Annotated in this window: 113 protein-coding genes, 1 other RNA gene and 1 pseudogene (2 of these 115 cut by a window edge); 80 read left to right on the forward strand and 35 right to left on the reverse strand. The window is 34.6% G+C overall.

All coding sequences use genetic code 11. The annotated features are described in order from the left end of the window. The 6 genes and pseudogenes from ftsW to ftsZ form a co-directional block, all read left to right on the forward strand. On the forward strand, positions 1 to 57 hold the final stretch of the coding sequence (ftsW, locus tag DAY19_RS05080; protein ID WP_114706084.1) for a putative lipid II flippase FtsW. 1,074 nt of this gene lie to the left of the window's left edge; only the last 57 of its 1,131 coding nucleotides appear in the window; the start codon falls outside the window, past its left edge; it ends in the stop codon at positions 55 to 57. A gap of 49 nt (positions 58 to 106) precedes the next feature. Further along, positions 107 to 1,483: a UDP-N-acetylmuramate--L-alanine ligase gene (gene murC, locus DAY19_RS05085; protein WP_114706085.1), complete on the forward strand. Its 1,377-nt coding sequence runs from the start codon at positions 107 to 109 to the stop codon at positions 1,481 to 1,483. Next, positions 1,476 to 2,384 (forward strand): UDP-N-acetylmuramate dehydrogenase, encoded by a 909-nt coding sequence (murB, locus tag DAY19_RS05090; protein WP_158536792.1) that lies wholly within the window; start codon positions 1,476 to 1,478, stop codon positions 2,382 to 2,384. Before murC ends, murB begins: the two co-directional genes overlap by 8 nt. Continuing rightward, positions 2,384 to 3,121, forward strand: coding sequence for a hypothetical protein (locus DAY19_RS05095; RefSeq protein WP_114706087.1), 738 nt, complete (start codon positions 2,384 to 2,386; stop codon positions 3,119 to 3,121). The genes murB and DAY19_RS05095 overlap by 1 nt, the downstream gene beginning before the upstream one ends. A gap of 96 nt (positions 3,122 to 3,217) precedes the next feature. Beyond that, positions 3,218 to 4,480 (forward strand): cell division protein FtsA, encoded by a 1,263-nt coding sequence (gene ftsA, locus DAY19_RS05100; protein ID WP_114706088.1) that lies wholly within the window; start codon positions 3,218 to 3,220, stop codon positions 4,478 to 4,480. Positions 4,481 to 4,494: 14 nt separating this feature from the next. Continuing rightward, positions 4,495 to 5,625, forward strand: a pseudogene (ftsZ, locus tag DAY19_RS05105) (cell division protein FtsZ); the annotation flags it as partial. Positions 5,626 to 6,137: 512 nt separating this feature from the next. On the opposite strand, the gene DAY19_RS05110 reads toward ftsZ, so the two are convergent. From DAY19_RS05110 to udk, 4 genes are read right to left on the reverse strand one after another with little or no spacing between them, the layout of a single operon-like run. Continuing rightward, positions 6,138 to 6,521: a hypothetical protein gene (locus DAY19_RS05110; RefSeq protein WP_114706090.1), complete on the reverse strand. Its 384-nt coding sequence runs from the start codon at positions 6,519 to 6,521 to the stop codon at positions 6,138 to 6,140. Positions 6,522 to 6,530: 9 nt separating this feature from the next. After that, complete coding sequence (locus tag DAY19_RS05115) at positions 6,531 to 7,046, reverse strand: hypothetical protein (protein ID WP_114706091.1); 516 nt, start codon at positions 7,044 to 7,046, stop codon at positions 6,531 to 6,533. 18 nt (positions 7,047 to 7,064) lie between these two features. Continuing rightward, on the reverse strand, positions 7,065 to 8,672 hold the full coding sequence (locus DAY19_RS05120; RefSeq protein ID WP_114706092.1) for a ribonuclease J: 1,608 nt from the start codon (positions 8,670 to 8,672) through the stop codon (positions 7,065 to 7,067). Next, positions 8,672 to 9,322: a uridine kinase gene (gene udk / locus DAY19_RS05125; protein WP_114706093.1), complete on the reverse strand. Its 651-nt coding sequence runs from the start codon at positions 9,320 to 9,322 to the stop codon at positions 8,672 to 8,674. The genes DAY19_RS05120 and udk overlap by 1 nt, the downstream gene beginning before the upstream one ends. A 114-nt stretch (positions 9,323 to 9,436) precedes the next feature. Here udk and DAY19_RS05130 point away from each other — a divergent pair, with 114 nt between their 5' ends. From DAY19_RS05130 to DAY19_RS05175, 9 genes are all read left to right on the forward strand, one after another. Beyond that, entirely contained in the window at positions 9,437 to 10,957 is a 1,521-nt protein-coding gene (locus DAY19_RS05130) for an ABC transporter substrate-binding protein (RefSeq protein WP_114706094.1), read from the forward strand. Then, the gene (locus DAY19_RS05135; RefSeq protein ID WP_114706095.1) at positions 10,941 to 11,909 is read left to right on the forward strand and encodes a 50S ribosomal protein L11 methyltransferase; all 969 of its coding nucleotides are present in this window, start codon (positions 10,941 to 10,943) and stop codon (positions 11,907 to 11,909) included. Before DAY19_RS05130 ends, DAY19_RS05135 begins: the two co-directional genes overlap by 17 nt. Positions 11,910 to 11,931: 22 nt before the next feature. Continuing rightward, positions 11,932 to 12,651, forward strand: a complete 720-nt coding sequence (locus DAY19_RS05140; RefSeq protein WP_114706096.1) for an RsmE family RNA methyltransferase — start codon at positions 11,932 to 11,934, stop codon at positions 12,649 to 12,651. A 34-nt stretch (positions 12,652 to 12,685) separates the two neighbouring features. After that, positions 12,686 to 13,411: an RDD family protein gene (locus tag DAY19_RS05145; protein ID WP_114706097.1), complete on the forward strand. Its 726-nt coding sequence runs from the start codon at positions 12,686 to 12,688 to the stop codon at positions 13,409 to 13,411. A 1-nt stretch (position 13,412) separates the two neighbouring features. After that, positions 13,413 to 13,871: a D-glycero-beta-D-manno-heptose 1-phosphate adenylyltransferase gene (rfaE2, locus tag DAY19_RS05150; protein ID WP_114706098.1), complete on the forward strand. Its 459-nt coding sequence runs from the start codon at positions 13,413 to 13,415 to the stop codon at positions 13,869 to 13,871. 463 nt (positions 13,872 to 14,334) lie between these two features. Further along, entirely contained in the window at positions 14,335 to 15,168 is an 834-nt protein-coding gene (locus tag DAY19_RS05160) for a flagellin N-terminal helical domain-containing protein (protein WP_114706100.1), read from the forward strand. A 475-nt stretch (positions 15,169 to 15,643) separates the two neighbouring features. Then, positions 15,644 to 16,474 (forward strand): flagellin N-terminal helical domain-containing protein, encoded by an 831-nt coding sequence (locus DAY19_RS05165; protein ID WP_114706101.1) that lies wholly within the window; start codon positions 15,644 to 15,646, stop codon positions 16,472 to 16,474. A 93-nt stretch (positions 16,475 to 16,567) separates the two neighbouring features. Then, a complete protein-coding gene (locus DAY19_RS05170) occupies positions 16,568 to 17,239 on the forward strand; it encodes a PilZ domain-containing protein (RefSeq protein ID WP_158536793.1) in 672 nt (223 codons plus the stop codon). 32 nt (positions 17,240 to 17,271) lie between these two features. Beyond that, a complete protein-coding gene (locus tag DAY19_RS05175; RefSeq protein ID WP_114706103.1) occupies positions 17,272 to 17,991 on the forward strand; it encodes a UDP-2,3-diacylglucosamine diphosphatase in 720 nt (239 codons plus the stop codon). Between the two features lie 5 nt (positions 17,992 to 17,996). Here DAY19_RS05175 and DAY19_RS05180 read toward each other — a convergent pair whose 3' ends face one another. From DAY19_RS05180 to fliD, 11 genes are all read right to left on the reverse strand, one after another. Further along, positions 17,997 to 18,893, reverse strand: a complete 897-nt coding sequence (locus tag DAY19_RS05180; protein ID WP_114706104.1) for an NAD(+)/NADH kinase — start codon at positions 18,891 to 18,893, stop codon at positions 17,997 to 17,999. 7 nt (positions 18,894 to 18,900) lie between these two features. After that, entirely contained in the window at positions 18,901 to 19,257 is a 357-nt protein-coding gene (locus DAY19_RS05185) for a response regulator (RefSeq protein WP_158536794.1), read from the reverse strand. Continuing rightward, on the reverse strand, positions 19,254 to 20,741 hold the full coding sequence (locus DAY19_RS05190; protein ID WP_114706106.1) for a sensor histidine kinase: 1,488 nt from the start codon (positions 20,739 to 20,741) through the stop codon (positions 19,254 to 19,256). The genes DAY19_RS05185 and DAY19_RS05190 overlap by 4 nt, the downstream gene beginning before the upstream one ends. Then, complete coding sequence (locus tag DAY19_RS05195) at positions 20,690 to 21,313, reverse strand: hypothetical protein (protein WP_114706107.1); 624 nt, start codon at positions 21,311 to 21,313, stop codon at positions 20,690 to 20,692. Before DAY19_RS05195 ends, DAY19_RS05190 begins: the two co-directional genes overlap by 52 nt. Continuing rightward, entirely contained in the window at positions 21,310 to 22,950 is a 1,641-nt protein-coding gene (locus DAY19_RS05200; RefSeq protein WP_158536795.1) for a glycosyltransferase family 9 protein, read from the reverse strand. The genes DAY19_RS05195 and DAY19_RS05200 overlap by 4 nt, the downstream gene beginning before the upstream one ends. An 8-nt stretch (positions 22,951 to 22,958) precedes the next feature. Further along, complete coding sequence (locus tag DAY19_RS15215) at positions 22,959 to 23,102, reverse strand: hypothetical protein (RefSeq protein WP_158536796.1); 144 nt, start codon at positions 23,100 to 23,102, stop codon at positions 22,959 to 22,961. Then, on the reverse strand, positions 23,083 to 24,729 hold the full coding sequence (locus tag DAY19_RS05205; protein WP_114706109.1) for a glycosyltransferase family 9 protein: 1,647 nt from the start codon (positions 24,727 to 24,729) through the stop codon (positions 23,083 to 23,085). Before DAY19_RS05205 ends, DAY19_RS15215 begins: the two co-directional genes overlap by 20 nt. Positions 24,730 to 24,743: 14 nt before the next feature. Then, positions 24,744 to 25,442 carry a hypothetical protein gene (locus DAY19_RS05210; protein ID WP_114706110.1) on the reverse strand — a complete coding sequence of 233 codons (699 nt, stop codon included), beginning with the start codon at positions 25,440 to 25,442 and terminating at the stop codon, positions 24,744 to 24,746. A gap of 106 nt (positions 25,443 to 25,548) precedes the next feature. Next, positions 25,549 to 25,929, reverse strand: a complete 381-nt coding sequence (locus tag DAY19_RS05215; protein WP_133296888.1) for a hypothetical protein — start codon at positions 25,927 to 25,929, stop codon at positions 25,549 to 25,551. 32 nt (positions 25,930 to 25,961) lie between these two features. Beyond that, the gene (fliS, locus tag DAY19_RS05220) at positions 25,962 to 26,351 is read right to left on the reverse strand and encodes a flagellar export chaperone FliS (RefSeq protein ID WP_114706112.1); all 390 of its coding nucleotides are present in this window, start codon (positions 26,349 to 26,351) and stop codon (positions 25,962 to 25,964) included. A gap of 13 nt (positions 26,352 to 26,364) precedes the next feature. Continuing rightward, entirely contained in the window at positions 26,365 to 27,732 is a 1,368-nt protein-coding gene (gene fliD, locus DAY19_RS05225) for a flagellar filament capping protein FliD (RefSeq protein WP_158536797.1), read from the reverse strand. A gap of 254 nt (positions 27,733 to 27,986) precedes the next feature. On the opposite strand from fliD, the gene DAY19_RS05230 reads away from it, so the two are divergent. The 5 genes from DAY19_RS05230 to lepB all read left to right on the forward strand — a co-directional run bounded on the left by DAY19_RS05230 (position 27,987) and on the right by lepB (position 32,817). Next, complete coding sequence (locus DAY19_RS05230; protein WP_133296889.1) at positions 27,987 to 29,498, forward strand: hypothetical protein; 1,512 nt, start codon at positions 27,987 to 27,989, stop codon at positions 29,496 to 29,498. 138 nt (positions 29,499 to 29,636) lie between these two features. Next, a complete protein-coding gene (locus tag DAY19_RS15220; RefSeq protein ID WP_158536798.1) occupies positions 29,637 to 29,801 on the forward strand; it encodes a hypothetical protein in 165 nt (54 codons plus the stop codon). Positions 29,802 to 30,269: 468 nt separating this feature from the next. Next, positions 30,270 to 30,875, forward strand: a complete 606-nt coding sequence (locus tag DAY19_RS05235) for an SAM-dependent methyltransferase (RefSeq protein WP_114706115.1) — start codon at positions 30,270 to 30,272, stop codon at positions 30,873 to 30,875. Then, a complete protein-coding gene (locus DAY19_RS05240) occupies positions 30,859 to 32,091 on the forward strand; it encodes a penicillin-binding transpeptidase domain-containing protein (protein ID WP_114706116.1) in 1,233 nt (410 codons plus the stop codon). The genes DAY19_RS05235 and DAY19_RS05240 overlap by 17 nt, the downstream gene beginning before the upstream one ends. Beyond that, entirely contained in the window at positions 32,092 to 32,817 is a 726-nt protein-coding gene (gene lepB / locus DAY19_RS05245) for a signal peptidase I (protein ID WP_114706117.1), read from the forward strand. Here the strand turns inward: lepB and DAY19_RS05250 are convergent. After that, positions 32,814 to 35,153 (reverse strand): endonuclease MutS2, encoded by a 2,340-nt coding sequence (locus DAY19_RS05250; protein ID WP_114706118.1) that lies wholly within the window; start codon positions 35,151 to 35,153, stop codon positions 32,814 to 32,816. The two genes, lepB and DAY19_RS05250, sit on opposite strands and share 4 nt — an antisense overlap. Between DAY19_RS05250 and DAY19_RS05255 the strand changes: the two genes are divergently transcribed. The 15 genes from DAY19_RS05255 to DAY19_RS15485 all read left to right on the forward strand — a co-directional run bounded on the left by DAY19_RS05255 (position 35,152) and on the right by DAY19_RS15485 (position 51,949). Further along, positions 35,152 to 36,453, forward strand: coding sequence for an NFACT RNA binding domain-containing protein (locus DAY19_RS05255; RefSeq protein ID WP_158536799.1), 1,302 nt, complete (start codon positions 35,152 to 35,154; stop codon positions 36,451 to 36,453). The two genes, DAY19_RS05250 and DAY19_RS05255, sit on opposite strands and share 2 nt — an antisense overlap. A 40-nt stretch (positions 36,454 to 36,493) precedes the next feature. Continuing rightward, entirely contained in the window at positions 36,494 to 37,276 is a 783-nt protein-coding gene (locus DAY19_RS05260) for a hypothetical protein (protein WP_114706120.1), read from the forward strand. Further along, entirely contained in the window at positions 37,276 to 38,454 is a 1,179-nt protein-coding gene (locus DAY19_RS05265; protein ID WP_114706121.1) for a class I SAM-dependent rRNA methyltransferase, read from the forward strand. Before DAY19_RS05260 ends, DAY19_RS05265 begins: the two co-directional genes overlap by 1 nt. Next, positions 38,444 to 39,391, forward strand: a complete 948-nt coding sequence (locus tag DAY19_RS05270; protein WP_114706122.1) for an AAA family ATPase — start codon at positions 38,444 to 38,446, stop codon at positions 39,389 to 39,391. Before DAY19_RS05265 ends, DAY19_RS05270 begins: the two co-directional genes overlap by 11 nt. Position 39,392: 1 nt before the next feature. Then, on the forward strand, positions 39,393 to 40,238 hold the full coding sequence (locus DAY19_RS05275) for a DUF58 domain-containing protein (RefSeq protein ID WP_114706123.1): 846 nt from the start codon (positions 39,393 to 39,395) through the stop codon (positions 40,236 to 40,238). Then, positions 40,235 to 40,999, forward strand: a complete 765-nt coding sequence (locus DAY19_RS05280; protein ID WP_114706124.1) for a hypothetical protein — start codon at positions 40,235 to 40,237, stop codon at positions 40,997 to 40,999. The genes DAY19_RS05275 and DAY19_RS05280 overlap by 4 nt, the downstream gene beginning before the upstream one ends. Then, on the forward strand, positions 40,989 to 41,978 hold the full coding sequence (locus DAY19_RS05285) for a VWA domain-containing protein (RefSeq protein WP_114706125.1): 990 nt from the start codon (positions 40,989 to 40,991) through the stop codon (positions 41,976 to 41,978). The genes DAY19_RS05280 and DAY19_RS05285 overlap by 11 nt, the downstream gene beginning before the upstream one ends. After that, positions 41,978 to 43,753 carry a VWA domain-containing protein gene (locus DAY19_RS05290; protein WP_114706126.1) on the forward strand — a complete coding sequence of 592 codons (1,776 nt, stop codon included), beginning with the start codon at positions 41,978 to 41,980 and terminating at the stop codon, positions 43,751 to 43,753. Before DAY19_RS05285 ends, DAY19_RS05290 begins: the two co-directional genes overlap by 1 nt. Continuing rightward, entirely contained in the window at positions 43,753 to 45,411 is a 1,659-nt protein-coding gene (locus DAY19_RS05295) for a BatD family protein (protein ID WP_114706127.1), read from the forward strand. Before DAY19_RS05290 ends, DAY19_RS05295 begins: the two co-directional genes overlap by 1 nt. After that, on the forward strand, positions 45,398 to 46,318 hold the full coding sequence (locus DAY19_RS05300; protein ID WP_114706128.1) for a bifunctional riboflavin kinase/FAD synthetase: 921 nt from the start codon (positions 45,398 to 45,400) through the stop codon (positions 46,316 to 46,318). The genes DAY19_RS05295 and DAY19_RS05300 overlap by 14 nt, the downstream gene beginning before the upstream one ends. Then, positions 46,311 to 46,991, forward strand: coding sequence for a hypothetical protein (locus DAY19_RS05305; RefSeq protein ID WP_158536800.1), 681 nt, complete (start codon positions 46,311 to 46,313; stop codon positions 46,989 to 46,991). The genes DAY19_RS05300 and DAY19_RS05305 overlap by 8 nt, the downstream gene beginning before the upstream one ends. 74 nt (positions 46,992 to 47,065) lie before the next feature. Next, positions 47,066 to 48,742: a GspE/PulE family protein gene (locus DAY19_RS05310; protein WP_199506614.1), complete on the forward strand. Its 1,677-nt coding sequence runs from the start codon at positions 47,066 to 47,068 to the stop codon at positions 48,740 to 48,742. 22 nt (positions 48,743 to 48,764) lie between these two features. Beyond that, positions 48,765 to 49,904: a type IV pilus twitching motility protein PilT gene (locus tag DAY19_RS05315; RefSeq protein ID WP_114706130.1), complete on the forward strand. Its 1,140-nt coding sequence runs from the start codon at positions 48,765 to 48,767 to the stop codon at positions 49,902 to 49,904. An 8-nt stretch (positions 49,905 to 49,912) separates the two neighbouring features. After that, on the forward strand, positions 49,913 to 51,127 hold the full coding sequence (locus tag DAY19_RS05320; RefSeq protein WP_114706131.1) for a type II secretion system F family protein: 1,215 nt from the start codon (positions 49,913 to 49,915) through the stop codon (positions 51,125 to 51,127). Positions 51,128 to 51,325: 198 nt separating this feature from the next. Continuing rightward, entirely contained in the window at positions 51,326 to 51,949 is a 624-nt protein-coding gene (locus DAY19_RS15485) for a type IV pilin protein (RefSeq protein ID WP_114706132.1), read from the forward strand. Positions 51,950 to 51,980: 31 nt separating this feature from the next. Here DAY19_RS15485 and DAY19_RS05330 read toward each other — a convergent pair whose 3' ends face one another. Continuing rightward, positions 51,981 to 52,640, reverse strand: a complete 660-nt coding sequence (locus DAY19_RS05330) for a tetratricopeptide repeat protein (protein ID WP_114706133.1) — start codon at positions 52,638 to 52,640, stop codon at positions 51,981 to 51,983. Between the two features lie 47 nt (positions 52,641 to 52,687). Between DAY19_RS05330 and DAY19_RS05335 the strand changes: the two genes are divergently transcribed. From DAY19_RS05335 to lon (DAY19_RS05430), 20 genes are all read left to right on the forward strand, one after another. Further along, positions 52,688 to 53,545, forward strand: a complete 858-nt coding sequence (locus DAY19_RS05335) for an ABC transporter ATP-binding protein (protein ID WP_114706134.1) — start codon at positions 52,688 to 52,690, stop codon at positions 53,543 to 53,545. Beyond that, the gene (locus DAY19_RS05340; RefSeq protein WP_114706135.1) at positions 53,542 to 54,309 is read left to right on the forward strand and encodes an ABC transporter permease; all 768 of its coding nucleotides are present in this window, start codon (positions 53,542 to 53,544) and stop codon (positions 54,307 to 54,309) included. Before DAY19_RS05335 ends, DAY19_RS05340 begins: the two co-directional genes overlap by 4 nt. Next, positions 54,309 to 55,082, forward strand: coding sequence for a prepilin peptidase (locus tag DAY19_RS05345; protein ID WP_114706136.1), 774 nt, complete (start codon positions 54,309 to 54,311; stop codon positions 55,080 to 55,082). The genes DAY19_RS05340 and DAY19_RS05345 overlap by 1 nt, the downstream gene beginning before the upstream one ends. Before the next feature lie 63 nt (positions 55,083 to 55,145). Further along, entirely contained in the window at positions 55,146 to 56,318 is a 1,173-nt protein-coding gene (pilM, locus tag DAY19_RS05350; protein ID WP_114706137.1) for a type IV pilus assembly protein PilM, read from the forward strand. Beyond that, positions 56,315 to 56,947, forward strand: a complete 633-nt coding sequence (locus tag DAY19_RS05355; RefSeq protein ID WP_114706138.1) for a PilN domain-containing protein — start codon at positions 56,315 to 56,317, stop codon at positions 56,945 to 56,947. The genes pilM and DAY19_RS05355 overlap by 4 nt, the downstream gene beginning before the upstream one ends. Beyond that, positions 56,947 to 57,600, forward strand: a complete 654-nt coding sequence (pilO, locus tag DAY19_RS05360; RefSeq protein WP_114706139.1) for a type 4a pilus biogenesis protein PilO — start codon at positions 56,947 to 56,949, stop codon at positions 57,598 to 57,600. The genes DAY19_RS05355 and pilO overlap by 1 nt, the downstream gene beginning before the upstream one ends. Further along, positions 57,597 to 58,052 carry a hypothetical protein gene (locus DAY19_RS05365; protein ID WP_114706140.1) on the forward strand — a complete coding sequence of 152 codons (456 nt, stop codon included), beginning with the start codon at positions 57,597 to 57,599 and terminating at the stop codon, positions 58,050 to 58,052. The genes pilO and DAY19_RS05365 overlap by 4 nt, the downstream gene beginning before the upstream one ends. A 68-nt stretch (positions 58,053 to 58,120) precedes the next feature. Beyond that, positions 58,121 to 59,926, forward strand: a complete 1,806-nt coding sequence (pilQ, locus tag DAY19_RS05370) for a type IV pilus secretin PilQ (RefSeq protein ID WP_114706141.1) — start codon at positions 58,121 to 58,123, stop codon at positions 59,924 to 59,926. Next, on the forward strand, positions 59,927 to 60,787 hold the full coding sequence (locus DAY19_RS05375) for a tetratricopeptide repeat protein (protein WP_114706142.1): 861 nt from the start codon (positions 59,927 to 59,929) through the stop codon (positions 60,785 to 60,787). It abuts the gene before it with no gap. Further along, positions 60,780 to 61,214 carry a type II 3-dehydroquinate dehydratase gene (locus DAY19_RS05380; protein WP_114706143.1) on the forward strand — a complete coding sequence of 145 codons (435 nt, stop codon included), beginning with the start codon at positions 60,780 to 60,782 and terminating at the stop codon, positions 61,212 to 61,214. The genes DAY19_RS05375 and DAY19_RS05380 overlap by 8 nt, the downstream gene beginning before the upstream one ends. A 9-nt stretch (positions 61,215 to 61,223) precedes the next feature. Next, on the forward strand, positions 61,224 to 61,796 hold the full coding sequence (gene efp, locus DAY19_RS05385) for an elongation factor P (protein ID WP_114706144.1): 573 nt from the start codon (positions 61,224 to 61,226) through the stop codon (positions 61,794 to 61,796). Positions 61,797 to 61,942: 146 nt separating this feature from the next. Further along, positions 61,943 to 62,848 (forward strand): hypothetical protein, encoded by a 906-nt coding sequence (locus DAY19_RS05390; protein ID WP_133296890.1) that lies wholly within the window; start codon positions 61,943 to 61,945, stop codon positions 62,846 to 62,848. After that, positions 62,848 to 66,798 (forward strand): translocation/assembly module TamB domain-containing protein, encoded by a 3,951-nt coding sequence (locus DAY19_RS05395; RefSeq protein ID WP_114706146.1) that lies wholly within the window; start codon positions 62,848 to 62,850, stop codon positions 66,796 to 66,798. Before DAY19_RS05390 ends, DAY19_RS05395 begins: the two co-directional genes overlap by 1 nt. Next, positions 66,786 to 69,635 carry a BamA/OMP85 family outer membrane protein gene (locus tag DAY19_RS05400; RefSeq protein ID WP_114706147.1) on the forward strand — a complete coding sequence of 950 codons (2,850 nt, stop codon included), beginning with the start codon at positions 66,786 to 66,788 and terminating at the stop codon, positions 69,633 to 69,635. Before DAY19_RS05395 ends, DAY19_RS05400 begins: the two co-directional genes overlap by 13 nt. 238 nt (positions 69,636 to 69,873) lie before the next feature. Then, positions 69,874 to 70,311, forward strand: a complete 438-nt coding sequence (gene rplM / locus DAY19_RS05405; protein ID WP_114706148.1) for a 50S ribosomal protein L13 — start codon at positions 69,874 to 69,876, stop codon at positions 70,309 to 70,311. Positions 70,312 to 70,326: 15 nt separating this feature from the next. Further along, positions 70,327 to 70,728, forward strand: a complete 402-nt coding sequence (gene rpsI, locus DAY19_RS05410; RefSeq protein WP_114706149.1) for a 30S ribosomal protein S9 — start codon at positions 70,327 to 70,329, stop codon at positions 70,726 to 70,728. 114 nt (positions 70,729 to 70,842) lie between these two features. Continuing rightward, entirely contained in the window at positions 70,843 to 73,389 is a 2,547-nt protein-coding gene (locus DAY19_RS05415) for an excinuclease ABC subunit UvrA (RefSeq protein ID WP_114706150.1), read from the forward strand. A gap of 39 nt (positions 73,390 to 73,428) precedes the next feature. Then, positions 73,429 to 74,112, forward strand: a complete 684-nt coding sequence (locus DAY19_RS05420; protein ID WP_114706151.1) for a hypothetical protein — start codon at positions 73,429 to 73,431, stop codon at positions 74,110 to 74,112. A 73-nt stretch (positions 74,113 to 74,185) separates the two neighbouring features. Continuing rightward, a complete protein-coding gene (locus DAY19_RS05425; RefSeq protein ID WP_114706152.1) occupies positions 74,186 to 74,671 on the forward strand; it encodes a hypothetical protein in 486 nt (161 codons plus the stop codon). Positions 74,672 to 74,686: 15 nt separating this feature from the next. Further along, positions 74,687 to 77,173, forward strand: a complete 2,487-nt coding sequence (gene lon / locus DAY19_RS05430; protein WP_114706153.1) for an endopeptidase La — start codon at positions 74,687 to 74,689, stop codon at positions 77,171 to 77,173. A gap of 49 nt (positions 77,174 to 77,222) precedes the next feature. On the opposite strand, the gene rpoZ is transcribed toward lon (DAY19_RS05430), so the two are convergent. Next, entirely contained in the window at positions 77,223 to 77,435 is a 213-nt protein-coding gene (gene rpoZ, locus DAY19_RS05435) for a DNA-directed RNA polymerase subunit omega (RefSeq protein WP_021267614.1), read from the reverse strand. Positions 77,436 to 77,853: 418 nt separating this feature from the next. Between rpoZ and DAY19_RS05445 the strand changes: the two genes are divergently transcribed. Further along, positions 77,854 to 78,099: a hypothetical protein gene (locus tag DAY19_RS05445; protein WP_114706155.1), complete on the forward strand. Its 246-nt coding sequence runs from the start codon at positions 77,854 to 77,856 to the stop codon at positions 78,097 to 78,099. Here the strand turns inward: DAY19_RS05445 and DAY19_RS05450 are convergent. The 5 genes from DAY19_RS05450 to DAY19_RS05470 form a co-directional block, all read right to left on the reverse strand. Then, entirely contained in the window at positions 78,096 to 78,494 is a 399-nt protein-coding gene (locus tag DAY19_RS05450) for a hypothetical protein (protein WP_114706156.1), read from the reverse strand. The two genes, DAY19_RS05445 and DAY19_RS05450, sit on opposite strands and share 4 nt — an antisense overlap. A gap of 145 nt (positions 78,495 to 78,639) precedes the next feature. Further along, the gene (locus DAY19_RS05455; RefSeq protein WP_158536802.1) at positions 78,640 to 80,361 is read right to left on the reverse strand and encodes an ABC transporter substrate-binding protein; all 1,722 of its coding nucleotides are present in this window, start codon (positions 80,359 to 80,361) and stop codon (positions 78,640 to 78,642) included. Then, on the reverse strand, positions 80,339 to 80,914 hold the full coding sequence (locus DAY19_RS05460) for a regulatory protein RecX (RefSeq protein ID WP_114706158.1): 576 nt from the start codon (positions 80,912 to 80,914) through the stop codon (positions 80,339 to 80,341). The genes DAY19_RS05455 and DAY19_RS05460 overlap by 23 nt, the downstream gene beginning before the upstream one ends. A 69-nt stretch (positions 80,915 to 80,983) precedes the next feature. Then, positions 80,984 to 82,096 carry a recombinase RecA gene (recA, locus tag DAY19_RS05465; RefSeq protein WP_114706159.1) on the reverse strand — a complete coding sequence of 371 codons (1,113 nt, stop codon included), beginning with the start codon at positions 82,094 to 82,096 and terminating at the stop codon, positions 80,984 to 80,986. A gap of 179 nt (positions 82,097 to 82,275) precedes the next feature. Then, positions 82,276 to 82,794, reverse strand: a complete 519-nt coding sequence (locus tag DAY19_RS05470) for a phosphatidylglycerophosphatase A family protein (protein ID WP_114706251.1) — start codon at positions 82,792 to 82,794, stop codon at positions 82,276 to 82,278. Between the two features lie 44 nt (positions 82,795 to 82,838). Here DAY19_RS05470 and DAY19_RS05475 point away from each other — a divergent pair, with 44 nt between their 5' ends. Then, the gene (locus DAY19_RS05475; RefSeq protein ID WP_158536803.1) at positions 82,839 to 84,068 is read left to right on the forward strand and encodes a TIGR04552 family protein; all 1,230 of its coding nucleotides are present in this window, start codon (positions 82,839 to 82,841) and stop codon (positions 84,066 to 84,068) included. On the opposite strand, the gene DAY19_RS05480 is transcribed toward DAY19_RS05475, so the two are convergent. Genes DAY19_RS05480 through DAY19_RS05505 form a run of 6 tightly spaced genes read right to left on the reverse strand, consistent with a single transcriptional unit; the run spans position 84,054 to position 88,739 of the window. Next, positions 84,054 to 84,926, reverse strand: a complete 873-nt coding sequence (locus DAY19_RS05480; RefSeq protein ID WP_158536804.1) for an alpha/beta fold hydrolase — start codon at positions 84,924 to 84,926, stop codon at positions 84,054 to 84,056. The genes DAY19_RS05475 and DAY19_RS05480 overlap by 15 nt on opposite strands. After that, positions 84,919 to 85,356: a hypothetical protein gene (locus DAY19_RS05485; RefSeq protein WP_114706162.1), complete on the reverse strand. Its 438-nt coding sequence runs from the start codon at positions 85,354 to 85,356 to the stop codon at positions 84,919 to 84,921. Before DAY19_RS05485 ends, DAY19_RS05480 begins: the two co-directional genes overlap by 8 nt. A 38-nt stretch (positions 85,357 to 85,394) precedes the next feature. Beyond that, complete coding sequence (locus tag DAY19_RS05490) at positions 85,395 to 87,473, reverse strand: ATP-dependent DNA helicase RecG (RefSeq protein ID WP_158536805.1); 2,079 nt, start codon at positions 87,471 to 87,473, stop codon at positions 85,395 to 85,397. Continuing rightward, entirely contained in the window at positions 87,460 to 87,936 is a 477-nt protein-coding gene (greA, locus tag DAY19_RS05495; protein WP_114706164.1) for a transcription elongation factor GreA, read from the reverse strand. The genes DAY19_RS05490 and greA overlap by 14 nt, the downstream gene beginning before the upstream one ends. 11 nt (positions 87,937 to 87,947) lie before the next feature. After that, positions 87,948 to 88,247: a hypothetical protein gene (locus DAY19_RS05500; protein ID WP_199506615.1), complete on the reverse strand. Its 300-nt coding sequence runs from the start codon at positions 88,245 to 88,247 to the stop codon at positions 87,948 to 87,950. Continuing rightward, positions 88,248 to 88,739, reverse strand: coding sequence for a hypothetical protein (locus DAY19_RS05505; RefSeq protein WP_114706165.1), 492 nt, complete (start codon positions 88,737 to 88,739; stop codon positions 88,248 to 88,250). It abuts the gene before it with no gap. Positions 88,740 to 88,829: 90 nt separating this feature from the next. Between DAY19_RS05505 and DAY19_RS05510 the strand changes: the two genes are divergently transcribed. Further along, on the forward strand, positions 88,830 to 90,542 hold the full coding sequence (locus DAY19_RS05510) for an ABC1 kinase family protein (protein WP_114706166.1): 1,713 nt from the start codon (positions 88,830 to 88,832) through the stop codon (positions 90,540 to 90,542). Between the two features lie 4 nt (positions 90,543 to 90,546). Here the strand turns inward: DAY19_RS05510 and DAY19_RS05515 are convergent, their stop codons facing one another. Further along, positions 90,547 to 91,539 carry a GNAT family N-acetyltransferase gene (locus tag DAY19_RS05515; protein WP_114706167.1) on the reverse strand — a complete coding sequence of 331 codons (993 nt, stop codon included), beginning with the start codon at positions 91,537 to 91,539 and terminating at the stop codon, positions 90,547 to 90,549. A 243-nt stretch (positions 91,540 to 91,782) separates the two neighbouring features. On the opposite strand from DAY19_RS05515, the gene DAY19_RS05520 reads away from it, so the two are divergent. The 3 genes from DAY19_RS05520 (at position 91,783) to DAY19_RS05530 (ending at position 94,786) form a co-directional block, all read left to right on the forward strand. After that, on the forward strand, positions 91,783 to 92,631 hold the full coding sequence (locus tag DAY19_RS05520; protein ID WP_114706168.1) for a flagellin N-terminal helical domain-containing protein: 849 nt from the start codon (positions 91,783 to 91,785) through the stop codon (positions 92,629 to 92,631). Positions 92,632 to 92,874: 243 nt separating this feature from the next. After that, complete coding sequence (locus tag DAY19_RS05525) at positions 92,875 to 93,708, forward strand: flagellin N-terminal helical domain-containing protein (protein WP_114706169.1); 834 nt, start codon at positions 92,875 to 92,877, stop codon at positions 93,706 to 93,708. A gap of 97 nt (positions 93,709 to 93,805) precedes the next feature. Then, positions 93,806 to 94,786, forward strand: a complete 981-nt coding sequence (locus DAY19_RS05530; protein WP_133296891.1) for a sugar nucleotide-binding protein — start codon at positions 93,806 to 93,808, stop codon at positions 94,784 to 94,786. Positions 94,787 to 94,788: 2 nt separating this feature from the next. Here the strand turns inward: DAY19_RS05530 and DAY19_RS05535 are convergent, their stop codons facing one another. Next, complete coding sequence (locus DAY19_RS05535) at positions 94,789 to 95,319, reverse strand: hypothetical protein (RefSeq protein WP_114706171.1); 531 nt, start codon at positions 95,317 to 95,319, stop codon at positions 94,789 to 94,791. A 79-nt stretch (positions 95,320 to 95,398) separates the two neighbouring features. After that, positions 95,399 to 95,572, reverse strand: a non-coding RNA gene (gene ssrS, locus DAY19_RS05540) — 6S RNA. 234 nt (positions 95,573 to 95,806) lie between these two features. On the opposite strand from ssrS, the gene DAY19_RS05545 reads away from it, so the two are divergent. The 17 genes from DAY19_RS05545 (at position 95,807) to DAY19_RS05625 (ending at position 110,081) form a co-directional block, all read left to right on the forward strand. Next, positions 95,807 to 95,998 carry a Flp family type IVb pilin gene (locus DAY19_RS05545; RefSeq protein ID WP_114706172.1) on the forward strand — a complete coding sequence of 64 codons (192 nt, stop codon included), beginning with the start codon at positions 95,807 to 95,809 and terminating at the stop codon, positions 95,996 to 95,998. Between the two features lie 90 nt (positions 95,999 to 96,088). Further along, positions 96,089 to 96,301 carry a Flp family type IVb pilin gene (locus tag DAY19_RS05550; protein ID WP_114706173.1) on the forward strand — a complete coding sequence of 71 codons (213 nt, stop codon included), beginning with the start codon at positions 96,089 to 96,091 and terminating at the stop codon, positions 96,299 to 96,301. A 6-nt stretch (positions 96,302 to 96,307) separates the two neighbouring features. Next, positions 96,308 to 96,814 (forward strand): prepilin peptidase, encoded by a 507-nt coding sequence (locus DAY19_RS05555; RefSeq protein WP_114706174.1) that lies wholly within the window; start codon positions 96,308 to 96,310, stop codon positions 96,812 to 96,814. After that, a complete protein-coding gene (locus DAY19_RS05560; protein WP_114706175.1) occupies positions 96,784 to 97,092 on the forward strand; it encodes a hypothetical protein in 309 nt (102 codons plus the stop codon). The genes DAY19_RS05555 and DAY19_RS05560 overlap by 31 nt, the downstream gene beginning before the upstream one ends. After that, positions 97,085 to 97,606, forward strand: a complete 522-nt coding sequence (locus DAY19_RS05565; protein ID WP_114706176.1) for a hypothetical protein — start codon at positions 97,085 to 97,087, stop codon at positions 97,604 to 97,606. The genes DAY19_RS05560 and DAY19_RS05565 overlap by 8 nt, the downstream gene beginning before the upstream one ends. Next, positions 97,607 to 98,122 (forward strand): hypothetical protein, encoded by a 516-nt coding sequence (locus tag DAY19_RS05570; RefSeq protein WP_114706177.1) that lies wholly within the window; start codon positions 97,607 to 97,609, stop codon positions 98,120 to 98,122. 103 nt (positions 98,123 to 98,225) lie between these two features. Beyond that, complete coding sequence (cpaB, locus tag DAY19_RS05575; protein ID WP_114706178.1) at positions 98,226 to 99,041, forward strand: Flp pilus assembly protein CpaB; 816 nt, start codon at positions 98,226 to 98,228, stop codon at positions 99,039 to 99,041. Then, positions 99,041 to 100,567 (forward strand): pilus assembly protein N-terminal domain-containing protein, encoded by a 1,527-nt coding sequence (locus DAY19_RS05580; RefSeq protein ID WP_114706179.1) that lies wholly within the window; start codon positions 99,041 to 99,043, stop codon positions 100,565 to 100,567. Before cpaB ends, DAY19_RS05580 begins: the two co-directional genes overlap by 1 nt. Then, positions 100,567 to 102,813: an ATPase, T2SS/T4P/T4SS family gene (locus tag DAY19_RS05585; RefSeq protein ID WP_114706180.1), complete on the forward strand. Its 2,247-nt coding sequence runs from the start codon at positions 100,567 to 100,569 to the stop codon at positions 102,811 to 102,813. Before DAY19_RS05580 ends, DAY19_RS05585 begins: the two co-directional genes overlap by 1 nt. A gap of 16 nt (positions 102,814 to 102,829) precedes the next feature. After that, positions 102,830 to 103,720, forward strand: coding sequence for a type II secretion system F family protein (locus DAY19_RS05590; protein ID WP_114706181.1), 891 nt, complete (start codon positions 102,830 to 102,832; stop codon positions 103,718 to 103,720). Positions 103,721 to 103,810: 90 nt separating this feature from the next. Beyond that, positions 103,811 to 105,442, forward strand: a complete 1,632-nt coding sequence (locus DAY19_RS05595) for an RHS repeat domain-containing protein (protein ID WP_114706182.1) — start codon at positions 103,811 to 103,813, stop codon at positions 105,440 to 105,442. A 13-nt stretch (positions 105,443 to 105,455) separates the two neighbouring features. Further along, the gene (locus DAY19_RS05600; RefSeq protein WP_114706183.1) at positions 105,456 to 105,650 is read left to right on the forward strand and encodes a hypothetical protein; all 195 of its coding nucleotides are present in this window, start codon (positions 105,456 to 105,458) and stop codon (positions 105,648 to 105,650) included. 176 nt (positions 105,651 to 105,826) lie between these two features. Continuing rightward, positions 105,827 to 106,813, forward strand: coding sequence for a hypothetical protein (locus tag DAY19_RS05605; RefSeq protein WP_114706184.1), 987 nt, complete (start codon positions 105,827 to 105,829; stop codon positions 106,811 to 106,813). A 152-nt stretch (positions 106,814 to 106,965) separates the two neighbouring features. After that, complete coding sequence (locus DAY19_RS05610) at positions 106,966 to 107,151, forward strand: hypothetical protein (protein ID WP_114706185.1); 186 nt, start codon at positions 106,966 to 106,968, stop codon at positions 107,149 to 107,151. Between the two features lie 89 nt (positions 107,152 to 107,240). Then, positions 107,241 to 108,605, forward strand: coding sequence for an aldehyde dehydrogenase family protein (locus tag DAY19_RS05615; RefSeq protein ID WP_114706186.1), 1,365 nt, complete (start codon positions 107,241 to 107,243; stop codon positions 108,603 to 108,605). Positions 108,606 to 108,650: 45 nt separating this feature from the next. Beyond that, positions 108,651 to 109,721 carry a PQQ-dependent sugar dehydrogenase gene (locus tag DAY19_RS05620; protein ID WP_114706187.1) on the forward strand — a complete coding sequence of 357 codons (1,071 nt, stop codon included), beginning with the start codon at positions 108,651 to 108,653 and terminating at the stop codon, positions 109,719 to 109,721. A gap of 147 nt (positions 109,722 to 109,868) precedes the next feature. Further along, a complete protein-coding gene (locus DAY19_RS05625) occupies positions 109,869 to 110,081 on the forward strand; it encodes a hypothetical protein (RefSeq protein ID WP_114706188.1) in 213 nt (70 codons plus the stop codon). Positions 110,082 to 110,083: 2 nt separating this feature from the next. Here DAY19_RS05625 and DAY19_RS05630 read toward each other — a convergent pair whose 3' ends face one another. From DAY19_RS05630 to lon (DAY19_RS05640), 3 genes are all read right to left on the reverse strand, one after another. Next, positions 110,084 to 110,410, reverse strand: a complete 327-nt coding sequence (locus tag DAY19_RS05630; RefSeq protein WP_133296892.1) for a hypothetical protein — start codon at positions 110,408 to 110,410, stop codon at positions 110,084 to 110,086. 30 nt (positions 110,411 to 110,440) lie between these two features. Beyond that, positions 110,441 to 110,836 (reverse strand): response regulator, encoded by a 396-nt coding sequence (locus tag DAY19_RS05635; protein WP_114706190.1) that lies wholly within the window; start codon positions 110,834 to 110,836, stop codon positions 110,441 to 110,443. A gap of 61 nt (positions 110,837 to 110,897) precedes the next feature. Beyond that, positions 110,898 to 113,321, reverse strand: a complete 2,424-nt coding sequence (lon, locus tag DAY19_RS05640; RefSeq protein ID WP_114706191.1) for an endopeptidase La — start codon at positions 113,319 to 113,321, stop codon at positions 110,898 to 110,900. 206 nt (positions 113,322 to 113,527) lie between these two features. On the opposite strand from lon (DAY19_RS05640), the gene glmU reads away from it, so the two are divergent. Both glmU and glmS read left to right on the forward strand, forming a co-directional pair. Then, a complete protein-coding gene (glmU, locus tag DAY19_RS05645) occupies positions 113,528 to 114,916 on the forward strand; it encodes a bifunctional UDP-N-acetylglucosamine diphosphorylase/glucosamine-1-phosphate N-acetyltransferase GlmU (RefSeq protein WP_114706192.1) in 1,389 nt (462 codons plus the stop codon). Between the two features lie 81 nt (positions 114,917 to 114,997). After that, positions 114,998 to 115,343, forward strand: partial view of a glutamine--fructose-6-phosphate transaminase (isomerizing) gene (glmS, locus tag DAY19_RS05650; RefSeq protein WP_114706193.1) — the 5' end (the start) only. Its footprint extends 1,484 nt past the window's final position; only the first 346 of its 1,830 coding nucleotides appear in the window; it begins with the start codon at positions 114,998 to 115,000; the stop codon falls past the right edge of the window.

Consider the following 115,343-nt stretch of genomic DNA (forward strand, 5'->3'; position numbering starts at 1 on the left):
TGTGTGTCACGTCAACACACTGATAATGCTCAAAAGCCGTTTTTTTCTCAACAATAGCTCATAGATAGGCTAAATTTATGAGAGAAATTATTTTAAAGGATTAGAAATGAATATTAATATTCAAGATATCTCAGTTCATTTTATTGGGATTGGTGGTATCGGTATGAGTGGTATCGCTGAGATTTTACTTTCACTTGGCTACAAAGTAACAGGCTCTGATATTAGTGACTCGGCCAATGTTGTTCGTCTAAGAGAGTTGGGAGCACAAGTTTATATTGGTCATAATAGAGAGAACATAACAGATGAAACGACAGTTGTTGTTTATTCTTCAGCGGTAAATGATACTAATCCAGAGATGCAACAGGCCCGCGATAATCAGGTACCAATTATGAGAAGAGCAGAAATGCTAGCAGAGCTCATGAGACTTAAGCGTGGAATTGCAATTGGTGGAACTCACGGGAAGACAACGACAACAAGTTTTCTTGCGACGATTCTTCAAGCAAGTAACTATGAACCTACATATATTATCGGTGGAATTGTATCGAATCTTGCTGGTCATGCAAAAGTTGGTACAGGGGAATATCTTGTAGCAGAAGCAGATGAATCTGACGGATCTTTTCTAATGCTTAATCCTATTATGTCAGTAGTTACGAATATTGATCTGGATCACATGGATCATTATGGAAGTGAAGACATTCTTATGGCAAGCTTTGAAGAATTCATTAACAAGGTTCCTTTTTATGGACTGTCATCTTTAAATGCAGATGATGATCGCTTAATGAGTCTTGTTCCATTTATAAAAAAACCAATTGTTACTTTTGGTATTAAAAATGAAGCTGATTATCAAGCAACTAATATAACAATGGATGGTCTAAGTTCAGAGTTTGATTTAATCGTAGGTCCTGAGAACTTAGGACGTATTAAAATTAATCTACCTGGAAAGCATAATATTTTGAATGCTCTAGGTGCAATTTCTATTGCTCATAAAATGGGTGTGCCAGTTGAAATGATTCAAAGCTCGATTAGAAGCTTTGAGAATGTTGGACGTCGTTTTCAGCTTCTTTATAAAAATGACAAAATTGAAATCTTAGATGATTACGGACATCACCCAACAGAGATTTCTTCCACACTTGGTACTTTAAAAGAGATTCGAGATCACAAAAAAATTGCAATTTTTGAACCACACCGTTTTTCGCGAACAAAAGATTGTTGGAATGAATTTCTACACTGCTTTAACGATGTTGACGAACTTTACATGTGTCCAATATATCCAGCAAGTGAAGAGCCAATAGCAGGTATTACTTCAGAAAGATTAGTAGAAGATATCAATCGTCTACATCCAGGTCTTGCTAAGAATATAGAATTAAAAGATTTAGATTCAATTATTAAGTCGAATGAAAAAGCAACTATTATGACTCTTGGTGCTGGTTCAATTGGTCGTGTTATCAGAGAGTGGGTTCTTGATAATGACAGAAATGAATAATCTTAAGTTATTACTTAAAGACATTTCAGATATTGAAGTTGAAATCAGAAAGGATCTTTCTCGCTATTCAACGATGAAAGTAAAGTCCTTTGGTAATTTAATTACTATAAAAAGTGTTAACGCTTTAAAGTCTGTTGTTAAAAAATTAAGTGATAATGGTATGACTTATCATTTGCTTGGTTTAGGTGCGAATCAACTATTAAATGAAGAAATAAAGAGGCCAATAATTCATTTAGATTTTTCATATGATAAGACTATATTTGATTCATATCATGACTCTTATATTTTACCCGCATCTATAAAGCTTTCAACTCTAACTTCTCATGCTTCAAAATTTGGAAATAAACGTTGGGAAGTCATTACGGGAATCCCGGCCACTTTAGGGGGCGCTGTTTTTATGAATGCAGGAACAGGTCTGGGCTGGATAAATGAGATCGTAAAGCGCGTCTGGTATATTGATAAAGAAGGCACTGAACATATCTATGAAGTAGATGAAAGTAGTTTCTCATACAGGCAGAATAATTTTTTAAGGCCAGGTGATGTTGTTTACCAGGTTGAATTAGTTAGTCATGGACAAGATCCGGAACTTGGGAAAAAAATTAGAGATTATTTATTGGTTAGAAATAAAACCCAACCTTTACGAGAAAAAACCTGTGGTAGTGTCTTTAAAAACATCACAAATAAAGAGCGAACTTGCACTGCGGGACGATTTGTTGATATACTAAATTTAAAGGGACTACAAGTTGGTGGTGTTAGAGTTAGCAATCTTCATGGAAATTTTATGGAAAATTTTAATGAGGCAAGCGCTTCTGATGTTAAAGAGCTGATAAAACTAGTCCAAGATGAATTACTACTCCAGTATGGATTAAGATTCGAACCAGAAGTCAGGATAGACAACTAATGAAAAAAGTATTTGGTATTATAACTTTCTTAATGATGAGCACGTCGATACTTGCGACATCACGTCCAATGGAGAAAATCAAATACAAAACGGCTTTTGGTAAATGTCCTTCTCGTGCAGCGGGAACCCTAACTCTTAAACTCGTAAAAGATTTCGAAAAAAATAGTTCATTACGAAGTATGAAGAACTTAATTGATCACGATAAGTTAAAAGAAAAACATTTCTTATCTGATTACACTATCAAGTACGATCCACTTCAAGGAATGCTAAATTTTATATACGAATGTCCATCTCCTCTTATGAAAGTACAAATTTATAAAGAGAATGGAATGGAATCTTACGAAGCGATTCTTGTTGAAAATGGTCAACTATTTGATCCAACTTATGAAATACTTCTAAGAACAGAAAAGAAGTTGAGTTACTCACTACCTTATCTCGCTATTCCAGTAGGAGAGATGGATAAGGACGTTCAAAGAAAAATAACGAAGATTGTCTCAGGACTTGATCTAGTATTTAGAAAACTAATTTCAGAAGTTATTGTTAGTGATAATAAAGAATTAACAATGATTTTATCGATTAAAGGCAAGCCATCAAGTGTCTTTATGGGTAAAGATGAATGGCCTCTAAAGGTTGATAAACTTACTCAGATTATTAGTTACATGAATAAGAAAAAGAAAGTTCCATCTGTAATTAATATTACAAATTCCAAAAAAGTTGTTGTCAAGTTCAACGACTAATCCTAAAATTTCATTATACACGGTAAAAATTGCCGTATTATTTCTTGAAAAAAAGCAGAATGATTCTGTAAGAAAAAACTAGAGAAAGGATTCTCAATGAAAGAAAAAAACATCGTAGTCGGTCTAGACGTAGGTACAACTAAAGTTTGTACAATTGTCGGAATTCAAAATAGCTCAAATACACAAACAACTATTTCTAATCCTTGTGAATTAGAAATCATTGGTATTGGTACACATCCAAGCCATGGCCTTAAAAAAGGTAGTGTTGTTAATATCGATAAAACAGTTCGCTCAATTCAAAACTCATTAGAAGAAGCGAGACTTATGGCCGGAGTTGATATCCATAGTGCTACTATTGGAATTGCTGGAAGCCATATTTATAGTTTCAATAGTTCAGGGGTCGTTGCTGTTAAGGGTAATGAAATCTCGGAAGATGATGTTGAAAGAGTATTAGAGGCTGCAAAAGCGGTCGTAATGCCAAGTGATCGTGAGATTATTCACGTTATCGCTCAAGAATATAAAGTAGATAATACAACAGGAATTAAAAACCCTATTGGAATGTGTGGTACTCGCCTAGAGGCACATGTACATATTGTTACGGGATCAATTTCATTAATTCAAAACCTTGTTAAATGTGTTGAGCATACAGGTGTTAAAGTTGAAAACGTAACACTTCAACCGATTGCTTCATCGGAATCAGTTCTTTCTCCTGAAGAAAGAGAAATGGGAACTCTTCTAGTTGATATTGGTGGTGGGACTACAGATCTTGCACTTTGGAAAGATGGTGCTCTTGTTCACACTCAGGTTATTCCAGTTGGCGGTAATCATTTTACTAATGACTTAGCGGTAGCTTTGAAAGTTCCTCACGCAGAAGCAGAAAGAATTAAAATTAATCATGGATCTGTTTTACCAGAACAAGTAAATCAGTCAGCGCATATTACAGTTCAAGGTATCTCTGGAACTAAGCCACGTGAAGTTCAATTAAATACTGTGGCCAATGTTCTTGGAGCTAGAGCTGAAGAATTATTTGATCTAATTAAAAATATTATTAAAGAAAAGAACCTGGGCGAAGACATCAGTGGTGGTGTTGTTCTTACAGGTGGTGGTGCAATGATTAAGGGTATGCCAGAGATTGGTGAGTACCTTCTTGATCGTCCATTAAAAATTGGTTATCCAATCGCATTTGGCGGGATGACAAACATAATGCAAAATCCAAAGTTTTCAACAGTGCTTGGACTTCTTCTTGAAGCTACTAAAGGTAAAGAAGTGGATGCGGAAGTTGAAGAAGATATTAATCAAATCGATATTGTCGGAAAGTTATCCGGATCGATTAAATCAGTATTTAGAGAAATTTTTTAAATAAGGGGGAACTTATGTTCGAAATTTCTGATAACAATGAATTAAAATTAACTGAAGGCGCGAAGATTCGCGTAGTTGGTGTCGGTGGCGGTGGATGTAATGCCGTAAACACTATGATCAAGGCTGGACTTACTGGTGTTGAGTATATTGTTGCCAACACTGATTCGCAGGCTTTATCTGTAAACCTTGCACCAACAAAAGTTCAACTTGGAGTTGAATTAACAAAAGGTCTAGGTGCTGGTGCAAATCCAGAAGTTGGTCGCAAAGCTGCTCTTGATGAGTATGAAATGCTAAGCCAAGTACTAGAAGGTTCAGATATGGTTTTCATTACTGCTGGTATGGGTGGTGGAACTGGTACTGGTGCAGCACCTGTTATTGCAAAACTAGCAAGAGAGCTTGGAGCTTTAACTGTTGGTGTTGTAACTAAGCCATTTATCTTTGAAGGTAGAAAGAGAATGAGACATGCCAAAACTGGTATTCAAACTCTTGAGGAAAATGTTGATTCACTAATCACAATTCCAAATCAAAGACTTCTTCAATTAGCAGGTGAGAGTTTATCTCTTGTTGAGACTTTCATGAAAGCAGATGAAGTACTACTTAATGCGGTTAGAGGTATCTCTGACTTAATCAATACAACAGGACATATTAATGCTGACTTTGCAGACGTATCGACTGTTATGTCTAATAAAGGTTTAGCACTAATGGGAACAGGACTATGTTCTGGACCAGATAGAGCTATTAAAGCTGCTAATGAAGCAATTTCTTCACCACTTCTTGAAGATATTTCAATCGATGGTGCAACTGGAATTATCATCAATATTACTGGTGGTTCTGGAATGACTATGCATGAAGTAAATGAAGCAGCTACTTTAATTATGGAAGCAGCTGATGAAGATGCTGAAGTTATCTTTGGATCAGTTGTAGATGAAGAATTAGAAGACGATATCAAGGTTACTGTAATTGCTACAGGTCTTGGTGGTGAAGACTCATCAACTAGAGTTGCTCCTCAACAAGAAATGAGAAGACCTGTTCAAACAGAAGCTCCACAAACATTTGCTAAGCCAATTGTTGAAGAGAGAACTGTTGAAGTAAAGCAAGAGCAGAAAATCGAGCAACCTATTGAGCACAGAACTGAAACAATTTCTCGTCCAGCTTACTATGAATCAACTCCACAACAAGATGAAAATCTTGATGCAATGAGAGAGATTCAAATGGAAGCACAACGTGAATCAGTTAACTACGAAACTCAACAAGTTGAAGAAAAACAACAATTGAGATCGAATGGGTTTGATGGAGATACAACTGATTCTTCAAGTCGTCCAAGCTTAACAGATTCAATTCGTGAGGCAGCTTCTCAATATGAAGCTTCAAAATCAGAAGTTGATCCTTGGGCAAATGAAAAAGCATTAACTGGTAATAACTCAAATGTTGAAAAATCAGAGCGTCCTAAGTCAATTGCTGAGAAATTGGGATTTATTAACTTTGATGAAGAAGAACTAGATACTCCATCTTATTTAAGAAAAGATGAAGGTCAAAATACATCAAATGAAACTTTTCGCCAATTAGAGCGATAGGATTCCCCCGAGTATATTGATGGCAACATCAAAAAAAGGGCCCTGAAAAGGGCCCTTTCTTTTTTTCTATATATTATATTTCTTTAAGATACTAGTTTTGCGATATTTGATTTAAAGGCATCGATTAGCTCGGCCGTATCTATTTTAAAGTCTTCTGGAAGTTTTATTAGTAGTTTTGAGTTATCGTGAGGAATATTTCTAAGGACTAGTCGAAAGCTTCCTTCCCAGTCTTGCCAGCTAAGTTCATATTGCCAACGAGCAAATTGTCCAGAACCAAACTTTTGCTCACGCTTTTGAGGATCAAGAGAGTCAATTGTGTAAGATACTTTTTGTTTAAGTCCAGATGCTGTGAGTTCTTTCTCGCATTCACGAATAACTCTATCGTACTTGGCATCGAAAATAACCTCAGGTTTATTTTCTTCAATGATTTGATTAATTTGACCTCTAAGAATCTCCATGTCTGTCATAATTACCTCTTACTTTTCGAGCTGTAGCCTTTCTCTTAAATCCAGCTCTCTTTCTTTTTGAACATATAACTGTACGTATGTTTCAATAAGATCATTTGTGACATCAATCTTATATTCACATAGTATGAATGTAGGAATTTTATCATCCTTCCAAACTTTTTTCTTAAAGTTATAAATGTAGACACCTTTTTCCGGGGTCTCGCTTGTCGTTCTTTCATTTGTTATGGGGATCCAGTCGCTTGCAGAATATGTGTCGAAGTGCTCACGGCAAAGGTGTAGAGACTCAACATTAAAGTAATCGTTTTCAACAAGTTCTTTTTCACAAATACTACATAGTCCCAAGATCCTTTCTTTGGTTTTGTTTTTTTCAAGCATCTGACTTATCTTATTTGTAATATCACCATCTTTTTCTTCTTCATTTTGAAAGTCTCTTTTAAATACTAAATATGCAAAGAAGCCAATAAAGGCAAGTAAGGCCAATACGATGATTGTTAACAACGCTATAATGATGATTGAATTATCCATAATAATATTCTAGATGACTTAACAAATATGAACAATGGCCAGAGGCCTATATCCTAGAATATTTTGAAAATACCGACGTGTCGCAATCCTGATTTTCTCTGATCGTTGATCGAGAGTGCCTTTTTCTTGATAGAGGTTAAAGCATAATTCTTTAAGTTGGTTAAGTTGATCTTCTTCGTATGGTATTCCAAGTGCCGTGATATGAACTCTTCCGCTTGCTTTCTTTATACTGTTATTAGCAATTGAAATAAAGACAGAGCCTAGGGTTGCCATCTTTCTTCTTTCTGAGATTTTTTCGCGCTCGATTTCAATTCGATTACCATGAATTAATATTGGTGGTACTTCTTCAGTTTTATTAAGTTTAACTTCTCCATTTGCAAATATCGTTACAACATCACGATTAGCAATCTCAAGAGCTTTAGATTTTGGAAGAATCGTATTTAAAAATTCAATATGCTTTCTTATAAAATAAGTTTCACCGTGAATGGGGATTGCGATCGTTGGCAGATATGCTTCGTAAACGTCTTTTAAGTCTTCTTTTCCAGGGTGACCAGAGGCGTGAATTAAACCATTGGCATTAGTTATAACTTCTGCACCAGAACTTGTTAGTTCGTTATAAAGAAAGGCAAGTTTCTTTTCATTTCCAGGAATTGCTTTTGAACTGAAAATGAATGTATCTTTTTCATTCACTTTAAAAAACTTATCGTTACCACTTGAGATTCGTTTAACAGTACCTCTAAACTCACCTTGGCTACCTGAGCAGATTATAATCTGTTTCTTTGAGAGGTCTTGTACGCTTTCAACTTCTCTAATAAGCCCATGATCATCAAAGATTTCACATTCACTAGCAATTCGAGTGTATTTTAATAATGATCGGCCATAAGTGATAACTTTAAGGTTTTGTTCTTTGGCGATATCAAATATTGTTTGAATACGATGAATATTTGAAGCAAAGCAGGTGATAAAGACTCTTCCTGGTGCATCTTTTATAAACTTAGAAAGATCGCTTTTTAACTCAGATTCTGAAGTCGTTCTTAAGGCAGAGCTCGTTATATTTGTAGAATCAAGCATTGAAATTCTATTGGTATACTTTCTTGCTAGTGATTTCATTTGTTCCAGATCAATAGGACCTTCGTATGGGCAGTTGAAGTCACTTTTGAAATCAGAAATAAAAAGAATGCCAGTATCGATCTCTTTAATTCCAAGATGTAGTCCTTTTGTATTTGGAATAGAGTGATTAACGTGGACTGCATTTATTTCTATTTTATCAATAATTAATGTGTCATCTAAACGATGGATTTTTTTTGAGAGATCGAGATAATTTAACTTATCTTCAATCAATTCTTTGGCAAATTTTGGTGCGTGTATTTGGGCCTCAGGAAATTTTTCTATATAGTGAGAAATCGCACCAATGTGATCCTCGTGTCCATGTGAAATAATAATATTTGAAATTTTTAATTTTACGTCAGAGAGATCAGGGATTAAATAATTAATGTCAAAGCAATCTTCTGAAGGAAAGAGGATTCCTGCATCAATGATGATATTTGTTTCTTCATAAGATATCAGAGTTGCATTTGATCCAATTTGTCCAACACCACCAAGTGGAGAGATTGTTAATTTTGACATTAATTGCCTTTTGTCGAATTTAGTAAAAGTTCAAACTCTTTATTTTGATCAATAAATTGTAAGAGGCGTGCAGATAAGATCTCTGATGCAACATCAGTTTCTTCACCGACTATAAAGTCAGCGTGTTGTCGTTGAGGTGCCAGAAACTTTTCATACATTGGCCTAACACTATCGTAGTATTGATTAATAACACTTTCAAGGCTTCGGCCACGTTCCGCTACATCTCGGTTAAGACGACGTGTGAATCTTATATCTGCTTCAACATGTAGAAAGCACTTTATATCTAATTGATCGCGAATGATTTGATTGAAAAGTGTGAAGATACCCTCAAATAAAATAACGGGAGTAGGTGTTAATGTAGTTGTTTTATCAAGTCTTCGACTTGTTTTAAAATCATAGTTTGGAACTTCAATTGATTGTCCTTCTTTTAGTTGGACAATGTGTTCTTGTAAAAGATCCCAATCAAAAGCTTTGGGATGGTCGTAATTTGGACGCCCTGATTTTGTATAATACTCTTTTGGTTGTTCTGGTAAGTAATATGAGTCCATAGATAACATGGACACTTTTTCTTGAGGAAGTTTTGAAATAACTTTAGAGGCAAACGTTGTTTTACCCGAGCCTGATCCGCCTGTGATCCCAATTAGCTTCATAGATTACCTTTTGAATAATGTTTTCAGTAACTTAACACGGATTTATTTCACATCAAATAAAAGAGGTGATAATCTTATAATAATTACATTTCATGCTAGTTTGAGGAATAATTAATGCCAAGATATCTGCTAATATCCCTATTTTTTATCGTAACTTCAATAGTTTACGCAGACCCATTGAAGATCGCTATTTCCTCTTCTCCAAATAGTTTAAGCCCATTTTTTTCTACTGATGCAAATTCGCAAAACATTAATCGCCTGGTTAATGGTTCATTGATAGATTTTGATATTAATATGAAGCCAATTTGCCAGCTTTGTGAAAGTTACGAAGAATTTAGAACAATCGATAGTTATAAGATCCGTTTTAAGCTCAAGGAAAATATTTATTTCTCAAATGGTGAGAAAATAACGGCAAGAAGTGTTAAGCAATCTCATTACTACTTCACTGAGACTGAAAAAATTAAATCGATATTTCGATTTGCTTTTTCAAATATTACAGAAGTTAAGATTTTAGATAAATATACATTTGAATTAATATACAAATCATATGGCCTTGATCATTTACCAAATCTTGTGCTTTTTAAGATAATACAGATACCTAATTATAAAACCTTAGACCAGGTTGAATTAAACGATATCGTAGGTGCAGGTGATTATCGAATTACCGATATTAAACCACTTCAAATAGACTTAAAGTCGAATATAGAAGGACGCCAAGACTTAAGCTTTGTGGTTGTTAAAGACGAAACGACACTTGCGCTTAAATTAGTAAAGGGTGAAATTGACTTATCTGTATCAAATATTTCACCACGTAAGGTAAATTATTTAATCAATAAAGGTAGTGTGAAGGTTAAAAAGGTTCTAGGTACAGATTATAATTATATTGGTCTAAATCAGCGCAAGGAACAATTACAAAATCTTAAGGTTAGAAAGGCATTAAGCCATTTAATACCTCGTGAAAAGATTATTAAGTATAAGTTTAAAAACTACGCAGTCGCTTCAAATGGTTTATTTGCTAAGTCTTTTGAGAAGTTCTATTTAGATTCTCCTGTTGATAATTATGACCCGGCCAAAGCTAAGTCTTTGTTTATTGAAGCAGGTTATAAGCATAACAATGGTTTCTGGTATAATGGTGATGGTAAGAAGTTTAAGATTACTTTTAAAACGAGTAGTAATAAGTTTCAACAAGAGTTAGTTACAATCATTAGAAATGAATTCGTCGACTTTGGAATTGATATCCAAATTGTTCCTCAGGAATGGGGGACATTTCTTAGAGGAATAAAACGTGGTGAATACGATCTCTACCTTGGACGTTGGGTCGGATTTACTGGTCAAGATATGCTTAAATTTGCTTTTCACTCTGAAAATATGGCACCGAAAGGGGCAAATCGTGTTTTCTTTGATAATAAAGAGTTCGATAGTTTAATTGCTCAAGCGGAAGATACTATTAATAAAAGCAAAGAAATTGAAATTTATAAGAAAGCAAATTCTGTCGTTAATAGAGAATACCCTTATATAAGTTTATGGCATCCAGACGTTATTTGGGTCATGAATAAGTGTATTCATCTTGATCAGGTATATCCAAACGGAAACTTTCTAGTTCTAAAGGAAATTAAAAATGTCTGTAAAAACTGAAGTTTTTAAAATTGTGACAATTGAGTTTAAAACAAGTTCTCAATGTGAGGAAGTTAACAAAATCGCTCTGAATGATTTCGAAGTTGATGGTATTGAAGAATTCTCAATGGAAGAAGAGAGAGTAGATGAGATCCTAGGGGAAAGAGCATACTCTGGTGGTGATGTACCTGAATCAGTAATTGATGAAGTCGTAGATATTTCTGCAAATGAAGATGTGAAAAAGTTTAATTACTTCTTTTTCCAAGGTGACATCTCTAGAGCAGAGGAGTTTGCAAAAGCTCTAGATCAAATGGACCTTTCTTATGAAATAAAAGAAGAAGAATATTCAGATTGGAATGAAGTTTGGAAAAAGCACTATGCACCGATTGAAGTTACAGATGAGTTGAGTGTCATTCCAGAGTGGTTTAAGGAAGATGATTATAAAACAAATGATAACAATATTTATATAATCCCTGGGATGGGATTTGGTACTGGTGAGCATGAGACAACATATTTATGCTTAAAGCACTATATGGCCGTGAAAGATGATTTCAAAGATAAGGATCTTTGCCTTGATTTTGGTTGTGGTTCAGGGATCTTGGGTATAGGTGCAGTTAAAAAGAATAATATGTTGGTGGACTTTGTCGATATTGATCCAGCGGCCCTCGATAATTGTCATGAAAATTTAAAATTAAATCTCGTTGAAGATCGGTTAAATGGACATCGCCTTATTGCTAGAAAACGTTTTAGTGTAGATGATAAATATAAGTTAGTTTTTGCTAATATTTTAAAACATGTCTTGTTGTCTGAGAAAGATCTCCTTCTGGAGTCTCTCGATGATGGAGCTTATCTAATCTTATCTGGAATTTTAAACGAACAAGTTGATGATATTCTTGAAGAGTACAAGAGCTTGAAAAAAATTGATGTACTTTCTAAAGGGGATTGGTCTGCCATCTTAATGAAAAAAGATTAATCTCAAATATAAAGGAGTCCTTATGCGTGCGATTTACACAAGAGACGATTTATCACCATCTATTGATGGAATATTGAGAATAAATGATGATCGAAGCCATCATTTAATTAAAGTTGCGCGTGTAAAAAATGGGGATGAAGTACTAATCCTTGATGGTCAAGGTGGCCGTTATCTTAGTGAAGTTATTAATTGTACTAAGAGAGAGGTTTCACTTAAGGTGAAGTCTTTTGATAAGGAAGAGAGATATTCAAATATTGATTTGGCCCTTGGTCTACCCAAAAGAGAAGCTTTTGAAAGTGCAATCAAGAATGCTACACAAGTTGGTATTAGTGCAATCTACCCATTTCGTGCAGAGTATTCTCAGTGGTCAATTAAAAACTTTTCTAGAGTTGAAACGGTCATAGAAAGTGCTCTTATACAATCAAATAACTGTTACTTCCCAAAGATAAATGAAGAAGTTAATAGTTTAGATGCGCTATTTGAGATTTTTAGCAGTTATGACTATATCTTTCTGACCACACTTTCTGATGCAGCAAATACAACTAAAGAAGCAACTAATTTAAGAAATAAAAAAATATTAATTATTATTGGACCAGAAGGTGGACTTTCACCCAAAGAAGAAGAACTTGTATTAAAACAAAGTAATGTTTTTGGTTTAAAGTTGTCGACACCAATTTTAAAAACAGAGACTGCGGTACCAACAATTGTTGGATACATACTCGGAAAATTTGATGTTAAATAAAAAATGTGTCATCCTATTATAAGAGGGATTTGGGATGAATATTGATACTGAACTACTAAATAAAAATAAGTACAACTCAATGAATATAAATAATTTAGATGATATCGATAACTTCGATATAGAAGACATTCCATTTAAACCAATAAATGAAGGCCTAGGTTTTCATCATGGGCAAAAAGAGAAGAGAACTCTTAAGCAAACACGTGTTGAAGTTACACCTACGCAAGCTCATGTAAACAATTTTAATAAGGTCTTAGGTCGAGAAAAGGAAATGAGTGTTCCATCTGAATTGGAAGCTTTTTACCGTAAAGGACAAGAGTCTGATATCCCTCAAGTTAATCGTGAAATTGAAATTAAAAGTAAATCGAAGGAAGTTTCTATCGTTAGAAGGTTCTTCTCTTATGTAATTGACATGAGTGTATCGACAGTGATCTTTGCTGTTATTATTTCTTCAATGTTCTTCATGACATCAATTCCATTAGAATCTTTTGTTTCATTAACACTTAAAAACTCTAGCTACCGTTATTTGATCGCTCTATTTGTTTTAATTCACTTAATTTATAGAATCACTTCTGTTTATCGACCGACTCTTGGTCAATATATTTGTGGTGTTAAGCCAAAGCAATCAAATGAAGCAGCTTTTAATACGATAATTGAAAGAACGCTATTTGAGTTTTTATCAATACCTCTTCTTGGAATTCCATATATCTTTGGACTGGATAAGAAGTTCTTTGGTAACAACCTAAAGAAGAATAAGTAAGATGAGTTACGAAGACGCTAAAGATTATGTAAATAAACATTTCAAAGACAAGAAGGTTGTTTTTACTAATGGATGTTTCGATATTCTTCATCGAGGTCATTTAATGTATTTAAATGAAGCTCGAGCGCTAGGCGATGAGCTTATTATAGGATTAAATTCAGATGCTAGTGTAAAACGTCTTAAAGGTGATGATCGTCCTGTTAATAATGAAGATGACCGTCTTTATATGCTTGAAAATCTAAAGGCCGTAAGTAAGGTTTTTATTTTTGAAGAAGATACTCCTTATGATCTCATAAAAGCAGTAGAACCAAACATTTTAGTTAAAGGTGGCGATTGGGCCGTTGATCAAATTGTTGGACACGATATTGTGACTGGCAATGGTGGTAAGGTTCTAAGCTTAAACTTTGAAGATGGTTACTCAACGACTAATCTAATTTCAAGAATTCAAGGCCGCTCATAGGTGTATCTACAAAAGTTTGCAGACCACTATCTGATATCAAACGAAGTTTCACAAATATTGATTCCCTTTGAACATTTATTAGTCTCAATAAAGGCTTCGTTAAAAACAGGCTTACCTGTAATTATTCTTTATCATGATCATGAATACGATTTAGCAAAACTTAAGAGTAAACATTTTATTCACAATGATAAACTTTCATTTATTAATACATCTCTAAAAAATCGATTTGAAACACATTGTAAAATTAGTAACCTTAGTGAAATGCTCCATTATATGCTTGAGTTGAACACTCGGCTATCTTAAAAAAACTTAACTTTTTTTCCACTTTTATCTCAAGAATATTTCCGAGTAACCGTTATGGGTATTACAACCAGTTGGGACTGGTTGTTTGGGATTTAATTGTTGAGACAAGGAGTTTCAACGCAAATTACACAAGGAGGTTGCTTATTCGAGGAGAATAGTAATGGGATTAAGAATTAACACGAACACACAGTCAATTGCAGCACAAAGAAGTTTAGGTCAAGTTAAGAGAGCACAAGGTGAATCTTTAAATAAGTTAGCATCTGGTTCTAGAATTAATAAAGCCTCAGACGATGCTGCAGGACTTGCGATATCTGAAAAGTTAAGAGCAAACATCAGAGGTACTCAACAAGCAGCTCGAAATGCTGGTGATGGTATCTCAATGATTCAGATCGCTGAAGGTGGGATGAACGAAGTATCTAATATTTTAGTTCGTCTAAGAGAGCTTTCAGTACAATCTGCATCGGATACAATTGGTGATACTGAACGTGAATTTACTGATAAAGAATTCCAACAACTAACTAAAGAAGTTGATAGAATTGCAGAGTCAGTACAATTTAACGGAACAGCACTAATCAATGGTGAAGGTTCAGAAAAAGAATTCCAAATTGGTCTTAATAATGATGAGACGAATGACAGAATTAAGTATGATCCATCAGCAGTATCAGTAAAAACAGAAGACCTTGGAATTGGAGGACTTTCTGTTGCTACTAAAGGTGATGCTCAATCTAACCTTGAGGCTATCGATAAGGCCATGACATCTGTATCAGGTGGACGAGCGGAGCTAGGGGCTTTACAAAATAGACTACAGTCTACAATTAATAACCTAGAGATCTCTAACGAGAACATGAGTGCCGCAAATTCACGAATCAGAGATACTGATGTAGCAGCTGAATCAGCAAACCTAGCGAAGTCAAATGTACTTACTAGTTCTGCAACTTCAGTTCTAGCTCAAGCTAATACTTCGAGCCAGTCTGCACTTAGACTAATCGGTTAAGAAAAAAAACAAAATCGAATGCAACACTTCAAGGGCCCTCTAACGAGGGCCCTTTTATGTTCAGGATGAACGGTATGTCGGCGGGAGGCAGGAGCCGGAGCCGACCTCAATGCAGTCTAAAAATCTATCTTAAAAACAGCAAAGCCATGCTTTCGCATGGCCCACTAGAATCTTGAAAGAGCTGAATCTCAGGAGAGAGGTTAAGCTCATAAAAAGTATAACTAACAAACCTGTTCATAAATATGAGATAAGTCATAGAATAATGACAAATTTATGAGTCACTTTTCGCGATTATATGCAGTTATATTTATTGAGGTTGTGGTTTTTAAGTAATTGAATTTATAGTAGTGGCCTTACTTTTCTCCAAATATTCGAGGGATTTACTAAAGTATTTACCCGAGTGTTCCGAACAGGTATCTGTGAACACGAGTTTCCCTGAATGGTATTTCAGTAGGACGTAGGAAAGGAGAATAACATGGGTTTACGTATTGCTACTAACACTGCAGCTCAAACGGTGCAGAAAAACATTAAACAAACAGGTAAGGCCTCAACAGAAGCCTTGGAAAAATTATCAAGTGGTAAGAGGATTAATAAGTCCGCAGATGATGCTGCCGGTTTAGCAATTGCTAAGAATATGGAAGCACAGGTAAAGGGTTTAAGACAGGCCTCTCGAAACGCAAATGATGGTATCTCAATGGTGCAAACTGCTGAGGGTGCCATGAACGAAACAAGTAATATTCTAGTTCGTCTAAGAGAGTTATCAGTACAGGCAGCATCGGATACTATCGGTGATACTGAACGTGGTTTCTTGGATAAAGAATATCAGCAATTGGTAGAAGAGGTTGATCGTATTGCAGAGTCAACAAAGTTTGGTTCTATTAGCCTCTTAAATGGATCTGGTTCAGAAATGGACATTCAGGTTGGTACATTTGCTGGAGAAAGTGGTCAGATTCAATACGACCCTTCTCAAACGAATGCAACAGCTTCAGCTCTTAATATCTCAGGGCTAAGTGTTTCATCTAAGGATGATGCTAGATCATCGATGGAAAATGTCGATGAGGCGATTACAAGTCTTTCTGAGCAACGTGCAAATTTAGGTGCGATTCAGTCGAGACTACAGTCGTCAGTTAATAATTTAGAGATTCAATCAACGAATCTAGATGCTTCTAGGTCTGTTATTGAAGATGCTGACGTGGCATATGAGTCATCACAATTAGCGTCGGCCAATATTTCTAAGCAAGCTGGTGTTTCTTCATTAGTACAAGCGAATAACCTAAATTCGCAAGCGCTTAGATTAGTAGGTTAATAATAATTTTGGAGTAGCGTGGGGGAAGATCCCCCCTCCTTTCTTAAATAGGCTCAGGAATAGTTCTTGGGCCTATTTTAATAGATGGTTGATATGGATAAAAATAAGTTTGAACAAGATATTATTGAGTCAATTAACGAGGATAATGAAGTTATTATCTGGGATGTAATTGAAAATAATATTCTTAGACTTCCCGTTAAGTTTAAGAGTCTCAACTCCTTTGCATCTAAATTATTTCTTACAATAGAAGATGGACTTAAAGATAGCTTGGCCCATTTTTTAAGAGGTCCGGGACTACTTAAGTTTTACATACCTGAGCTTCAGTTAGCGTTTGTGAGTGAATTAAATGCTGTTCATGGGACATCCTTAGAAGTTTCATATCCAGTAAAAGAAAAACGACTCGAAAGAAGGGAGCATAAGAGGTTTGAGCCTTTAACTCCACATTATGCAAAATTTCAAAACCTTAAATATGAAATATACGACATAAGTAAAGGCGGACTTTCTATTGTTTTAGGCTCTTCGCAATATGAACAATTATTTCAATTAAAGAATGATACATTGAATTTTACAATCGAATTCGCAAAAGAATCAGTTCATGTAAAAGGGAAGGTTGTTGATACGAAGAAGATTAAGCCTTATCAAATTTCACGATTTCCCTATGGTGCATATCGTTTAGCTGTTCAAGTTGAGGATAATTCAGGATACAAAAAGGAAGTGAAAAAGCTTCAAGATGGCTGTGATAAGCTTTTAAAAGATCTTCTTTGATTATTGGATGAAATCTTCTATGATTAATTAATATGGCCGATTATGTAATTTCAGATATTCATGTCAAATGGGATATGACCAATTCTGAACCACTTAAAAAATTCTTAGAAATTGACTTTAAACCAGAAGATCGTATTTATTTTCTAGGAGATATATTTGATTTAATGGTGGGAAGCTATGATGAGTATGAGGGACACTATGATTGGTTCTTTACTCGTATAAAAGAATTAGCAAAGGCCGGTCTTAAAATATTCTATATCCAAGGTAATCACGACTTTCATATTGAAGAGCTCTTGGCCAAGAGTGGGATAATAGTAAAATCTAAGCCTTTTGTTGAAATTATCAACGGCCAGAAGGTTCTCTTTTGTCATGGTGACGAAATTGAAATTGAAAATTTTAATTACAAAATATGGCGTGCATTTATTAGAAGTTATCCATTGGCCTTAATTTCAAAATATATTTTCAATTATAAAATTGTGAAAAAAATTGGGGATTATTTATCTCAAAAAAGTAGAAATAGAAATGAGAAACGCTACGGAGAAACTCAAAAAAACGATCATATACGTGATAAGTTTCGTCAATCTGCTTTGATTGCCAGTAAAAGTTATAATGTCGACATTATAATATGTGGCCATAGTCATTATATGGATAGTTACCATGGTGATAGTTTTGAATATTATAATTGTGGTTTTGTACCTGCTACAATGAAATACTTAAAAATTACAGAAAGGTATGAATTATTACCGCTCTAAGCTTCCTAGCGATGCCCATACTTAAACTTTTCTTTTAATGTCCTAAAATAATTTCTTTCTTCATTAGCATAGAAGTTTACATAATGTGTTCTTGATTTTTTAATGACAACTTCATCTTTGGCCTCTAAGCGAAATTCTTCCTGCCCATCAATTGTTAAGTAGATATCGTCATGTCCTCTTGGAATTATGATACTGATTACTTCACTGTCAGGTAAGACCATTGGCCGATGTGTTAAGGCGTGTGGACAAATAGGGGTAAGGACAACTCCTTTTACACTAGGGTGAAGAATTGGCCCGTTGGCCGCTAGTGAATAGGCCGTTGATCCAATTGGTGTGCTCACGATTAGTCCGTCACCTGCAAGATTGTATATACTTTGACCATTGGACTCTAGTTCTAAATTAAACATTCTAGAAATACCCGATTTAGTTATAACAGCATCGTTAAGAAAGTTGAACGTAAACGGTTTCTTACCCTTTCGTTGTATCTGAGCTTGATACATTTGAACTTTTCTTGTCTTAAGTTTGCCCTTTAGCGCAAGCTCTAGTCCATCGTAAAAGTCTTGTTTGGAAAACTCTGCAATAAAACCAAGGTTGCCCATATTGATTCCAAAGATATTAACTTTCTTAATGTTTTTACCTCTGGCTATTCCAATAAGTGTGCCATCGCCACCCATTGTTATAATTAGTTTACATTTTTTAGATATTTCATCTCGATGAATATAATTAAAATTCTTAGTTGTTGAGCCTTTGAATATCTTCTCTATTCTGCTCTTTTGAGAGTCTTCAAAGAAAATATCAACCTTTCTTCTCTTAAGCCAATTGGTAAGGTTAGGTAGTACTGTATTAAACTCAGTAATTACTTTTGGTTTTAGAATGATAGCTACTTTATTTATTGTGGCCATGCTTACCTCAGCTTAGAACTTCATTTATAAATTGATTGATATCGTTAAAAGGTTTTTGTATGACCTTACAACCATATAATGAAGCTTTTTGTACAATCTGATCAGAACTATATGCCGTAATAATATAAAATAAATTGGCAATCTCATCTTCGTTATACTTTGTTTTCGATTCTTCTATTATATCAAATCCAGTGATATCTTGAAGCATTAAATCACAAATGATTTTGTCGTATGAATTATTTTTAATTAATTCAATTGCTTCTTTGCCGCTAGCGGTCGATTCAACCTCTGCACTTTTACGCTTTAATAAAGTTGAGATGGTTTTTTGTATTAGTAGTTCGTCTTCAATGACTAATATTTTCAAAACGATACCTTTGGAAGTGTTAATCTAAATTTCGCACCAAAGTCTACATCCATTAGATTAATATCTCCATTAATCTTCTTTAAAAGATTTTTACATATGGCCAGTCCTAAGCCTGTGCCTGTTTCTTTAGTTGTAAAGAAAGGGGTGAAAATCTTATTTTTTATATTCTCAGGAATTCCGTTACCATTATCCATAATGTCGATATGTATATCATTATTATTTTCAATGACTTTAATTTCTATTTTACCATTATCAACATTTTCATTTGTGAGTGCTTGAGAACTGTTAATAAGTAGATTAAATATAACCTGACTCAATAGAGTACCATTGCTTTTTATTTCAATGTCATTTTCCATATCAAAGACAACTCGATGTGCTCTTGATTCAGATTTCGTTAATGTAATAGTTTCGTTAATTAAACTTTTTAAAGAAATCAGAGCTAGTTTCTCATCGTCTTTATAGAGATTTGAAAATTCTTGTATAATTGCTTGTGATCTTTTCACACTATTAGATATGTGCGACAGCGTATCTTTAACATCAAAGTCATTAGTTTGATCCATTAAGAGAGTGTGTGAAAGATCAATTCCAAACAGAGGATTACTCAATTCGTGTCTGAGAGTATTTAATAATTCACCCATGAGAAGAATTCTTTCATGGTGAAGAGAGCTCGTATCGTGTTGTGCAGCTTCCAAGTCCTCTTCTGTGATTGAATTACCTTCATCATTAAAGATCACTGTTTTTATGGGGAAATTATTTATTACATTTGCTTTTTCAAGTTCTACTTTCTTCTTGCTAACACTAGTTATGATTTTAAAGATTTTTGGTATTTGCTTAATTATGTAATTGTTAAACTTAAGGCGGTCATCGTCTGATAAAGGAAAAAGGTCATCTCTTGAGAGTAAAAATATTGTATTAAAATCTCTAAATGAGAGCTCTTTAGCAAGAAAGTGCCCATCAAGCTTAATATGTTTATTAAGCAGCTCTTTTTGATCAAAAGACTTATTTTTACTTTTTCTAACCTTGGTAAAAAGAGTGTTGAAAAACGCTGGGTCTTCAAAGCTTTCATAATACTCGCTATTTTTATATGAAAGAGAGTAGATATTTGTAGTTCCCTTTTCGTGAATTAGTACCTGTGAAGAAGAAAAGCCTGGAAGCTCTGGTGTATTGGTAAATGATTTAACTAGGGTGCGAAGATTGTCTTTCTTCTTAAATTCGTACTCTTTTGAGAAGTCATTTTCAAGAATAGAGCTTGTGTTAATAAGTTTAATTAATAAATCATGTACGTTTTGTAAGGTGAATTTTTGATCATTTATCTTTGCTACAACTTTATTGTTCTTAGCAGATAGGAGAAGTTGAGAGTTCTTTTTCGCAAGTAAATTAGAAAGTCCATCTTGATTTAAATACTCCAAGATGGACTTTTCTAAATAAATATTTAGATGTTGATTTTCGATTGTTGAATTAGAGGTATTGCTTTTTCTTTCCACTGTTTTAGATTATCCATTAGTTCGTACTCTAGCAAGTCAGAAAGCATAACGATATCGTTCTTCTCTCTAGCTGGAACTAGGGCCTTAATAACTGAAAACAGGTGGATTTCAAGGTTTTTAACCATTTCATTGTCTGCGAAGAATTCTGGATTACCTTTTCTGGCAGTAGCATGAATTCTTGTGATTAAATGGATATATAGCTCTAAAACTTCAATTAGATCAGCAAAGTATAAGTTTGCTTCATCTATATTGCCTTTGTTAAATTCTGCAGTTGTAATGATTATCTTATCTAATAATTGATCAATATATCCAAGACAATCATCAAGTGCTTCAAATGCAATCTCATAAGAGTTTTGAATTCTTAGGCTTGGGTAGTTTAATTCTGCAAGAGTATTATCGAGAACCTCTTCAACGTGATTTAACGCATAAGTTTCTCCATCAATTACAACTGCTGTAATTGATTCATTATTAGACAGTCCCCCGTCACTTTCAACTGCGCTAATCGCTTGGCGTAGCGTGATAATATCCCCATCGAGAGAAAAGCTATCATTTCCTAGTTCTAAAGTAATCATACGTTATCCCTTGCAGCTTCCGGCTGCTTTTTAATAAGAGAGCACTTTTCAAAAAACTCATAGAGCACACTACAAAGTAGTGAGACTTCGTTGTAAGTAAAGAATGCTGACTCTGATAATTTTACTAAATTATGTCCTTGTAGATTGTTTTTCGCTACTTTGGCGTAATCGACAACTGGTGCTAGTAGAGGATATGAGCTTAGTATCATATCACTAAGAGTGTCGACTTCATCAAGCTTTGCAGAAAACTTCTTAATTTCTTCGAGGCTTGGTGTGTTTTTACTGATTTCTTCAATAATGTATCTTGAGTACTTTTTACCAAATTCTGAAAGCTCAAATAGTGCCTCAATACCTTTTGTATGAGACATTAACTGTGCTTTAGCTTCACTATTAATAACAGGGATATCCATGCTAATGTTAGCTTCAGTAATAATGCTAGACCACGCAATGTGATAGAAATTTCGCATAATCTCTTTTGCATTTTGTTCCTTGTGTAAAAGTTCGTTAATTGTAACATCACCATTTGCAAGCATATCTGTTTTGTAGAGGTTTAACTTGTTTATAGAAAGTGTAGAGCAGCTATTGTGTAGCTCTTCTATATTAATTAAGTTCTTTTTAAGTAGTTGCTCAATACATTGATAAGTTACGTTATATGGTAATTCATCACTTTTTTGTCTTGGTGCCAGATTGTAGTTATCAAGTGCATATGGAGTGGTTTCATGAGGTCTAACAGGTCCTAGTGAGATTGTAAGAGACTTTACATTCTTATAGCTCAATAAGTTACCAATCATTGAATCGTGTCCAACGAATAGGTAGTTTTGATCAACTTTTTCATAAAGCTCTTGTAACTCTAAACCTAACCATTGATCGACTCTATCTTTAAATGAGGATAGAAGCTCTGAGTTTAGGATCTCTTCAGTCTTTGTCTTATCTAAAGAACTTCCACAGATAATCACTTTAGTGTCTTTGTTTCTTTTTAAAGTTTGATAGATTACTTCCACCCATCTATTCGAAGTCCATTGTTTAGACTCCTGTGAAGTGAATGGGTGAATAAGAACATGACTTTTTTCTTCATTTGAATATTCTTTATTACTCAAGTGAGTCATTTTCTTATTAACACCAATGATGTTTGCAAATAAGTCAACAAGGTTAAATGGGTTGAGATCTCCTCTCATAACTGTTGAGTATAGGTATTGTGACCACTTATCCTGAAGTACTCTTTCATGCATTAGGTTAAAGTATGGTCCAACCTTGTTTTCAGATTTAATAAGTGTGTGAAGATATGTTGATGATTTAGAAAAAGCAAGATTGATAGATACATCAATTCTTTCTTCATTTATCTGAGTCATTTGTTTTTTTAGATTAGATAGAGCGTCTTTCGAACTATCAGCTCCAACCATGGCAGATTTATGATCAATTTGAATGATCTTATCAAAATACTTATTAAGTATGAATTTAATTGGTTCACTAAACTTCTTTCTTGCAATTAAGATGACTCGAAATTCAGGATGATTTTCTTTCATGAGTCTTATTGCATGTGTTGTTTGTAGAAGATCTCCAATTCTTGTCGTTTGGATAATCGCAATTGTCTTTTTTACTTCATCAGAATGATCATTTTGTGTTTTGATTGCGTTCATAAATACCTCTATTGCTCTTCTTCTAGGATTGAACATAGGTATAAAAAGGCCATGTCGTCCTCTTTTAGCGTCTCACGCTTTATTTGCAGCTCTTTTATTCTTTCTAATTCAGAAAAGAAGTCTTTTTTAAAGTTATTCTGATCTTGATTCATGTATAAAGTCCTTTGCCGATTCTGTGCGAATCTTGCTGCGATTTTCTCTTATGAGATTTGAAACTTCTTTGACTTGTTCAAATTGAATTTGTAAGTCGTTTTTAAGTCCAATTAGTGTATTTTCAATTTCTTCTATAGTCGGATTGTCTATATTACTTATTTTTGCTTTATAAAATAAGAAAGGTAGTGAACAGTAGTCAGACGCACTAGTTATATAACGATTCATTTCTAACAACTTCTCATTCAGCTTTTGACTGTCTTTAGCTAAGGCCGTTTTTATTGCTGCTAATACATGACGAGATGATTTGATTAATTCACCTTGTGTTTGCTCTAGCCAGTTTGAAGTGAAGTTCAAGTTAGATTCGATTATCCCATGACTAGAAAGGCTTTTTCTTTCAATTTTTCTTAATATAAAGTCTCTTGAAAGATAACGAGAGATTTCAATCTCTGCATCAAAGCGTCCTTCAATATTTTTATAGAAAGTACCAACCTCATCATTCTCAGGTCGATAGACTGAGATTTCTTTGTTTTCTAACTTTGCATCTGTGAAACCTAGATAATATTTTTCAAGGCCATAAATGATATCATTAGCTTTTATAACTTCGTTACTTCTTACTTGTTTTTCAGTGTGAACACTTGCTGTATATGTAAAATCACGATCTTTTAACCTTGGAGTCATAATAATACTCTCTGGGTTTACTGTTCCTTGTTTTAAAAATGGTGAAGGACCCATTGATAATTCTATTAAAGGAACATCGAGTATATCAGCGACATGCTTAATAGCTGTATCTGGAGTTACTAAAATATCGCAATTAATTAATACAGAAGGAAGCGCCGTGAAGGGAGCCTCTATTGTTACTGCTTTCTTATCAAGTTCTGAATTAATTTTGTTCGCAAAATTTCTTTCTTCCGACGTTGGAGCAATTAATAGAAGTGGAATAGTATCAACTCGATTATTTAATTCATTAATAAGTTTGATAAGCTCACTTCTTTCGATCATCTTGCTGAGGTTAGATGCCGTAAGCTGTAAACCAATTATTTTAGGATTATTTTTACTCTCTGATTTGCGCATCTTTAGGAAGTTTTGATGGCATACCTTATTGTATTCATTTGAAACATTTAACGAGTTAAATGAGTTGTTTTCTTTTAAACAGCACATCTTGTGGTAAGTGTCATTAAAGTTTATAGGTGTATATTTTTGTTGAGTTAAAATATCATTAAAAACAATAGACCATTCATTTGAATAATTTACATTACAATGTGTATCAAACTTTATGCCTTTGTATTCCTTTGCTAGGTAAGATGTAAGGCTTGTTGAAATTCGATCATTAGAATAATTGATAACTAAATTCCAACCCTTGTTAATTTCCTTAATCGTTTTACCAAATTCATCAAGAGCAAAGCCATCAGAATATATTTTATTCTTTTTATAACTAACAATTCTTTTACGATCGAGAGTGAAGATTTGCTTTATGCCACCTAGTGTTTGTGCAGAAGTTTCAAATTCTTTATTTATTAGAATTGAAATATTTGAATCTGGGTGTTTGTATTTTAAAGAAGAGATGAGTCTTCCCATCTGAAAAATGTCACCATGTCGCTTGAAATTTATTATTAGTATATCTTTCATCTTATCCTCGTGCCTTATCCTTGCTTAATGATTGCATCAAAAGCAAGTAGCAAAAAGTCGTTCTTATTTTTAAATTCACTTGTTTGATAAATATTTTCTTCAATGTATTCGTCGACACTCAAGTTTTGATTGCCATTATAAAGTAGGGTCTTAAGCTCTGCTGACTTTATATGTTCAACACATTCAGAGATTCTCTTATCTGCTTCAAAGTCTAGAAATGCTTTGTAGAAATCTGTGTATAAAGAAAATGAAGGAGCATGTGTAAGAATCGTTGGTTTTGACGAAAGAAATGTAACGACGCTTTTTTCTTTATAAATATTTGCAACTGAGTCAGTTGCATAGACTTCGATATTCTTATTTGGAAATAGATTATTTTTAATGCATTCAGAATATGTTTGCTCATTAGGTTCAATTACGATGACCTTATAGTTTTGACCATGATAGCTCTCAAGTAGCTTACACGCTTCATACACATGATAGGCAAAACCTAGCCCTAATATTAGAAGATGATTATTTTCTTTAAGTTGATGTTCGATGTTGGCGATTATCTTTTTAGCTTCTTTAGCTGGATGATAATTAGAGTGTAGGTGAACACCATTAATTACTGGAACCTTTAAATTACTTCGAGATTGTTTTATCTCGTAACTTTCAATATTTAAAAATGATAAAGACTTTGGATTAATTTCCTGACTTGAATTTTTTGCCAATTCCATAATTTCCTCTTCCTAAGGGATAATGGGTAAATATAGGTGAAGCTCTTTCCTAGAGCTCCACCAGATTATACTATACTTTTGATTAAGCGGGCAAACAGGTCGAGTATTACCTAGTCTTTGTATTATTTAGGTTATAACCCTGAAACTGTTTACGTGTTTTGTAGACGTTAGAGATTTCTCTTGTAGTTGACTCTTTTGCTTGGGATAGTTCTTCGAGACATTTACGATCAAGCTCATCATTTTTTTTAACTATTTCTGTTACATCACTAATCCAGGACTTGAATACATCGATTTCAGAACTAGTATAATGAGTCGAAGCGCACTGTAATTTACTTTCAATTTCATCTTGAAGCAGCCTAACGATATTGATTAAACGCTCACGGTTATCAGCGATCTGCTCTACGCTTTCAAAATTACCTGATTGACTATTCTTTAGCATGGATTGTGTTGCATCCACGAGTACATTCATCAGGTCAAGATGACGCATGATTTTTCCGGCGAGGCTATCAAAATTGGCCATTATTTTGCCTTCTGTTCTGCTCTTAATTGCTTGATGGCCTGTTGCCAACCTTCATATAGAGTCGTTAAAACATCGAGTACACCTTTTAATGGTTCTTTATCGATCTTGATATTAGCTTGTGTACTTGAATGTAGCATATAGTCATAAAGTGACGACAATTCATTGGCAACATCTCCACCAACTTCAAAGTCTAGACTACTGTTAAGTTCAATAATAATGTCCTGCAACTTTCCAATGTATTGGCCCTTTTCTGCAATATCCTTTTTTTCAATTGCTTCAATGGCCTTCTTACAATTCTTAATTGCAGCTTGATAAAGCATTAGTAGGATTTGTTCCTTACTTGCTGTTTTTACAGATGTTTGTTTGTAAGCACCTAAACCGTAACTCATTTAATTCTCCTTACTATCCCATTGGCGAAGGTGCGCCACCTAGGCCAGCACCTTGTGCCTTAATTCTTGACATTGTTCCTTCTAATCGAGCGAACTTATCTTTTAAGTTTTTTTCTTTTTGCTGTAGCATATTTTCTCGCTGAGCAATTCTTCGGTCGATTGTTTCAATATTATTATCTAATGAACGTTTTCTTGATGATAATAGACCATTTGGAAATTGTAGAAGCTGACCAACAGTTTCTTTAAGATTATCAATGAAACCATTCGTTTTAGTTCCATCTTCATAGCGTCCAGTTAAAACCTCCGCTACGTGATCATAATCCTTTTCCATCTCACTTTTAAATTTCTCTTGATCAAATTCTAAAAGACCTTCTCTTGTAAATTGAATACCGATATTTCCTATACGGGACGTTCTTCCATCAACTTTAATATCTTTAAAGATTGTATTTCTAATTCTTGATTCAATAGACTGTAGTAGGATATCCCCACCTAGTGTTCTAGATGTATCCGTATTCTCATCCATGGTATTTTGTTGTTTAATAAAAGAAAGAACACCATTGATTTGTTCAATTAGTGAGTTGATCTTTTCACCAACTTTCCCAGCATCCTCACTGATATTTATTGTAAATTCTTCACCTGGCTTCGCTTTTTTTAGATCAATTGTTACACCTGGAATAAGTTCAGCTGCTTTATTTTCAGGGAGTTCAATTTCAAAACCATCAAGGGCAACAATTGCATCTTGGGCCTCTCTTTCAAACTCAATATAAAAGTCTTGCTCTCCATCGACAAAGTAGAAGTATGGAAAGTCAGCCTTATTGATATCTCCAGTGTCTTTAAGGGAGAGAATTAGTCTCCACGGTGTATCTGAGCCGGAACCATCATTTACAACACTTGCTCTAAGGCCTGCGTCGTCATTTTTATTGATTAGCTTTGCAACAGACTTAAGTGAAGCATTATCTGCATCAATATATATCTCTTTATTTTCACCGTTTGGTAATGTGTATTGAATAAATCCTACACCGATATAGCTCTCGTCTGGATCAGCAAATCCAGAGGTCATTGCCGATGACTTCTGTGCAAGTTGTTTAACTTCAAATTGATAGGTCGCAGGCTCTGCGATGTTCTTGTCAGCACTGATTTCTACGATATCATCGTTTCCAACAACTTCCAGCTCTCTTAGGGATCTCGCACTACCGTTTTGGAGGAGTGTACCACGCATGGCCTCAACAAGAGATGAGAGTTGCTGAACAAGAGCTTTCTTGTCCTGAATCTTTCCCTTGCGCGCTTCCATATTATTAATAGGTATACGCTCAGCTTTCATGATTTGCTGAACAATATCCTTTGGAAGGCCGGTGTTAATGGAGCCCATTGCTATAGACAAAAAATCCTCCTGATTTTCTACGTGAAATTCCTTTTCACGCAAGTCTCCAACACTGATTTTATCATACTTGAGGTTTTTTTTCCGCTGCATCATTAGTGGAAGAATTTTCTTTGTCTGAGATCTTCGTCAATTGGCATCTTGGAGGTTATAATAGGTAAATCCCTGAAAATAAAAAACCCGCCTGTTAAGACGGGTACTTTTCGAGAAAGTAATTTTGGGATTGGGATTTTGTACTAAATTTATCGGGTATTATGGTGAAAACTTTAGAAAAAAAGTCGGATATTTTCGTTGAAAAAACTAAATTCTTGTCATTTCGGCTAGTTACATACTTTACGTTTCTGCTACTTCCAATTTATTTACAAAAAGAAGTGAACTTAGCACCAATCTGGCAAATTATAGCCATGATCTTCTTTTCTATGTTCATTGTTTCTCAATGGTTTCTTCTGGGTAAGGAAATTGATCATCGTTTAAAAATTTATTTTAAAGTGAACTCCTCAATCGATAGGGTGGTTTATCGTCTCTTTATGGGGATGTTCTTTATGGCCATCTATTTTAACCTACTAAGTCTCCTCCCTCATAAATGGAGCTATAATATATTTTGGGTTACGTGGGTTGTTATGGGCCTATTTTATTCATGGCCCACTCGTGGAAAAATTATTAAAGAGTCTGTTTCGACTAACTTTCATGAGTATCGCTATTTAGATAAATTTGAAAAGACAGTTCTATTCTTAACTGTTGTGATGTTCTTTACATCACTTCCTGAACTACCAAACCTTTTTTCAACCGGCTCACTTCGTTTATTCTTTGATCCAGGTGAAAAAGTATCGGGTGCCTTTTGGAACTTTATTTCTATCAATTACATTCCTTTTAGTAAGTATCCACAACTTCTAAATTTATCTTGGTCTGTTCATTTTTACTTTGTGACAATGTCTTTATTTTTGATGACCTTCTATGCTCTGCTGAGAAACTTTGTCTCTCGTAGGCTTTCGTTACTTGGGGTTTTTGCCTTAGTCTCTTCGTGGTCATTTTCTAAAATCTTGGCCAATAATTTTGGATTTACGCTTCTAACAACTTTCTCTGTTGTGTGGGTATGGTCAACTCTATGGTCGACTAAGAGTTCAACTTATCGCTCTGGTCTCTTTATTGGTCTACTCGGTGCCTGGGGTACTGTTATTGATAAATCCAATATCATCTTATTGGTTGTACAACTTCTGCTAATTCACTTTGTATTCTTAAAAGAAGAGACATACTGGTATCGCAGACAATTTTTCAAATATACTTTATTAGGTGTTTTTCTTTCAATTTCATTATTCTTTTTCTCAACAAGTAACGTTTCTGTACAGATGATTGAGAGTATAAACATTATCTATGCGGAGCTTACGAGACTCTTTTTTAGAAAGTCATTTTTCATACTTTCTATCTTTGGCCTAGGTGTATTTATTTATAAGTTAATTGGGCAAACTAGAAGTGAAAAAAACCAAGTTTTAAATATCTCGCATGATTTATCGATGAAGGTTGCTATATCAATTCTATGCCTTATCTTGATCGATATTCTATTTAGTTCACGAACATTTCAGGACTTTTCTATTTTATGGCCTCTAGCCTTCTTCAGCGTACTCTTAATCGAAGTTATTTTTCAAAAAATTCGCCACCTTAGAAGTCGTCGCAATATGATCTATGCTGTCTATATCATCATTTGCTTATTGGATTCTCACTTTGAGGGACGTGTGAAGATCTTATTGCGTACAATAGGAGCAATTGACTAAATTGCTCACTCTTAAATCGCTATCTTTATTTGAGATTTAATTTATAATTAAGATAACGTTAACGATGAAAGGGAGTTTCATCTGTTTAAATCTCATATAACAAGACAGTTATTTGAAGAGTTTTCTGAGTCCTACAAGATGCGAAGAGAAGCATCTAATTCCAACGAGCCATTTGTTTTAGTTGATCCACTTGATGGTAGCATCAAGCTGATTGCTAGTTCATTCACATATGATGATGGTGAAGAGTACGGTGCTATTTTAGCAAGTACTGATGAGTTGGAATATATGGTAACGTCAGAATAATCTTATGGGCCAGAAATGGCCCTAAGACCTTTAAAATAAGTATTATTGTACATTTCGTACAAGGGGAGTTTATCCCCAAATTTCTTACAATAAAATTCTAAAAATATTGTTGACAAGCTTTGAAAGCACTTTGAAATGTGTATATGTTGATAACTTGGTGTTTTTTGTTGGTAAGTTGGTTCGCAACCTGTCAAAGTATGACATCACTACGCAACATAGATGGTAAAGTATTGAAAATAAGGGATTTCATTAGTAAAAGTAAAGACAGTGAAAAATAACCAACGATTATAGTCAAGTGTGGATAACTCTGTTAATAATGTTAGTAAAAAACCTGAGTCAATAAGTTTTTTCACAAAATAAAAAAATATTTTGCTCTCAGATGTAAGAAAATATAGATGCGCTTACAAATTAGCATGAATTCAGTTCTGCAAATAATGTTTAGCTAATAGTAGGTATAAGGTTGAGGTCATGACGTTTAAAGTTAAGGATTACTATTATAAAAAGGCCAAGAAAGAGAACTTTCTTGCTCGCTCAATTTATAAATTAGAAGAGATTGATAATAAGTATAAAGTTATTAAGAAGGGTAATAATGTTCTTGATTTAGGTTATTTCCCAGGCTCGTGGATGCAGTACACGAGTAAGAAGATTGGGCCAGATGGCTTTGCTGTCGGTATCGATATCAAACCAGTCAATAAGAAACTTTTAGGAGTTAAGAATATTAAACTCTTTGAAAAGAGTATTTTTGATGTAACGACAGTAGAAGAGCTTGATTTTGATGATCGCTTTGATGTTGTTATTTCTGATATGGCCCCTAATACAACGGGTGTTCGATCAGTTGACCAGTTAAGGAGTTTAAACCTTATTGAGCAGGTTTTTCATCACTTACCTGTCTTTTTAAAGCCTGGTGGAAACTTTGTTATTAAAGTATTTGATGGCCATGAGGCGCAAGTCTTTTTAAAATCACAAAAAAACATTTTTAAAGAATTCCATTTTTTAAAGCCAAAATCGACACGATCGGTAAGTAAGGAATTCTTTGTGATTGGTAAAGGCTATAAAGGTGATCAAAAAGTATAAATTTATCTATAAGTATTTACTAATCTTGGCCCCACTTGCCTTGATTGGTTTTTTCTTTTTAGGAAAAGAAGAGAATAAAAAAGCAAAAGTTGAAAGTAAACCAAGTGTTATTAGTGATCAGCAACTAAAGCACTATCTCTCCAGTCAATTATTGGACCCGGTTGAACCATTTCAACAATCAATTCAACACAATGGCAAATTGTATAATATTGAGTACGCAACAGATAAGAAGCTTGAAAAGTTTGTTCGCTGGAGGTTGCGCTACTATCGTCCTGATAAAGCAGCTGTTGTTGTAATGGATAATAATAATGGAAATCTTTTAGTTTCCCTCGGTTTTACTAGAAAAGGGAAAGTCTTTGATTATTTACTACCATTTACTGGGACCCATCCCGCCGCCAGTGTCTTTAAGATTGTAACTAGTGCGGATCTTGTAAATAATGCTGACTTCGATATTCATGATAAATTTAAGTACCGAGGAAGAGGGACAACTCTTTATAAGTACCAGCTAAAAAATAAGAAGACACGTTGGCAGAGGTCGACTTCTTTTGATCGTGCCTTTGCATATTCAAATAATGTAATCTTTGGTAAAGCCGCTATTAACAACACAACTCCACAGGAGCTAGAGCAAATGGCGCAAAAATTAGGCTTTAATGAAGACCTTATGAGTGAAATCGATTTAGCTCGCTCAACATTTGAAGTTCCTAAAACTGATTACGCCTTGGCCGAGATAGCGTCAGGTTTTAATAAACGCACACAGATGTCACCAGTTCATTGTGCTGTGATTTCAAGCATTGTGGCAAATGAGGGAGAGCTGACTTATCCACGTTTGGCACTGCATTTAAGTGATAATAAGAGCGAGGATGTCTGGACAAACGAAATAAGAAAAGAACGAGTTATAAATAAGAAAGTTGCTGATGAGTTATCTGAACTAATGCAGGGAACGATTAAAAGGGGTACAGCAAGAAGAACCTTTAGACGTTATATGAATCGTCGCCTTTCAAGCAAGCTTGAAATGGGAGGTAAAACAGGTTCTATTACAGGTGGATTCCCCTATGGAAAACGAGACTGGTTTACTTCTTATGCAAAACCTAAAAAGGATAATAATGACAAGGGCATCTCTGTTTGTGTTATGATTATTAACTATGAAAAGTGGTATGTTAAATCCACAAAATTAGCACAGGAAATAATCTCAAGATACTATAGAGGGCTTAAGTAAGTGAGTGAATTGATAGAAGAGAAGATTTTAAATCGTAAGAAGACATTTATTAAGATGACTCGCGATTCATTCATTATAATCATTTCACTTTTAATCTTTCGCTCAGTTTTATTTGAACCATATAGAATCCCTTCTGGGTCAATGATACCAACCTTAGAAATTGGAGATTTCATCCTTGTAAAAAAGTTTCAATATGGATTGAAAGTTCCATTTTCTGATATCGCTCTTGGAAATATTAATTTAACACCTACTTATCTCTTTCGTACTAATGAAGTTGAAAGAGGGGATATCATTGTATTCAAGTATCCAAATGACTTGAAAATAAATTACATAAAAAGAGTTATTGGCCTACCAGGTGAGACTATTGAAATTAAAAATAAGGAAGTTCTAATTAATGGTCAAAAAATGTCTGAGAAATTAATTGCTACAAAAAATAATGATAATTATGAATATTTTCAAACAACAGTTAATGATAAAGAATTTGTTGTTAAAAAGGATATGGATAATATCTATAAATTAAATTTCAAAAAAACTAAAATCCCTGAAGGCCATTATTTTGTAATGGGTGATAATCGCGACAATTCCTCAGATTCTCGTGCTTGGGGTTTTGTACCATTTGAAAATATAAGAGGTCGCGCCTTCTTTGTGTGGTTTTCGATGAAACAAGATAGTTATTCAGGACAAATGACAATAAACTTTGATCGAATCTTCAAATCAATAAATTAATTATTGTTTACCAAGTCAATTCTCGTTGCGCCGTCATTGCCTTCATCAGGTGTCCAAGTTAAGTCTTTGTGCCTTCTCATCTCATTTCTAAGCCATTTCTTAAGTGTTCCATCACCATGCCCATGGACAATGATTAGATATGGTATATGACCCATTCTTAAATCATCAATACAAGAGAAGACTTTTTGCTGAAACTCACTTAGTCTCATTCCACGACAATTAACTTCAGTTGTATAATTAATTGTTTTGAAGACATTGATTTGTACTTCTTTCTTGGGCTTTGCCTTTTTATTGCGATCAATACCTTGTTGATCAAAGAGAGAATTTTTAGGAACTGTTATTTTTTTACCATTGACCTCGACAATGCAATTCTTACCCTTAATCTCAGAGACTACACATGTTGTATTTAGGCGATCGCAAAAATAGCGGTGCCCCTGTTTGATCTCTTTTGCTACGGTACGTACTTCTTCTTTCGCTTTCTTCTCGTCATGATCAGGCTTTAGCTTTTCAAACTGTTTACTTAGATGTGTAATTTCATTACTTAGGCTTTTGGCCTTAACGTCATTTAGGCCTTTAATGATTTTTCGTATCTCTTTTTCATAATTATCAAAAGCTCTCTGCTTTTCGAGAAAGAGAATACCTTCTTGAGACTTCTTTTGATTTTTTAATTCAAAGTTGAGCTGTTTATTCTCACGTAGTGTTTTATCGATTTTTTCTTGTTTCCGAGATAAATCCTGTAATAACTTTTCATATGTTACATATTTTGTATCTAACATCTTCTTAGCATTATCGAGAATTTTTGTAGGGATTGAATGTTCATGACTTAAGCGTTTGAAGATTTCAAGGGCCATTGATGAACCAGGGGTCCCCATAGCAAGTTTATATGTCGGACAATTCTTTTCAAAGTCATAACCAACATGGGCCGAAAGGAAGTCTGGATTGTCTTGCATTTTGGTTTTTAAAAGTTGGTGGTGAGTTGAAATAAGTACATCACATCCAAGCTCATGTGTAACATAGTTAATTATAGAGTATGCAAGAGAAGATGCTTCATCTGAAGATGTTGAATTAAATATCTCATCAGCGGCAATAAGTGAGTTATTTTGAATATTTTCAAGCATACCGAGAATGACTTTAACTTCACCAGCAAAAGAACTAAGTCCCATCTCAAGATCTTGATAGTCGCTATCAAAATAGAAGATATCTGTTTTGTACTGTAATTTTGCCTTTTGTGCAGGAATGAAAAGCCCAAGTTTAAAAAATAGATGAGATATGACAATACTCTTTATACTTACTGTCTTTCCACCTGTATTAGGCCCAGAAATAATTATGCCTTTATGATTACTTTCTAGTTCAATACTATTTGTGACACACTCATCGATTAAAGGATGATAGAAGTCTGTAATGATGGTTTCACCATCAGCACTGATTTCTGGATAGCAGAAGTTTTTTGCATGTGAATAACTTGCTAATGTATTTGTATAATCAAGTGAAATATAGAAAGAATAAATATCTTTCATTACTTGAATATCATTACTGATTTGTTCAGAGTAGCCTTTACAGATCTGAGATAGTGCATAATCAATCTTGGAGTTTATTTCGATTAATTCGTTGGCCATTTTTCTCGTCGATACAGGTTCGACAAAAAGTGTATTTCCTGTTGATGATCGAGCGACAATACTTCCAAGATCACTTCGGTAAGAATCACTTCTAATAGGAATGACAAATCTTTCATTTATGATGTCAAATGTATCCATTTGTAGACGTTTAGAGATATCTTCATCTTTTAATATAAAGTTAATCGTCTCACGTATTCTTCTTTCAAGTGATATTTGTTCTTGAATCAAAGGTGCAATAATTGGATGTTTTTCAAGGTGTACGCTTCCATCGGCATCAACAAACTTTCTAAATGGGTTGATGAATTTACTTTTTAGGCGTTGAGTTTTATTAATGAAATCTTCAAGGATTTCTCTATAGTCTCCAAAGTTAAGTGTTCGCTTAATTGGAAAAAGATTCTCAATAAGATTTGCTAAAAAGTTAAGTTGATCTATTGTTGCAACGCCGCCTTTAGAGATGTAGTTAAGCGCGTTATGGTTCTCTTGATTATCTCTTAGATTGCTAAAGAATATCTCATGTAAACTTCCTATCTCATCAATCTTTTTAATTAATTCGTTTAAATTAGAAAAGTGAGAAGCTAAGGATTCAAATTCGTAAACCTTTGGGTTTTGTTCTATAATGCTTTTATTGGTATCAAATTTCGCATACGTTGTAATTTCTGAAGCAATTTTACTCCAGTCAATATTACTAAGCGTTTGTGACAAAATAGTTGGATTATTCATGAATTTAAATTTCTCAGAGCTTGGACAAAATGTCGATAAAATTAACAAGCAAATTATGGAAAATGGGGAATCAACATGTCCTAAAATCCAAAAGATTTTTTCATCAGGCAAGTTGCTATTACTTCAACTTAGGCTTAGGGGAAAAAACCTTTGTATAACGATTGGCAGAGGTGGAGAATACTGTGGGGTTTGGGATACGATTCAAACTATACCTTCAGAATATCGTATCCAAAGAGATCAGTTCCTCGAGTTTTTAAGATCAAATATAAGAAATGCGAGACTCGTTAAAATAGAAGCAGATACACTTGATAAGTGTTTATCCTTTCAGTTTCTAGATAAATCTAGGCTATTGTTATTTTGGAAAGGCCGACAGCTATATTTCTCATATATTTATCAATCTAATAACAAATGGATGCACTTCTCTCCATGGATTTCACAAAAGAAACTTGAGTTTAATGAAGAGTCTGATTTTGATTTATTTGATGAAATAGGGCGTAAACAATTAGATATAAAGAATATTAAAGAATCAAAACTTGTTCTAGAGGCGAATGATGTCTTTAATAAAAAAGTTGAAACTGGTTACAATAAGAAACTACTACGTAAAAAGTCTCTTATCTCTAAAGACCTAGAGAATTGTAAGATTAGACATGAAATCGAAGAGAAATTAATTAAGGATGACTTAGATTTATCAGGTCACGTTTTTAAATATAAGAACTTCAAAGTTAAATTTGATTATAGTGCAAATTATTATCAAAAAAAGAATAGTGTTTTCACTAAGATAAAGAAATTAAAAAAAGGTGAGGAGTTTCTCACTAAGAGATTACAAGATGTGATCGAAGAATTAGAGAATAAAAAACAAACCTTTGTTCAGGAAAAAGTAAATACTCCAATATGGAAGAAAGTAGCACAAAGTAGTAATGAACCTAAAAAGTCGGATGATCATGTCATTGTAAAATGGGGCGAAATCTCAATCGCCATTGGCCTAAATACGAGAGGAAATGATTATATCAGAGGTAAATGGTCAACTAAGGGAGATATGTGGTTTCACCTAGATGGTGATAAAAGTGCACACCTAATTGCGAAAAATGCTGATACCTTTGATTTTGATACTTATAGTGTCCTTGCTTCAATGCTTGCTGAGTACAGTGAATTTGGTGCGGATCAAATACCTGTGATTTTTACTCAGGTAGAAAACTTGAAAGGAGTCAAGGGAGCACAAGGTAAGGTCATTTATAAGAAAGAAAAGCATTTAATACTTCCAAAAGTCAATTGGAAGGAAATAATTTCAACTAGTTGGTAATGCTGTATGTCCCTTTTAAAATAGCTTAAAAGGACGTTTTATGCTTAAATTTAATATTTCGCTAATTGTTGTATTACTTCTATCTGTATCTTCAGTTTTTTCAAATAACGAAAAAATTTTTGAAGACCATAAATTAAGAACCTACACACCACTAGCAGGTGAAATTAAAGATCTATTCTTTGATATTAGGGAACCTAACTTGGAAAGTTACGTTAAGTCGAATACGGCATTGGTACCGGATGATGTCTACTATCGAGTGTATTGGTCATTTCCAAATAACATACGTGTTCGAGTCGAAGGACTACCTGAGAAAGGATTTGATTTATTAAAGCAAACACTAATTGCTAAGGTTAAGCCATATGTTGAGTTGATTTTAGCTAAAGATTTAACAACTGCTTTAGAATCAAGTGTTTATAAAAAAGATACGAAAGAGTCGGCCCGATATATTAGGGTGAAGTCAAAAAAAGAATTACTAGACTTAGCTGTATCGTTCTATTCAAGTGGTCATATTAAATCAATTGAAACAAAGAGCCCAAACCTTATCACTACAACCGCTTTTTCATACTCTAAAAAGTCGTGGGCCAAAGGCAAGAGTGTTGTTTCTCAAATCGTTATTAGTGAAGGTCGTGGGGTGTCTTCAGTTAAAAAAGAAATTGAAATTGAATACGATAAAGTGAATACGTTTGGTCTTCCAAGTGAAATTAATACAGTCTCTTATGCCATGAACGGTGATAAGAAGATTGATCTTGGAAAAATGAATTTGAAGGTGAATAATTATCATATCAATACAGGCAAAGCTAAGAAGTTTATGGGTATTGAATAATGAGAACAATAAATATAAAGAAGAAAATAAATCTTCGGTTTGAAGAAAAAGTAATACTGCTTTCTGAAAATGATATTGAAGATAGTTTGAAATCTTATCGACCTGGTGAATGGTGCTTCTTTGAATTTAATAAAGCTAAGTACATAGGCTTTGTTAATCCAAATTCTTCTCGTAAAAAAAATATATGTGTTTATAAGTATTCACAAGATGACCCCTTATCCTTAATTAAGAACTTAATTAACAATGCAGTTTCTTATAGAAAAGAGATTGGCTATGCTCTAGATTCGAGACTCATTTACGGAGAAGCGGACGGTCTGCCTGGTGTTATTGTCGATTCCTATGAAAACTGTGCTATTTTACAAATTAACTCAGCAGGAATGGATCAGTTTCGAAATGATATAAAGACATATCTCAATGAATTGATTGATAAAGATGTTTTACTTCTAGATAACGAAACATATCGAAAGATTGAAGAACTTCCCACTTTTAAAAAAGATGATTTGCCTGAAGTTATAAGTGTAACTGAAAATGGATTTAAATATAAAATCGATAGAGAGTTGATGCAAAAAGTAGGTTACTACTACGATCATAGAGAAAATCGTCGTAAATTTGAAGAGCTAACGATAAGAACTGGGCAATCATTTAAGAAAGGCTTAGATCTGTTTACATATGTTGGTTCTTGGGGACTGCATCTACTTAGAGCAAATGTTTCAAAAGTCGATTTTGTTGATCAGGCAAATATGCAAGGTGTCGTCGATGAGCATCTCAGTCTTAATAATTTTTCGGGCAAGGGAACATTTATTAGAAGTGATGTATTTAAGTTTCTTGATGGTGCAATAAATAGCGGTAATGAATATGATATTATCGTTTGTGATCCTCCAGCATTTAGTAAGAACTATAAAGATAAGAAAGCTGCACTTAAAGGTTATGAAAAATTATATAACAAAATTTTTCAAATAATTGAAAACGGTGGCCTTCTTGCCGCTGCATCATGTACCCAAAATATTAGTATGAGTGAATTAGATCAATGTGTTCTGAAAGCTGCTAATAAAATAGGGGTAAGTGTAAAATTAATTGATACAGGTATTCAAGGGCTTGATCACCCAATATCAAATTTAGATTCAAGATCAAATTACATAAAATATTTAGCATATAAGGTGGATAGAAATGACAGATAATTCAAGACAAAAAGTACTAAGTGTCTTAGACAGAGCAAAACGTATTGTTTATGGACAAGATGAAATGCTTGATAGCATTATCGCAGCTCTTGTTTGTGAAGGACATTTACTAATTGAAGGTATGCCTGGGCTTGGTAAAACTCTTTCTGTTTCTACAATGAGTAAGCTCTGTGATTTAACATTTAAAAGAGTTCAATTTACACCAGACTTACTTCCATCGGACTTAGTGGGGACTATGGTCTACTCTCAACAAAAAGAAGAGTTTTCTACTAAGTTTGGCCCAATCTTTACACAACTTTTACTCGCAGATGAAATAAACCGTTCCCCTGCTAAGGTACAATCGGCTTTATTAGAGGCCATGGCAGAAAAACAAGTAACAATTGGAGATTCTACACATAAGCTATCGAGCCCATTTGTCGTTCTTGCTACGCAAAACCCGATAGAGCAAGAGGGGACATATCCTCTTCCTGAAGCACAGCTTGATCGTTTTATGATGAAGGTACAAGTGAATTATCCAGACTTTGAAGCTGAAAAATCAATTCTTGATATGGAAAAAATTAAAGATGAAATGGCTTCTATTCTTTCAACAGATGACATTCTTTCAATTAGAGATGAAGTCGAAAAAGTATATGTTGATGATAAAATGAAAGACTTAATTGTAAAGATTGTAAGAGCAACAAGACCTGGTGATCAGCACTTTTCTCCTGACTTTAAAGGGTTGGTTCAAGCAGGTGCTTCTCCACGTGCAGCAATTTGGCTACACAAGCTTGGAAGATTTAATGCCTTTATGGCCCAAAGAGACTATGTTTCACCAGATGATATTATGAAAGTTGTTGCCTCTGTCCTAGGGCATAGAATTATTCTTACTTATGAAGCCACTATTGATGGCCAAAACGCAAGGGATATTGCAGTTAAGATCGCACAAAAGATGATTTAATATGAAATCAGTTGAAGTACATAAAATTGTCCAAGGAATGAAGAATAGTCTTTTTAAAAGGGCCAATTCTTTTTCTATTGGAATGCTTAAGTCTCACTTTAGAGGCACGGGGCTTAAGTTTAAAGAACATCAAGTGTATGTTCATGGTGATGATGTACGTTTTATAGACTGGAAGATGGTGGCAAAAACGAATACACCATATATTAAGACATTTGAAGAAGAAAGAAATGTTGAAATAACAATATTATTAGATTGTAGTCCCGGAATGGTAATTGGTCATAATGGCGTCTCTAAAATACAGGCGGCTTTTGAAATTATCAGCCTTTTATACTTACTTTCAGAAAAAACACATGACTATATTGAAACAATAATTTGTTTAAACGATAAAGTTGTAAGAGTTCAAAAGAAAAGAGGAGAAGCAGGCCTCGTCGCATTTGTCGACAGCTTGAGAAAATCTAAAGTTATTGATGAAAATGGTGAAGTGAATACGGAATTTCTTGTGAATCAAAAAGAAAGAAATTTCGCAAAATTTGATAAAGAGCTAGTAAGAGAGTTTTATAAAAAAAGAGAGGTCGTTATACTAAGTGACTTCTATGAATTTCTTTCTCCTGAGACCTTAAAGAGGTTAACGGTTAGAAGGCACGTTCATGCCTTCAGGCTGTTAACTCCCTTAGATACTTCTGATGAGTTTAGATTTACTCTAGTTGGACGAATCGCAGGAAAGGGGAGTGGACGAGTTAATACTCGTTTTAAAGGGAAAAATGAAAAGTTAGATTATGATTTTCGTTTGAAAGATATTGATGTTAGTGATCGTTATTTAGATGTTTTTGTAAAGGAGATGCTATGAGATTTCTTTTACTTATTATTTCTATTCTGTCTCTGTCTACGTTTGCACTTGATACAAAGCTAACACTTGAGCTTATCAATAAAGAGAGTTCATGGGATGTTGGTGAAATAAAAGACTTTAAAATCATGCTACATCCAATTAGTGAAGTAAGTGATCAGGATATTAAAAAATCATTACTTTCTAGAAACTTTGTGGACATGATTAAAATCCTAAAAATAAAGAAGCAATTTATTTTAAAAGAAAATCCAGAGTATTATATTGTTGAAGCTAGAGGTGTGCTAATAAGCGAACCTAAGCCTAACTTTCCAAAGATTTGGGACTATCGCGGTATGGCAGTCGCTGTGGATTATTCTGCTATATCATTTTCTAATACTCCGGTTTCAAGACAGGACTTCTTTGTTTTTGATAAGAGTGTGCCTGGCCAGTTAAGTCCTTTAATGATTCTGTTAATTTCTATAACTGCAATCGTTGTTCTTATTTTAATCTTTATATTCTTTCGTAAGATTAAAACAAAGAATGCTCAAAAGAAGCATTGGCAGAATATTGTTGATGAATTTAAGAGGGTATCAGATCGTAAAGGTCACGAGTATATATACTCAAATCGTCATAAGTTTTATGAAATATTTTCTAATAAAGATGCTTATGTCGAATATTTAAACTTAACTAATAAAGTTCAGTATAAGAAGGATTGGGATCAGAGTGACTTAATAACATTAGAGGAGGCCCATCGTAAGGCCAAGGAGAATATTGTTGTTAGATAGTTACGTGTTTCAAAATAAATATTTATTTATTGCTGGTCTAGTAGGATTACTCTTTTGGATCTTAGACTTCTTCAGTGTCATGAGAAAAGGGGAGTTAATTCTACCTCCAAAATATCGTACACAAAATGTCTTCTCAATTATGCGAGGTATCTTGTTAGTTCTTGGTGTTATCTCTTGGCTTCTTATTAGCTTCGCTCTAATGGGGCCCAAAACCCCGATGGGTAAGAGTAATGTAAAAAAAGAAATTAATGACATCTATTTTGTTGTGGATGTTTCACGTTCGATGCTCGCAGAAGACTTTCCTCCAAATCGCTTGGAAGCAGCTAAGGAACAGATACGAAAGTTCGTTGAGCTCTCGCCAGTAGATCGTATTGGAATTATTATGTTTGGAGATAAGGTCTTTACTCTAATTCCTGTTACAACTGATTTAAAGCTTGTGGAACAATCAATAGAACAAATTAAAATTGGTTTTTTAGGTTCTGGTACAAATATTGGAGACGCTTTAGGTCTGGCACTTGCAAGATCTGAGACGAGTATAGCGGCGAATAAGTCAATTGTTCTTCTAACTGATGGTAGTGCTAATGCTGGTCTAATGTCACCTATGCAGGCCGCTGAAAAAGCAAAAGAGCTTGGAATTAAGATCTATACAATTGGTATTGGTGGTGATCCTAATGCCAAACTACCGGTTGGTAGAGATGCATATGGACGTAAACGTTATCAAAATATGCCAGGCCAAAGCATGGACTTTGAAACTCTTCGCAAGATTGCACAAGAGTCTGGTGGAAAAGACTTTGTGGCCTCAGACAATGACTCTCTTAATGAAGTTTTATCTGAAATTAATAAGCTTGAAAGGAAAGGCCTCGAAATTAAAGGACGAATAATCTATAAAGAGGACTACTATAAATATCTGATGGCCGGATTCTTCTTATTAGTTTTTGTTGAATCTATTCGACGTATTGGATATAGGGAAGTTGCGTAATGGAATTTGTTAATATTAAATTATTAGTGATTTCAGTTGTGGTTGTAGCAATTTTTTCATTGGTTTCACTACGAATTAGAAATAAGTTTTCTAAACTAGTGCAGTCTATTTGGTCATTAAAAATCAAGAAAAGACAAAAAGTTTCAATTATCTTCTATTTCTTATCATTTTTTATTTTTGCTTTTGCTGTAGGTGATCTTAGAGGTCCTGAAGAAGTCGTTGAATCTAATATACCAAATCAACGAACACTCATACTTATTGATAATTCTATGAGTATGCTTGTAGAGGATGTAAGGCCGAATCGAATTTCTAAGGCAGCTATTATTGCAAAACATTTTGTTAAGAATGCCTTTGGCCACCAAGTATCATTGAGTATATTCTCTGATATTCAAAGAAAAATTGTTCCATTTACTGATGATTTAGACATACTTGAGTCGCGTCTTGAAACAATGTTGTCGGCAGCACCAGATGGGGGCTCAAATGTTAGTTTAGCTCTAAAGGAAGCATTTCAATACTTTAAAACTTCTAATGGGTACACAAAGGGAAATATCCTCTTAATTACTGATGGCGAAGAACATGGAAGCATTGATGTTGAAATCCCTGAAGAAATTAGTCTTGGAATTGTAGGTGTCGGAACACCGGATGGTGGTAAGATTCCTGTTCGTGATAAGCGTGGAAACTTTAGACGATATAAAAAACATAACAATGTTGAAATCGTTTCAAAATTAAATAAAACTTTCTTTGAGGATTTAGTAGAGAAATCAAAGTATTCAAAAGTATGGTTTATCGAATCATACAGTTTACCAACTCAAGAGATATTGGACTTTTTTAAAAATGTACATTTAAATGCCTTTTCTAAAGGAAGTTTCAGATCTCGTCCTGTACTGGGGTATTGGATTATTATTAGCGCTATTATTTCATACGTTATCTTCGTGATACTAAGTCGCTTTAAAATGTTTAATGCAATGACAGCAATCTTCATATTTTTAATTGTTGTTGGCCCGAAAGATAAAGCGTTTGCAAATCAAGAAGATCTAGCAGCGCAACCGAATCCATATCAAGATGAGTTAGTTGAAAAAATGCGTAGAGGAGAGATTACTCATAACGAAAAGTTAAAGCTAGCAGAACTGTATTTAAAGCAGAAGAATGGTCAAGAGCAGTCTGTAGAAATTTATAGTGAAACATTAAGTAATTATGAGAATGAGAAGGATGAAGACCTTTTTAATTACGCTACAGCTCTACTCAAAAACAATCGACTCGAGGACTCTTTAAACTTATTTGATTATATAAGTACACGTACTCAAAACAATGATTTAAAAAAGAAAATTACTGAGCAAATTAAGTTGGCCTTGAAAAAACAAGAACAAAAGAAGAAGCAAGATAAGAAAAATAAGAAAGATAAAAAGAATAAGGATCAAAAAGATAAGAATAAGGATCAGAATAAAGACAATAACGGGAACTCTGAGCAGAAGAAAAAGCAGGGTCAAAATAAAGACGATAAAGGTCAAGAGAAGAAGAATAAGAAGTCTGGTCAAGGTAAAGAGGATCAAGAAAAAAAGCAGCAGAGTCAAAAGAAAGATTCTAAAAATGGTAATAAAAAAGAACAAAAAACTAAGCAGCAGCAATGGAAGCAGATTGAGAGTCAGGCAAAACGTAAAAAGAAGATGCGTAAGGCCAATGGTGTTTTTAAGCAAATTATGAATGATGACGCTCAGTTGCAACAGAAATTTATAGATACTTCATCTGAAGGTGATAATAATCGTAAGGACTGGTAATGATAAAATGGATTTTAATTTCACTTCTTGGTTTATCTACTTTTGCACAAACAATTACAGCAAAAGTAAATTCAAGTCAGGTAGCATTAGAAGATTCCTTCAAATTAACGATTTCTTTTGAAAGTCAAAGTAATGTTGAGCCATATGTAAGTTTTAAACTTAATAATGGAGAGATAATTTCTGATAACACTAATGATGCAAGCCGTATGATGGTTAAGGGGATTTTTGCTGGCGGTAAAATGATCCAGAAGAAGATCTATAATTATGTCTACGAAATAAGAGCGAGAAAGCCTGGTACTACTGTTGTAAAAGATATTGAAGTCGATTTAGGTGGAAGCGTTGTAAAGCATCGCTCTCTCTCTGTACGAATTTTAAGGCAAAGAGCGGCCCTACAAGATTATTTTGTTAGAGCGGAGGTTGATAAGTCACAAGCCTATGTTGGTGAGCGCATTGATTTAAATTACTATGTATATTTTAAGGGTGAGATTACAAACCCTGAATTTGTAAAATTCCCAGTACAAAAAGGATTTTTAAAGAGATTCGAATTACCTCGCACTAATGTAGAAAGAGTCAGTATACAAGGTGAAGTATATAAAAGGTTACTAGTCTATAAGTCAGTATTGTATCCAGAAAAAACAGGTGATCTTTCAATTGATCCAATTGAGTTAAGAATTCAATATCCTGATTATAAAAGTAGAAGAAGAAATGCTTTTGGAATGTCATTTTCTTTTTCAAGCGCAACTTATAAAACAAAGGTTATACGAAGTGATCGCGTTAAAATTAAATCGATCCCAATACCTACAGAAAATATGCCAAAATCATTTACTGGCCTTGTTGGACAACATCGCTTTGAACTGAGCTTTAATAAGTCTAAGGTTGTTGTAAATGATGTTTTAGAGGCGAGATTAAACGTTGTCGGTGACGGTGCGTTGGAGAAATTTGAAGCACCTCGTTTAATTAGCTCAGATGCTTTTGAAGTATTTGAGGCCCGTGCAGAAATGATTGAGAAAACACCTCTTGATAAGAATAAACGTTTTGATTACACATATCTTGCAAAATATTCCGAAGATATTCCAAAAAACTCATTGGAACTATCTATTTTTAATCCACTAACACATCAATTTGAAACGACGAAGTTAGAAATTGATGCTCTTTCTATTATTGGTTCGGGAACATCTTCTTCAAATATTTCTTCAAAAGAAGCTACAACTGTAGCCAAAGAAGCAAAAGAAAATATTAGAAGCACTGTCGAAAAGAATATTCAACAAAATGTTATGGCACCTGTCTTTAAACCATCACAAAAACGCAACATTTGGACAATTATAAATTATTCACTCGGAGCGATTGCTGTGTTTATACTTGCCTTAACCGCTTTTCCATATATTAGGTTATTTAAGAGAGATCCTCTTAATGATCTTAAGAAAAACTTTGTTTATTCTCAAATCTTTCACTATATCTGTACCTATTCAAATAATAAGTCAGGTGATAGTCTGGGAGATAAGATTGAGAACTCAAACTTAAGCAGTGAAGCTCGTACTTATTTTAGTAATTTAGTTGAGAATGCAAGTAAAAACGAATACAAGGGTGCAAAGCTTCCATTGAAGTTCGAAAAGAAATATTGGAACGAACTAATAAGAGAATCAAATGAAAGTAATTAAATCTTTGAATGAGTTAAATGAACTCGACTATGCTGTCACTATTGGTAATTTTGACGGTGTCCACTGTGGCCATCAGAAAGTTATAAGAAATATTAAGGACGAGTGCGAAAACTCCAACTTAAAATTAGTTGTTGTTACATTCACACCTCACCCAATTCAGATCCTAAATCCCAAGGAGCATTATTTAATCAATAGTTATTCAGAAAGGCGTGAGCTTTTATCTGAATTAGGAATTGATTATTTATTTGAAATTGAATTTAATCGAGATATTTCTCTAATGCCACCAAAGGACTTTTTAGATGAGTTTATTTTTAATGCAAAGGCCCCTGCTAAGTTTTATCTTGGACACGATTTTGCATTTGGTGCACAAAAAAAAGGGAATCATAGTTTTGTAAAAAAATACTGTGAAGATATTAATACAGAAGTGATTGTTTTATGCTCTTTTGATGTTGAGGGGGGGAAGGTCTCAAGTACAATCGTAAGAGAGGCCCTGGCTGATGGAGATGTTGAATCAGTTAGAAAGTATCTAAAGCGCGACTATTTTATAAGGGGACGTGTCATTAAAGGTGCTGGACGAGGTCGTCAAATCGGCATTCCTACAGCTAATCTTGATCTTGATAGATATCGTCGATATCCAAAAAACGGTGTCTATATAACAAAGACAAAATTTGGTGAGTCAACTTGGTATTCCGTTACTAATATTGGTCATAATCCAACTTTTACTGATGGTATGGGGGTCTTTGTCGAAACTCATATCCTTGACTTTGATAATGATATTTATGGTAACGAGATCGAGGTATCTTTTATTAAAAGGCTTCGCGATGAAAAGAAGTTTGATTCTGTTAACGACCTCATAGAGCAAATTAATTTAGATGTTGATAAAACAAGAGAATATTTCAATGATTAAACTCGCTCTCTTAGGAAAAAGTATTCATCATTCTAAATCCCCGGTCATTTATGCTGAACTTTTTAATAATGAAGTCGAATATACTCTTCTCGATATAGCAAAGCCTCAATCAATTCCTTCTCTTGATGAAATTTTTAAAGAGCAAATGGGATTATCTATTACTGCACCCTATAAGACTCATTTCATTAATGCTGTGAAAATGGACAATACCGTTAGAAAGATTGGCGGTATAAACTGCATAAAAAAAGAAGGAAGTCAGTATATTGCTACAAATACTGACTATTTAGCGGCAAAAGAAATCTTTTTAAGAGAAAACTATAATGAGAGAGAAGTTGTTGTTCTTGGAAGTGGAACAATGGCAAAGATGTTTAATGTTTTATTTGATGAATTAAATATAGATTATGTTCAGTACTCTAGAAAAGTTGATGGAAACTTGAATGATATCAATTTTGAACAAGAGTTTAACCTCGATAAATTGTTGATAATTAATTGTTGTGCACGAGCATTTCATTTTAATTTATCATTATCAAAAAATACTATTTTCTGGGATATGAATTATAAACATTCATTCCATGAGTCTTCCCTGACAAATAAACTCACTTATATTGATGGAAGTGAACTTCTTTACCTACAGGCAGTGGCCGCAAAAAAATTTTGGAACTTTACGTTATAATATAAACAAATAGTTAATAATTATTTGTTTGTAAGTAGTTAATTTTCAAAGAAATTTATACTGGGTAAAGTAAAGTGATAAGAAAAGAATTCCTCGAAGTTATTGCAAAAACTGGAATGGTTCCAAGAAAAGACTTGGTTCCTCTTTCAGCAAATAAGAATCCTGGCGTTGTTTCTGAGTTAGATTTATTAAAGTTTAACTTCTTTGATGATGTGAAGTTTGCAAAGGCCGTTGCAGAAAATAGTGGCCTTACATATGTTGACCTTTCAGAAACGAAGGTTCCGGACTCAACTCTTCAAATGATTAAGAAGGGTGTTGCAACAAAGTATAGAATTGTTCCTTTAAAAAGACAGGCCGGCTCTCTTGTTGTTGCTATTTTTGATCCTTCTTTAATAGAAGTTAGAGCAGAAATACAAAAAGATATTCAATCCAATGTTGAATTTGTCCTTACTTCATTATCAGCATGGAAAGCTCTTTACCAAAATATTACTGCATCAATTGATGAAATTCTTGAAACAGTTAGAGAAGTTAGGGCCGATCAAGCTCAAGGTGATGAGAATGTTAAAGAAGAAGATATTGGTGAAGATGTAATTTCATTTGTTAATAAGATCTTAGCAGAGGCATATCTTAAAAAGGTTTCAGATATTCACGTAGAGCCTTATGAGAATAATTTTAGAATTAGATTCCGTCTTGATGGTTCTTTAATTGAATACGCACAGCCTCCAAAGTCGATGCTTATGCCACTGGTTTCAAGAATGAAAATTCTAAGTCAGTTAGATATTTCTGAAAGAAGAATTCCTCAAGATGGACGTATTAAATTAGAGATCGATGGGAACCCAATCGATTATCGTGTTTCAACGCTTCCAACTTTATTTGGAGAGAAAGTTGTAATGCGACTTCTGGATCAATCAAACCTTCAGCTTGATATGACAAAACTCGGATTTGAGCCAAAGCAATTAGAAGTTTTTCTTGAGGGGATTAGACAGCCATATGGGATGTGTTTAGTAACTGGGCCAACTGGTTCAGGTAAGACAACAACTCTTTATTCGGCACTATCAGAACTTAATAGTATTGAGAAAAATATTTCAACAGCTGAAGATCCTTGTGAGTTTAACTTAGAGGGGATTAATCAGGTTAACGTTCGAAAAGATATCGGTTTAGACTTTGCTAGAGCTCTTAAGGCCTTCCTTAGACAAGATCCTGACATTATCATGGTTGGGGAGATTCGAGATGAAGAGGTTGGTGAGATTGCTATTGAAGCAGCACTAACTGGGCACATGGTTCTTTCTACTCTACACACAAACGATGCACCATCTACTGTTACAAGACTTTTAAATATGGGACTTGAGCCTTTTCTTATTACAGGCTCATTAAATGTGGTTGTCGCCCAAAGACTTTGTCGAAAAATTTGTGAAAATTGTAAAGCTGTTGATGAATCAGTCGGCGTTGAAGAAATTATAGCCTGTGGTGTTACCCCGAACTCTGCAAAGAATTTAAAAGTCTACAAAGGTAAAGGCTGTGAGTTCTGTGATGGAAGTGGATATAAGGGGCGTGTCGCAATATATGAAGTCTTAGAAATGACTCCTGGTGCACGTGAGCTAGTTTTAAAAAACTGTTCATCTGATGACTTAAAAAAACAGGCGATTGCTGACGGTATGAAAACACTTCGAATGTCGGCTCTCACTAAAGTTGCTGAGGGTGTTACGACATTAGAAGAGGCAGTTAAAAACTCAAGTATCGATAAATTATAGTAGGAACTACAGGAACCAAAAGATGAGTAAGGATAGTACACAAACAAAGACTCAAACAGAAACACATGCAGGTGGTGCTGCCATTACAGAATCGTTAAAGATTCAGCAACTATTTAAGTTAATGGTCGATAACGGTGGCTCTGATTTACACCTTACACCGGGAACGGCTCCTGCAATGAGAGTAAATGGCGACATCGTTAGGGTAAAGCTTCCGGCGCTCGATGCCTCGACAAGTAAAGCTTTGATCTATCAAATCTTATCAGAAGAGCAAAGAAACGAATTTGAAAAGAACTTAGAACTCGACTTGGCCTTTGGGATTAAAGGATTAGCTCGATTTCGTGCGAATATATTTTATTCTAAAGGTGGTGTAGCGGCCGTTTTTAGGTTAATTCCAAGTGCTGTACCAGATTTTAAAGCACTTAATCTTCCAAATGTTTTAATGGAGATGACAGATGTAACTAATGGTCTTTTCCTCGTTACTGGTCCAACTGGCTCCGGGAAGTCAACAACACTTGCGGCACTGATTAATCGTCTCAATGAAATTGAGCCTGCACATATTGTTACACTTGAGGATCCTGTTGAATTTGTTCACCCACATAAAATGAGTATTGTGAACCAAAGAGAAATTGGTCGAGATACACATTCATTTGAAAATGCATTAAAGGGTTTATTAAGACAAGATCCGGATATTGTGCTCGTTGGTGAGATGCGTGATGTTGAAACAATTGAAGCGGCTTTAACAATTGCAGAAACTGGTCACTTAGTTTTTGGTACTCTTCACACAAACTCATGTGTTCAAACAATGAATCGTCTTGTTAACGTTTTCCCATCTGATCAACAAGATCAGGTTCGAACTCTTTTATCTTTTGTTCTCCAAGGGATTGTTTCTCAGCAGCTGATTCCAAAAACATATGAGCCAGGTCGAGTGGCCTGCCTTGAAATCTTAAGACCAACTTCTGCCATTAGAAATCTAATTAGAGAAGATAAGATGCACCAAATTTATTCTCAGATGCAAATTGGACAGGATAAAACGGGAATGACAACCATGAACCAGGCCATAAAGAAGCATGTCGATTCAGGTGCCATTGATGTTGAAACAGCAATGTCTTATTCAACAAACCCAGAAGAGCTAGGTCCACAACTTGGTATTAAGGAGAGATAGAGTAAGTTATGCCACTATATAAATGGGAAGGACTCGATAAAAATGGAAAGAAAGCTAATGGTCAAATTCAGGCCAATAGTGAGAAAGATGCAAAGAAGCGTTTGCGCGCTCAAGGTAATCGTGTCCGTAAAATTATTCCACCATCAATTCTTGAATTTGATATCAATGCTTGGCTAATCGAAAAGGGAATAGGCTCGGCCTTTGGTGCAGCAGAATTAATGAATTTCACTAAGCGTTTATCAATTATGATTAATGCAGGTGTACCGATAATTTTATCATTAGAAATTATCTACAAATCTGAAAAAAATCCCGCTCTTAAAAATGCTATTAAAAATATTGCAACGGATGTTGCTGAAGGTAATACTCTTGCTGAAAGTATGCGTAAGCAGCAAGGCTTTGATAATCTCTACTGTAACCTCGTTAAGGCAGGTGAAGTTGGTGGTATCTTAGATGAAATCTTATCAAAGCTAACTGAACATTTAGAAAAACAAGAGAAGATTAAAAAGCAGATTAAATCTGCTATGAGTTATCCATTAATTGTTTCTGGCATCGGTGCTCTCGTTGTTTGGGGTCTTATCACTTATGTTGTTCCTCAATTTACTTCGATGCTAACAGATACTGGTCAGGCCCTTCCCTGGATTACTCAATTTGTCATCGACACCTCTGATTTCTTCGGAGAATATTCTGGAAAAATGATTTTATTTGGAATTGCTGCTTCAATGTTTTTAACTTACTTTGTAAAGACACCACAAGGAAAGATTCTATTTGATAAGTTCTCTATGAATGTTCCAGCTTTTGGAAATGTAATTATAAAAGGAAGTCTTGCTCAGTTTTCAAGAACGCTTGCAACTCTACTTGGTTCTGGTGTGGCCCTTATTGATGCCTTAGAGATTTGTATTGAAACGATTGATAATAGTGTTATCTCAAATGATATCAAAACAGTACGAAAGAAGGTTGTTGAAGGAAAGACGTTAACTGAACCTTTAAGTAAGATTGACTACTTTCCAGAAATGGTTGCTCAAATGATTAAAGTTGGTGAATCGACAGGTTCAATTGATCAAATGTTAGCAAAAATTTCTGATGTTTTTGAGGACGAGGTTAATGAGGCCATCACTGGTGCAACAAAGATGCTAGAGCCATTAGTGCTTGTTGTATTAGGTGGGATTATTGGTGGAATTATGATCGCAATCTACTTACCAATGTTTATGTCAGCAGGAGCTTAGTAAAAGACAAGAATTGTGGGCAAATTAGTTAATATTTATTGGTATGTTAACTATTTAAGTTGTTGATATTATATAAAATTAAGATTTTTTTTAGTTATACCGTAAAGTTATAGTGAGGGAATAATGGGTCTAAATCCCACTTAGGAACTCAATAAACATTATTAATCTATCTAAATTAGATTAACGAGGAGAACAGAAATGAAATTTACACAGGAATTAAAAAACTCGAAGGGGTTTACCCTGGTTGAGTTGATGGTCGTTGTTGCCATCATCGGAATTCTATCTGCGGTAGCAATTCCAAACTTTAAGAAGTACCAAGCAAAAACAAAAACTTCGGAAGCTAAGCTTCAGCTAGCTTCTATTTATTCTGCAATGGCATCACTTCAAACAGATTACGATTCATTTGGATCATGCCTAGGGGATGCTGGTTATATTTCTCCAAATGGTGAATGGGATTCAACTGCACCAAGTTCTGGAAATAATTATTACTCAATTGGATTTAATACTGCATACGGTACACCGAATGATATCGTTGAAGCCAATGGTGGTGTTTGTCAGGACATTGAGTTTGGTGCCCCTGCATTTAAAACTGTTGGTGGTAAGAAAACTACGGTTTCTGAGCTTAATCAAGTATCTTTTACAGCAGGTGATCTTGCTGACGGAAGTGGTCTTACTTCACCAGGTGTTAACGATCAAGGTGGTTACTTTGTAGCTGGTGCGATTGGGTATATCGATTCAGATAGCACAACTGCTATTGGTGATGCTGACATGTGGGCAATTGATCAAGATAAGCAGTTAAAGATGATCAATCGTGGTTACTAAAAGAATAGAATATTAAAATATGAAAGCCAGCTTATTGCTGGCTTTTTTTTATTCTTTTAATTTTTTGCTTAATTGCTTTTCTCTCTTTTGGATCCTTTGTCGAATCAAGTTTTTCATAGAGAACACTTAAGTATGTTCCCCTTGAAGAAACTCTTTCTTGTGCCTGCTTAATTAAGGTGGGTAATATTCTAAAATGATATTCCTTTGGTAGTAATTTAATACGTTGATAATATTTTAACGATTTATCAAAGTTTCGAATTTGAAAATGATAATTAAAAGCAGCATTATAGAGTAATTGAAAGTCTTTGGGATAGTAAGACAGACCCTTATCGAAAATCTCAGCGGCGCTATATATGTCGTCTTTTATAATTGATAAATATACTCCACCATGTAAGTAATTTTCGTAAAAAGTAGGATCTAAATCTGAAATTAATTTGAAGCGATAATACAGCCATGACTTTTCACCTTGACTGATATGCTCAGTGTCAGCATCTAATAGTGTTTTGGCCCAAATGAATCCTGAAATGAATCGATAATTCCCAAAGGAAATAATTTTAACAAAGTCTGAGTTAAGAGTAGAGTATATCTCCGGATTTATAGGCTTATTATATGAGATGAATTTATTTGTTAAAATAAGTGCTATAATTGAAATACTAATTTTACAAATGTTGAGTAAAGATGTTTTCTTCATTGTTAGAGATGATTATACTATGAATATTAAATTAATAAAGGGTGCTTATGCTTACTTGTAAAGATATTTCTAAATCCTTTAAGAAAGATTTTTGGTCGAAAAACTTTGTTGCAATAAGAGATGTAAGTTTTTCGCTAGAGCCAGGAAGGATCGTCGGATTCCTTGGTGCAAATGGTGCAGGTAAAACAACCCTTATCAAAATAATCCTAGGATTTATTAAGCCAGATACTGGAAGTGTTGAGGTTTTAGGGATCGACTGGAATGATGAAAGCATAAGGAAGTTGATAGGTTATATGCCAGAGAGACCTTTTTATTATCAAAATTTAACTGGCTATGAGTTTCTTGACTATTGTGGAAAGCTTCAAGGGGTATCAGAAGAGAAAATTAAAGAAAATACTAAGAAGTGGGCAAGTAAACTTGAAATAGAATTTGCGCTAGATCGTAAAATTAAGGGGTACTCTAAAGGAATGTTACAACGTTTAGGTTTTGTTTCTGCTCTAATTCATGAACCAAGACTAATTATTTTAGATGAGCCTTTATCTGGATTAGACCCTATCGGTCGTAAGGAGTTTAAAGAAGTTATAAGAGATGTTAACGCACATGGCGTTGGGGTGTTTTTTTCATCCCATATTGTCTCTGATGTCCAAGAAGTTTGTGATGATGTTGTTGTACTTGAAAATGGTGAAATTATTTACAATGGAAGTATTCAAGATCTAATAGAAAAGAATACTGACAGCATTTATAATTTAACATACCGTCTCGAAGGACAAATTCACAATATCGAAATAGAAACAAATTCTAAAGAATCTAGATTGAAGAGTATTTTAGAAAAAGGTGGCGAGGTTATAAAGTTAGAGAAAAACTTATCGTCACTTGAAGAAATTGTATATCGGTTAAACAAATGAAGAATATATTAACAATCGCAAAATTTACTTTCAAAGATGTTATACAAAGTCGTGTCCTCTATATTACAGCATGGATAAGTCTGTTGATTTTGGTTCTCAATTATGTGACATCAGAATTCTCATATGGAAACGTTCTTAGAGTATCAATTGATTTTGGACTAGGAGGAGCGGCATTCGCTTCAAATATACTGGCCGTGTTCATAGGAGTTAATGTTCTATCTCAGGAAATTGAATCACGTACTATTTATATAGCTCTTTCAAGACCAATATCGCGTATACAGTTTTTACTGGGGAAGATTTTAGGTGTCACAAGTGTTCTTTCTCTGAGTACTTTAATTATATTCGGTATATCGACAATCGTTTATTTATCTCGAGGGGGTACGATAAGTTCTATTATTCTTAATGCACTTGTATTGGGGGTTATAGAATCTGTTTTACTGTTTTTAATCGTGTTATTTTTTAGTTTGATTACTAGTCGAGCATTAAGTGTAATTAATACAATCGTAATATACTTTATTGGCCATGCAGTGACTCACATATCCGAATTAACATTTGTTAAAAATAGGGAAGGTTTATTATATATCATAAATGCTTATAAAACCTTTTTACCTGATTTGAATCTTTTAAATCTAAAGCCATTTGTATTTAATAGTGATTTAATCTCTACGGAGCAGGTTATTTATAGTTATTCATATGGGTTTTCATATATTTTAATTCTTTCATTTATAAATGCGATAATATTCAAAAACAAAGAGTTAACTTAATGATTCTCTTGTATAAAGTTTATGCTTTTATTTTTGGTGCAATGGTTGGAAGTTTCCTTAATGTGCTTATTTTAAGATTGCCTAAAGGTGAGAAATTCTTCGTTGATCGCTCAAGATGTCCAAAATGTGGATTTCAGTTAAAGTGGTATCATAATATTCCAATCATAAGCTATATTTTACTGAGAGGTAAGTGTGCAAGATGTAAATCAAGGATAAGTTTACAGTATCCAGTAATAGAATTATTAACAGCTGTGATATCTTTATTACTATTTGGAAATGAGATCTCACTCCATACAATTACATCCTATCTATTCTTTTTTACTATAGCTTGTTGCCTGCTAGTACATTTTGTAATTGATATCAGACATCAGATTTTACCTGATTCAATCAATATCTACTTGGGTGTAATTTTCTTTATACATGCCATATTTTTCTTTCCAATTCAGCATTGGCTTCTTGGAGGAATAATAGGTTTTGCAATACCTTACTTAATTACTTTTGTATTTTACAAGTTAAGAGGTGTTGTTGGCCTTGGAGGTGGTGATATCAAGCTATTTGGGGTATTAGGAATTTATCTAGGTCCTTTGGGAATCATTCACAATATGTTATTTGCCTGTGTTTTTGGAAGTGTACTAATGCTACCTCTTTTAATCTTTAAAATTATTAAAAGAGATCAAGCGATTGCTTTTGGCCCATTTATAATTCTTGTTGCAGTGATACAAATATTTCTTCCAAATATTTTTAAAATGATGCTAGGGGTCGTACTCTTTTAAATAACTTCTTGAAATGACTGGACTGTGCAGAGTATAATAAAATAATACTTTTATAGGTCATGGATGAATAAAAATATAGAGATACAGGATGTTATATTCAAAATACGCGAGGCGGTCGGTTTAGTTCCAAAGGAATTAATAGGTGTCGATATTGGTCAAAGTTCAGTTAAGGTAAGTAAAATTACGACAAAGAACGATACTTATACCTTAACTAAATACGCATCAGTCCCTCTTCCTGAAGCAACGATTATTGAAGATGAAATTCAAGATGAAGAAGCACTAAAAGATGCTTTAAGTGAAGCATTTGCAGAAGCAAAGATCACTGAGCCATATATCTGTCTCGGCCTATCTGGTCCAAATACAGTTATTAAAAAACTTCAGCTTGCCGGGGGCGAGGATGAAGAGCTAGAGGATCAAGTTACATGGGAAGCAGAACAGTATCTTCCTTTTCCTGTCGAAGATTGTAATATTGATTGGTATGTAATCGGTGAGAATATGGGTGGTGGTTTAGACGTAATTGTCTGTGCCATTAAAAAAGATGTACTTGAATCATTTCGTTCTATCTTAACCTCTTTAGGTAAAGTTGTTAAAGTTGTTGATTTATGTCCGCTTGCAATTACTAATATTTTTGAACTAGCAGGTGAAGAAGCAGCAGAAAACGATAATGAACCTGAGGATGATGGATCTGAAGTCTTTGAAGGGACGTCTGCAGGTACGTCAACTAAAATTTTAATTCCCTCGAGACTTCTTATCGATATCGGCTCACAGGCGACCATCTTCACTGTTTTAAAAAAAGGTGTACCGGTCTTTGTAAAGGAGATTATTCTTGGTGGAGCTAGTATCACTGAGGAGATTCAGAGACAGTTAGGTGTAAAATTTGCTGAAGCGGAAGACTTGAAAAAGATGTCTGCCGGTGGCGGTGTCCCTGATGATGTCTTAATGATTATTAATGAAATTAATACATCGATTGTAAATGAGCTAAAGAAGGCACATGATTTCTATATAAATGCTACATCAGATGATTCCCTAAGGGATATTACGGTTACCGGTGGTTCTGTAAGACTTCCAAACTTGTTAGAGGAAATAAGAACTTCTTTTGGCGTTGATGTAAATGTATTAAATCCTTTCAATGAAATTGAGTTTGACGAAAGCAAGTTCTCTGATGAAGAGTTAACTGATATGGCACATGAAGGTGTTGTTGCGTTTGGTTTAGCGATAAGGGAGTTTCCTAGATGATAGAAATTAACTTATTGGAAAAAAAGAAGCCTCTTGAATTACCTGTTGTTTTAGGAATTGATCTTAATCAAGTTAATAAGAAATCGCTGGTTATCGGCTATGTAATTTATTTTATCTTAACTAGTTATGTTATTCCTAGTTTTGATGATGAAAATAAAGATGTTAGAGATCAAATACAACAAGCAAGGTCACAATATAATAAAGTTAAACAAGAAGTAGATTCTTATGGTTCTCTTAATGAAGTAATGAATGCATTTTCTAAAAGGATTGAGGAGTTGAAGTCGAGAGAAGACCTTGTTGCAAAAGTAATGTCAAAAAAATCTAACCCATACAAGGTTCTAAGAGGACTTTCGAGTTCATTAAATGATGATATTTGGTTTAATCAGCTTTCAATTGACAAGGATAGAGTGATTAAGATTGAAGGCGAATCTATATCCTTTTCTTCTGTTGGTGACTTTGTCAATAATGTTAAAGAGTTAGAATACTTTATTTCTAGAGGTAATTTCACTGGTGAAACATTTGGGATGAAAGAGTTAAAAGAAACTCAAGATGAATTATATGGAGAAAAAGTTACTCTTCAAAGTTTTGTGATTGAAGGAAAGATTCAATCATATGGAGATCTTAATTAATGCTGTCTCTTGTTAATAAACTCTATTTGCTCTTTATTGTGTATGGGTGTTTCCTTACATACGAAGCTTATAATGAGCTTCAGTTGGAGCGTGAATCATTACAAAGCCAAGTAGGTACTTTTAAGACTCGATTGAATAAGAAGAAAAAGGAACTTAAGAAGTTAAAAGAATATGAAAAAGATGTTGAAAGGAAAAAAGAAGAAATTGAAATCGTTGCACAAAAACTAGAGGAAACTCAGAAAAAACTTCCAAAAGAAGTTAGTGACAATGAAAGTATAAACTTACTGAAAAAGCTTGCAGAATCTTTAAAGATCAAAGAATCACAAATAACACCCAGTGGACAAGAGGAAAATGGTTTTTATATAACTAAGTTTTATACATTTTCTGGTAAGGGAACTTATTTACAATTTTTAATTTTCTTAGAGAACATTTCAAAGCAAGAAAGAATTCTTAATGTTAGAGATATAAATTTGAGTAAGATCTCTAAGACAAATAAATCACGATATGAAATTATAAATTTATCAGCAACAATAGAAAGCTACGTCTACAATGCTGCTCACAGAGAAAATCGAGGAATCGAAGAGATTGAAAGAGAGATCCAAGAAAAATCCAAGAAAAAGAAAGTGACACCTAGAAAAAGGAAGAAGAAATGATTAAGAAAAGTTTGATTTTCTTTATTTTAATTTTTGTCTTGTCACCAGTTGTGAAGAGTCAGTCAATCGACCTCAATACAGCAAAAAACATTCGTGATCCTTTCAAAATTAAATACAGAAAAAAAATGGGACACAAAAGAACGAGAAGAGAAAAGTTCACGGGTTTCTCAAATAAACTATCCATTGATAATTTACGTATAGATAGGCTAAGGGTTACTGGAATATTTATGGGGAAAAACCCTCGTGCTGTCGTATCTGAAGTAGAGCAGGGGACTGGAAGCGCTGGGAATAGTAATGGAGACTCTGTAATAATCAGAGAGGGGATGAAAATTGGGCCAGATCAAGTTGAAGTTAAGGCCATTCTTCCTGGTGGGGTAGTATTAGTTGAGAAAATTATTAATGTATATGATGAAGAAGAATATTTAGAAACAATACTACCACTATCTGATTGATAAAACTTTTCTAAAATCAGATTTATGATAAGATAAATGTATAACTATTTTACTTAGGATGAGTAAAAATGAAAAAGATAATATATACAATTCTATTTTTGTTTTCGTTTAGTACATTAAGTGCAAACTTAGATAAAATCGATTTTCAACAAAAGAACGATCTTAGTTACTTAAATTTCAATTTTGATAATAGTGACTTTAAGATTAAGAAGTTCAAAATAGTAAAAGATAAACAAGTTGTCATTGATATTGAAAATGCTAAAGCAACTGACCGTGTGCTGAGAGCATTCGATACTTCAGAGTTTTCTGGTAGTGTAGTTTTTGTTTCTGCCTTTAAGCAGCCAGGTAATAAAAACCGAATCAGAGTAATTGTGCAGCTTAGGGATAATGTTAGATCTAAAACTCAAACGTCAGGTGAAACTGCAAGCATCATTTTTGAAAATCGATACGGTGCGTTCGCAAGTACTCCAAGTGATTCCGATGAGATTGCCAGTGTAGAAGAAGTTGAGACAAAAGAATCAGCAAAAGTTTTAAAGCCTAAGTCTACTAGTCTAGAAGATATTCTAGAAAACCTGACTCTTTCTGGTCAAAAGAAATATGTAGGAAATAAAATCACTCTAAATGTAAAAGATATGCAAGTGAATGATATATTAGACCTAATAGCGGATGCATCAGGTTTTAATATAATAATGACCAACGAAGTGGCAGAGCTAAAGCCTCTATCTTTAAACTTAGTAAATGTTCCTTGGGATCAGGCTCTTGATACAGTACTTTCAATTAATAAGTTAGTGGCAGAAAAAAATGGAGCTATTTTAACAATTAAGACTTTAGTACAGGCGACTGACGAAAGGAGAAAGGAAAGAGATGCAAATCAAATCAAGGCCGTTGCAGAACCATTAGTTACTAAAATTTTACCAATATCTTATTCTAAAGCAAAAGATCTAACAACGCTTCTTAAAGATTATGTAACTCAGAATAGAGGGACTTTAATTGCTGATGATAGAACAAATAATTTAATTGTCACTGACACATTAGAAGCAGTTGAGAAGATTGCGAAAATTGTAAATATATTAGATCGTCAAACACCACAAGTTTTGATTGAATCTAAAATTGTAGAAGTTAACGAAGGTTACCAAAAGCAAATCGGTCTCCAGAATGGTCTAAACTTTGGCTATGACCCTGTAGGGCAAATTCCACCAACAACAGAGTTGACAGGAACACCTAGTAATACAGCTATTTCTGGACCCGGGCTAAGTTTTTCTAGTGCACCTGTAGCAGGTGAAAATGCTAGAAGTCTTCTTGGATTGAGTATTTCTAGATTTGGAAGATTATTCAATTTAGATTTTCAATTACAGCTTTTAGAAAGTGAGTCAAAAGGTAAGATTATTGCATCACCTAGAGTTGTAGCAAAAAATAATATTAAAGCAGAAATCATTTCAACAGACACAACATCTTTTGAAGAAAGAACAGGTGCTGGAGAAGATTTATCAATTACATTTAAAGAAACACAAGCAGAACTAAGTCTTGCTGTTACTCCTCAAGTTTCAAACGATGGTGCGATCGACCTCACTGTTGAGTTATCGAAAGAGCAGTTTGGTACAGCTCCAACAGCAGGTGCTCCGCCTGATAAAACTAAACGAGAAGTAAAAACAAATGTACTCGTTGAAAATGGATCAACAATTGTACTAGGTGGTTTATATAGTTATTCAAAACTAGAAACACATTCAGGGGTACCTTATTTAAAAGATATGCCAATTGTAGGTTGGCTATTTAGAACTCCTTATAATCCACAGGTTTCTAAAACAGAGCTTGTTATATTCATGACTCCTCGTATTATAAATCAAGAACGAGCGGGACTTGCAAGTAGTTTATAAATGAAAAACTATAAAACTCTTATAACAAAATATAAAACACAATTAGATAAAGACCCTCGTTCGAGGGCCTTTGCTCCTCTTGCTGAAATCTATCGAAAAGTTGGAATGACTGATGAAGCATTACGAATTTTAAAAAGAGGAATTTCTTTTCATCCTAATTTCGGTGCAGCGATCATTATTTATGGTCAAATCCTACTTGAAGAAAATGAACTTGAAGAAGCTTATACAACACTAAAGCCTCAGTTGAATCTTAATGGTGACAACTTAAAGTTCTTAAAAACTTTTGCACAAGTTTGTTTTCGTAGAAATTTCATTCTTGAAGCTTTAAATACCTATAAGCGCGTTTTATTTATCTCTCCAAGAGATGAGGAAGCTAGTGAATTTGTTTCAAAATATGACAACTTTGATAGTCTAGAAGAAGAGGATCTTACTCAGCAGACTTTTGATATTTCCAATCTCGATAATGAAATCGAAAGCTGGAATACTTTAAGTCTTGTACCTAAAGAAGAACCAGAAGTTGAAGAAGTTATTGAGGAAGTACAAGAAACAAATACTCCTCAATTCTTTAGCCACACTTTAGTTGATCTGTACTTGAAGCAAGGTGCAAAACAAAAAGCAATTGAAGTCTTAAGTTCAGCACTGCAAGAAAATCCAGATGACCAAAAAATCAAGATGCGACTTGATGAGCTTCAGCATGAAAACGATGCTAGCACTGGCCATGATAGTTTAATGGCCGCTTTTGAAGCAAGTGCGAAAAAATTAGAAAGTAAGCCAAAGCAAGAGTTAGATAAACTCACAATGGCCTTTGATCTTTTTGATTCATATATCAAAAAAAGAAGTAGTGAAGTATTAAATGGATAAGTTTTTAGTAATAAATGGACCTAATCTGAACCTTCTCGGATCTAGAGAACCTGATATATATGGTAAGTATAGTCTTTTAGAAATTGAAGACTTAACTAATAAGAGACTTGAAAATGCTGGCCACAAGGTTGATGTCGAATGGTTTCAGAGTAATGGTGAAAAAGAGATTATTGAAAAAATCCAAGCAGCATCAAATGCTTCATACAAAGCAGTAATCATTAATCCAGCTGCTTTTTCTCATACAAGTATCGCAATCTTGGACGCGCTGCGTGTTCTCTCGTGCCCGGTTGTTGAAGTACATTTGTCTAATACTAATCAACGAGAGGAGTTTAGAAGTAATAAAATTACTGCAAAATCCTCAACAGCTGTGATAGAAGGTTTAAAAGAAAAAGGTTATTTTCTCGCTATTTTATCTCAACTAATTTAAAGGGTTTTTATGGAGTATCAAACTACTGATTTTAGAAAAGGTTTAAAAATGGAAATCGACGGCAAACCATATGTTTGCATCAAGTGTGATTTCACAAATCCAGGTAAAGGTTCAGCTTTTTACAAGTTAAGAATTAAGAATCTTGAAACTGGTGCAGTAATTGAGAGAACTTTTAAATCAGGTGTTGCTACTGGAGCACTAAAGCCAGATCTAGATGAAAAAGAAGTAGAATATCTTTATGCAGATCCAGATGGATTCAATTTCATGGATCAATCTACATATGAAACGATTCATGTAGCTAGTGAATATATCGATGATTCAGCAAATTATTTACAAGAAGGTATTAAAGTAGGACTACTTTATTATAAAGGTAAGCCTATTTCTGTTGAATTACCGAATTTTGTTGAATTAAAAGTTACAGAAACAGACCCTGGTCTTAAAGGTGATACAGCTCAAGGTGGACTTAAAAAGGCCGTTATGGAAACAGGTCTTCAAGTAAATGTTCCTCTGTTTATCAAAGAAGGAGAGATCCTAAAAATTGATACGAGAAGCGGAGATTACGTGGAAAGAGTAAACAAATAATTTTCTTATAAAGGGCCATAAAAATGGCCCTTTTTTCTTAGATTTCCCCCCATTTTTAAAAGGTAAAAAGTACGCTTAATATTATTAAATTTTATAATTTGATATAATAATTTTAAGTAGTTAGTAAAACTTTTGGCCGAGGTAGAGTGTCTAAATTAACGGAATTTCACATTCAATTGAATGAGAGTCTTCTATTGAAAAATTCGATTGAATTTAATTCATGGATTGATTCAATTTTAAAATACTATAAAAAGATTCCAATAGAAGAATTCAATATCTATAAGAATTTTTACTTAAAGAGTTTAGTTGAAATTATTTATGCAAATCAATTAGGCAAACTACATCGCTTAGATAAATTACAAGAAAAATTATTCCATAAACTATTTAATCAAAAAAAAGTTAATCGTCTCATTGAGTTAAAAGAATTATTTCAAAGGGTTGGTATTTCAACTACTGTTGAACTAGAGAATTTGATAAATAGTTTAATCTTTTTAAAATTTGATAATGAAGACAGATTAAGTACTTCAATTAATACTGCAATTTCAAATCCTGAAGTATATTTAAAATTTGAAAATATTAGAAAAACTCTTGTGGACAAGGTCGAACTACTTGATCCTTTAAACTTCATTGAAAATATCTTTAAAGTTATTCCAGTGATCTTTGAATCTAATGAGTGGAAGGATTTATTTTATAATTATGCACTTAATACTAATGATCAAGAGTTTGTAGACTCATTCAATTCAATTTTAGAAGATCACGAAGTTTATAAGAAGATAACGAAAAAAGAAAATAATACAAAGAAATCAACAACAGAAGTGAATATACATATGGATTCTTCTGATAAAGACAAGAAAGACTTTCTTGGAAGTATTGCCACTCTTCGCGAGAAATTGGTTGAAGGATGTGAAACCAAGCAGGAATATGTAAATACACTCTATGAGATTTCGTATAATTATAAAAGAATTGGTGCATTTGAAAGGTCTTACTTCTTTGCCGTAATCGTTAACCGTCTCCATCCTGGTTATCGCAATGTAGGAGATCTTCTAAAATAATGAAAGTAATGAATAAATTCCTCATTGTCTTTACCATTGTTTTCACAATTATTGGTGTCGGTGCTTGGAATTTTATTCAGTCTCAATATGTTTCCACTATCTTGAGTGAGTATATAAATAATAATCTAATCTCTAATGAAAATATCCAGTTGAAATTCTCAAAAGTTTCAGGGGGCTTCTTTCCTCCGAGAACAATACTAAACAATGTAAATCTAGTCGTTAAAGATGAAGTTGAGATACAGGTTAAGGATGTGTCAGCTGTTTTTTCTATTATGAGTTTATTCTCATCTGAGATTAAGTTTAGTCGTGTGTCTTTCGATGATGGGTATATTGTCTTAAATCAAATTAATACAAAAAAAGAAAATGACGAAAAAGATGACATTGGCCATTTTGAAAGATTAACTCAGATCACGAAGAAGCTTCCTTTTCAAATTAATCAAGTACAAATTATGAACTCTGATTTTTATCTTGAACAAGCTGATGTGAATATTCCTATAAGCTTTCTTTCAATAAGTCCTTATGAGAGCAGTTTTGATATTGTTCTTGATATTGAGCGTTTTTATTGGAACGGCCTTGCTGTCGATAACCTTTTTCTTGATGCCGAGATTGTTGAAGAAAGTATTAGGCTAAGAAATGCATACGTATTTGTTAAGGACTCAAAAATTACTGGTACTGGTAAGTATGAATTTAAATCGCGAAAGATAGATGCAGATATTGAATATCGTGTAAACTTTGATAGTTTCTATTCTTTACTTAAAAAACATAATTTAAATCTAAATGGGCTAGTTGAAGGAAAAGCAGACCTAACGGGTGATTTAAGTCTTGAAGGGCTGTACGTTAACGGTAATGTCGTTGGTGACAACATTAGCTCTGATTACGTTATTGCTGAGAAAGTAAATACGTATTTCACTTATCATAATAAATCTCTTGTGCTTAGAAAGTTAAAAGGTTCAGTGAATAAAGGAACATTCAAGTTATTAAATGATCTCACCTTAGACTTTAAGTCAAAGAAAGTTGTGGCAACGAATACAAGTGTTGAATTAAGTAATCTTCATCTCAACGATATTCTATATTTTTTAGGTGATGATCTGGAAATGTTAAAAGGTCGAATTAACGGCGTTGTAAATTTAAAGATGAATGGTGGTGGCGACTTATTTATTACGTCAGACTCTTTAAGGCGCTTAAGTTTTACTAATCTTTCATTGAGGCCATCGAATACAAATATTCTTAATATGAAAGAAGGGAAAATTAATTCTTTATCAATTATTATTGATAATCGTTTTGCAATAGAAATTGATGCAAATATTAATAAATCGCACCTCTTAGCGAATGGAACTATTAAAGGAAAAGCTGTCGACTTTAATGTTGAAGGACGAGGGCTTGAATTATCAGACCTCGGTGGTGAGGTCGGCGCAATTGGTAGTGGCCGCGGTGATATTGATATAAGAATAAGCGGTAAAGACGAAGTCTTTATTGATGTCACATCTAAAGATGTTAATAACCTAAAAGTATATGACTATTTATTTGAAGGACCATCAAGTGTTAAAGCTCGTTATTCAATAAATAGCAATAAGATATTCATTGATAGTATTTCAAATAATGTCAGTGGAAAAACTGATTTAAATGGTTTTGTCGATATTCCAAAAGAGTTACTTAATCTTGATTTGAAGTTTACAGAATTAGATATCGCTACTTCTAAAAGAAGATTAGATCCAATCTGGAAAGATATAAAACTATATGTAGAACCATTTGCTGGAATTTTTAATGGTAATGCAAATATCAGTGGTAGCTTCAATAATATTAAAACTACTGCAAATCTAACTTCTTCAAAAGTGAGCTTATATAACGAAGCAATGGATAATTTCGCGATAGAAATAGCCGTTGATAAAAATCAAATTGATGTTAAAAACTTATTCCTAAAGAAAGGGGTATCGAGTTTGTCATCTGATTTTGCCTATCGTTATGATAAAGGTTTTGATCGAGTCAATCTTGTAACTACTCCTATTAAGTTAAATGACTTCTTCAGATATAGAGATATCGGTCTAGGATATAATGGCTATTTTTCAATCAATTTAAATGCCAAAAGAGGTAAGAACTTTAAAGGGAATGGATCGGCATATTTAACTAGAACTAAAATTGGTAACGAGGAGATTGGATCTTCAGAGCTGGAATTTAAATTCACAGATAGTGTTATTGATTTTGATTCTCAGTTTTTAAATGGAGAAATTGATCTAGAAGGGATCTTAGATCTTAGTAAACAATACCCTAAAGTTGATCTTAACTACGATGTCGATATACCAAATTTAAGAACTTTTCTAAGTGTTATTTCTGAACATAATGCATTTAACAATCAACTAAATGGTTTTATGCAAATGGCCGGTCAAATTTCATACGACTTCAACTCTGATATGCCAGTTAGTGCAACTTCTATAATTAATCAATTTCATCTGAATAATTACGGAAGAGATCTTACCTTAAGAAGACCGACGCAAATCGAAATTGAGCAATCAGAAATTAAAAAGTTAAACTTTCTACTAGAAGGTTCGGGGGGGCGCTACTATGTCACAGGAACAGGTAACGTTGACAGCCGATTTGAACTTATACAAGAACTTGATATAAATTTAAGCTATTTGACCTTACTCACAAGTGAGATTGAGCGAATACTTGGTAATATTAAAGGAAGGGGTATTATTTATGGTAATCGAAGAAATTACGATATCTCTCATTCTTTTTCTACTTCTGGATTTGGACTAAAGTTAAAATCCATCCCATTAGAGATAGCCAATGCAAATGGTATTGGTGCATATCGTGATAAGAAGATCCTAATAAATTCATTAAGTGGTGAATTAGGCTCTGGTCGATTTGATCTTTCAGGTTATATTAAAGCGAATTTCCCGTTCCCTGAAGTTTATTTAAATGCTGACTATAGTGATGTTGGTTATCAAGTTGAATCTCGATCTCTCATAAATACAGACGGAAAGTTAAGCTTTTCAGGTAAAAGTTTTCCATACCTTGTTAAGGGAGATGTATTTGTAAACGGTGGTCTTGTTGAAAATGAGTTCAATGACTTTAAATCCACATCTGAATATAACAAAAGCTTAAATAAGTATATTACCCAAACAAAGAGGGGTATTCCCGACTTGATTAACTTAGATATCGATCTAAAGATCAAAGAAACTGTGCGTGTACGTAATCGACTTGCTGACCTTTTAGTTGCAGGTGATCTTTCCATAAAAGGACAATTCAATAATCCTGAAATGCAAGGACAGCTAATTATAGTTCCTGGAGTCAGTAAGTTTAAATTTAGAGGTAATGACTTTATCCTATCGGAAGGCGTAGTCTATTTTACAAGACAAGAAAATCTCGATCCAATAACTTTAAATCTTTTGGCAAACTCTACAATTGGACAATATGATATTGAGATGGGAATTACCGGTTCTGTCGAAGATATTTCAATTAACCTAGAGTCTAATCCATATTTAACTCGCGATAATATATTCTCGCTTCTCACTTTAGGAGTAACTTCAGACTTTTCGAAGAACTTAGAGGATAGTCAACGAACTAACTTAACAACGATTGGTATTGGAACCTTCTTAGTGGATCAATTAAATATTAATGAAGGACTTGACTCTGCTCTTGGATTAAAACTTAGTGTTCTTCCTGAATTTTCTGAAAGCTCTGATAGCCCGATTGAGGAAGCTACAAAGTCTGAACAATCTGTTAAAACTGCTACTAAGTTACAGATTACTAAAAAGGTTAACGAAAATATTGACTTAAAGTTTTCAAATACCTTTGATAGTGAGAATACAAGACAGTCTATTAATGTTGATTATAGTATAAGTGATAAGCTTTCGATTGAAGGTATTTTTGAAAGTGAAGATGATACAAATAATAAAGAAAGGACAGATGGTTCAGCTGGAGCCGATATAAAATATAAATGGTCATTTTAAAATTATTCATATTCACATTGTTTTGTTTTAGCACTTTTGCTGCTAAGACGATTCATATTGACAATGTCGATGTTGATTGTACTGGTCGCGAGGAATGTCTATTTATTATTGAAAGCTTCAAGAAATACGAAGGTAAAGACTTAACTCGTTCGGAGATTGAGTCAGCGGTACGCTTTGAGTTGAGCAAACCATATTATAAGTCTTTCTTTTATGAAATAAAAAATAACAATCTGAAAATTGTCGCAGTGACTAAGCCTAAAATATCTAAACTAAACGTTGTTGGAACTGATTCCGTCCTTAATCGTCGTATAAAAAATGAATTTACACTAAAAGAAGGTGATTACTACGATGCTATTAAAGTCGAAGAAGGACTTGAAAAAATTGGTGAGTCGTTCTTTAAGAAAGATGCAAAAGTTGGAACAGTTAAAACTAAACTTACAGAAGATGGGTTAAATTTAGAAATTACTTTAAATAAGAGTGGAATAAGGCTTTTAGAAATAATTAGTCTTGAGGGGATTGATGGTGCAAATCTTGATCAAGCTAAAAAGTTTTGGAATAGGATTAAAGGATCCTCTCTAGACTTCACAAATTATAAGAAGATGTTACAGGAGTACCGAAACCTTTTAATCACTGAAGGCTTTTGGTTATCAAATGTAAAAGAAGAATTACATGTCTTAAATACTGGAAACTATAAATTAGTTTTTAAAATAAAATTAGGCCATCGTTTTGGGATTAGTTTTTATAATAATAAGCGCTTAAGTCACAATGAACTTTTTAATCATGTTAAGAAGTATATTCAGAATAATAAAGGCCGATTTGATGATATTTCATTGAATCGCCACTTAGTTAATTTTTATCGTGAGAATGGATACTATTATGCTAAATCTCAAATTAACGAAGCTAGAGGTAAGGACAGATTTGGTAATAGTGTTATAAACTTTTACATTACAATAGATGAAGGCCGAAAAGTTGAAATAACTAAAGTTAATTTCACTGGCAATAATTTCAAAAGTCTCGATGAATTAGAAAAAGCTTATTCTGAGAGTAATTCTGATTTATTAAAAGCCGATTATTTACATGAGAAAGGTCTTGAAGATGCTTCTGAAAAAATTAAAGAGATCTATGTTAAAGATGGGTTTATATTTGTAAGTATTGAAAAACCTAAAATTGACTTCATTGATGGTGGTGATTCGGCCATTGTGTCCTTTTCAATTTCAGAGTCAGCACAATATAGACTGAGTAAAATAAATATTGAAGGTGTTGATGACAAAGAAGCAGTCTATTTTATCAAGGATGCACTTAAAAATAAGATTGGAAAACCATTTAATGTTGTTCATATCGATGAGGATCTCAAAGCTGCAATTAATACACTAAAGAGTCGAGGATTTTATTTCAGCTCATATTTAGAAAAGCGTCCTAAGAAGATTGTGACCGTAAATTCCGCTACTAATGAGATTGAGCTTAACTTAAAGTTCTCACTTGGAGTTAAAACATATCTTGGAAATGTTATCGTTACAGGTAATTCGAAGACAAAGGATGTTGTCGTTAGAAGAGAGCTACCTCTTAAAAGAGGGGATCTCGTCACACCAAGGGCGATGAATGAGTTTGTTAATCGCTTAAGAGAGCTTGGCCTATTTTCAAATGTTAATATCTCATCATTTGTTGGTGAAGAAGTTTCGGAAAGTGAAAAGTATTTAAATTTTGTTATAAAAGTTACTGAAAAGGACTTTGGACAAGCAGAAATTGCTCCTGGGTTCCGAACAGATCTCGGTTTTAAATTTTCGACAATGATTGCCTACAATAATATCCAAGGGATGAATCGATCTGTTATTTTCAAAGCACAAACAAACTGGAGAACAGATTTTGACTATTTAGATGAGAGAAGATTTGATGAGTCAAAGAAGTTACTTGAGGGACTCGTGCAGTTTCAATTCATCGAACCATATCTCTTCTATGATTGGCTGGGCTCCAAACTAACTTTTAAAACAACAGTTAAGTTTGAAAGAAAGCGCTATTCAGATTTTGATGCTGATATTTACAGTATTGCCCCTCAACTTTATAAACAATTCTCTGATGTGCTCTCTACTAGTCTCACATACGAGTTTGATAATGTTAGGCAATTTGATGCCACAGATGAGATTGATGAAGATAAGTACTATATTGGGGCCATAAGACCTGAAGTCACTCTAGACTTTAGAGATAACTCATCAATGCCTAGAAAAGGTTCTTGGTTTAACTTCTCATGGGAGTTTGCAAATCCGTATCTTGGCTCTCAAAAAGAAAATGATCTAACAATCAACTATAATAAGGCGGTTATTAGAAATTATAACTATATCCCGTTGGGTGATATTACTCTAGCGACATCAATTACCCTTGGATATGAACATAACTTTTCAGATGATCTTATTACTGATGATAGTGGAAATATAATTATCGATGCTGATGGTAAGCCACAAACTTCAGGTTATATTCCACCTTTAAAAGTTTTTAGACTAATTGGACGAGACTTTCTGAGAGGATATAGTGATTTTGAAAGTGGACGATTATCAGATAATTCTTATATTACAGATACCACTGTAAGAGGTAATGCTTATTTATTTAATTTTAGAGTAGAGCCTCGTTATTATCTTGGTGACTATTCTGCTATTGCTATCTTCTTTGACGCAGGTCGCGTTTTTGTTGATAAAATAGATGAATTTGAATTATTAAAATCTGTTGGCCTAAGTTTCAAATTATTCACCCCAATTGGTTCACTAGATTTTGATTACGGTGTTAAATTAGATCGAATCGGTGGAGATTCATTTGGCCGTTTTCACATAACAATTGGCCAATTCTAGCCATTCATTTAAAATCAGTAACTTATAGTCGAAGAAAATATTACGCATGGCCAAAAAAAATAACATTTACCCATTGTATTATTGGTCTAAATTGTTTAATATCTGCCGAAACCCGTTACCCCACAAACAACGGAATTATGGGCCTTTATAGGTCCTAAGTGTTGTAAACAAATCATTTTATTCTGATGATGCGTTTACGTTTTATTGATTTTTAACATTATTAAAGTGGAAGGTTACTATGTACACTGAGAAATCATTTGTGTTAAAGCCAGCAGATGCTGACAAAAAATGGCACTTAATTGATGCTACTGATAAGGTAGTTGGACGTTTAGCAACTGAAATCGCTAATGTATTAAGAGGGAAGAACTCACCGAAGTACACTCCTCATACAGATTCTGGTGATTTTGTTGTTGTTATCAACGCAGAAAAAGTTAAATTTACTGGGAATAAGTGGAACGATAAAGTTTACTACAGACATACAGGTTATGCTGGTGGACTTAGAGAAAGAACTGCTAAAGAGCAACTTGAAAGAAAACCAGAAGCGATTCTTATGAACGCTGTTAAAGGTATGCTTCCAAAGAACTCACTTGGTAGAAAACAACTAACAAAACTTAAGGTTTTTGCTGGATCTGAGCACGCACATAGCGCTCAAAACCCAGTAGAATACAAATTCTAGTAAGAGGTTATTATTATGGCTAAAGGAAAAACTTGGGATTCACAAGCAGTTGGTAGAAGAAAATCTTCAGTTGCTAGAGTTTATATGGCTGCAGGGACTGGTAAAGTTGTTGTTAATAATAGAGATATCAAAGAGTACTTCACAAAAGGTACTGACAGATATGTTGTTAATCAACCACTAAACCTACTTAAACTTGCAGATAAGTATGATGTTAAAATTAACGTAACTGGTGGTGGAACTACTGGTCAAGCCGGTGCTGTTCGTCTTGGTATTGCAAGAGCAATCCTTAAGATTGATGCAGAACTTAGAGGCGAGCTTAAATCAGCAGGATTTCTTACAAGAGATCCAAGAAAAGTTGAAAGACAAAAAGCTGGTCAGAAAGGTGCAAGAGCAAAGTACCAATTCTCGAAGCGTTAAGATTTATCTTACAAATTTTCGAATATACAGAAGGCCCTCTTATTCAGAGGGCCTTTCTTTTTTATAGTTAACTGTATAATATTCAAAAAGAACTCAAATATGCTATAAGTCCATATGGCAAAATCAATTAAACTCAAAGGTGTACGTACAAATAATCTTAAAAATATAGATGTCGAGTTTCCTATTAATAAGATTACTTGTGTATCAGGTGTTTCTGGCTCAGGAAAATCATCACTTGTATTCAATACGCTGGCCAACGAGTCTAAAAGACGATTTTTAAATTCAATGCCATCTTCAATGAACTTTTTTGAAAGAGTTCCAACAAGTGCTGAAGTCGATTTAATTGAGCCAGTATTGCCAGTGTGGAGTCTTGCTCAAAATAATCCTATCGTGGGCTCAAGACTCAACTTGGCCGATCAGCTTGAGATCAGTTACGAACTTGCACAACTATATTTTGATCAACAATCTTCAAAGTGTTTAATTCATAATGAAGAATTTATTGATGGGCTAGATTTAGCAATACGAGAGATTGAATCATTAATTTCAGATAAGACAAAAGTCTTACATATCCTTATCGGTAAGGATCATTATCAAGAATGTATATCAGGAATGCCTGCTAGAAGTTTTAATTCTAATGTGCAGTTAATTCGTGAATTTAATGAAGAGGATGCCCAATGGGAAATCTTTCGTCTTAAGCCCAATAAAATATCAAACTTTAAAAAGAAATGGCTTGAGCTTATTAAGAACTCGGCAGTTATGCAATTAAGTGTTTACTTCACTGGAGATGATCAATTACATCATTTCAGCTTAAACGCAAAAGAGTTTTGCCCAAAATGTGATGAAGAGGGACTACAGAGTGCAAGACAGATTAGTGACCTCCTTCCTTACAACGGAATAGGGGCCTGTACTGAATGTAAGGGTTATGGATCTACACTAAGTTATGATGTTAATAAAATTGTAAAGTATCCCAAAAAGAAGATAAAAGACGGTGCAATTACTTTCTTAGATTATTCTAAATATAGTGCCTACTACAAGACTTTTATAACTGAAATGAAGAAGCTTGGTGTTAGTGATAATGAACGTTATTGTGATGTAAGTGATCAGGTTGAAGATCTTCTTTTAAATGGTGGTGGGCGATTCTATGGCGTTCTAAACTTTCTTTATGCTTTAGAGGAAAAACGTTATAAGCGATCTGCTAGAATTTTTCTTCGAAAGATGCAAAGTGAAAAAGTCTGTCATATTTGTTACGGGAGAAGACTTTCTCAAAGTGCAATGGCCCACTGTGGACAAGTTGAGAATATATCTACTTATGGTGATTTATTATCTCTTACAGTCGAGGGATTATTAATCGAATTAAAACATCTTGATGAAAATAATATTATTAAAAAAGTTAAAGATAAATTGGCCGTTGCAGTTGAATTAGGTCTGGGGGATTTTCCCTTAATGACAAAATTAAAGTCATTAGAAACAAGTGAATATCAAAAATCATTACTCGTTCGTTACTTAAGTTTTAAAGGAAGTGGTTCTTTATTTGTACTTGACGAGCCGAGTCTTGGGATGACTATTGAAGAACAAAAAGTTCTCTTAAAATATCTAAAAAATCTTTCAAGAAATAATACTGTAGTAATGGTTGAACATAGTACTTATTTACAAAATGGAAGTGATAAGACGATTCATATTGGGCCAGGAGCAGGACACCTTGGCGGTGAAGTTGTAGAGATTAAAGGTAAATCAAAGAAACAAAAGGAATTAGTCTTAAAGAAGACGAAACCTAGTGGAAAGCTTACTTTTAAAGATATTGAGTTTGAGGACAAAAAGTATAAAAAGATAGAATTCAAATTAGGCACAATCAATCAGGTTTTAACGAATGTTGAATCTTTCGATAAAAGACTAATTATAAATGCATTATTTAATGAATTAAACGAAGAGTTATTTAAAGAAAAATATAATTTTGAGACTGATTATGAGATCGGTTCAATTGATATCACAAATGAAATTCAAGATATTCATATCTATGAAACTCGAATTGAAAAATCCACAAGTCGCTCAACTGTGGGAACGACATTAGATCTAACAGGTAATGTTCGAAATTATTTCACTAAACTTCCTGTTTCAAAGTCCTTAGGTCTAGAAAAAGGGCATTTTTCTAAGAATTCTAAACTTGGTCAATGTAGTGTTTGTGAAGGAAAAGGTGTTCAAGAGATTGATATGCAATATCTTGAAGATGTGAGCTTTCCTTGTGATGAGTGCGGTGGAACTGGTTTAAAGAAGTTTTACGCCTCAATTACTGATGGTAAATATACAATCATTGAAGCGAGTGAAACTCCTGTATCAACTTTATTTGAGACAATACCAGCTACACCAAAAATAAAAAGAACACTTGGTTATTTGAAATTACTAAATCTTGATTATCTAACATTAGATCGAACAATACCCTCGCTATCAGGTGGTGAACGTTTAAGAGTGAAGCTATTAAAGGCCATTGATAAGAAGGTTAGTGATTCGATTATCGTACTAACAAATATTTCATATGGTTTATCCATGAATGAGCTAACTTCTATTTGTGAACTTCTTCAAGGACTTACAGATCAAGGAAATACATTAATTATTTTAGATAACCACGAAATCTTCAGTAATTTCAATCAGATAAAGCTTGATTAAAAGGTTAAAGTATTAGGCTCAATAACCGATAAGATTGGTATGATAAAGGCCTTTGTGACTCTATTTCTTACTATCTTTTCTCTGACATCATATGGTGCAGAGTTATTTGAAATCCCGTTAAGTAAACAACTGTCTGAATCAAATGCCATTATCATGGGCGTTTATCAAGATAGCTACGTGAAAAAGCTAAATAATGGAAAAATTGTTACCAATGTCACATTCAAGCTTGAAAAGTCTGTTGGGCTTGGAAATAGAAAACAATTGAGTAAGAATTCTTTTAATTTTGTCTACAATGGTGGCCAGTGGCAAGGAATCAACTATCCAAATGAAAATATGCCTCGATTTGTAAAAGGTCGTCGTTATATAGTTCTTCTCGTAAAAGGTGAGCAAGAGTTCTATCCTTTTTATGATCGCCTAGGTGTCTATACTGTCATAGGGCGAGAAGGTGAGGAAGAGGTTGTCTCACAGGCGTTTCCAGCAAATGATACATTTGGTGCAAACTCTTTAAGCACCTTCAGTTTATGGGTAAGTACAGTCTTTGGAGAGAGCTTAGAAGGGCTTGGCTCTGATAAGGATATTTACAAGAATAAAAAATCAGGCCGTCGAATTGCCTCAATCAATGAAGAGAAATCAAAGAATACCGCATATAAAATTCCTGTATATTGGCTTGTTATTATTTTTGGATTGCTTGGTGCGGCACACTTAAGAAAAACAAAAGCCTAATTCTGAAATTTACTATTCTTTTTTCACGACCAATTTAGTAAAATTTTAAGTAGTTATCCCATGGAAGGTAAATATGATGAATATTTTAAAAGTACTTTTACTAATTTCAATTTTTTCAATCTCAAACACGGCAAACTCACAAGACCTATTAAATGAGAGAATTCGAAAAATTCCAGAAAAGAAGAGATCAATCTTCTTTAAGAAAGGAATTTTTCACTCAACAAATAGCAATACGAGTTCTGTTTTAAAATCAATTAGACATGGAAATGGTTCAAGTCGAGGTTATGAAAGACTTGTTTTTGATTTTAAGACGAAAGAGGCCCCTCGTGTATATGGTTACAAGAGTGAGAAAGAAAATAAAATCTATATTGATTTCTTTAAAACTAAACTAGATAAGAAAGTTGGCTCTTTTGGAACATCTAAGCTTGTTAAAAAAGTTGATTTCTACCCAGTGGGAGATGATACTCTTTCAGCAGAGCTCGTTATTAGTGGCCAACATTCAATTGATGTATTTACCTTAACTAATCCAGGTCGTCTGGTTATTGATATTAAAAAATAAATGGTGTGAAAAAATATGAATGAATACGAAGAATATAATGTACAAATAAAAGACTCTTCAGGAGAGGAAAAGTTTCCAGAAGATGTTGTGATTATCCCAATTATGAATAGTCCAATCTTTCCTGGAATGATTGCACCTATTATTTTAACAGAAGATAAATTCACTGCAGAGTTAGATGAGTATCTTATTAAAAGTGGATATCTTGCTCTAAACCTTGTTAAGAACGATCTTAAAAACGATGATGGCGAAATAGATCCAACAATTCAGGATGAAATTGATAATCGTGAAATTACATCAAAGGATATCTATAAAGTAGGTGTGCTTTGTAAAGTTGTTAAGCGATTAAAACTTCCTGATGGTTCTGTTAATGTTCTTGTTCATGGTATCAAACGCTATCGTGCTTCAGATATTTATGAAGAGGCACCACTACTTAGAGCTAAGTATGAAGTCTTTGATGACATCTTAGAAGAGGATGAGGAACTTGATGCATATACTCGTTCTATCATTAATCAGGTTAAGAAACTTAGTGAGGTAAATGCTTACTTCAATGAAGAGATGAAATTAGCAATGATTAACTCATCTTCACCGGGGGCGCTTGCTGACCTCGTGGCATTTGCTTTATCTCTTGATATTCCTGAAGCTCAGGATTTTTTAGAAACTCTTGTTGTTAAGAAACGTTTTGGAAAGTTACTTGTTTATTTAAAACGTGAGAAAGATGTTGCAGATATTCAAAAGAAAATTTCTGATGAAGTTAACGACAAGGTTAACAAGTATCAACGAGAGTATTTCCTAAGAGAGCAGCTAAAGGTAATTAAGGCGGAGCTAGGTCTTGAAGAAGATGATAAAGCTCGTGACATTAGTAAACTTAAAGAGAGAATAATTGAAGCAAAGCTTCCTGAAGATGTACTAAAGTCTGTTAATGAAGAGATTGAAAGATTAGAGGTTATTCCTGATTCATCTCCAGAATATAACGTAACTCGTACATATTTAAATTGGATTGTTGATTTACCATGGTCAAAGTCGACAAATGATCATGTGGATATGCCAAAGGCCCAAAAGATTCTTGAAAAAGATCACTATGGTCTAGAAAAAGCGAAAGAAAGAATCATGGAGTTCTTAGCTGTTAGAAAGCTTAAGCCTCAATTTGATGGAACAATTCTTTGCTTAGCAGGTCCTCCAGGTGTTGGTAAAACATCAATGGGAAGAAGTATTGCAGAATCATTAGGACGTAAGTTTTATCGCTTCTCTTTAGGTGGTATGCGTGATGAAGCAGAAATTAAGGGACATAGACGTACATACGTTGGTGCAATGCCTGGTCGTTTAATTCAAGCGATGAAGCGTGTCGAAGTGAATAATCCTGTTATTATGCTAGATGAGATTGATAAGCTTGGACAATCATTTCAAGGTGATCCAGCGTCAGCTCTCTTAGAAGTTCTAGACCCTGAGCAGAACCATACATTCATTGATCATTACTTAGATGTGCCTTTTGATTTATCAAAGGTTTTATTTATCGCTACTGCAAATTATATCGGTGATATCCCTGAGCCATTATTGGATCGTATGGAAATCATTGAGCTTAGTGGTTATACAATGGAAGAGAAGCTCTCCATTGCAACTAAGTGGGTAATTCCAAAGCAGATCAAGAAACATGGACTTGAGAAGAAAGATATCAACTTAAGTAAAGCAACACTGAAGAAGGTTATTGAAGATTATGCCCGCGAGCCTGGTGTTCGTGTTATGGAGCAAATGGTTGCTAAACTTTGTCGACGTGCAGCCTTAGAAAAAGTAAATGCAAAGAGAAAGAAGGTATTTGCACCTAAGCCAGCTGAACTTGAAGATATTTTAGGAACGGCAAGATATCAGAGTGAAAAGGCCCTAAAGAAATTATCTCCAGGTATGACGACTGGACTTGCGTGGACAGGTTATGGTGGTGATATTCTTTATATTGAAACTCTTTCTTTAAATGGAAAAGGTTTTAAGTTAACAGGCCAACTTGGTGATGTTATGAATGAGTCTGCTAACCTAGCTTATAGTTATGTTAAACAACTTCTTCAAAATGAAATGGATGAATTTTTTAAGATGAAGCCTAAGAGAAAGGCATCGGATGAAAATGAAGAAGAGTTAGAAGACTTTTTATCTGAAAGAGAAGTTCACCTACACTTACCTGCCGGTGCAACACCAAAGGATGGACCAAGTGCTGGTATAACAATGGCCTTAGCTCTTTATACACTTGCTCATAATGTGAAAGTGAAAAGTAACTTGGCCATGACTGGAGAGTTATCTCTTACTGGAAAAGTACTTCCAGTTGGTGGGATTAAAGAAAAAGTTCTTGCTGCAAAAAGAGCAGGGATTACAAATATTATTTTACCAATTGATAATGAAAAGGATTTAAAGGAAGTTCCTGAAAGACACAGAAAAGGAATGAAATTTTATCCAGTAGCGCACTTTGATGAAGTATTGAAGATTGCACTTCCAAAGTTTAAACCTAAGTTTAAGAAATAAAAAAAGCCTCTCGTATGAGAGGCTTTTTTTTATGAAATTTAAATATAAATTAAAATTCGTCTGAATCGTATTCACTTACTGGAGCATGCTTAACTTTTCCAGCTGCAATTTCTCTAAGTGCTGTTACAACATCTTTGTTTTTGCTCTTAACAAGTTGGTCTGCACCATCTCTTAATTGCTTAACACGCTTTGCTGCTAAGTGAACTAACTCGTAACGGTTCTCAACTTTTTCTAAACAGTCTTCAATTGTAATTCTTGCCATTTGTGCACTCCGAAAAATTAAATGTGACTTAAGTTATTTTTATAGGACAAAGCGCTGTTTTTGTCTAGATACTGGACGTAAATATTTAAAATATTTAAAGTATTATTATAATGCTTTTAGTAATTTCAGTAACTTATGTTAATTGGGGAATATCGCCTTTTGCATACCAATTGGGTATGAACAATCAAATATTTATATTTACAGAAAACATAAGAGTGAGACCATCTGCGTTGTTTTTCAAACAGAAATTCAATGGTGTGTGCTGTGGCCATAAATTGAAACGACTCGAGCTGAGCTTTAAAGATGAAAAAGTTAATTTGGCAATCGGCTATTATATTTTTAAGATTGTGGTGAATAGGATAGACTCTCATATACTTTATGGCGATATTGTCAGTTATAAGTTTTTTAAAGAGTAGATATGGATGAAAATACAGTTTTAGAACTTGCCCTTGAAGAAAGAAAGTTCTTACATGAGATATCAAATAAGTTAGCTGTTGCAGATGGGATGGCCGCAAAGGTTCTAAGGCTTATGGAATCTTCTAATGCAGATGAAGATCTAATTCGCCGTCAAAAGAAAGCTTTAAAGGCCATTAAAGATCAAATTGAATTGGTAAAAAAGCGTCGTTTTATCCTTCACGAGAGATCAAACGTTCAAAGCATTTAATTTAGATTCACGCTTACTTGGTCGCCAACCATAAATGAAGATATTTCAAGTATAGGGCGCTTCTCTTCGCTATTGAAATTCTTTGTAATTGCAATTGAAGTATCGCCATCATGATGGATGACTTCGAGTTGACCTACTTTCATTTTATGACGATAGCGTCTTTCTTTATCATAAGGATCGTTGAGAATAATAATTCTGTAAACGTCTAAGAGAGTACCGTTTTTGATACCTTGTTTCTCTCCGATATTAACATAATAATTTTTTTGAATTTCAGACACATCGTTGGTCATTGGTAATTCGTGCTCAACAGAGTAGATCATATAATCATTGGCACAGACTTGGATTTGTAGAGTTAATCCAATGACGACAAGTATGAAATGAGCAAGAGTCTTCATAACTAATTATCCTTTGTTGTTGCAGTCATATACTTTTTTACAAGCATACTGATCTACTATTCGGAAATTAGAGGAAAAAAATGATAGTGAAGGGAGGGAGAAGGACCGGGGGAAATATATTCCCCCGAAATTATGTCGAACTTAATTATTTCAATCTTAAGTATTTAACTTTATTAACCACGAGATCATTATATCTGAAGTTATTTAGTCGGTTATGATAAACAATATAGTCTCTCGAGTAATAGAGAAGTACCCATGGTAAGTCCTCGAGAACAATTTCTTCAACCTCGGCCATCAAGTGATACTTTTGATCGTTGTCAGAGAGCACCTTTATTTTTTCAAACTTTTTATCAAACTCTTTATTTGAATAATTAGATACGTTTGGCCCTGGTGCTTGGTTTTGTGTTGTTAGTAATTGAAGAACATTTTCACTATCTGGATAATCTAGAGTCCAACCATCAAGCCAAATTTGGAGTTTCCCCTCTTTGGCCTTTTTTAGGAAAGCAGGAAATGTATTGAGTTTAATTTCAATTTTTATCCCAATTGCTTCAAGATCTTGCTTCAGTAATTCGGCCCTTTGTCTTTGAGTCGTTGAAGAGGCCCTCGTGTCGTAAACAAGAGTTGGAAGACCTTCTCCGTTTGGATAGCCTGCTTTTTTTAAGTATTCTTTAGCTTTTTCAATATTGTAACTATAAGGAAGCTTACGAGATGGATCGTATCCTGGAATACCTGGAGGATAAATCGAGTTAGCTTTCAGTCCGATATTATTAGTAAATGTTTTAATATACTTTTCAATATTTACTGCATGAGCAATGGCCAAGCGAAGATTCTTATTAGTTCCTACGATAGGGTCTTTCATATTGAAAGAAAACCACCAGTAAGTGAATGAAGAGAAGATGTCGAGTGTGATATCTTTATCCTTGTATTCTTCAGTTAGCTCTCCACTAGGTGATACTAGTGAATGATAGTTATCTTTTGGAACTCTTAGGAAGTCGAGATTACCAGACATAAATTGTAACCATCGAGTTTGTGCTTCTTTAATTATATGAAATTCAATTTTATCGATAAATGGAAGGCGTTTCCCGGCATCTTCTAATAATTCTTTACTGTGGGCGAAGCGATCACCTTTTCCAGGGTAGAATTCCTTATGGTAATTTTTGAATCGACTCATGAAAAGCTTTGAGCCACGGAACCACTTGTCTAATTTATAAGGGCCAGTTCCAATAAGTTCATCAATAAAAGTCTCTTCTTTCATTGCTTCAGCTGGCATTGGCGAAGTAAAACTCATGGCCAGTGCATTTAACATTTGTGGATATGGCTCTACTAATTTGATTTGAAGAGTGCGCTCATCCAATGCCTTCAATCCTTCAACATCTGTTGATAGGAGTTTACTAAAATCACTTCCAACCTCTTCTCTAAATTTATTAAGACCAACGACACGGCCATCAAATAACCACCAACCATTACTACGGTAAGGCCTAAAGGCTAGTCGCTTAATCTGGTTAATAAAATCCTCTGCTTTAACAAACCTTGGTTTTTTAAAAGCTGGATGATCGTGATACTGGATATTTTCTTTGATCTTTATTGTATATGTGAGGCCATCTTCAGAAACTTGAGGCATATCTTCAGCAAGAAGAGGAACTAGCTTTAAAGGTTTTCTGAGATAGTGGTATTCATATAATTGTTCATAACCTTGATAAACCACAGACATTGAAACAGAGTCATATGCGTTTACTGGGTCTATAGTAGAGATAGATTCTGTAAGTGGGAATCTAAGTGTATTCTTATCAGTTTTTGAAACACGACATGATGTTAAAGTGAGTGTTACAAGTATTAGTAATGTACTAAATAGGGTAATCTTGCGCATTGCTTTCCTCGTTTTGGACATAATTTATTTCTGTTTTTATTTTGTCGTATGAATGCCCTTTTGACAAAAGAAAGCGTATCAGCTTTTGTTTAAAATTAAAATCTTCCAAGGCCTCAATGCCTTTAGATCGAATCTTTTTATGGATTAACTCGCGAAGCTGATTATTTTCTGTGTATCGATATTCTTCGAATATTTCCTCGATGATATGACCTTCTACGTTTAGTCTTTCCGCTCTTAGCTTATTGATTATATTTCTCTTAGATTGACCTTTGTACATGAAGGTTTTGATACGGGTACGGATATATTGTTCTTCTTGTAGGTACTTGGCCTCTTCAAGGAAGTCGAGGAGCTCGTCTACATATGGAGTGTATTTTTTCTCGTATAATTTGCGCGCAAGTTTAAAGCGGGAATAGTCTCTTTTTGAAAGTAACCAGATGCAGTAATGATAAGCTCTTTTAAATGAACGAGTTAAATCGGCCTTGCTTTCATCTTCTGCAAGAATATAATCTTCATTATTAAAGGGAAGCTTTTCGATGGTTTCTTTTAGAGTCATTTAAAAAGTTGCCCCTTAGGTTACTGTCTACAATTCTGTAGGATAGAAATCTAAGAGGCTATATTTTAATTATTGAACAACTTTTTTTGACTTAGACTTTGATTTAGTCTTTTTCTCTTCTACTGGAGTTTCTTCAATAATCTCACCAGTTGCTTCATCAACTACTGAGTTATCTTTAATCAGTCCATGTAGAACAAGAATTTTATTTTTAATTTCTTGAGCAATCTCTGGATTGTCGGCTAAGTACTGCTTTGAGTTCTCACGACCTTGACCAATTTTTGCATCATTGTAAGAGAACCATGCACCTGCTTTTCCAACGATATTATTCGCTACGGCCAGATCTAGTAGGTCACCCATTTGAGAAATACCTTGTCCGTACATAATATCGAATTCAACGATTTTAAATGGAGGTGCAACTTTATTTTTTACAACTTTTACTTTCGTTCTGTTACCAATAACCTCATCACCATTTTTGATAGCACCAGTTCTTCTGATATCTAGTCTTACTGAAGAGTAGAATTTAAGAGCGTTACCACCAGTTGTTGTTTCTGGGTTACCGAACATAACACCGATCTTCATACGAAGCTGATTAATAAAGATTACTGTCGTATTTGAGCGATTAATTGATCCTGTTAGTTTTCTTAGTGCTTGAGACATTAGTCTAGCTTGAAGACCCATGTGTGAATCTCCCATATCTCCTTCAAGTTCTGCACGTGGAGTAAGGGCCGCAACAGAGTCAACAATTAGAAGATCAACTGCACCTGAGCGAACTAGCATATCTGTGATTTCTAATGCTTGCTCACCACTATCTGGTTGAGAGATTAATGTATTTGGAATATCAACACCTAGATTCTGAGCATATACTGTATCAAGTGCGTGTTCAGCATCAATGAATGCAACTGTTCCACCTTGCTTCTGTGCTTCAGCAGCAATATGTAGAGTAAGAGTTGTTTTACCTGATGACTCAGGTCCATAAATTTCAATGATACGTCCCTTAGGTACACCACCAACACCTAGTGCAAGGTCTAGTCCTAGACAGCTTGTAGGAATTGCAGGAACTTTCTCTGGTCCGTTTTCACTATCAAGTTTCATGATGGCACCTTTACCAAATTGCTTCTCAATAGTTGAAAGTGCTAGATCTAGTGCTTTTTGCTTGTTCTTGTCAGTTGATGTTGTCGCCATAAGCTCTCCGTGTTTTTGTATTTAGAATTATTTCTACCAAATTAATCTGCTATCAGCTAATGCAAAAGTTGCTTGTTTTAACTTTCTTTTAAGTTGATGAAATCAAAACAATTCCAAAAAGCTAATTCTAGTTTTTTACATTTTGCTTATTTATATTTTTAGCGTAAGTTTTGCGTAAGTCAAGCGTAAATTTCTAACAATTTGAAAGTAAGAATATAAAGAGCACCTGTCATTAGACCTGCTGCGACATCGTCAAGAATAGTCCCTAGAGCGTCTTTACGATCATCGAAGACTCTAACTGGCCAAGGTTTCCAAATATCAAATATACGAAAGAAGATAAAAATAAATGCGTAACTTACAAAAGTTGGCTCAAGAATAAATAATGACGCAATCCAAATACCAATAACTTCATCAATAACAATCCATGATGGGTCAATGCAGTCATATTCTTTTTCAATTACTGATGTAATAAAGACGGCACCAATTGTAAGCAGTATAAGAAATGGAATAAAGAAAAAGAAAGGTGCATTTAATTTCCCAACAAAATATAATGGGATAATAGTTGCTAGGCTTCCTACTGTACCAGGTGCTTTTGGAGCGAGTCCAGTTCCAAAGAATGTAAGAAATACGATTCTAAGATCAGTTAGTGACTTAAATGTCAGTTTTTTTGTATTTTTTAGCTGATTTTCTGTATTCATGGCCTTATGGTAGCATTACTCAACACTTAGAGAAAAGAAACTTTATGAATCGACCAGATTATTTAAAAAATTATATTTTTGATTGGGATGTCTTCGACGTTGTCGTTGGTGGCCGTTCTGCTCTTGATTCAAATTTCTTTGTAGCGAAGCTAGATGATATTACTGAAGTTAATAAATTCTTAAAAGGTTATGGACTCGATCCTGATAATCCTGTCGCACGTGCTGAGTTATTTGGTAACTTTCAAGAGGCGATTCAATTTATAAAGCGTTACTTCCTAAAAGATGGCAGCCCTGACGGCCTAGATCTTGAAATTCCAACATCACTTTTTACAGTTACTGATATTAGTGGTCTCTTCTTAATGGCCACAGGTAATTCTGAACATACAGTTGAAGAACAGTTATGGGCAGAGATTGTTTTAAAAGTGATGCACACAATACTTCATGCTGACAAAGATTTACGTTCAAATTACTTCAACCAAATTCAAACACAAATCTTTGATAAGTTTTATCGCTACTTACATCGTGATAACGACAACAACCTTTACTTAAAGTCCGGTGAGATTTCGATCCCACTTGTAGACTTTGAAACTAAGTCAAAGAAATCTCGTGATAGTGTTATTATCAAGTTACTTCATAAAGCAGAAAATGTTGCAGAAGAACTTTTTGATAGAGTTGGTGTAAGACTTGTTACGAAGAATAAATTAGATATTATTAAGGTTCTTCAGTTTTTAATTAGAAATTACATCATTACACCACATAATATTAAGCCTTCTCGATCTCTAAATACTATTTTTGATATCAGTTTATTTAGATCAAAATATTCAAGCTTAGTAAAAATGGCCCTTAGGAATAATCTTTCAGAGGAACGCTTTGTTTCTGCTGTAAATCGAGAAATTGATGAATGCAGCTTTGAAAATATTGAAAGTGAACATAATCTTCACTCATCTGCTAAGTATCGTTCAGTACAATTCACTTGTCGCCAATTGATCAAATACAAGAATCCTTTCCTTGCGGAGTTTTTTAAATTAAGAAAAATGGCCAAGGACGAAGACTCTGCAGTTGCTAAAGAACTATTAGGTTTAGACTTTTCATCTCTTTCTCGAGATGTACGTTTCTTTTATCCATTTGAAGTTCAGGTCGTAGATGAAGCATCTTATAAAATTAATTCAGAAGGGGAAGCATCTCATTCTGAATATAAGAAAGCTCAAAAAATCTATGCAATGAATCGAGTATTTAAAAAGCTTTTATTACATAAAGGCTTAATCCAAGAATAATTCTATTCTCTCATTTATAAATTCTGGGAAATCTACTTGCGGCACATGGCTTCCATTTTTAATGATATATAATTCCGAATTAGCTAGGCCCTTGTGTAGAATTTGTTGAAGGTAATTTGGGATGACTTTATCTTTATCTCCGCCAATTATTAGGGCTGGAGTCTTAATTTGTTCAAGATCCTTAATAACTCTTTGTTCTCTCATTTCATCAAGTAATTGAAAGAATATATCTGGTGAAAGCTGCCCTAATTTCTTCATATAGTACTGAACGAAGTCGAGATTCGTTTTCTTTGTGTTAAATCCTCCGCGCCAAACCATAAATTTTGCGAGAGGATTGAGATATGCATTTTTCCAAATAAGTTTGAATTGGTTTTCCCATTTATCTTTAATCTCTTTAATATATGGCTCTGATATATCAACGAGATTTGAATCAAACATAACATCTTGTGGAGGAAAGATTGTTCCTGAAATTAAAATCATCTTTTTAACTTCTGTAGGGTACTTGAATGCATATTCAATTGTTACATTAACACCCATTGAGTGTCCGACATGGATTGTCGTTTCAATATTTAGATGATTAATCAATGTATTTAAGTCACTAATAATATTTTCGAATGTAATTGTTTCGATACCTTCTTTCGTCTCTGATTCGTAATGACCGCGATAATCATGCAATAGGATCTTATATCCTTTGTTGTGAAAGAAATCGATTTGATATTCAAAATGACGAATATTACAGACAAGGCCATAATTGAAGACTATGACATCTCGATATTTTTCTCCTTCGACTGGTTCAAAATTTGTCCAGTATTGAATCTTTGTACTTTCATCAATATTTAGAAATTTAGACTTATTCATCCAAGAGGTCATTGTCGTATTGTCCTGTTAACTTTATGTAGTGTTGTTCAAGTGCTTGTATCAACTTATACTTTTTTGGATCCTTGTGCTTAATATCTTCTAAGTATTGATAATAATCTTCGTGGTCATTATGTTTATTCTCATCAAAGTCGACTATTTTAAATTTTAGATTTTGAACTTCAATGATGTCATTCTTATTTAATTTAACAATGCCTTCAATACGTTTCTCATTTAATTTAAAAGGTTGCGCACAAACAAATGTAAGTGAGTTTGCCATATGTTTTATGACGCCAACGTAGAGATCTAGTGTAGTGTCTTCGATGGGAATATTATTATGAATTGAGCTTCCAATAAAAACACGTGGTAGATTCAATGTATAATGGCCAATTGATAGTAAGTCTTGGCTATCAAGGACTTGGATATGTATCATAAAAGTATTTTATCCTGTAACGTGAAAAAATGCGAAAATTAAATTGTAGTAAAGACTTTCTCGTCAACTTCAATTGAGTTAAGTACTCCATTGAACTCATCTGGATACTTCTTAATATCCTCAATTGCCTCATAGAGAATATCTTGATTGAGAACAATATTTGCTAATTTCTTTTGAGTGACCACTCCGGATTGTTCCTGTCCAAAGAGATCGCCCTCTCCTCGAATCTTTAAGTCTTCTTCAGCTATCTTAAAACCGTCGGTATACTTTTCAATGACTTGAAGTCTTTGCATACTTTCAGGTGATACTTCACGATCTGTAACAAGAAAGCAGAATCCTGGTTTATCTCCACGTCCGACTCTTCCCCTCATTTGGTGTAGGCTACTTAATCCGAAACGTTCTGGACTTAAGATTGCCATAATCGTTGAGTTGATAATATTAATTCCAACCTCAATAACAGATGTCGCAATTAAAATATCAATTTCATGCTTTTTAAACTTTGTTATGGCCTCTTCTTTTTCATCAGGTGACATTCGTCCATGTAGTGGAGTAATTCGAAAGTCTGGAAAATATTTTTTATAAAGTTCAAAAGTATGTTCTAGGTTTCTTATATCTTCATTTTCTGATTCTTCGATGGCCGGAACAACAACATAGACTTGTTCTTTCATTTCAAGTCTCGTTTTTACAAAGCTTAAATAATTTTTGAGGTTTTCATTTGTAACGATTCTTGTTTTTTGGCCTTTTCGACCTTTTGGCATTGTCTTAATGATTGAGATATCGAGGTCACCATATTTTGTGAGGCTCAATGATCTCGGGATAGGTGTTGCAGACATGATTATACAATGTGGATTTTCACCTTTTTTCATTAATTTAATACGTTGTTCAACACCGAATTTATGTTGTTCATCAATAATAGCTAATTCAAGATTCGCAAAGCTTACACTGTCTTGAAAGAGAGAGTGTGTACCAATAACAATATCAATATCGCCATCTGCTAGTTTTTGATTGATAACTTTTTTCTTACTGGCCTTTGTGCTTCCAACTAATAACTCAACATTAAACTCACTGCCTAGGATTTCTTCTATTTCACGAAAGTGTTGAAGAGCAAGGGTTTCAGTAGGACACATTAGTGCGACTTGGCCACCTGACTTTAAGATTAAAAATGCACTGGCCACCGCTACGGTCGTCTTACCACAACCTACATCCCCTTGGATGAGTCTCATCGAGGGCGTTGAATTCTTAAAGTCTACTATAATATCATTCAATGCTTTTGTTTGGTCTTCAGTAAACTGATACGGATAAAGGCTTTTCGCCTTTTCAATATCTTCTTTTGAAATATCGATGTATTCACGACTTAGCTGATCTCTTTTATTTTTTCTTAGTTTAATTTTCAATTGATCATAAATAAACTCTTCATAGATGATAGATCTTTTTGCGCGATCAAATTCTTCTTGGCTCCACTCGTTTGGAGGGACTCTTCCATGAAGATATTTAAAAGCCTGGCTACGAGAGAGTAGTCCTTTTTTATCTCGAATTGAGCTTGGAATAATTTCTGGTATTTTATCCCAGAAACCTTTTGGTATTTTATCAAATACTTTTTGAATATGGTGTGACTTTATACTGTCAATTGTCGGATATGTAATTCTAAGACCAGTTTCGGAATCAGACTTTCCAATATCAAATATTTCAGGATTAACGATTTGCAAACTTTCATTAAAAACTGAAACAACACCTAGGAATTCAAAATGTTTTAATGACTCGATTTTCTTTTGGATTGATTGATATGCATTAAACCATTTCAAGGTAATAAAGTTTTCACTGAGGTCATCTTTAACAGTTACAGTAATATTTAATAAAACAGCGCGACCTTTTCCACGTGCTTTAAAGTTTGGTCTGGCCTGTATTGAGACAACTTCACCACGACCTCGAAAGAAGTCACCGATATTGGCATATTGAAACTTAGCGAGGTCAGGTAATTTGACGATCCGCCTTGGCAGAAGCCAAAGCAAATCGTTTATTGTGGTAATATTTTTCTTATTAAGCGCTTCGAGTGTTTTAGTCGGCTTGCTATAGAGGTCGGCAATCTTCGTATAGAGTGAGTTATTACTTATACTCAATTGACTCCACCTCGTATTCGATATTTCCCTTTGGTGCACGAACTACGACTTCATCGCCTTCTTCTTTACCGATAAGGGCCTTACCAAGTGGACTGTTGTATGAGATTAGGCCTTTCTTCATATCTGATTCTGGCTCACCAACAATTTTATAAGTAACAGTTTCATCAGTATCAATATTTAGGATTGTTACTGTCGCACCAAATACAATTTTATTTGAATTTACATTACTTGGATCAATCACTTCGCTACTTGCAAGGATTCCTTGAAGTTGAGAGATACGACCTTCAACAACACCCTGCTTTTCTTTTGCTGCATGATATTCTGCATTTTCTTTAAGGTCTCCAAGTTCACGAGCTTCTGCAATTGTTGTTTTTAGCTCTTCTCTTTCAACCTTAATAAGTTGATCAAGTTCTGCTTGAATTGCATCGTATCCTTGTTTTGTAATTGGTTGTTGATTGGCCATTAGTTAATCCTTTATTTAAATAATGCATTTGCGGCAGCAAGGAGATCATCTTTTCCATCTCCGTTATCGCTACCACCTTTTAAAATGAAGTAGTCACAGAAGTTTGCTTTTTCTTTTTCTACAATACGGTCTGCGCTTGATTCACGACATTCATTATATGCTGATTTGTCATAGAACTTGCACATTTTACAACAATGTAGGCTTGCGTAGCAATACGGGCATTCTTCCTTAAGTGAGATTTTTTGTCCCGCTTCAAGTCCTGTTACTTTTTGACACGCATAGCAAGTTACTTCATTACTATTAGTTAACATTCAAAAGCTCCAGCTTTTCTCTATATATACGTCAGGTGAATTGATTTGATCATCTGACTTTAAATAAATTTTAGGCTCTTGTCTTTTATTGTATTCGTCTATACTGCGATACAGAAGCTCTTCATTACCAGTTTGAATGGTCTTTGATAAGAGATAGTTTAACATAAGTATGACAGTTCCAGAAGCAATGAGACTGCGCCTTGTGTTAGAACTTGGATTTGTTAAGAAAGCTGAAAGAATCAGTCCACTTCCAACAGTTCCCATAATCGCAGGGCGCCAAATATCCTCTTGTGCATCTTGATAGTCATTCAAGTAAGTTAGTGCAACTTTATCTTTTTCTAAGTGATATCTTAACCCTTCTCCTTTTAGAGAAGAGCTTGGGTCAATAAGAATTTCTTGTTGATTAATTACTGCAATGCGAGAGCAGGTCTCATCATTTGCTATTGAAGTCGTTGAAAAAAGTATAAATATAGTGAGTAGTATATGTTTCACGTAATATTTTTACCATTTTTCTGGCAATAGGGCTATGCACCTTTTGTCGTTAGCGTGATAAAATACTATAATTTTAAGAAAGGATATTGTGTGGGGCTAATTACAACTAGTTTTAAGATTACTAAAACCATTAGAAATATCTCTCGATTACGAGAGATTGCAACAGTTTTTGCTAAGAATGGACTAGATGAATTTATTTCACAGAATGTTCTAAATATTATTCCAAATTTTGTATTTCCTAAAAAAAGTGAAAAAATAAAACAATTACCAGAACATGATAATTCTTGGGGCGATGTTATGGGATATCGCCTGAAATTGTGTTTTGAAGAGTTAGGACCTGCATTTGTTAAATTTGGACAACTATTAAGTACACGTGAAGATATATTTGATGAAGACTTTATCAAACATATGAAAAAGCTTCGCGATCAAGTTAAGCCTCTGCCTTTTTCAAGTGTAAAGGATGAAGCCGAAAGGTCTCTTGGAAAGAAAGTAGAGGAGATATTTAAGTCAATAGAAGATAAACCAATTGGTACGGCCTCTATTGGTCTCGTCTATAAAGCTGAGCTTTTAACAGGCGAAAAAGTTGTTTTAAAAGTTAAAAGACCAAAAATTGATAGGCTAATCGAAACAGATCTTTCAATTCTTATTTTTCTGGCCAATCAAGCAGAAAGAGCAACAGATGAAATTAAGTTTCTGGGCTTCTCTAATGTCTTAGAAGATTTTTCATATTCATTACAAAGTGAATTAAACTTTAATGTTGAGGCCTTGAACTGTCAGAAGCTTAAGAAAGTTATTGCTAAATATGATGAGAAAGAAATTTTCTATCTTCCAAAAGTTTATAACGAGTACACATCTGAAGATCTCCTTGTGATGGAGTTAATAGAGGGAATCTCTTTTAGTGATTCAGTTGAAATAAAGAAGCATATCTCTCGTTTAGAACCAAAAATAGATGAAAGTTTAAGTATCTTTATGCGTTGTTTTCTTAACGAAGGATTCTTTCATGCTGATCTTCATGGTGGGAATTTCTTCTTTTTAGAAAATGATCAAATTGCACTGATTGATTTTGGACTAGTTGGGAGCTTATCAAAAACAGGCCGTCAGAACTTTATTGCAATTATTTATGCTATCTTAACGCAGAATTTTGAAAATCTCGTTTATGAGTTTTTAGATGTCGCTATTTATAATGATGTGCCAGATGTTGATAAATTAATTGTCGATATAAAGAATGCAATTGGTCCTCAGATTGGATTAACAATTCAGCAAACAAACTTTGCTCTTATCATTCGTTCCATAATTACAACTTTAAGAGAACATCATATCTTTTTACCAAGAGAGTGGTTTGTCGTCTTCCGAGCATTAATAACTTTAGATGGTGTAGGGAAGTCATTAGATCTTGATTTTGATATCTTTAATCTTTTAGAGGGAGATATTAATGAGATCATTCAAGAAAGCTTCTCAACAGAAAGTTTTGTTGAAGATGGGATGTGGATCGCAAAAGATCTTTTAGGAGCTTCGCGAGTGATACCACGTCACTTCAAATGGTTTTTAAAAGAGTTCTCTAAAAATAATTACGCAATTAAAGTTAGACATAAAGGAATTTGGAAACCAATTCTATCTGTTGCTAGTTCAGTACGCCTTTTGTCATTTTACATACTAGGTGGAATTCTTTTTTTTGCAGGTAAAAGTTTTGTGTCCCAACATTATTTAACAAATCGTGACCTCTTAGATTATCCAACGATTACGTTAGTTTTATGGGCCGCTTCATTATTTTCAATTGGCTACGGTTCACTAAGGCATCGATAATAGTTTAGATACTATCAGCACCAGTTATGTAAATAGAAGGTAATAGATGGCCAATCTCTTGAGCTTTTCCTGGTCCAAATAAGATTGTTAAGATTTCATTTTGATCAATTTGATAAGGCCTCGTTTCGATTTTAAGCTCATCTCTTTTTATCTCAATAGAGCCTTTACTTAACTTGTGGATAAACTTTGAAAATATATCCTCATTAATAATTTTTCCCCAAGCGAGATGAATAAAGAAAGAATCTTCATCCAATGTGCTTGGATTAAGAAGCTGGAGAGGCTTAAATTTCTTTAATTCTTTTTTATTAGAAGAAAAAGATACTTCATGAATTATTCCTTTTAAGTCCTGTCCTTTCTCAAAAAATAAATATTCATTATTATCTTTATTTCTAAATAGCTTCATTGAAGATATTTGCTTGATATCTCTCCAGTCATTAAGTGTTCTTTTTATTGATATCGTATTCTTATAAGACTGATTATATAATTCATTTAATTGACTTAGTTGAGAATCACTATAGTTTGCAATATTGTCTTTTAGATAACCTCTCTTGATAATCTCTTCTTCAGTAACAGTCTTTTCTCCTATTACAGAAGTGAGTCCGAATTGGCGAAAGCCTAGCTTTTGATAGAAGTCATTCTTATCAGACCAGAGAATAATCATTGAATACTTATCTTTATATAGCTTACATATATATTCATATAACTTCTTAAATTGCCCCTGACCTTGGAATTCCTTCTTTGTAAAGATTCCTCCAAGAAGAAGTACATTAATATTTGCATCATTATAATGTAGTGTTACGGGACGAACTCCAATATGAGCAATCAGCTCTCTATTATCATTTAGAAGTAAGTGGCAATTTTCAAGATTACTATCTTTTATAAGTTGATGAAAATCGATAGCGAAAGAATTCTCTTCATTATATTGAAAAGCATCTTCGATTTCATTTAGAACTTCGCTCTTGTACTGTGAATGTTTCTTTAAATTCGTGAAAATCATGTCTATTTATTTTACATTTTTTTTGAAGATTGATGTTGAGTGAAATACTCCGCTTTCCTCGAAGCCCATTAATACTGACTTCTTTGTCTAACTAGGCAAAAAAGTTCGTATAAGAATTAGACAAATTTTTTCTAAAGAGTTTCATATTTCTAGCGATAAGGAGTTGTAACAATTGTACAGCTGTATGGATTTCAGCTGACTGACAGGAAGGAATCTTGTCGGTACCCAGTCAAGGAGGATAGAATGGGACTACGAATTAACACGAACGTTGCATCTCTAAACGCACAGAGGAACCTACGTGGAACACGTCTTGGTATGCAACAATCTCTAGAAAAATTATCATCAGGTCAAAGAATCAACAGAGCAGGTGACGATGCCGCAGGTCTAGCGATTTCTGAAAACTTAAAGGCACAAATTAGAGGTCTTGGACAAGCAGAAAGAAACGCAGAAGATGGGATCTCTTTAGTTCAAATTGCTGAAGGGGCTTTAGGGGAAGTTTCAAACATCCTAATCCGTCTTAGAGAACTGTCTGTACAAGCCGCTTCGGATACTATCGGTTCAACAGAAAGAAAGTTTCTTAACGTTGAATTTGAGCAACTTACATCAGAAATTGATCGTATTGCTAACTCAACAGAATTCAATAGAGTACCACTACTAAATGGTACAGGTGCAGTTTTTGATATTCAGATCGGGACGCGTAATGACCCTATATCTGACCGTCTAACATTCGACGCTTCATCAGCAGATGTTAACGTCGCTGCCCTAGGTCTTAACCTTGCATCAGTTGCTGATAAGATTTCTGCACAGAACTCTCTATCATCAATCGATCAAGCAATTATTTCAGTTTCTGGTATTAGAGCAGACTTTGGTGCCCTTCAAAACAGACTTCAATCAACGGTAAACAATATCGCAACGTCGATTGAAAACTTAAGTGCAGCAAACTCTCGTGTAAGAGACACAGATGTCGCAGCAGAAACTGCAAACTTAACGAAACAAAATATTTTAATGACTGCCGGTACTTCGGTTCTTGCGCAAGCGAACACAAGTACAAATAGTGCACTAAGCTTAATCCAGGCAGCATCTCAAGGGTAATAAACCCTGAGATCGCCGGATGGCAAAGTGATTTAAAACTAATTTAAACGGAGTCAATATGCAAACTACTGGATAGCTAAGTAAAAGCAATGACAGACTGCAACCTTGATTTGCTTGTTAATACAATACAAGAGGAATGATTGGTTTATCCGTAGAAGCATTATTTAATTATTAACGAATTTATTGAGCTGGACGCTCAATTATCAAACAGGAGGTTTATATGATGATTGAAGGAGACTAATCATGGGAATCAGAATTAATACAAATGTGGCATCAATCGCAGCACAAAGAGCAATGTCACTTACAAATAAAAGAGTTGGAGATAACTTAAGAAAACTATCATCAGGTGAACGTATTACGAGGGCCGGTGATGACGCCGCTGGACTGGCAATTAGTGAAAACTTAAAAGCACAGATCAGAGGTATGAGGCAAGCAAAGAGAAACGCAAACGATGCTATCTCTCTTGTCCAAGTAGCAGAAGGTGGATTAAATGAAGTATCAAATATTATCATTCGTCTTAGAGAGCTTGCAGTGCAGACTTCCTCTGACACGATCGGTGATACTGAACGATCATTTTCAGACATCGAATTCCAACAGCTTAAAGAAGAGATCGACAGAATTGCTAAGTCGACTAACTTTAACGGAGTTCAGCTACTGGATGGAACAGGTGGTAGACTTGAGTTTCAAGTCGGGATTCACAATGATCCAACGCTCGATCGACTCACGTACGACGCAGCAGGATCAGACGCAACAATTACCGCTCTTGGGCTTGCCGCTGACAGTATCGCAACTAAAGAAGGATCTCAATCCGTTCTTAAGAAACTTGATGATGCGTTGGTTGAAATCAACGGACAGCGTGCAAATATGGGTGCGCTCCAAAACCGACTTTCGTCAACTGTTAACAACTTGGGAATTAGCGATGAGAACCTAAGTGCAGCTAAATCGCGAATAAGAGATGTGGACGTGGCCAAGGAAACAGCAGATATGGCCAAAAATAACATTCTTATTCAGGCGGGAGCCTCTGTTCTTGGACAGGCAAACCAAGTGCCAAATGTGGCATTAAAACTAATTGGATAAATCAATCATATAGGCGACTATGGTCCTGAATAGGACATAGTTGCCTCCTCTTATTTCTACTTATCAATTTTTTCATCTTACCCTTATAATAAAGACTATGAGTGAACTTAAACCTAAGACTATTCTAATCTTTGGGATCTCTTCTTTTGTAGGATCATCTTTAGCGGAATTCTTTAAAAGAGACTACAAGGTCGTGGGGACATATTGTCAAAACCCCGTATCAATCAGGGGAATTACGACTTTGCCTTGTGATGTTTTAAATAAGCAAGAAGTTCAACTTGTCCTTTATACTTTTAAGCCAGATATCACTATATATGCTGTAGGGAAGTCGTCAATTGTAGATTGCGCACTTTCTGAAAGAAGTGCCGACGCATTGAATACGAGTGGTCTATTTAACGTTTCAGATTCTTGTCAGCGCTATAAGTCTCAAGTTGTTTATCTTTCTTCCAACTTTGTTTTCTCTGGTGAGTCTGATGAATATATGGAGCTTGATATACCTGATGCGACAACTACATATGGAAAAACTCAAGCGGCTGCTGAATTTTATATTCAAAAATCATCTTTAAACTATTTGATCTTTCGCGTGTGTCGACTATACGGTCGTGGTGGCGTGCACACTCGAAGAAATCTCTTTGAAAAGATACAGTATAAGCTACATTTGAGAGAGGAGTTTGAACTCGATGATTATGTTAAGACAGGCTTTCTCGATGTGGACTACTTAGGGATGGTTATAAAAATCTGTATTGAAAGAAAGCTTAAAAATAGATTATTGCAAATAAGCTCATCTGACTTTATGTCGACCTATGCATTTGGAAAGCTATATTGTGAAAAGTTTCACGAACCTGCAAAGTTAATTAGTTCAGGAAAATGGCCTTATCCGATTATGAGCAGTGCTAAAGTTGGAGATAATCATAGTGGTTATCTAAACTTTAATATGAATATTGCCAATGCCGAAGGCTATCTTCACTTAAGACTTCCAACGGTTGAAGAATCACTTGAGTATTCTGCGCAAAAAATGCGAACGCTTGCTGATAACAAAGAAGCATCAGAGTCTAAGGATTCAATCAACTATATTTAAGTCTATCTTGCAGATAATTTTATGAATTCACTAAGGTAGTGCTTCACTAATGCATCACAATTAACTTCTTCATTCTCAAATCGCCATGTAATTTGATTAAAAGGACCAATATGAGCGCGAATTTCGTGAAGATTTCCTGCTCCGTGGTTTTGCGATTCACTCATTCTGGCACTAAAGATGTCTTTTCCATTTGCTAAGAACCCAATTGAAATTAAATCATCAGACTTTCTAGCAAAAATAAGACGTAGTGAGTTGCGATAGATCATGAAGTCATTAATCGTATTAGCAATCTTAAAGATTTTAATCGTATTAGTGTCACCACGATATTCATTGAATTTATGGACATAGATCTCAAAGAGATCTCTTAATTTATTCATAAAATTAACAGATGACTCTTCTAGCTGAAAAGCTGGGTTTAAATGATCATTGAAACTTACGACACCGCTCTCATCCATATTGATCTCTTCAAGAGCGAGATTTTCGATCCATTTCGTTGATACTTCCGTGTTTCTTTCGAATTTTGTAATATCCATAACTTAAATTCTACTAGATATTGGCGATTTGAAAAGATTTTTTTGAAATGCGTAATAATAAAGGGCATTTTGGAGATGTGAATGAGCTAGATGAGCGATTTGAAAGTTTCCGCCCGTCATGTGACAGGTGGATGCAGTGATAATCACTTTAGGCTTCCCACTGATTCATGGGCCTGCTCACCGTAACCAGTGACCGCTTCCTTTCTAAGCTTTGTAGGGCGAAACAACTTTATAGATGCCCATCTAGCTCACCCATAAATTATACCCGAAATTTGTAAACGGCAACAGAAATAGGCACATTTAAATCACCTTGACGATAGTATTTTCAGTTATTTATGAACATAAACCTAAAATATTAGGCCCTGTGAATGCGAGGTGTTAAAATAAACTTAAGAAAAGTTAAAGCTCTGGGCCATTTCAGCCGAAAAGTTGAGATAGTTACTGAGTTTTGTCCCCACGTTTGGGGTTAATTGAAAGGAGTGCAACAATGAAAACCTTACTAGCGTTTCTTAAAGACGAAGAAGGTCAAACATCAACAGAGTATATCTTACTTGTTGCTGTTGCTGCGATGTTAGTTATGAAGTTTAGAGAGAAAGCTTCTCAAGGGATTGAACAGCTTACAGATGGTGTATTTGGTAATACATCTAATCTACTGCAAGATCTCCAAGGCGGTAATTAATATATTTCCCCGCTCCCCAGTTTCTTCTAGGGAGCGGAGGAAAATCTTTCTCACCAACTTCAAAGTCGTACTTAATGTAAAATATTAAGTATGTTACGTCAGTCACAAAGCGGTCAGGCTTTAATCGAGTATATATTTATCTTAGCTTTCTTTGCGGGAATTTCTATTGCTATGGCAAGAGGGATTGGTACGTATACTACTGGCTTCTTTAAAAGTTTTGCATTTCATTTATCGCAAGAACTCTCTACTGGAGCATGCCCAAGAGGTTGCTGGCATTCACCTTTTGTAAATGGAAATGAGTAATTCGATATGCCAGTTAGTGTTTTTATTTTTCTTCTCGTTCAATTAATTTATATTTCTTATATTGATATTCAATCAAGAAAAATAGCCAATGCATGGTCAATTGGTAATATCTTTCTCTTTATTGTGTTGTTATTCTTTTTTCCAAATTCTTATAACCTAAGTGTTCAAACTTTTCTTTTTCCATTGGGGATATTTTGTGCCGGTTTTCTTCTTTTTATTTTAAAGATAATGGGAGGGGGAGACTCGAAATATTTAGCAAGTTTGTTTCTTATTATTCCTGTTGAAATTCAAGAACAAGCATTCATCTCTTTGGCCGTTGTTACAGTGATTGTGGGGCTATCCGTATTTATTACTAATATACTCAAGAATTGGGATTTTATAGTAAAGGCTTTCAAAGAAGGTAACCTGTTTCAGATAAAACGTATATTTGGGAAGAAATTTGCATTTGCTCCTGTTATACTAGTTTCATGGATTTTTCTAGGATGGAAAATAAAAGAACTCATTTACTTCTAAATAAGAAGGGGCAATCAACAGTAGAGTATATTCTGCTCTTTGTTGTCGTCACGACTTTTGCCATGACAATATTTAAAAGTGATGCCTTTCAGGACATGATTGGTGAAGGTATGTTTGGGACACTTGCAAGATCAATGGAGTACTCTGCTCGTTATGGAACGAAGGGAACTGTAGATGGTTATGGAAGTAATTACTCAAATCCAAGACACCCATTATATTATAATGAAGCAAAAGGGCAGACGCATTTCTTCTCACCAAGAGAGCCTTATAATGAATAATTTATCAAAGAATAATAAAGGTCAGTCGACGATTGAATTCTTATCGACATTCACTTTTGTGATCGCCTTCTTCTTTGTGTTTGCTAAAATTGGCCTAAACTTTACGCATTCTTATTTACTACAATATGCAAATTTTATGGCCTCTCGTGCATACCTTGTTGCAGATAATAAGATACCTGGTGATAGCTTAGCACGCTCAAAGGCAAACCAGGTTTTTCAATCTTATAATGTTGTTAATTGTGGTCCTGACTGTGCTTTAAAGTTCAACTCTAAACAAACAACAGACTGGTTTTTAACAGGTACTTACTTAGATTATAAAACAAAGTTTTCTCTAATGAAGGTTTTAACTGGTGATATCGATATGAGCTTTCGTATTGAATCATTTTTGGGAAAAGAGCCCACCATTAGAGAATGCCTAGTGCGTGTTTGTCAGTCGTTTTCGGAAGTTACGACAGCAAGTGGCGCTGGAAATTGTTCAAGTACACTGACAACAATTTACGATAATGGATGTTAATTGAAGAAGAATAGTTACAAAGACATATTCAACAATGAAGAAGGTCAGGCATTATTTGAGGCCATGATATTCATTCCTATCCTTCTCTACCTAGTTGTAATGATGATCACAATCGGTAACTCCATTAACACTGCAATTAATCACAATAAAGCAGCTCGTACTTATACTTTCTATATTATGCGAGGAAATTCTGATGCATCCGGAAATTTCGATATTAATCGACTAAATGGAACATTAAGTGAACTTGGTAACTTTATGATTGGTTGGAGTGATGAAATGGGTGGCGCTGGTGGAGAAAGTCCGATAGCTCCTACTTTTCAAATCCCAACACTGCCATGGGCCCCAGCAGCTGAGGAAAATTGTCAAGATAGAGGTGATCCAGAGGATACGACATGTATAAAAGTGTTCACTTTATTTGGTGTTTGCGGAGAAACATTTAATAAAACAGGTGATGTTTTATTTAGAAATACAGATCCTGGTATTGCCACACTAAATTCGTCGTGTAATTTCAAGTAGAATTACCTCACTTGAAGTAGCCAAAAATGCCTCTTGGCCACCAACTCCTTGTTTTTTGATAAAATATTAACTGATTACTTAACTAAGTAAAGCAGGATGTTTTATGAATACAAGAGCTTTTACCCTGGCCCTAGTTATTGCAATGGTCGCAATGTTTATGGTCCATACATATATTGAAGACCAGCAGTCAGCGCTAATTAAAAAGTACGGAACAATGAGTTCTGTTCTCGTTGCAAAAGAAGATATTCGAGAGTTCGATCTACTAGATGAAACGAAGGTTTCGATTGTAACTGTTCCTCAGAAGTTCTTAGCACCCGGAAGTTTTAAAACAGTTAAAGAAATTGAAAATACAATTGCCACTGTTCCTATTTTAAAAGGGGAGCAAATCACAAAACCTCGTGTAACTTATCCAGGAGAGAGTACTGGACTTTCTAGAGAAGTTACTGTTGGTATGAGGGCCATCGCATTCCAAGTTGATGAAAGAAGTTCTGTAGGAAAACTTATTCGTCCAGGTGATCGTGTCGATGTACTTGCACCGATGGATTACACTGGTGGAGCGAGAATGGATCGTCAAAAAATTGTAACGATTCTACAAGATGTAAGAGTTCTATCAACAGGTAAAAGTGTATCTAATAATATTCCACTCATTGGTGTAAAGACGGCCGATGTCGTTCGAAAAATGAAGCTTAATACTTATTCAAATTATACAACAGTAACGCTTGAATTAAGTCCATTCCAAGCACAAAAGCTAACACACCTTTATCTCTTCCAATCAAATAAACCGATCTTAACTTTAAGAAATATTAATGATGGAGAGAAACAACTAATTGAAGGAACAAGGCTATACGATATTTTATCAGATGCAGATCGTAACGAGGCAAGAGCTTACTTTAATGAAAAGTATAAGAAGAAAAATTAATGTATATATTTAAAATCTTAATCATATTCTCAATGACTTTTATGAGTTTTGCGCAGCAAAGCTCTTCAGGTATTGGTGTACAAGAAGAAAAAGTCGAAGTTGTTCTGGGTATTGATAAAGTACTTCCAATAGACTTTCGTATTACTTCAAGAAGTGTTCAAGTTGCAAATCAAAGAATCTTAAAAGTACAACCTGTAAATACAGCAGCAGGAACTAGTGAGCTTGTTTTAAAAGGTGAAGCCCCTGGTATTACTTCCGTGACAGTTCGAGATCGCCTTGGTGCTATCAAAAAGAGATACCTTGTTACGGTAACAGCAACAGAAAAGTCAAAACTTATCTCTGAAATTAAAGAGCAATTAGGGCCAATTGAAGGGCTTGAAATTAACCTTCGTGGTGGAAAAGTCTTTGTTGAAGGAAAGATCATTGTTCCAGGTGATATTGGTCGAATTGTAAAAGTATTAGAAGATTACCCTGATGTGAAAAACTTAGTTGAAGTTTCACCTCAAACCTATTTGATTATTTCTCGAGAAATGCAAGAAGGATTACGTCGTAATAATTTAAAAGATGTAACAGTTAGGTTTTTTAATAACTCTTATCTACTTGAAGGGATTGTAAATTCAGAAGAAGAAAGTGCTCTTGCAGTGAAAATTGCGGCCACTTATTTACCGGATCGTATCGAGAGTTTAGCAAGACGTACTGACTCGGTTCAACAGTTGGGTCGTGATGAAATTATTAAAAACTTTCTTGCAATTAATAGAAAACCACAACCACCTCAGCCTTCAAAGCTTATTAAGATTACAGCTCAATTCGTCGAGTTGTCTAAAGATTATAATCGAGTCTTTGGCTTTAAGTGGAATCCAAGCGTTGGAACCACTGGTGGTCAGATTATTTTTGGCCGTGGTGAAAACGGGGGAACAATTACAACTTCTTCAAGTGGAAACTTCGGTGGAACAATAAATCAATTATTTCCTAAGCTAAGTTCTGCTAAGGCCGCTGGATATGCACGTATTGTTCAATCTGGAATGGTGATTACAAAAGATGGTGAAAAAGCCAAGCTCTCTAAAGGTTCAGAAAGAAATGTTGCGGTAGGTACTGGAGAGTTTCAACAGGCAAAAGTAATTGAAGCTGGCTTTAACTTAGACGTAACACCAAAGATTCTTCAAGAAGAGAAGATCAATCTCGATATTGTCCTAGGTGTTTCTTCTTCACAAGGTGCAGATAAACAAACAAATTCATTAGATACAAAGTTAATTGTTAAATCAAGAGAGTCAGCTGTTGTAGGTGGTATTTCCATTAATAAGACAGCAACAGAATACGATAAAGATCCTCCAGATGGTGTTTCAAGTACTCAGAGTGATGACTCTGACTCATCAGTTCAGACATTTTCATTATTCTCATTTGTCCGTTCAAAAGATGTTTCAAAGTCAAAGGAACAATTTGTTGTTTTTATTACTCCTGAGATTATTGAAAGTGCATCAACTGGAACTGAGGATATAAAAAGAAAGTTTAGAAAGAGGGGGCCATAATGGCCGAAGGTCATATTATAGCAGTTATTGGTGGTAAAGGCGGTGTCGGTAAGTCACAGGTCGCCACGAATTTAGCATTTGCTTTTAGTGGTGAAAAACGCTCAAAAACACTTTTATTGGACTTCGATCAAAAGGCCAGTGGAGATTTAAATCTTCTAACTGGAATAAAGACTAATAAGAACTTAAAAGATCTTTTCAGTTTTAATGGGAATATCGATCCTCGCTCCTTCCAACCATTCGTTAATATGCATCCAAGTGGTGTTCATTATATTGGTTTGCCAAATGATCCCGTTGCAACCGAAGGGATGAGTGTTGATAACGCTGGTAAGGTGTTAAAAGCTGCAAAAAATATGTATCCCACTACGATAATTGATGTGGGAACTGAGATTAATGATTTAACAGCTAAAGCTTTAGAGCACGCTACAATGATCCTTGTGGTTATTACACCGGATCTTTTAGCACTTAATCAAACAAAGCGCATGGTTTCAGAACTGATTACCATGATGTTTCCAAAAGAGATGATTCATTTTGTCTTTAATCAGGCACAAAAAGGTCATCCAGTCTCTGCTGATGTTGCAGGTAAGTCTGTGGGAAGGCCAGTATTAGCTCAAGTTCCAAAAGATGATCAAACTTGTGCAATGGCCTTAAATCAAAAGAAGCCAATCATGCTGGCAGCAAAGAATAGTGCTTTTGCAAAAGGTATTATCGAGTTAACTCGTACTATTAATGGTAAGGGAATTCTCAATCAGCTTGCTAAGCTAAATAAACCATCGGGTGTGGGTGTAAAGAAAGAGCGTTCAGCAACTGGTGCAGAGGCCAATTCATGGAGAGATTTAAAACTTCGAATTCATAAGGCCCTTGTCGAAGAGATGGATCTCTCAAAAGATGATGATAACGATCCTAAAGCTAAAATTATTCTAAAAGAAAAAACAAAGAAGATTGTTATTGAGCTTCTTGGCAAAGAAGATACAAAGGGAATTGTTAATAATCGCGATGAAATGAATAGTATTGTTAAGGAGATTTTGGATGAGGCCCTAGGTCTTGGTCCTTTAGAGGATCTCCTTGCTGACCCACTTATTTCTGAGATTATGGTAGTTGGCCCTAGTAAAATTTATTATGAAGAAGATGGGAAGGTTAAGCTTTCAAAAGTGACCTTTTCCAATGATAGACAAGTTCTAAATGTAATTGAAAGAATCGTAGCACCTATTGGTCGTCGTATTGATGAGAAGACTCCATATGTTGATGCTCGATTACATGATGGTTCAAGGGTTCACGCTATCATCCCTCCCTCTGCCATTGATGGGTGTTGTATTACAATTCGTAAATTCCCTGAAGAAAGGCTAACTCATAAGCACCTTGTGCAATACGGGTCGATTACTCAGAACATGGCCGACTTTATGAGAATTGCCGTTGAAGGGCATAAGAATATTATTGTCTCTGGTGGTACCGGTTCTGGTAAGACGACACTTGTAAATGTTTTAGGAAGTTTTATTCAAGCAAACGAGCGTATTATTACTTGTGAGGACTCTGCCGAGCTTAGTTTTCCTCAAGAGCACGTTGTTCGACTTGAAACAAGACCTCCGTCACTTGAAGGTGATGGTGAAATTGATATTCGCTGTCTCGTTAAGCAGTGTCTGAGAATGCGTCCCGAAAGAATTGTCGTTGGTGAGTGTCGTGGTGGTGAAACTCTTGATATGTTACAGGCCATGGGGACAGGTCACGATGGTTCGCTTACAACGGTTCACTCGAATAATCCAAGAGAGTGTATTGGAAGAATTGAAACCCTTGTTCAATACGCAGGAGCAGGACTTACGCCAAAGGCCATTCGCGATATGATTGCTAATGCAGTTCACCTTATTATTCAGGCATCAAGACTTGATGATGGTTCAAGAAAGATTACCCATATTACAGAAATTGGAGGAATCCAAGGTGATGTCGTAACACTACAAGATATTTTCTTATTTCAACAAAAAGATATTGATAAGAATGGGAAGATTATTGGATCCCATCAAGCAACAGGATTTATTCCTAAGTTTATCGAAACACTAGAAAGACAAGGTTATAATATCCCACGAGGTTTATTTTCTAATACTCCTGGTGGAGGAGCGCCAGGACAAAAGCCGGCAGCACCGCCAAAGGCCCCTGGGAATCGTCCACCACAAAAGGGACAAAAGCCAGGGCAAAGACCACCACAAGGTAAACCACAACAGCGTCCAGGTGTCCCACCGGTGAAGAAGAAAGCTTAAGGTAGAGGTTTAAACAATGAGTTTCTTTATTGAATTATTAGGTCGAAATGGAATGATAGCCTTCATAGGTCTTATCTTCTTTCTATTTTGTTACCGCTATTCAGTTGGGATCTTTGACCTCATCGAGAAGCAGACTTTCGGAACGCGTACATATATTTTAGAAAAGTTTGAATTACTCTTTATTGATGTAAAACCTGAGCATGTCACATATGCTCTTTTGGCCTTATCTTTTGGACTTGGAACACTGACATTACTTATTTTTGGTGTTTTTGGAAAATGGGGAATCGGTGCATTTGTAGGTTTAATCCTCGGTTTTATCGGATTTAAGGCACCAAAGCCAATTGTCGACTATATGGTCAATAAGAGAGTTACAGATTACCAAAATCAAATGGTCGATGGCCTAACTCTATTATCTAATGGTCTTAGGGCCGGTTTATCTGTACCACAGGCCTTAGGAATGGTTGTGGATGAGATGCCACCACCTATTTCTCAAGAGTTCGGTGTAATCCTTCAACAGAACCGAGTAGGGGTAACTTTAGAGGAGTGCTTCGAAAACTTGGCAGCTAGAGTACCAACACAAGACAATGATATGTTCGTTTCAAGTGTTAATATTTTACGCGAAACAGGTGGTAATCTTGCCGAAGTATTTGACACTATCGTCTCTGTTATTCGTGAAAGGATTCGTTTAAAGCAGAAAATTGATACTGCTACGGCCCAGGGAAAGTTCCAAGGACTGACTATTGCGGCCATGCCCTTTGTCATTCTAGCTATTTTCTCATCAAATGACCCAAGTCTATTACCGAAGATGTTTTCGACACCAATAGGGATTGTCTTATTTGTAGTCGCATGTATTTTAGACGGTATTGGGACCTACATTATCCTCCAAATCGTAAAAATCAAGGAATAAAGTTAATATATGTTTAAGTTTTGGTTATTGGATACCGATATATCTAGGGAGAGAATTTAGGATTCTTTAAAACCAAAAAGGAAATACGTCATGAGAATCAGTTTAAAGTTATTAGTACTATGTTTGTTTTCGCTGGCATCGATTGCTGGTGTGAACTTGAAGAACGGAAACTTCTACATCACGTACACGGACATTATTGTGCCTGGTGGTGGGAACGATCTCGTTATTGAAAGAACTTATAATTCAAAATCTCCTGGAAAGGGATGGTTTGGTTATGGTTGGGGTTCTGACTATGAAACACATTTAGTTGTTTCGGCAGATGGGTCAGTAACGATTCATGAAAATGGGTCAGGTGCAAAAACACGCTTCACACCAAGACAGGCCGTTGATCCTAAGGCAGCAGCACAAAAGATTGTGGATGTGATGAGAAAGAAAACATCCCTTTCAACTACAGTTGCAAGTACTCTTGTTAAGAAGCTAACAAATGATGCTGAATTAAGACAGGCGTATGCTAAGAAATTCAATGTTTCTTCAAACCTTGCTGTAGGAACTGAACTTTATTCGAATGTTCGCGGTCTTCAAAAGGTTGTGAAAACTAGAAAGGGTTATATTAGAAAGTATAATGATGGTAAAGAGAACCATTTCAATGAAGATGGTAAGCTTATCGAAGTTAAAGATAAGAATGGTTATGTTGTAAGACTTGATTATTCAAAAGCTGGAACTCTTCAATCAATTAAAGATTCAATGGCAAAGCAAATTTTCTTTAAATGGTACCCGAATGGACTTGTAAAGTCTGTTGAATCAGGTGCAGGAAAGAAAACTGTTTATACTTATGATTCAGCTTATAACTTAAAAGAAGCAAAAGATGTTTCTGGAAACAACTTTAAATATGATTACGATGCTAATCACAACATGACGAAGATTACATATAAAGATGGTACTTTCCAAAAAATTGATTATGAAAAGAAAACACAATTTGTAAAAGAACTTACAAAAAGAAGTGGTGAGGTTGTTAAGTATTCATATGAAAGTAATCCAAAGAATCCAGATTTCCATTACTGGACTTTAGTTGCAAAGAAGTCACCAACTAAGAAAGAAGTTGTAAACCGTTATGAGTATGAAATTAAGAAAAAACCAGACGGGTCTCATTACACTTACCGTATTCTTACTGTAATTAATGGACTTAAGACTGAAACAATTTATACAGAATGTTGTTCTCTTCCAAAGCAAATTAAAAGAGGAAAGCATGTTACAAACTTTGAATATAACAAAGATGGACTACTTGTTAAAAAGAGCTCTTCAAGAGGTGACTTTGTAGAACTTGATTACCACAAGAAGTTTAAGAAGATTACAAAAGTTGTTAATTCAAGAGGTTGGACTGAATTTGATTATGATAAGAAAGGTAACCTAAAGAAAGCTAACAACTCAAAAGGTATGTCAGTTGTTCTTCTTTATGATTCAAAAGGTCGTATCTCTAAGATGATGGACTACAATAAGAAAACAAAGAAGAAAAGAGCACTTGAATTCCAATACAATGCTCAAGGTAAGCCAGTTGAGATTACTATGAATAAAATTGGTAAGATCAATGTTAAATATGATAACTACGGCGAAATTTTAAAAGTAGAGTCTAAAGCAGGACATAAGATGGCCTTACAAGTAACAAGGGCCTTCCAATCACTTTTAGCAATTGTTAAGCCTGCTGGTGTTAACTTAAATATGTAATTGGAGGGAATATATGAAAAAGTTATTAATGGTTTTATTTCTTATGGGTACCCTTTCTGTACAAGCAGAAATGTCAGAAAGTTCAACTCCTTGTGATGCAAATAATAACGAGGCTAAGTGTGAAAGTGGTGATAACTGCTTAACTCTTGACTCTGAGTCTGGAGAAAGTTCTCAAACAGATACATCTGCGAAAGGTGATGGTCAGTAAAAGAAGTTATTAAAATCTATTATAATGAATGGGCCCTCTTTACTAGAGGGCCTTTTTTTTGCTAAAGACTTGTTTTGTCGACAAGAAATAGCTGACTAAATTATAAACGTATTTCGATATCGTATATATTATATAGTATTTAAAAATAGCCTTTCTAAGCATGTTAAGTATATATAATGAAAAATAAACTTATCATTATACTTATCTCTCTACTAAGTACGCAATTATATGCTCTTGAAAAAATTGAATGCCGTGATAGTGATAGTTTATATGTTGAAGAGAAAGTATTTATTTCAAATATTGGCAAGTTGAACTGTGAGTTCTACCAAGATGTCATTGACACTTTAAGAGATATAAATGACTTTAATTCTGTGGATGCAGTGGTCAATATTATTTTAAGTGATCGTTCTTTTAGTGCTTCTTTTGATTTGGGCTCAAACCTTGAGATTCCACAACAATTTATTCGCCAAAATAAAGCTGGAGACTATCATTTCGTCAGTAATGAAGCGACAGTAGGGATTGTTGCTCATGAGTATGGGCATGCAATTTTATCAAGTTTTCTCGCCCAAGAACTACCTTCATTTAATAATCTTTTTCAATTACAAAAGAAAATTTCAAAGCTTAAAATACGTGCTTTTGGAATACGCTTATTAATTAAAGACCCTAAGACAAGTGTTAGTGAGCGAATTTCATTGCAAAATGAACTTCTTACAACAGCAAAGAAAATGAAAGAATTAAAAAGTAAGAGGAATAATGAAAATTATGAGCGATTTTTTAACTTAATGCTACCATACCAAGAGCTCTTGGCCGATGTCATTACTGTATATAATTATAATGATAAAGACTTTCTTGTGAAAATCGTCGATCATCCAAAGTATTCAAAATTAGAAAAAGAAGTGGTAGTTGCGAGATCTTTTAATCAAGTGGATGTAGAGCTCTCAAAAGAAAATGAACAAAGCCCACATGCTAAGCTCTATTTAGTTCGACAATATATTGGCTCAAATCTGTGGCCAACTAATTCACATCAAAAGAGGGAATATATTGATAAGATTCTTAGGGCCATTAGAACTAGCCTTGAAGAAGAGCTTTATGGGCCATTGCCATCACTCAATTATAAGGCTCAATCCAAGAGATTAATTTCAAAACTAAAATCAATGCGTTAGGTGCCATATAGTCAAATTGATGTCTAATTTATGATCAGTGTACAAAATATATCAAAATTTCCTTACGTAAGTGTTTAAAATTACATACGTGTTTTTGGCATCACCCTTGCTCTATATAAGACATAGAAACACACAACCATAATGGGGGAATTATGAAAAAGTTAACATTAGTATTTTTATTAGTTTTAAGTGCCACAAACGTATTAGCTCTATCTGAGACTGAAACGAATTGTGATGAAATGTATGCAAGTAGTGATAGCGTTGCAAGCGTTGAGAGTGCAGCTCCAGCAGCTTCAGGCTCGACTTCTTCATCTTCATCTTCTGCAACAGGACAGTAAGAAGCACAACAAAACCAAACTCAAAAATTTACCCACACTCCTTATAAAAAGCCTAGTCACGAACTAGGCTTTTTTAGTATACTTGGCCCATGGACAATAATATAGCAACGATATACACAGCTCAGAAAGGGCGAAAAGAACTTAGTTATAATGATCGCATATCAGTCTTAGAAGCCTTAGAAGAGAGGATAAAGGACTTAGAGCCGAGAATCGTAGATGCATTAAAAGCTGATCTGAGAAAGCCTCGATTTGAGTCTTTTTTATCTGAGATTGATTTTTGTTTACACGAAATTAAAACTGTAAAGAAGAAGCTAAAAAAGTGGATGAAGCCACGTAGGGTTTGTTCACCGTTACCTTTTATGCCTGCTAAAAGTCGTATTCATTTTGAGCCCTATGGGCAGGTTCTAGTTATCGCTCCGTGGAATTATCCATTTCAATTGGCCATCGTTCCTCTGATTGGAGCAATTGCAGCCGGTAATAAAGTTATTCTAAAGCCTTCTGAGGTTGCACCCAATACTTCTAGCATCTTAAATGAACTCATATCAAGTGCCCTCGATAGCGAGATCGCTGCTGTTGTTGAAGGTGGTGTTGATGAAACGACTGAGTTATTAAATTTAAAATTTGATTATATTTTCTATACAGGAAATGGCCATGTCGGTCGTATTATCATGGCCGCAGCGGCTAAGAATTTAACACCGCTAACACTAGAACTCGGCGGTAAGTCTCCAGCAATTGTTGGAACTAAGAATCTTGATTTAGCGGCCAAAAGAATTGTTTGGGGTAAGTTCTTCAATGCAGGTCAAACTTGTGTTGCTCCTGACTATGTTCTTTTACGCAAAGAGGATCAAGACGAATTTATTAATTCAGCAAAGAAGTACCTAGTCCAATTCTACGGCGACAATGTTAAGAATAGTCCTGACTATGGACGCATCATCAATGAAAGACATTTTGATCGTTTAAATGCTCTTGTTAAAAAAGATGACGTACTTATTGGTGGAGATGTTGATAAGAGCGATTTATATATTTCACCGACATTCATAAAAGCAAATGAATCAAGTGAAATTATGCAGGATGAAATTTTTGGACCAATCCTTCCTCTTGTGAATATCGATAATCTTGATGAAGCAATCGCTTACGTAAAAAGACATGATAAGCCTCTTGCATGTTATGCATTTCTTGATAAAACAAGTGAAAAGAATCGTGTCATCAATGAAATTAGCAGTGGTGGTATGGTAATTAATGATACGATCATTCATCTGTCAAATGACCAACTTCCATTTGGAGGTGTTGGTGAGTCAGGAATGGGAGCTTATCATGGGAAGCACTCTTTTGAACTCTTCTCTCATCGCAAGTCTGTTATGAATAGGGCCTTTTTCTTAGAAAATGACTTACGCTATCCACCATATAGTAAGAAAGAATCATTTATTAGAAAGTTGATGAACTTAATCAGTTAAATTTATTTTACTTATTTATTGGAAATCGCATGCTAGAATTTTCTTATGAAAAATCTAGCATTCCTTATTTTTATCACTTTATTAAATCCGTTCTACTCCTTTGCTAAATCCAATGTTAAAGCAAAAGAAGTTTTTAAAACCAATGAAATCATTTGGGGTCTCACATTCATTAATGAAAATGAAATTCTTTTCACCGAAAGAGAAGGTAAGATTAAATATCACAACTTTCTTACTAAAGAGACGAAGTCTTTAACAGCACCTAAAGTAGTTGCTTCAGGGCAAGGTGGGATGCTTGATATCGTCATTAAGAATATCGGTGAAAAAACTTATGCTTATTACACCTATTCTGGAAAGGTCGGTAAAACGGTTGCGACGATTCTTGCTAGAGCGCAGTACAAGGATAAGAGTTTATCTCGCCCAGAAGTACTACTTGAAACTAAGGTATATAGTGATACTTCAAGACATTTTGGTTCACGTTTACAGTTCAAAGATAACTATTTATTTATGACTGTTGGTGATCGAGGTGAAAGGGATTATGCTCAAAAACTTAATTATCATAATGGTAAGATCCTTAGGTTAAATCTCGACGGAAGTCCTGCTAAAGGAAATCCTTTTGAAAAAACAAAAGGCGCATTAAAAGAGATTTGGAGCTATGGGCATCGCAATCCTCAAGGGATCTTTATGGATGCTAATAAGAGAATTTTTAGCTGTGAATTTGGTCCTCGTGGTGGAGATGAGTTAAACCTAATCAAGCCTGGGCTCAATTATGGATGGCCAATCATTACCTACGGTAAAGAATACTGGGGACCTAGTATAGGAGAGGAAAAAAAGGCCGGTATGGAGCAACCAATAGTCTATTGGACACCAAGTATTTCTCCTTCTGGTATGACCATATATAACGGTAAGAAATATAAAGATTGGAAAGGAAATGTCTTACTTGCGGCCCTCGGTAGCGAACACCTCAGAAGGCTTGTTTTAGAGGGTGATAAAGTGGTTAGGCAAGAAGTCTATCTAGAGGACTTAGACGAGAGAATGAGGCAAATAAGGGTCTCTCCAGCGGGAGAAATCTACCTCACCACAGATTCTGGGAAGATATTGAAAGTACTTAAAAACTAGAGACTTATGAGTTGTTTAAAAGATGAACACCTATGAAAATATGTCTATCTTTTTTACGCTTTTACGTCTGTAAGTATCTAATATTACTATCTCTTAAGTTGGCACATGTTATGCATTAATATTAGTGACTAGCAAAGGAGAAGTATTATGAAAAAGCTATTTTTAGTATCAATTTTATCACTATTAACAAGTTATGTTCTGTCTGCACCACGTGAGACACCAACAGAAACTTTTGATGATTCAATTTGTTTAACTAGAGGGTTAGATTTAAAGCAAAAAATGAAAGAAGTAGATGAGTTAATTGCGAAATCTGCTGGTAGTGTTATTGAGAGTGATAACTCTTCAGCAACTAGTCAGTAAGCTTAATTATCTCGTAATACTTTTAAAAGGGCCTCGCGTTCTTCAACAGTGTATTCACCATGTTGATACTCATCAAGAGCGTCGAGGTCCTCAGCTCTCTTTATTTGTTCCTTTGTCACACCTGAAGATTCTCTTTTTACATAATCAACTTTCTTAGCAGTGTTATTAAATAACTTAACTGTCATTTCTTTGCCTTCTGATAGGCTTGTATTTAAATAAAAAGAAATCGTAGAATAAACCTTTTCTGTATAAGGGCGCAGCGGCTTATTGATTGATTCAAAGACTGTTTTTTTCTGACTTACAGGAAAGGCCAATATTAAAAAACTCACTGTAAAATAAATTGCAAAACGAATCATCTTCTAGCTCGCTTGTTCTTGGATCATATCGTGCATCATTTTTTCAACAGACTTCAGCAAATCTTCCTTTTTAAAAGGTTTTACTAAGAAGTCTTGTGCACCAGTTGATATTGAGTCGATACATACAGTTTCAATATCAAGAGAGGACATCATAATTACCTTAGCATCCATAAAGTTATTAACGATTGACTCTGCCAATTCAAGTCCACTTACTTGCGGCATAACGACATCAATTATGAAGAGGTTTGGATTTAATTCAAAAGACAATTTAAGGGCCTCTTGAGCATTTCCTACAGTGGCAACGACCTCATAACCTTCTTGCTCAAGAATATCTTTTGTTGATGTTCTTGCCATCTCTGAGTCATCCACAATCATTATTTTTAGATCTGTTTTTTCCATACATCTCTCATTTTAAGTGATACTTACTTAAAAAAAAAGAGGGCCAGTTAGGCCCTCTTTTCTATGCAGCCTCTGAGGCCATTGTTTTTTCTTGATGTTTTTTCTCTGTTTTTTGATGAACCTCTTTTTTGTACTCATGCCATCCGACAAGAGCTATATCGAGTACTTCATCAATAGTTTTAACAGGTACAAAGTTGATTTTCTCTCTTAGGTTCTCTGGAATATCTACTAAGTCCTTTTTATTACCCCATGGAATAACTACTGTAGAAATCCCCATTCTAAGAGCAGCTAGGGCCTTTTCTTTTAGGCCACCAATTGGAAGAACTTTTCCTGTAAGAGTAATCTCACCAGTCATTGCTACATCACGACTTACTGGAACACCTGTGCAATTAGATACAAGTGCTGTTGCTAGTGTGATACCGGCACTTGGTCCATCTTTTGGAGTTGCACCAGCTGGTAAGTGAACATGAAATTCATGGTTTTCAAAAATATCCTCATCAATTCCCATATAAAGTGCACGAGAACGGATGTAGTTAATTGCCGTTTTTGCTGACTCTTTCATTACGTCACCAAGTTGACCCGTAAGAGTAAGACCTTGTCCTTTCATCTTAGTTGTCTCAATGTAGAGAACTTCACCACCATGAGATGTCCAAGCTAGTCCTGTTGATACACCAACTTCATCATCTTCTTTATGATCTTCTTTTACAAAGATAGGTGGACCTAGGTATTTAACAACAGTATCTTTTACGATATGTGTTTTTGCCATTTCGCCTTTTGCAATTCTCATTGCAACTTTTCGACAAAGAGTTCCGATTCTTCTTTCAAGATTACGTAGACCTGCTTCTGAAGTATAGTGCTCAATTACACTTTCTACACCTTCATCAGTAAAGACAACGTGCTCATCGTTAATACCGTTCTCATCCATTTGCTTAGGGATGATGTATCTCTTAGAGATTTCAACTTTTTCTTCTCTTGTATAACCTGAAAGGTTAATAACTTCCATACGATCTCTAAGTGGACCAGGAATATTTTCAAGCATATTTGAAGTAGCAATAAACATACAATTTGAAAGATCAAATGGTACATTTAAGTAATGATCTCTAAACTCAACATTTTGTTCAGGATCAAGTACTTCAAGAAGTGCTGCTGAAGGATCACCTTTGTAGTCACCTGATAATTTATCAATCTCATCAAGTAGAACCACAGGGTTATTAGTTTTTGCTTGCTTCATCGCTTGAATAAAACGACCTGGCATTGCTCCAACGTAAGTTCTTCTATGACCTCTGATTTCAGCTTCATCTTTTACACCACCAAGAGAAATTCTAACAAACTCTCTTCCTGTTGCACGAGCAATTGACTTCCCAAGTGATGTTTTACCAACACCAGGAGGACCTTGGAAACATAGGATTGGCCCTTTCATATCATCACCTTTAAGTTGTCTAACTGCTAGGTGCTCAAGAATTCTTTCTTTGATTTTAGTTAGCTCAAAGTGGTCTTCGTCTAGAATATCCAGAGCTGCATTAAGATCAATGTGCTCTTGCGACTTTTTATTCCATGGAAGATCACACATCCACTCAATATAATTTCTCATGATGCTAGCTTCTGATGAATCTGGGTGCATCTTTTCGAGTCTAGTGAATTGCTTCATTGTTTCTTTTAAAACATCTTCTGGCATACCCGCTTCATCAATTCTTCTTTTAAACTCTGCGAATTCATCTTGTTCTTGTGATTGCCCATCACCAAGTTCTGACTTTATTGCCTTGATCTGTTCTTTAAGGAAAACATCTCTTTGGTTTGTTGATTCAGATGAAGTATTGTTCTTCATCTTTTGTTGCATCATTAGAATCTCTAATTCACGATTTAGAATGTCGTTGATTGCATGTAGGCGATCAACTGGATCTAGTGTTTCGAGAATTGTTTGAGCTTCTGAAACATGGAGGTTTAGATTTGATGCAATAAGGTCTGCAAGTCTAGAAGGATCTGTAATATCTTCTAGTACCATTAGAATATCTGGAGAAAGAACTTTTCCAAGTTGGATAACTTTCTCAAGCTGCTCTTTAATTGTTCTCATAAGAGCAGTTGTTGCAATATTTGCATTATCAGCGATAACATCTTCAACTTTCTCAACTTTTGTAACATAGAAAGGAGACTGTTGTTCAAAAGAAGTAATTCTCGCTTTAGATAGACCTTGTACTAAAATTTTAATACGTCCATCAGGCAGCTTTCTCATTCTCATGATCATGGCAACTGTTCCTAGCTCATAAATTTCTTCAGGGGCTGGATGTTCTGCAACGATGTCTTTTTGGCTTGATAATAATATTAATCTATCTGAATGATTAATAGCATGGTCAATAGCTTTGATTGATGCTTCTCTACCAACAAATAGAGGTAAAATCATAAATGGATAAATAACTAAGTCTCGGATTGGTAAGAGGGCCAATTCTTCCTTAAACTCAATGTTCTCACCCTCGTAATTTGTAACCATAAATCTTTCCTCCAACAGGTCGGCGCAATATAGGCAATATGTTCTTAAATAACATCGGGCAATAAAAAAAACTCTTTAATAAAAAGAGCGAAAATGCGTGATTTTTTTGAGTTTTTTAACTGATTTTTTTGCTATGATTTAGTTAATGTGTTGTAATTCCATAAAGAGTAAGTGGACCGTTATAGTCGGTTATTAGGAGATTAAATATGTCAGATAATTCATCAAAAAAAGTTGCAATTGTTGTTCTTGCTGCAGGTAAGGGAACGAGACTTAAGATGGACATCCCAAAACCACTAGCGCCACTTCACGAAAACACATTAGTGGATTATGTAATCGATACATTTAAAGACTTTGGTGACATCACATTAGTAACGGGCCATCAACGTGAACTTGTTGAAGAACATGTTAATAAGAAATTTGAAAATATTAACTATGTATATCAGAAGGAACAATTAGGTACTGGCCATGCTGTACAGACTTACTTGAAGGACTTTGAAAACTCTCGAGGTTATGATTATACAATTGTAACTTGTGCAGATACTCCTTTAATCACAAAAGAAACAGTTAGTTCATTAATTGAAGAAATTGAAAAAGGCTCAAATGCAGTATGTGCAACTTTTACGGCAGATAACCCAACTGGCTACGGCCGAATCATTCGCAAGGGAACAGGTTTTCAAATTGTCGAAGAAAAAGATGCAAATGATGATCAAAGACAAATTGATGAAGTTAACTCTGGTCTTTATATCTTTAAAACACTTTATTTAATGGATCATATTTTTAATTTATCTGATGATAATAAATCAGGTGAATTCTATTTAACTGATACATTTTCTCCGGAAGCAAATGTTACACCTTTATTATTTGAAGAGCCCCGTGAGTTTCTAGGAGTAAATAACCTTATTCAACTTTCTCAAGCGGATATTTATTTAAGACGCTCAATTGCTCGCTACTTAATGCTAGAAGCAGGAGTGCGCTTTACAGATCCTTCTCATACATATTGTTATTCAAAAAATATTGGTCAAGGAACACATCTATTTCAAAATGCTTTTATCGATGACAAAACAGTAATCGGTAAGAATGTTATTATCGAACAAGGCGTGACAATAAAGAATTCAATTATTGAAGACGGTGCCATTATTAAGGCCAATTCATATATTACTGACTCAAAGGTCTCAAATGGTGCTTCAATTGGACCAATGGCACAACTTAGACCTGGAAGTAATATTGGTGAAGGGGCAAAGCTTGGAAACTTTGTTGAAGTAAAGAAGTCAAATATTGGTAAGAAGTCCGCTGTATCTCATCTAAGTTATGTCGGAGATGCTGAAATTGGTGATGGTGTAAATATTGGCTGTGGATTCATTACTTGTAATTATGATGGGGCCAATAAGAATAAGACAATTATCGGTGATGGTTCATTCATCGGCTCTGATACACAAATGATTGCTCCTATTGAAATTGGGAAAGAGTGCTATGTTGCGTCAGGCTCAACGATCAATAAAAGTATGCCTGATGGATCTTTTGCTATTGCTAGAGGGCGTCAAGAGACGAAAGAAGGCATGGCAAAGCGTTTCATTAAGAAAAAAACAGATAAATAAGTCATCCAAAAATTTTAATTTCGCCTGCAAAATGGTATCTTTTCCTAATTAGTATTGTTTTAAACATATAAGGAAGTGACTATGTGCGGAATTGTTGGGCATTTAGGGCCATCAAATTCAGTTGACGTTGTTCTAGAAGGACTTAGAAGACTAGAATATCGCGGGTATGACTCGGCTGGAGTTAGTTTCATTAATAATGATGACAAGCTCCTCGTTTATAAGAAAGAAGGAAAAATAGCTAACCTTGAAGCAGAGCTTGAAGGTAAGGATATCCATGCCAGATCTTGCATTGGTCATACACGTTGGGCCACTCATGGTGGAGTAACAGATTACAATGCTCACCCTCACGTTTCAACGAAAGATGGTATTGCTATGGTTCACAATGGAATCATTGAAAATGCATCTGAAATTCGTGAAGAACTTAAAG

The organism is Halobacteriovorax vibrionivorans, from assembly GCF_003346865.1.
Classification (GTDB): Bacteria; Bdellovibrionota; Bacteriovoracia; order Bacteriovoracales; family Bacteriovoracaceae; genus Halobacteriovorax_A; species Halobacteriovorax_A vibrionivorans.

Bases quoted from the DNA above. Each gene is read 5' to 3' on its own strand.
- murC (WP_114706085.1), top strand. From the start codon at position 107: ATGAATATTAATATTCAAGATATCTCAGTTCATTTTATTGGGATTGGT.
- DAY19_RS05545 (WP_114706172.1), top strand. From the start codon at position 95,807: ATGAAAACCTTACTAGCGTTTCTTAAAGACGAAGAAGGTCAAACATCA.
- cpaB (WP_114706178.1), top strand. From the start codon at position 98,226: ATGAATACAAGAGCTTTTACCCTGGCCCTAGTTATTGCAATGGTCGCA.
- DAY19_RS05135 (WP_114706095.1), top strand. From the start codon at position 10,941: ATGTCTGTAAAAACTGAAGTTTTTAAAATTGTGACAATTGAGTTTAAA.
- DAY19_RS05305 (WP_158536800.1), top strand. From the start codon at position 46,311: ATGATTAAACTCGCTCTCTTAGGAAAAAGTATTCATCATTCTAAATCC.
- DAY19_RS05550 (WP_114706173.1), top strand. From the start codon at position 96,089: ATGTTACGTCAGTCACAAAGCGGTCAGGCTTTAATCGAGTATATATTT.
- DAY19_RS05610 (WP_114706185.1), top strand. From the start codon at position 106,966: ATGAAAAAGTTAACATTAGTATTTTTATTAGTTTTAAGTGCCACAAAC.
- DAY19_RS05365 (WP_114706140.1), top strand. From the start codon at position 57,597: ATGATTAAGAAAAGTTTGATTTTCTTTATTTTAATTTTTGTCTTGTCA.
- rpoZ (WP_021267614.1), bottom strand. From the start codon at position 77,435: ATGGCAAGAATTACAATTGAAGACTGTTTAGAAAAAGTTGAGAACCGT.
- greA (WP_114706164.1), bottom strand. From the start codon at position 87,936: ATGGCCAATCAACAACCAATTACAAAACAAGGATACGATGCAATTCAA.
- DAY19_RS05195 (WP_114706107.1), bottom strand. From the start codon at position 21,313: ATGATTACTTTAGAACTAGGAAATGATAGCTTTTCTCTCGATGGGGAT.
- lon (WP_114706153.1), top strand. From the start codon at position 74,687: ATGAATGAATACGAAGAATATAATGTACAAATAAAAGACTCTTCAGGA.
- pilO (WP_114706139.1), top strand. From the start codon at position 56,947: ATGCTGTCTCTTGTTAATAAACTCTATTTGCTCTTTATTGTGTATGGG.
- DAY19_RS05280 (WP_114706124.1), top strand. From the start codon at position 40,235: ATGAGATTTCTTTTACTTATTATTTCTATTCTGTCTCTGTCTACGTTT.
- DAY19_RS05460 (WP_114706158.1), bottom strand. From the start codon at position 80,914: ATGACTCTAAAAGAAACCATCGAAAAGCTTCCCTTTAATAATGAAGAT.
- DAY19_RS05275 (WP_114706123.1), top strand. From the start codon at position 39,393: ATGAAATCAGTTGAAGTACATAAAATTGTCCAAGGAATGAAGAATAGT.
- DAY19_RS05160 (WP_114706100.1), top strand. From the start codon at position 14,335: ATGGGATTAAGAATTAACACGAACACACAGTCAATTGCAGCACAAAGA.
- DAY19_RS05315 (WP_114706130.1), top strand. From the start codon at position 48,765: ATGAGTAAGGATAGTACACAAACAAAGACTCAAACAGAAACACATGCA.
- DAY19_RS15485 (WP_114706132.1), top strand. From the start codon at position 51,326: ATGAAATTTACACAGGAATTAAAAAACTCGAAGGGGTTTACCCTGGTT.
- DAY19_RS05480 (WP_158536804.1), bottom strand. From the start codon at position 84,926: ATGAATAAGTCTAAATTTCTAAATATTGATGAAAGTACAAAGATTCAA.
- DAY19_RS05580 (WP_114706179.1), top strand. From the start codon at position 99,041: ATGTATATATTTAAAATCTTAATCATATTCTCAATGACTTTTATGAGT.
- DAY19_RS05475 (WP_158536803.1), top strand. From the start codon at position 82,839: ATGAATCGACCAGATTATTTAAAAAATTATATTTTTGATTGGGATGTC.
- DAY19_RS05535 (WP_114706171.1), bottom strand. From the start codon at position 95,319: ATGGATATTACAAAATTCGAAAGAAACACGGAAGTATCAACGAAATGG.
- DAY19_RS05560 (WP_114706175.1), top strand. From the start codon at position 96,784: ATGGAAAATAAAAGAACTCATTTACTTCTAAATAAGAAGGGGCAATCA.
- DAY19_RS05300 (WP_114706128.1), top strand. From the start codon at position 45,398: ATGAAAGTAATTAAATCTTTGAATGAGTTAAATGAACTCGACTATGCT.
- DAY19_RS05110 (WP_114706090.1), bottom strand. From the start codon at position 6,521: ATGACAGACATGGAGATTCTTAGAGGTCAAATTAATCAAATCATTGAA.
- DAY19_RS05425 (WP_114706152.1), top strand. From the start codon at position 74,186: ATGATGAATATTTTAAAAGTACTTTTACTAATTTCAATTTTTTCAATC.
- DAY19_RS05445 (WP_114706155.1), top strand. From the start codon at position 77,854: ATGGATGAAAATACAGTTTTAGAACTTGCCCTTGAAGAAAGAAAGTTC.
- DAY19_RS05250 (WP_114706118.1), bottom strand. From the start codon at position 35,153: ATGAATAATCCAACTATTTTGTCACAAACGCTTAGTAATATTGACTGG.
- DAY19_RS05420 (WP_114706151.1), top strand. From the start codon at position 73,429: ATGATAAAGGCCTTTGTGACTCTATTTCTTACTATCTTTTCTCTGACA.
- DAY19_RS05330 (WP_114706133.1), bottom strand. From the start codon at position 52,640: ATGAAGAAAACATCTTTACTCAACATTTGTAAAATTAGTATTTCAATT.
- lon (WP_114706191.1), bottom strand. From the start codon at position 113,321: ATGGTTACAAATTACGAGGGTGAGAACATTGAGTTTAAGGAAGAATTG.
- DAY19_RS05175 (WP_114706103.1), top strand. From the start codon at position 17,272: ATGGCCGATTATGTAATTTCAGATATTCATGTCAAATGGGATATGACC.
- DAY19_RS05395 (WP_114706146.1), top strand. From the start codon at position 62,848: ATGAAAGTAATGAATAAATTCCTCATTGTCTTTACCATTGTTTTCACA.
- efp (WP_114706144.1), top strand. From the start codon at position 61,224: ATGGAGTATCAAACTACTGATTTTAGAAAAGGTTTAAAAATGGAAATC.
- DAY19_RS05400 (WP_114706147.1), top strand. From the start codon at position 66,786: ATGGTCATTTTAAAATTATTCATATTCACATTGTTTTGTTTTAGCACT.
- DAY19_RS05520 (WP_114706168.1), top strand. From the start codon at position 91,783: ATGGGACTACGAATTAACACGAACGTTGCATCTCTAAACGCACAGAGG.
- DAY19_RS05485 (WP_114706162.1), bottom strand. From the start codon at position 85,356: ATGATACATATCCAAGTCCTTGATAGCCAAGACTTACTATCAATTGGC.
- DAY19_RS05500 (WP_199506615.1), bottom strand. From the start codon at position 88,247: ATGTTAACTAATAGTAATGAAGTAACTTGCTATGCGTGTCAAAAAGTA.
- DAY19_RS15215 (WP_158536796.1), bottom strand. From the start codon at position 23,102: ATGAATCAAGATCAGAATAACTTTAAAAAAGACTTCTTTTCTGAATTA.
- DAY19_RS05530 (WP_133296891.1), top strand. From the start codon at position 93,806: ATGAGTGAACTTAAACCTAAGACTATTCTAATCTTTGGGATCTCTTCT.
- DAY19_RS05215 (WP_133296888.1), bottom strand. From the start codon at position 25,929: ATGCGTCATCTTGACCTGATGAATGTACTCGTGGATGCAACACAATCC.
- DAY19_RS05180 (WP_114706104.1), bottom strand. From the start codon at position 18,893: ATGGCCACAATAAATAAAGTAGCTATCATTCTAAAACCAAAAGTAATT.
- DAY19_RS05600 (WP_114706183.1), top strand. From the start codon at position 105,456: ATGAAAAAGTTATTAATGGTTTTATTTCTTATGGGTACCCTTTCTGTA.
- DAY19_RS05375 (WP_114706142.1), top strand. From the start codon at position 59,927: ATGAAAAACTATAAAACTCTTATAACAAAATATAAAACACAATTAGAT.
- DAY19_RS05265 (WP_114706121.1), top strand. From the start codon at position 37,276: ATGAGAACAATAAATATAAAGAAGAAAATAAATCTTCGGTTTGAAGAA.
- glmU (WP_114706192.1), top strand. From the start codon at position 113,528: ATGTCAGATAATTCATCAAAAAAAGTTGCAATTGTTGTTCTTGCTGCA.
- murB (WP_158536792.1), top strand. From the start codon at position 1,476: ATGAATAATCTTAAGTTATTACTTAAAGACATTTCAGATATTGAAGTT.
- pilQ (WP_114706141.1), top strand. From the start codon at position 58,121: ATGAAAAAGATAATATATACAATTCTATTTTTGTTTTCGTTTAGTACA.
- rfaE2 (WP_114706098.1), top strand. From the start codon at position 13,413: ATGAGTTACGAAGACGCTAAAGATTATGTAAATAAACATTTCAAAGAC.
- DAY19_RS05320 (WP_114706131.1), top strand. From the start codon at position 49,913: ATGCCACTATATAAATGGGAAGGACTCGATAAAAATGGAAAGAAAGCT.
- DAY19_RS05590 (WP_114706181.1), top strand. From the start codon at position 102,830: ATGAGTTTCTTTATTGAATTATTAGGTCGAAATGGAATGATAGCCTTC.
- DAY19_RS05340 (WP_114706135.1), top strand. From the start codon at position 53,542: ATGAAGAATATATTAACAATCGCAAAATTTACTTTCAAAGATGTTATA.
- recA (WP_114706159.1), bottom strand. From the start codon at position 82,096: ATGGCGACAACATCAACTGACAAGAACAAGCAAAAAGCACTAGATCTA.
- DAY19_RS05120 (WP_114706092.1), bottom strand. From the start codon at position 8,672: ATGTCAAAATTAACAATCTCTCCACTTGGTGGTGTTGGACAAATTGGA.
- DAY19_RS05290 (WP_114706126.1), top strand. From the start codon at position 41,978: ATGGAATTTGTTAATATTAAATTATTAGTGATTTCAGTTGTGGTTGTA.
- pilM (WP_114706137.1), top strand. From the start codon at position 55,146: ATGAATAAAAATATAGAGATACAGGATGTTATATTCAAAATACGCGAG.
- DAY19_RS05205 (WP_114706109.1), bottom strand. From the start codon at position 24,729: ATGAAAGATATACTAATAATAAATTTCAAGCGACATGGTGACATTTTT.
- DAY19_RS05170 (WP_158536793.1), top strand. From the start codon at position 16,568: ATGGATAAAAATAAGTTTGAACAAGATATTATTGAGTCAATTAACGAG.
- DAY19_RS05555 (WP_114706174.1), top strand. From the start codon at position 96,308: ATGCCAGTTAGTGTTTTTATTTTTCTTCTCGTTCAATTAATTTATATT.
- DAY19_RS05380 (WP_114706143.1), top strand. From the start codon at position 60,780: ATGGATAAGTTTTTAGTAATAAATGGACCTAATCTGAACCTTCTCGGA.
- udk (WP_114706093.1), bottom strand. From the start codon at position 9,322: ATGAAGCTAATTGGGATCACAGGCGGATCAGGCTCGGGTAAAACAACG.
- DAY19_RS05335 (WP_114706134.1), top strand. From the start codon at position 52,688: ATGCTTACTTGTAAAGATATTTCTAAATCCTTTAAGAAAGATTTTTGG.
- DAY19_RS05565 (WP_114706176.1), top strand. From the start codon at position 97,085: ATGAATAATTTATCAAAGAATAATAAAGGTCAGTCGACGATTGAATTC.
- DAY19_RS05200 (WP_158536795.1), bottom strand. From the start codon at position 22,950: ATGAACGCAATCAAAACACAAAATGATCATTCTGATGAAGTAAAAAAG.
- DAY19_RS15220 (WP_158536798.1), top strand. From the start codon at position 29,637: ATGCGAAGAGAAGCATCTAATTCCAACGAGCCATTTGTTTTAGTTGAT.
- DAY19_RS05165 (WP_114706101.1), top strand. From the start codon at position 15,644: ATGGGTTTACGTATTGCTACTAACACTGCAGCTCAAACGGTGCAGAAA.
- DAY19_RS05210 (WP_114706110.1), bottom strand. From the start codon at position 25,442: ATGGAATTGGCAAAAAATTCAAGTCAGGAAATTAATCCAAAGTCTTTA.
- DAY19_RS05455 (WP_158536802.1), bottom strand. From the start codon at position 80,361: ATGCGCAAGATTACCCTATTTAGTACATTACTAATACTTGTAACACTC.
- DAY19_RS05620 (WP_114706187.1), top strand. From the start codon at position 108,651: ATGAAAAATCTAGCATTCCTTATTTTTATCACTTTATTAAATCCGTTC.
- DAY19_RS05615 (WP_114706186.1), top strand. From the start codon at position 107,241: ATGGACAATAATATAGCAACGATATACACAGCTCAGAAAGGGCGAAAA.
- DAY19_RS05145 (WP_114706097.1), top strand. From the start codon at position 12,686: ATGAATATTGATACTGAACTACTAAATAAAAATAAGTACAACTCAATG.
- DAY19_RS05470 (WP_114706251.1), bottom strand. From the start codon at position 82,794: ATGAATACAGAAAATCAGCTAAAAAATACAAAAAAACTGACATTTAAG.
- DAY19_RS05260 (WP_114706120.1), top strand. From the start codon at position 36,494: ATGCTTAAATTTAATATTTCGCTAATTGTTGTATTACTTCTATCTGTA.
- DAY19_RS05515 (WP_114706167.1), bottom strand. From the start codon at position 91,539: ATGATTTTCACGAATTTAAAGAAACATTCACAGTACAAGAGCGAAGTT.
- DAY19_RS05235 (WP_114706115.1), top strand. From the start codon at position 30,270: ATGACGTTTAAAGTTAAGGATTACTATTATAAAAAGGCCAAGAAAGAG.
- DAY19_RS05415 (WP_114706150.1), top strand. From the start codon at position 70,843: ATGGCAAAATCAATTAAACTCAAAGGTGTACGTACAAATAATCTTAAA.
- rpsI (WP_114706149.1), top strand. From the start codon at position 70,327: ATGGCTAAAGGAAAAACTTGGGATTCACAAGCAGTTGGTAGAAGAAAA.
- DAY19_RS05270 (WP_114706122.1), top strand. From the start codon at position 38,444: ATGACAGATAATTCAAGACAAAAAGTACTAAGTGTCTTAGACAGAGCA.
- DAY19_RS05635 (WP_114706190.1), bottom strand. From the start codon at position 110,836: ATGGAAAAAACAGATCTAAAAATAATGATTGTGGATGACTCAGAGATG.
- DAY19_RS05595 (WP_114706182.1), top strand. From the start codon at position 103,811: ATGAGAATCAGTTTAAAGTTATTAGTACTATGTTTGTTTTCGCTGGCA.
- fliS (WP_114706112.1), bottom strand. From the start codon at position 26,351: ATGAGTTACGGTTTAGGTGCTTACAAACAAACATCTGTAAAAACAGCA.
- DAY19_RS05585 (WP_114706180.1), top strand. From the start codon at position 100,567: ATGGCCGAAGGTCATATTATAGCAGTTATTGGTGGTAAAGGCGGTGTC.
- DAY19_RS05115 (WP_114706091.1), bottom strand. From the start codon at position 7,046: ATGGATAATTCAATCATCATTATAGCGTTGTTAACAATCATCGTATTG.
- ftsA (WP_114706088.1), top strand. From the start codon at position 3,218: ATGAAAGAAAAAAACATCGTAGTCGGTCTAGACGTAGGTACAACTAAA.
- DAY19_RS05130 (WP_114706094.1), top strand. From the start codon at position 9,437: ATGCCAAGATATCTGCTAATATCCCTATTTTTTATCGTAACTTCAATA.
- DAY19_RS05625 (WP_114706188.1), top strand. From the start codon at position 109,869: ATGAAAAAGCTATTTTTAGTATCAATTTTATCACTATTAACAAGTTAT.
- DAY19_RS05355 (WP_114706138.1), top strand. From the start codon at position 56,315: ATGATAGAAATTAACTTATTGGAAAAAAAGAAGCCTCTTGAATTACCT.
- rplM (WP_114706148.1), top strand. From the start codon at position 69,874: ATGTACACTGAGAAATCATTTGTGTTAAAGCCAGCAGATGCTGACAAA.
- DAY19_RS05450 (WP_114706156.1), bottom strand. From the start codon at position 78,494: ATGAAGACTCTTGCTCATTTCATACTTGTCGTCATTGGATTAACTCTA.
- DAY19_RS05295 (WP_114706127.1), top strand. From the start codon at position 43,753: ATGATAAAATGGATTTTAATTTCACTTCTTGGTTTATCTACTTTTGCA.
- DAY19_RS05095 (WP_114706087.1), top strand. From the start codon at position 2,384: ATGAAAAAAGTATTTGGTATTATAACTTTCTTAATGATGAGCACGTCG.
- DAY19_RS05345 (WP_114706136.1), top strand. From the start codon at position 54,309: ATGATTCTCTTGTATAAAGTTTATGCTTTTATTTTTGGTGCAATGGTT.
- DAY19_RS05525 (WP_114706169.1), top strand. From the start codon at position 92,875: ATGGGAATCAGAATTAATACAAATGTGGCATCAATCGCAGCACAAAGA.
- DAY19_RS05255 (WP_158536799.1), top strand. From the start codon at position 35,152: ATGAATTTAAATTTCTCAGAGCTTGGACAAAATGTCGATAAAATTAAC.
- DAY19_RS05605 (WP_114706184.1), top strand. From the start codon at position 105,827: ATGAAAAATAAACTTATCATTATACTTATCTCTCTACTAAGTACGCAA.
- DAY19_RS05140 (WP_114706096.1), top strand. From the start codon at position 11,932: ATGCGTGCGATTTACACAAGAGACGATTTATCACCATCTATTGATGGA.